The sequence below is a fragment of the Amycolatopsis rifamycinica genome (genome assembly GCF_000695625.1).
Classification (GTDB): domain Bacteria; phylum Actinomycetota; class Actinomycetes; order Mycobacteriales; family Pseudonocardiaceae; genus Amycolatopsis; species Amycolatopsis rifamycinica.
The window spans coordinates 1-113,002 of the sequence record NZ_JMQI01000051.1 but is presented as its reverse complement, the minus strand read 5'-3'; the positions used below and the strand labels follow the sequence as shown (position 1 = coordinate 113,002).

Annotated in this window: 107 protein-coding genes and 2 pseudogenes (1 of these 109 cut by a window edge); 42 read left to right on the top strand and 67 right to left on the bottom strand. The window is 72.6% G+C overall.

What is annotated here, in order from left to right:
- Nucleotides 1–707: the 3' portion of a 5'-3' exonuclease gene (locus tag DV20_RS24570; protein ID WP_043784151.1), read on the top strand. The gene continues 238 nt to the left of window position 1, outside the view; the window shows 707 of its 945 coding nt (coding positions 239–945); the start codon falls outside the window, past its left edge; it ends in the stop codon at nt 705–707.
- A 52-nt stretch (nt 708–759) separates the two neighbouring features.
- Here the strand turns inward: DV20_RS24570 and DV20_RS24565 are convergent, their stop codons facing one another.
- From DV20_RS24565 to DV20_RS24550, 4 genes are all read right to left on the bottom strand, one after another.
- The gene (locus tag DV20_RS24565; RefSeq protein WP_043784219.1) at nt 760–1,977 is read right to left on the bottom strand and encodes a GNAT family N-acetyltransferase; all 1,218 of its coding nucleotides are present in this window, start codon (nt 1,975–1,977) and stop codon (nt 760–762) included.
- 54 nt (nt 1,978–2,031) lie between these two features.
- Nucleotides 2,032–3,234, bottom strand: a complete 1,203-nt coding sequence (locus DV20_RS24560) for a GNAT family N-acetyltransferase (RefSeq protein WP_043784149.1) — start codon at nt 3,232–3,234, stop codon at nt 2,032–2,034.
- A gap of 65 nt (nt 3,235–3,299) precedes the next feature.
- Nucleotides 3,300–4,064: a DUF4333 domain-containing protein gene (locus tag DV20_RS24555; RefSeq protein WP_043784148.1), complete on the bottom strand. Its 765-nt coding sequence runs from the start codon at nt 4,062–4,064 to the stop codon at nt 3,300–3,302.
- A gap of 157 nt (nt 4,065–4,221) precedes the next feature.
- Nucleotides 4,222–7,053 carry a DEAD/DEAH box helicase gene (locus tag DV20_RS24550; RefSeq protein WP_043784145.1) on the bottom strand — a complete coding sequence of 944 codons (2,832 nt, stop codon included), beginning with the start codon at nt 7,051–7,053 and terminating at the stop codon, nt 4,222–4,224.
- A gap of 122 nt (nt 7,054–7,175) precedes the next feature.
- Here DV20_RS24550 and DV20_RS24545 point away from each other — a divergent pair, with 122 nt between their 5' ends.
- The gene (locus tag DV20_RS24545) at nt 7,176–7,751 is read left to right on the top strand and encodes a hypothetical protein (RefSeq protein ID WP_043784144.1); all 576 of its coding nucleotides are present in this window, start codon (nt 7,176–7,178) and stop codon (nt 7,749–7,751) included.
- A gap of 247 nt (nt 7,752–7,998) precedes the next feature.
- On the opposite strand, the gene DV20_RS24540 is transcribed toward DV20_RS24545, so the two are convergent.
- From DV20_RS24540 to DV20_RS24510, 7 genes are all read right to left on the bottom strand, one after another.
- The gene (locus DV20_RS24540) at nt 7,999–8,880 is read right to left on the bottom strand and encodes a diacylglycerol/lipid kinase family protein (RefSeq protein ID WP_043784142.1); all 882 of its coding nucleotides are present in this window, start codon (nt 8,878–8,880) and stop codon (nt 7,999–8,001) included.
- Nucleotides 8,880–9,851, bottom strand: a complete 972-nt coding sequence (gene tatC / locus DV20_RS24535; RefSeq protein ID WP_043784141.1) for a twin-arginine translocase subunit TatC — start codon at nt 9,849–9,851, stop codon at nt 8,880–8,882. The genes DV20_RS24540 and tatC overlap by 1 nt, the downstream gene beginning before the upstream one ends.
- An 87-nt stretch (nt 9,852–9,938) precedes the next feature.
- The gene (tatA, locus tag DV20_RS24530) at nt 9,939–10,253 is read right to left on the bottom strand and encodes a Sec-independent protein translocase subunit TatA (RefSeq protein WP_043784139.1); all 315 of its coding nucleotides are present in this window, start codon (nt 10,251–10,253) and stop codon (nt 9,939–9,941) included.
- Nucleotides 10,254–10,284: 31 nt separating this feature from the next.
- Nucleotides 10,285–10,497, bottom strand: coding sequence for a bacteriophage holin (locus DV20_RS24525; protein ID WP_043784137.1), 213 nt, complete (start codon nt 10,495–10,497; stop codon nt 10,285–10,287).
- A 9-nt stretch (nt 10,498–10,506) separates the two neighbouring features.
- Nucleotides 10,507–11,487 carry a helix-turn-helix transcriptional regulator gene (locus DV20_RS24520; RefSeq protein WP_043784135.1) on the bottom strand — a complete coding sequence of 327 codons (981 nt, stop codon included), beginning with the start codon at nt 11,485–11,487 and terminating at the stop codon, nt 10,507–10,509.
- Nucleotides 11,484–12,467 (bottom strand): helix-turn-helix transcriptional regulator, encoded by a 984-nt coding sequence (locus DV20_RS24515; RefSeq protein WP_043784134.1) that lies wholly within the window; start codon nt 12,465–12,467, stop codon nt 11,484–11,486. Before DV20_RS24515 ends, DV20_RS24520 begins: the two co-directional genes overlap by 4 nt.
- 10 nt (nt 12,468–12,477) lie before the next feature.
- Entirely contained in the window at nt 12,478–12,909 is a 432-nt protein-coding gene (locus DV20_RS24510; protein ID WP_043784131.1) for a winged helix-turn-helix transcriptional regulator, read from the bottom strand.
- A gap of 106 nt (nt 12,910–13,015) precedes the next feature.
- Between DV20_RS24510 and DV20_RS24505 the strand changes: the two genes are divergently transcribed.
- The gene (locus DV20_RS24505; RefSeq protein ID WP_043784218.1) at nt 13,016–13,939 is read left to right on the top strand and encodes an NADP-dependent oxidoreductase; all 924 of its coding nucleotides are present in this window, start codon (nt 13,016–13,018) and stop codon (nt 13,937–13,939) included.
- 10 nt (nt 13,940–13,949) lie between these two features.
- Nucleotides 13,950–14,648: an SDR family oxidoreductase gene (locus DV20_RS24500; RefSeq protein ID WP_043784130.1), complete on the top strand. Its 699-nt coding sequence runs from the start codon at nt 13,950–13,952 to the stop codon at nt 14,646–14,648.
- On the opposite strand, the gene DV20_RS24495 is transcribed toward DV20_RS24500, so the two are convergent.
- Nucleotides 14,645–15,667 carry a WD40/YVTN/BNR-like repeat-containing protein gene (locus DV20_RS24495; RefSeq protein ID WP_043784127.1) on the bottom strand — a complete coding sequence of 341 codons (1,023 nt, stop codon included), beginning with the start codon at nt 15,665–15,667 and terminating at the stop codon, nt 14,645–14,647. The two genes, DV20_RS24500 and DV20_RS24495, sit on opposite strands and share 4 nt — an antisense overlap.
- Nucleotides 15,668–15,807: 140 nt before the next feature.
- A complete protein-coding gene (gene pafA, locus DV20_RS24490) occupies nt 15,808–17,166 on the bottom strand; it encodes a Pup--protein ligase (RefSeq protein ID WP_043784126.1) in 1,359 nt (452 codons plus the stop codon).
- Between the two features lie 143 nt (nt 17,167–17,309).
- On the opposite strand from pafA, the gene DV20_RS24485 reads away from it, so the two are divergent.
- Nucleotides 17,310–18,791: a bifunctional phosphatase PAP2/diacylglycerol kinase family protein gene (locus DV20_RS24485; protein ID WP_043784125.1), complete on the top strand. Its 1,482-nt coding sequence runs from the start codon at nt 17,310–17,312 to the stop codon at nt 18,789–18,791.
- Between the two features lie 103 nt (nt 18,792–18,894).
- On the top strand, nt 18,895–20,103 hold the full coding sequence (locus tag DV20_RS24480; protein ID WP_043784123.1) for an alpha/beta hydrolase: 1,209 nt from the start codon (nt 18,895–18,897) through the stop codon (nt 20,101–20,103).
- 179 nt (nt 20,104–20,282) lie between these two features.
- Here the strand turns inward: DV20_RS24480 and prcA are convergent, their stop codons facing one another.
- The 4 genes from prcA to dop all read right to left on the bottom strand — a co-directional run bounded on the left by prcA (nt 20,283) and on the right by dop (nt 23,872).
- Complete coding sequence (gene prcA, locus DV20_RS24475; RefSeq protein WP_084093641.1) at nt 20,283–21,071, bottom strand: proteasome subunit alpha; 789 nt, start codon at nt 21,069–21,071, stop codon at nt 20,283–20,285.
- A 52-nt stretch (nt 21,072–21,123) separates the two neighbouring features.
- The gene (prcB, locus tag DV20_RS24470; protein WP_043784121.1) at nt 21,124–21,978 is read right to left on the bottom strand and encodes a proteasome subunit beta; all 855 of its coding nucleotides are present in this window, start codon (nt 21,976–21,978) and stop codon (nt 21,124–21,126) included.
- A gap of 110 nt (nt 21,979–22,088) precedes the next feature.
- A complete protein-coding gene (locus tag DV20_RS24465) occupies nt 22,089–22,283 on the bottom strand; it encodes a ubiquitin-like protein Pup (RefSeq protein WP_003075646.1) in 195 nt (64 codons plus the stop codon).
- Nucleotides 22,284–22,369: 86 nt separating this feature from the next.
- Nucleotides 22,370–23,872 carry a depupylase/deamidase Dop gene (gene dop, locus DV20_RS24460; protein WP_043784118.1) on the bottom strand — a complete coding sequence of 501 codons (1,503 nt, stop codon included), beginning with the start codon at nt 23,870–23,872 and terminating at the stop codon, nt 22,370–22,372.
- Nucleotides 23,873–23,913: 41 nt separating this feature from the next.
- Here dop and DV20_RS24455 point away from each other — a divergent pair, with 41 nt between their 5' ends.
- Nucleotides 23,914–24,432 carry an NUDIX domain-containing protein gene (locus tag DV20_RS24455; protein ID WP_043784117.1) on the top strand — a complete coding sequence of 173 codons (519 nt, stop codon included), beginning with the start codon at nt 23,914–23,916 and terminating at the stop codon, nt 24,430–24,432.
- Here the strand turns inward: DV20_RS24455 and DV20_RS24450 are convergent.
- Genes DV20_RS24450 through DV20_RS24440 form a run of 3 tightly spaced genes read right to left on the bottom strand, consistent with a single transcriptional unit; the run spans nt 24,423 to nt 26,357 of the window.
- The gene (locus DV20_RS24450) at nt 24,423–25,037 is read right to left on the bottom strand and encodes a hypothetical protein (protein ID WP_043784115.1); all 615 of its coding nucleotides are present in this window, start codon (nt 25,035–25,037) and stop codon (nt 24,423–24,425) included. The genes DV20_RS24455 and DV20_RS24450 overlap by 10 nt on opposite strands.
- Nucleotides 25,038–25,089: 52 nt before the next feature.
- The gene (locus DV20_RS24445) at nt 25,090–26,025 is read right to left on the bottom strand and encodes an aldo/keto reductase (protein WP_043784113.1); all 936 of its coding nucleotides are present in this window, start codon (nt 26,023–26,025) and stop codon (nt 25,090–25,092) included.
- On the bottom strand, nt 26,022–26,357 hold the full coding sequence (locus tag DV20_RS24440) for a hypothetical protein (RefSeq protein ID WP_043784112.1): 336 nt from the start codon (nt 26,355–26,357) through the stop codon (nt 26,022–26,024). The genes DV20_RS24445 and DV20_RS24440 overlap by 4 nt, the downstream gene beginning before the upstream one ends.
- Before the next feature lie 76 nt (nt 26,358–26,433).
- Here DV20_RS24440 and DV20_RS24435 point away from each other — a divergent pair, with 76 nt between their 5' ends.
- The gene (locus DV20_RS24435) at nt 26,434–26,772 is read left to right on the top strand and encodes an ArsR/SmtB family transcription factor (protein WP_043784217.1); all 339 of its coding nucleotides are present in this window, start codon (nt 26,434–26,436) and stop codon (nt 26,770–26,772) included.
- A 66-nt stretch (nt 26,773–26,838) separates the two neighbouring features.
- The gene (locus tag DV20_RS24430; RefSeq protein WP_043784111.1) at nt 26,839–27,720 is read left to right on the top strand and encodes a TIGR03620 family F420-dependent LLM class oxidoreductase; all 882 of its coding nucleotides are present in this window, start codon (nt 26,839–26,841) and stop codon (nt 27,718–27,720) included.
- Here DV20_RS24430 and DV20_RS24425 read toward each other — a convergent pair.
- Nucleotides 27,709–28,533 (bottom strand): DUF3626 domain-containing protein, encoded by an 825-nt coding sequence (locus DV20_RS24425; RefSeq protein WP_043784109.1) that lies wholly within the window; start codon nt 28,531–28,533, stop codon nt 27,709–27,711. The genes DV20_RS24430 and DV20_RS24425 overlap by 12 nt on opposite strands.
- Before the next feature lie 76 nt (nt 28,534–28,609).
- Between DV20_RS24425 and DV20_RS24420 the strand changes: the two genes are divergently transcribed.
- Nucleotides 28,610–29,536 (top strand): DMT family transporter, encoded by a 927-nt coding sequence (locus tag DV20_RS24420; RefSeq protein WP_043784216.1) that lies wholly within the window; start codon nt 28,610–28,612, stop codon nt 29,534–29,536.
- Between the two features lie 50 nt (nt 29,537–29,586).
- On the opposite strand, the gene arc is transcribed toward DV20_RS24420, so the two are convergent.
- Nucleotides 29,587–31,389 carry a proteasome ATPase gene (gene arc / locus DV20_RS24415; RefSeq protein ID WP_043784107.1) on the bottom strand — a complete coding sequence of 601 codons (1,803 nt, stop codon included), beginning with the start codon at nt 31,387–31,389 and terminating at the stop codon, nt 29,587–29,589.
- A 367-nt stretch (nt 31,390–31,756) separates the two neighbouring features.
- Between arc and DV20_RS24410 the strand changes: the two genes are divergently transcribed.
- Nucleotides 31,757–32,743, top strand: a complete 987-nt coding sequence (locus tag DV20_RS24410) for a hypothetical protein (RefSeq protein ID WP_043784105.1) — start codon at nt 31,757–31,759, stop codon at nt 32,741–32,743.
- A 10-nt stretch (nt 32,744–32,753) separates the two neighbouring features.
- Entirely contained in the window at nt 32,754–33,203 is a 450-nt protein-coding gene (locus DV20_RS24405; RefSeq protein ID WP_043784103.1) for a hypothetical protein, read from the top strand.
- Nucleotides 33,204–33,282: 79 nt separating this feature from the next.
- Here the strand turns inward: DV20_RS24405 and DV20_RS24400 are convergent, their stop codons facing one another.
- Together DV20_RS24400 and DV20_RS24395 are read right to left on the bottom strand one after the other, a co-directional pair.
- Nucleotides 33,283–34,113, bottom strand: coding sequence for a tRNA (adenine-N1)-methyltransferase (locus DV20_RS24400; RefSeq protein ID WP_043784101.1), 831 nt, complete (start codon nt 34,111–34,113; stop codon nt 33,283–33,285).
- A 65-nt stretch (nt 34,114–34,178) separates the two neighbouring features.
- A complete protein-coding gene (locus tag DV20_RS24395; RefSeq protein WP_051736103.1) occupies nt 34,179–35,330 on the bottom strand; it encodes a site-2 protease family protein in 1,152 nt (383 codons plus the stop codon).
- A gap of 223 nt (nt 35,331–35,553) precedes the next feature.
- Between DV20_RS24395 and DV20_RS24390 the strand changes: the two genes are divergently transcribed.
- The 3 genes from DV20_RS24390 (at nt 35,554) to DV20_RS24380 (ending at nt 38,247) form a co-directional block, all read left to right on the top strand.
- Nucleotides 35,554–36,453, top strand: coding sequence for a RecB family exonuclease (locus tag DV20_RS24390; RefSeq protein WP_043784098.1), 900 nt, complete (start codon nt 35,554–35,556; stop codon nt 36,451–36,453).
- Nucleotides 36,453–37,244 carry a thioesterase family protein gene (locus DV20_RS24385; RefSeq protein WP_043784096.1) on the top strand — a complete coding sequence of 264 codons (792 nt, stop codon included), beginning with the start codon at nt 36,453–36,455 and terminating at the stop codon, nt 37,242–37,244. Before DV20_RS24390 ends, DV20_RS24385 begins: the two co-directional genes overlap by 1 nt.
- A 64-nt stretch (nt 37,245–37,308) precedes the next feature.
- A complete protein-coding gene (locus DV20_RS24380) occupies nt 37,309–38,247 on the top strand; it encodes a ParA family protein (protein WP_043784095.1) in 939 nt (312 codons plus the stop codon).
- 42 nt (nt 38,248–38,289) lie between these two features.
- Here the strand turns inward: DV20_RS24380 and hisG are convergent, their stop codons facing one another.
- The 6 genes and pseudogenes from hisG to metH all read right to left on the bottom strand — a co-directional run bounded on the left by hisG (nt 38,290) and on the right by metH (nt 45,781).
- On the bottom strand, nt 38,290–39,135 hold the full coding sequence (gene hisG / locus DV20_RS24375; protein ID WP_043784094.1) for an ATP phosphoribosyltransferase: 846 nt from the start codon (nt 39,133–39,135) through the stop codon (nt 38,290–38,292).
- A 35-nt stretch (nt 39,136–39,170) separates the two neighbouring features.
- Nucleotides 39,171–39,434 carry a phosphoribosyl-ATP diphosphatase gene (locus DV20_RS24370; RefSeq protein WP_043784093.1) on the bottom strand — a complete coding sequence of 88 codons (264 nt, stop codon included), beginning with the start codon at nt 39,432–39,434 and terminating at the stop codon, nt 39,171–39,173.
- A gap of 102 nt (nt 39,435–39,536) precedes the next feature.
- Entirely contained in the window at nt 39,537–40,022 is a 486-nt protein-coding gene (locus DV20_RS24365) for a methylated-DNA--[protein]-cysteine S-methyltransferase (RefSeq protein WP_043784091.1), read from the bottom strand.
- 17 nt (nt 40,023–40,039) lie between these two features.
- Complete coding sequence (locus DV20_RS24360; RefSeq protein ID WP_043784090.1) at nt 40,040–41,500, bottom strand: AlkA N-terminal domain-containing protein; 1,461 nt, start codon at nt 41,498–41,500, stop codon at nt 40,040–40,042.
- Nucleotides 41,501–41,556: 56 nt separating this feature from the next.
- Entirely contained in the window at nt 41,557–42,192 is a 636-nt protein-coding gene (locus DV20_RS24355; RefSeq protein WP_235190940.1) for an HAD family hydrolase, read from the bottom strand.
- A gap of 43 nt (nt 42,193–42,235) precedes the next feature.
- Nucleotides 42,236–45,781, bottom strand: a pseudogene (gene metH / locus DV20_RS24345) (methionine synthase).
- Nucleotides 45,782–45,819: 38 nt separating this feature from the next.
- Here metH and DV20_RS24335 point away from each other — a divergent pair.
- A complete protein-coding gene (locus DV20_RS24335; RefSeq protein ID WP_043784081.1) occupies nt 45,820–46,725 on the top strand; it encodes a PAC2 family protein in 906 nt (301 codons plus the stop codon).
- Between the two features lie 4 nt (nt 46,726–46,729).
- Here the strand turns inward: DV20_RS24335 and DV20_RS24330 are convergent, their stop codons facing one another.
- Entirely contained in the window at nt 46,730–47,665 is a 936-nt protein-coding gene (locus DV20_RS24330) for a phosphotriesterase family protein (protein WP_235190936.1), read from the bottom strand.
- 37 nt (nt 47,666–47,702) lie between these two features.
- On the opposite strand from DV20_RS24330, the gene DV20_RS24325 reads away from it, so the two are divergent.
- Nucleotides 47,703–48,248 (top strand): CGNR zinc finger domain-containing protein, encoded by a 546-nt coding sequence (locus DV20_RS24325; protein WP_043784079.1) that lies wholly within the window; start codon nt 47,703–47,705, stop codon nt 48,246–48,248.
- Here the strand turns inward: DV20_RS24325 and DV20_RS24320 are convergent.
- Both DV20_RS24320 and DV20_RS24315 read right to left on the bottom strand, forming a co-directional pair.
- Nucleotides 48,243–49,076: a metallophosphoesterase family protein gene (locus DV20_RS24320; RefSeq protein WP_043784078.1), complete on the bottom strand. Its 834-nt coding sequence runs from the start codon at nt 49,074–49,076 to the stop codon at nt 48,243–48,245. The two genes, DV20_RS24325 and DV20_RS24320, sit on opposite strands and share 6 nt — an antisense overlap.
- Nucleotides 49,040–50,029 carry a GbsR/MarR family transcriptional regulator gene (locus DV20_RS24315; RefSeq protein ID WP_051736105.1) on the bottom strand — a complete coding sequence of 330 codons (990 nt, stop codon included), beginning with the start codon at nt 50,027–50,029 and terminating at the stop codon, nt 49,040–49,042. The genes DV20_RS24320 and DV20_RS24315 overlap by 37 nt, the downstream gene beginning before the upstream one ends.
- Before the next feature lie 124 nt (nt 50,030–50,153).
- On the opposite strand from DV20_RS24315, the gene DV20_RS24310 reads away from it, so the two are divergent.
- Nucleotides 50,154–50,426, top strand: a complete 273-nt coding sequence (locus tag DV20_RS24310) for a hypothetical protein (RefSeq protein ID WP_043784076.1) — start codon at nt 50,154–50,156, stop codon at nt 50,424–50,426.
- Nucleotides 50,423–51,796, top strand: coding sequence for a serine hydrolase (locus DV20_RS24305; protein ID WP_043784075.1), 1,374 nt, complete (start codon nt 50,423–50,425; stop codon nt 51,794–51,796). Before DV20_RS24310 ends, DV20_RS24305 begins: the two co-directional genes overlap by 4 nt.
- On the opposite strand, the gene DV20_RS24300 is transcribed toward DV20_RS24305, so the two are convergent.
- Both DV20_RS24300 and DV20_RS24295 read right to left on the bottom strand, forming a co-directional pair.
- Nucleotides 51,700–52,938, bottom strand: coding sequence for an MFS transporter (locus DV20_RS24300; protein WP_043784073.1), 1,239 nt, complete (start codon nt 52,936–52,938; stop codon nt 51,700–51,702). The two genes, DV20_RS24305 and DV20_RS24300, sit on opposite strands and share 97 nt — an antisense overlap.
- Nucleotides 52,935–53,522, bottom strand: coding sequence for an ArsR/SmtB family transcription factor (locus tag DV20_RS24295; protein WP_043784072.1), 588 nt, complete (start codon nt 53,520–53,522; stop codon nt 52,935–52,937). The genes DV20_RS24300 and DV20_RS24295 overlap by 4 nt, the downstream gene beginning before the upstream one ends.
- A 146-nt stretch (nt 53,523–53,668) precedes the next feature.
- On the opposite strand from DV20_RS24295, the gene DV20_RS24290 reads away from it, so the two are divergent.
- Together DV20_RS24290 and DV20_RS24285 are read left to right on the top strand one after the other, a co-directional pair.
- Entirely contained in the window at nt 53,669–54,145 is a 477-nt protein-coding gene (locus tag DV20_RS24290) for a MarR family winged helix-turn-helix transcriptional regulator (protein WP_043784070.1), read from the top strand.
- Nucleotides 54,146–54,300: 155 nt separating this feature from the next.
- The gene (locus DV20_RS24285; protein ID WP_043784068.1) at nt 54,301–55,932 is read left to right on the top strand and encodes an ABC-F family ATP-binding cassette domain-containing protein; all 1,632 of its coding nucleotides are present in this window, start codon (nt 54,301–54,303) and stop codon (nt 55,930–55,932) included.
- A 51-nt stretch (nt 55,933–55,983) separates the two neighbouring features.
- Here the strand turns inward: DV20_RS24285 and mshC are convergent, their stop codons facing one another.
- The 3 genes from mshC to DV20_RS24270 form a co-directional block, all read right to left on the bottom strand.
- Nucleotides 55,984–57,222: a cysteine--1-D-myo-inosityl 2-amino-2-deoxy-alpha-D-glucopyranoside ligase gene (gene mshC, locus DV20_RS24280; protein WP_043784066.1), complete on the bottom strand. Its 1,239-nt coding sequence runs from the start codon at nt 57,220–57,222 to the stop codon at nt 55,984–55,986.
- A 139-nt stretch (nt 57,223–57,361) separates the two neighbouring features.
- Complete coding sequence (locus DV20_RS24275; protein WP_043784065.1) at nt 57,362–59,323, bottom strand: vWA domain-containing protein; 1,962 nt, start codon at nt 59,321–59,323, stop codon at nt 57,362–57,364.
- Nucleotides 59,320–60,717, bottom strand: a complete 1,398-nt coding sequence (locus DV20_RS24270) for an ATP-binding protein (protein ID WP_043784063.1) — start codon at nt 60,715–60,717, stop codon at nt 59,320–59,322. The genes DV20_RS24275 and DV20_RS24270 overlap by 4 nt, the downstream gene beginning before the upstream one ends.
- Nucleotides 60,718–60,817: 100 nt before the next feature.
- On the opposite strand from DV20_RS24270, the gene DV20_RS24265 reads away from it, so the two are divergent.
- On the top strand, nt 60,818–61,615 hold the full coding sequence (locus DV20_RS24265) for a hypothetical protein (protein ID WP_043784061.1): 798 nt from the start codon (nt 60,818–60,820) through the stop codon (nt 61,613–61,615).
- Between the two features lie 3 nt (nt 61,616–61,618).
- The gene (locus DV20_RS24260; protein ID WP_043784059.1) at nt 61,619–62,377 is read left to right on the top strand and encodes a methyltransferase domain-containing protein; all 759 of its coding nucleotides are present in this window, start codon (nt 61,619–61,621) and stop codon (nt 62,375–62,377) included.
- Here DV20_RS24260 and DV20_RS24255 read toward each other — a convergent pair.
- Entirely contained in the window at nt 62,374–63,417 is a 1,044-nt protein-coding gene (locus DV20_RS24255; RefSeq protein WP_043784057.1) for a ferrochelatase, read from the bottom strand. The two genes, DV20_RS24260 and DV20_RS24255, sit on opposite strands and share 4 nt — an antisense overlap.
- Nucleotides 63,418–63,506: 89 nt before the next feature.
- On the opposite strand from DV20_RS24255, the gene DV20_RS24250 reads away from it, so the two are divergent.
- Nucleotides 63,507–64,088: a TetR/AcrR family transcriptional regulator gene (locus DV20_RS24250; protein ID WP_043784055.1), complete on the top strand. Its 582-nt coding sequence runs from the start codon at nt 63,507–63,509 to the stop codon at nt 64,086–64,088.
- Nucleotides 64,089–64,157: 69 nt separating this feature from the next.
- Nucleotides 64,158–65,318, top strand: a complete 1,161-nt coding sequence (locus tag DV20_RS24245; protein WP_043784053.1) for a Cmx/CmrA family chloramphenicol efflux MFS transporter — start codon at nt 64,158–64,160, stop codon at nt 65,316–65,318.
- 3 nt (nt 65,319–65,321) lie between these two features.
- Here the strand turns inward: DV20_RS24245 and fabI are convergent, their stop codons facing one another.
- Both fabI and fabG read right to left on the bottom strand, forming a co-directional pair.
- Complete coding sequence (gene fabI / locus DV20_RS24240; protein WP_043784051.1) at nt 65,322–66,089, bottom strand: enoyl-ACP reductase FabI; 768 nt, start codon at nt 66,087–66,089, stop codon at nt 65,322–65,324.
- 36 nt (nt 66,090–66,125) lie between these two features.
- The gene (fabG, locus tag DV20_RS24235; protein WP_043784049.1) at nt 66,126–66,830 is read right to left on the bottom strand and encodes a beta-ketoacyl-ACP reductase; all 705 of its coding nucleotides are present in this window, start codon (nt 66,828–66,830) and stop codon (nt 66,126–66,128) included.
- Between the two features lie 184 nt (nt 66,831–67,014).
- Between fabG and DV20_RS24230 the strand changes: the two genes are divergently transcribed.
- From DV20_RS24230 to DV20_RS24200, 7 genes and pseudogenes are all read left to right on the top strand, one after another.
- On the top strand, nt 67,015–68,325 hold the full coding sequence (locus DV20_RS24230) for an MFS transporter (RefSeq protein ID WP_043784047.1): 1,311 nt from the start codon (nt 67,015–67,017) through the stop codon (nt 68,323–68,325).
- Nucleotides 68,326–68,333: 8 nt separating this feature from the next.
- A complete protein-coding gene (locus tag DV20_RS24225) occupies nt 68,334–69,011 on the top strand; it encodes a response regulator transcription factor (protein ID WP_043784044.1) in 678 nt (225 codons plus the stop codon).
- A gap of 3 nt (nt 69,012–69,014) precedes the next feature.
- Nucleotides 69,015–70,409 (top strand): sensor histidine kinase, encoded by a 1,395-nt coding sequence (locus DV20_RS24220; protein WP_043784043.1) that lies wholly within the window; start codon nt 69,015–69,017, stop codon nt 70,407–70,409.
- Complete coding sequence (locus DV20_RS24215; protein WP_043784041.1) at nt 70,406–71,350, top strand: TAXI family TRAP transporter solute-binding subunit; 945 nt, start codon at nt 70,406–70,408, stop codon at nt 71,348–71,350. Before DV20_RS24220 ends, DV20_RS24215 begins: the two co-directional genes overlap by 4 nt.
- 14 nt (nt 71,351–71,364) lie before the next feature.
- Nucleotides 71,365–71,493 (top strand): annotated as a pseudogene (locus DV20_RS24210) (acyl-CoA thioesterase); the annotation flags it as partial.
- Nucleotides 71,494–71,548: 55 nt separating this feature from the next.
- Nucleotides 71,549–72,004 carry a tRNA (cytidine(34)-2'-O)-methyltransferase gene (locus DV20_RS24205; RefSeq protein ID WP_043784036.1) on the top strand — a complete coding sequence of 152 codons (456 nt, stop codon included), beginning with the start codon at nt 71,549–71,551 and terminating at the stop codon, nt 72,002–72,004.
- A gap of 9 nt (nt 72,005–72,013) precedes the next feature.
- Nucleotides 72,014–72,523: a hypothetical protein gene (locus DV20_RS24200; RefSeq protein WP_043784034.1), complete on the top strand. Its 510-nt coding sequence runs from the start codon at nt 72,014–72,016 to the stop codon at nt 72,521–72,523.
- Between the two features lie 37 nt (nt 72,524–72,560).
- Here the strand turns inward: DV20_RS24200 and DV20_RS24195 are convergent, their stop codons facing one another.
- The 6 genes from DV20_RS24195 to DV20_RS24170 all read right to left on the bottom strand — a co-directional run bounded on the left by DV20_RS24195 (nt 72,561) and on the right by DV20_RS24170 (nt 78,666).
- The gene (locus tag DV20_RS24195; RefSeq protein ID WP_043784033.1) at nt 72,561–73,541 is read right to left on the bottom strand and encodes a VWA domain-containing protein; all 981 of its coding nucleotides are present in this window, start codon (nt 73,539–73,541) and stop codon (nt 72,561–72,563) included.
- Between the two features lie 73 nt (nt 73,542–73,614).
- A complete protein-coding gene (locus tag DV20_RS24190; protein WP_043784032.1) occupies nt 73,615–74,559 on the bottom strand; it encodes a DUF58 domain-containing protein in 945 nt (314 codons plus the stop codon).
- A gap of 7 nt (nt 74,560–74,566) precedes the next feature.
- Entirely contained in the window at nt 74,567–75,640 is a 1,074-nt protein-coding gene (locus DV20_RS24185; protein WP_043784031.1) for an AAA family ATPase, read from the bottom strand.
- A gap of 399 nt (nt 75,641–76,039) precedes the next feature.
- On the bottom strand, nt 76,040–76,585 hold the full coding sequence (gene mobA, locus DV20_RS24180; RefSeq protein WP_043784029.1) for a molybdenum cofactor guanylyltransferase: 546 nt from the start codon (nt 76,583–76,585) through the stop codon (nt 76,040–76,042).
- Nucleotides 76,586–76,594: 9 nt separating this feature from the next.
- A complete protein-coding gene (locus tag DV20_RS24175) occupies nt 76,595–77,308 on the bottom strand; it encodes a methyltransferase domain-containing protein (protein ID WP_043784027.1) in 714 nt (237 codons plus the stop codon).
- 44 nt (nt 77,309–77,352) lie between these two features.
- Complete coding sequence (locus tag DV20_RS24170; protein ID WP_043784025.1) at nt 77,353–78,666, bottom strand: NlpC/P60 family protein; 1,314 nt, start codon at nt 78,664–78,666, stop codon at nt 77,353–77,355.
- A 344-nt stretch (nt 78,667–79,010) separates the two neighbouring features.
- Between DV20_RS24170 and DV20_RS24165 the strand changes: the two genes are divergently transcribed.
- Nucleotides 79,011–81,875 carry an aconitate hydratase gene (locus DV20_RS24165; protein ID WP_043784024.1) on the top strand — a complete coding sequence of 955 codons (2,865 nt, stop codon included), beginning with the start codon at nt 79,011–79,013 and terminating at the stop codon, nt 81,873–81,875.
- A 117-nt stretch (nt 81,876–81,992) separates the two neighbouring features.
- A complete protein-coding gene (locus tag DV20_RS24160; RefSeq protein WP_043784022.1) occupies nt 81,993–82,718 on the top strand; it encodes a dienelactone hydrolase family protein in 726 nt (241 codons plus the stop codon).
- A 4-nt stretch (nt 82,719–82,722) separates the two neighbouring features.
- Here DV20_RS24160 and DV20_RS47400 read toward each other — a convergent pair whose 3' ends face one another.
- From DV20_RS47400 to DV20_RS24120, 9 genes are all read right to left on the bottom strand, one after another.
- Nucleotides 82,723–82,929 carry an MgtC/SapB family protein gene (locus tag DV20_RS47400; RefSeq protein ID WP_235190935.1) on the bottom strand — a complete coding sequence of 69 codons (207 nt, stop codon included), beginning with the start codon at nt 82,927–82,929 and terminating at the stop codon, nt 82,723–82,725.
- Nucleotides 82,902–83,426, bottom strand: coding sequence for an MgtC/SapB family protein (locus DV20_RS24155; RefSeq protein ID WP_235190934.1), 525 nt, complete (start codon nt 83,424–83,426; stop codon nt 82,902–82,904). The genes DV20_RS47400 and DV20_RS24155 overlap by 28 nt, the downstream gene beginning before the upstream one ends.
- 307 nt (nt 83,427–83,733) lie before the next feature.
- Nucleotides 83,734–85,350: an alpha/beta hydrolase gene (locus DV20_RS24150; protein ID WP_043784021.1), complete on the bottom strand. Its 1,617-nt coding sequence runs from the start codon at nt 85,348–85,350 to the stop codon at nt 83,734–83,736.
- Between the two features lie 148 nt (nt 85,351–85,498).
- Nucleotides 85,499–85,921: a nitroreductase family deazaflavin-dependent oxidoreductase gene (locus tag DV20_RS24145; protein ID WP_043784020.1), complete on the bottom strand. Its 423-nt coding sequence runs from the start codon at nt 85,919–85,921 to the stop codon at nt 85,499–85,501.
- Nucleotides 85,922–85,967: 46 nt separating this feature from the next.
- Nucleotides 85,968–86,945 carry an L-histidine N(alpha)-methyltransferase gene (egtD, locus tag DV20_RS24140; RefSeq protein ID WP_043784019.1) on the bottom strand — a complete coding sequence of 326 codons (978 nt, stop codon included), beginning with the start codon at nt 86,943–86,945 and terminating at the stop codon, nt 85,968–85,970.
- Nucleotides 86,942–87,697 (bottom strand): ergothioneine biosynthesis protein EgtC, encoded by a 756-nt coding sequence (gene egtC, locus DV20_RS24135; RefSeq protein ID WP_043784017.1) that lies wholly within the window; start codon nt 87,695–87,697, stop codon nt 86,942–86,944. The genes egtD and egtC overlap by 4 nt, the downstream gene beginning before the upstream one ends.
- A gap of 4 nt (nt 87,698–87,701) precedes the next feature.
- Nucleotides 87,702–89,039 carry an ergothioneine biosynthesis protein EgtB gene (egtB, locus tag DV20_RS24130; protein ID WP_043784016.1) on the bottom strand — a complete coding sequence of 446 codons (1,338 nt, stop codon included), beginning with the start codon at nt 89,037–89,039 and terminating at the stop codon, nt 87,702–87,704.
- The gene (locus DV20_RS24125) at nt 89,036–90,298 is read right to left on the bottom strand and encodes a glutamate-cysteine ligase family protein (RefSeq protein ID WP_043784213.1); all 1,263 of its coding nucleotides are present in this window, start codon (nt 90,296–90,298) and stop codon (nt 89,036–89,038) included. The genes egtB and DV20_RS24125 overlap by 4 nt, the downstream gene beginning before the upstream one ends.
- Before the next feature lie 131 nt (nt 90,299–90,429).
- A complete protein-coding gene (locus DV20_RS24120) occupies nt 90,430–91,356 on the bottom strand; it encodes a LysR family transcriptional regulator (RefSeq protein ID WP_043784015.1) in 927 nt (308 codons plus the stop codon).
- A gap of 119 nt (nt 91,357–91,475) precedes the next feature.
- On the opposite strand from DV20_RS24120, the gene DV20_RS24115 reads away from it, so the two are divergent.
- Nucleotides 91,476–92,669: a Glu/Leu/Phe/Val dehydrogenase dimerization domain-containing protein gene (locus tag DV20_RS24115; protein WP_043784014.1), complete on the top strand. Its 1,194-nt coding sequence runs from the start codon at nt 91,476–91,478 to the stop codon at nt 92,667–92,669.
- Here the strand turns inward: DV20_RS24115 and pip are convergent.
- The 5 genes from pip to DV20_RS24090 all read right to left on the bottom strand — a co-directional run bounded on the left by pip (nt 92,659) and on the right by DV20_RS24090 (nt 96,859).
- Complete coding sequence (gene pip / locus DV20_RS24110) at nt 92,659–93,606, bottom strand: prolyl aminopeptidase (protein WP_043784013.1); 948 nt, start codon at nt 93,604–93,606, stop codon at nt 92,659–92,661. The two genes, DV20_RS24115 and pip, sit on opposite strands and share 11 nt — an antisense overlap.
- A 79-nt stretch (nt 93,607–93,685) precedes the next feature.
- Complete coding sequence (locus DV20_RS24105; protein WP_043784011.1) at nt 93,686–94,414, bottom strand: ESX secretion-associated protein EspG; 729 nt, start codon at nt 94,412–94,414, stop codon at nt 93,686–93,688.
- A gap of 25 nt (nt 94,415–94,439) precedes the next feature.
- Nucleotides 94,440–95,807: a WXG100 family type VII secretion target gene (locus tag DV20_RS24100; protein WP_043784010.1), complete on the bottom strand. Its 1,368-nt coding sequence runs from the start codon at nt 95,805–95,807 to the stop codon at nt 94,440–94,442.
- Nucleotides 95,808–95,810: 3 nt separating this feature from the next.
- Nucleotides 95,811–96,416, bottom strand: a complete 606-nt coding sequence (locus DV20_RS24095) for a DUF3558 domain-containing protein (RefSeq protein WP_235190933.1) — start codon at nt 96,414–96,416, stop codon at nt 95,811–95,813.
- A gap of 47 nt (nt 96,417–96,463) precedes the next feature.
- A complete protein-coding gene (locus DV20_RS24090) occupies nt 96,464–96,859 on the bottom strand; it encodes a hypothetical protein (protein ID WP_043784006.1) in 396 nt (131 codons plus the stop codon).
- A 183-nt stretch (nt 96,860–97,042) separates the two neighbouring features.
- Between DV20_RS24090 and DV20_RS24085 the strand changes: the two genes are divergently transcribed.
- The 5 genes from DV20_RS24085 (at nt 97,043) to DV20_RS24065 (ending at nt 102,899) form a co-directional block, all read left to right on the top strand.
- Nucleotides 97,043–97,624, top strand: a complete 582-nt coding sequence (locus DV20_RS24085) for a TetR/AcrR family transcriptional regulator (RefSeq protein WP_043784004.1) — start codon at nt 97,043–97,045, stop codon at nt 97,622–97,624.
- A gap of 199 nt (nt 97,625–97,823) precedes the next feature.
- Complete coding sequence (locus tag DV20_RS24080; RefSeq protein WP_043784002.1) at nt 97,824–99,185, top strand: hemolysin family protein; 1,362 nt, start codon at nt 97,824–97,826, stop codon at nt 99,183–99,185.
- Entirely contained in the window at nt 99,182–100,225 is a 1,044-nt protein-coding gene (locus tag DV20_RS24075) for a hemolysin family protein (RefSeq protein WP_043784000.1), read from the top strand. The genes DV20_RS24080 and DV20_RS24075 overlap by 4 nt, the downstream gene beginning before the upstream one ends.
- On the top strand, nt 100,222–101,103 hold the full coding sequence (locus DV20_RS24070; protein WP_043783998.1) for a hypothetical protein: 882 nt from the start codon (nt 100,222–100,224) through the stop codon (nt 101,101–101,103). Before DV20_RS24075 ends, DV20_RS24070 begins: the two co-directional genes overlap by 4 nt.
- 116 nt (nt 101,104–101,219) lie before the next feature.
- Complete coding sequence (locus DV20_RS24065; RefSeq protein ID WP_043783997.1) at nt 101,220–102,899, top strand: hypothetical protein; 1,680 nt, start codon at nt 101,220–101,222, stop codon at nt 102,897–102,899.
- A 35-nt stretch (nt 102,900–102,934) separates the two neighbouring features.
- On the opposite strand, the gene DV20_RS24060 is transcribed toward DV20_RS24065, so the two are convergent.
- The gene (locus tag DV20_RS24060) at nt 102,935–103,714 is read right to left on the bottom strand and encodes an aldo/keto reductase (protein WP_043783994.1); all 780 of its coding nucleotides are present in this window, start codon (nt 103,712–103,714) and stop codon (nt 102,935–102,937) included.
- Between the two features lie 40 nt (nt 103,715–103,754).
- The gene (locus tag DV20_RS24055) at nt 103,755–104,549 is read right to left on the bottom strand and encodes a helix-turn-helix domain-containing protein (protein ID WP_043784212.1); all 795 of its coding nucleotides are present in this window, start codon (nt 104,547–104,549) and stop codon (nt 103,755–103,757) included.
- Between the two features lie 170 nt (nt 104,550–104,719).
- Here DV20_RS24055 and DV20_RS24050 point away from each other — a divergent pair, with 170 nt between their 5' ends.
- Nucleotides 104,720–105,079: a nuclear transport factor 2 family protein gene (locus tag DV20_RS24050; RefSeq protein WP_043783993.1), complete on the top strand. Its 360-nt coding sequence runs from the start codon at nt 104,720–104,722 to the stop codon at nt 105,077–105,079.
- Nucleotides 105,080–105,116: 37 nt separating this feature from the next.
- Here DV20_RS24050 and DV20_RS24045 read toward each other — a convergent pair whose 3' ends face one another.
- A complete protein-coding gene (locus tag DV20_RS24045) occupies nt 105,117–106,271 on the bottom strand; it encodes an NAD-dependent epimerase/dehydratase family protein (protein WP_043783991.1) in 1,155 nt (384 codons plus the stop codon).
- 139 nt (nt 106,272–106,410) lie between these two features.
- Here DV20_RS24045 and DV20_RS24040 point away from each other — a divergent pair, with 139 nt between their 5' ends.
- Entirely contained in the window at nt 106,411–106,908 is a 498-nt protein-coding gene (locus DV20_RS24040; protein ID WP_043783990.1) for a GtrA family protein, read from the top strand.
- Here DV20_RS24040 and DV20_RS24035 read toward each other — a convergent pair.
- The 3 genes from DV20_RS24035 to gcvP all read right to left on the bottom strand — a co-directional run bounded on the left by DV20_RS24035 (nt 106,838) and on the right by gcvP (nt 112,895).
- A complete protein-coding gene (locus DV20_RS24035) occupies nt 106,838–109,012 on the bottom strand; it encodes a glycosyltransferase family 2 protein (RefSeq protein ID WP_043783988.1) in 2,175 nt (724 codons plus the stop codon). The two genes, DV20_RS24040 and DV20_RS24035, sit on opposite strands and share 71 nt — an antisense overlap.
- Nucleotides 109,009–109,944: an NAD-dependent epimerase/dehydratase family protein gene (locus DV20_RS24030; protein ID WP_043783986.1), complete on the bottom strand. Its 936-nt coding sequence runs from the start codon at nt 109,942–109,944 to the stop codon at nt 109,009–109,011. Before DV20_RS24030 ends, DV20_RS24035 begins: the two co-directional genes overlap by 4 nt.
- Nucleotides 109,945–110,018: 74 nt before the next feature.
- Nucleotides 110,019–112,895 (bottom strand): aminomethyl-transferring glycine dehydrogenase, encoded by a 2,877-nt coding sequence (gene gcvP / locus DV20_RS24025; protein WP_043783984.1) that lies wholly within the window; start codon nt 112,893–112,895, stop codon nt 110,019–110,021.
- Between the last annotated feature and the right edge of the window lie 107 nt (nt 112,896–113,002).

Sequence of the window (113,002 nt, the reverse complement as noted above, 5' to 3'; positions counted from 1 at the left end):
TGGCCGAGGAAACCAGCACCGGCCCGGACGTCGAAGAAGTCCCCGACACGCTCACCCCGCAGGTCCCGATCATCCTCGACCTGCTCGAAGCGTTCGGGTTCGCCACCGCCGAAGCCGACGGCTACGAGGCCGACGACGTCATCGGCGCCCTCGCCACCCGGGAAAAGACTGATCCCGTCGAGGTCATCACCGGCGACCGGGACCTCTTCCAGCTGGTGCGCACGGACCCCTCGCCCGCGTCGGTGATCTACGTCGGCAAGGGCTGGGCCAAGGCCGAGGTCCTCGGACCCGCCGAGATCGCCGAGCGCTACAGCCTGCCCCGCGAGATCGCCGGACCGGCCTACGCGGACATGGCCGCCCTGCGCGGCGACCCGTCCGACGGCCTGCCCGGCGTGGCCGGCATCGGCGAAAAGACCGCCGCCAAGCTGATCACGCAGTTCGGGTCGCTCGAAGCGCTGGTGGCCGCCGCCGACGCCGGGGACTCCGCGGTCCCGCTCAAGACCCGGCTGCGGCTGAAGGAGGCCGCGGACTACCTCGCCGTCGCCCCGACCGTGGTCCGGGTGGCGGTCGACGCGCCGGTGGAGCAGTCCCGCGCCGACACCGTGCCCGCGACGCCCGCCGACCCCGAACGGGTCGCCGAGCTGACCGAGCGCTGGAACCTCGGCCAGCCCATCGAACGCCTGCTGAAGGCCCTGCCCGGCGCCTGACCCGGAGCCGCCTTGGGGCGTATGGCGGGCGGCCGCCGACGACCCGCGGACCTCAGAAATGCGTGCCGCACCACGGCGCGGCCGTCGTGGTGAACAGCTCGTCGGCCCGCGCGAGCGCCGCCTCGTCGCGGACCTCGACGCGGCCCGCCTCCGCCAGCGTGGTCGCGCTCCACTGCCCGAGGTACAGCATGCCGAGGGTGTCGACGTCGAGGGCCAGGTCCGCGGCGGCGCCGGTGCGCCGGGCGCCGTCCGGGCCGGCCTCGTAGTGCCCGGTGTTGGCCGGCAGCTGCCGGTCGGTCACCGCCAGCACCACCGGGCCCGCCGTGCCGTAGGTGCGGCCGGCGAGCGCGGCCTCGACGTCGACCGGACGCAGCCACAGGTCGTCCTCGACGGCGACGGTCGCCGCGTGCCGGTGGTCGGTCAGCATCAGGGCGAGCGGCTCGTCGACCGGGCGGTGGCGGGCCCGCACCTCCGAGACCAGGTCCACCGACAGCAGGTACCGCCAGAGCGCGGCCCGCGCCTCCGGCCCGGCGGCGTGCAGGTCGTGGACGTCCAGCGCGGCACCGCGGTCGGGTGCTTCGAAGGACCGGCGGCTGATCGTCGCGTACACGACGAAACCGTCGTCACCGTCCGGTCCACTGTGGACGGCGACGAGGTGGCCACCGTCCGGGCCCGCCTGCTGGTCGTGCGAGATCGGCCACCACTGCGCCGGACGCCCGATCATGCCCGGCCGGTGCAGCCCGATCCGCCGGTACAGCCCGGGAATCTCCTTCACCGCTTCTTCGGGCGTGAGCAGCCGGACGTCGCCACCGGCCGCCACGCGCTCGTGCAACCGGGCCGCCGGCCGCTCCACCCGCACCGTCTTGCCGAGCGCGGCCGAGCCGTAGCCGAACCGCCCGTAGATGGTGGGTTCGCTGGCGTGCAGGACGGCCAGCGGTAACCCCCGCGCGGCGAAGTCCGCCAGCTGCGCGGCCATCATCGCGCTGAGCGCGCCGCGGCGGGTCCGGTCGGCGCGGACGCCAACGCCCTCCACCGCGGCCACCGGCAGGATCCGCCCGCCGGGGACGGCGATCTCGGTGTCGTAGGAGCTGACGATCCCGATCGGGCTCCCGCCCTCGAACGCACCGAACTTGTGCGCGGCGGGCCAGGACTCCCGGATCCGGGCCCAGACGTCGTCGGTGACGGGCCGGACGTGCAACGCGCGGCGCAGCAGGTCGAACGTGCTGCGCCGCTCTTCTTCGGTGATCGGGCGGACGTCGAAGGCGGTCATCCTCCCGATCTTGCCGGGCGACATCCGTGCCCGGCACCCGGTTTTCCGCCCCGCTCAGAAGTGGCTACCGCTCCAGGCCGCCGTCCGGGTGCCGAACAGCACGTCCGCGGCCGCCGGAGCGGCCGGGTCCCGCACCTCGATCCGGCCCGCCGCCGCCAGCGCCGAAGGCCGCCAGGTGCCGAGGTACGCCATGGCCAGGGTGGTGACGTCCATGCGGAGCCCGGCCGGCCGGTCCGTGCGCGCGGCGCCGTTCGGCGTGACGAGGTAGCTGCCGCTGTTGGCCGGCAGCAGCGGATCGGTCACCTCGACGACCACCGGCTCGGCGTGGCCGTACGCCCGGCCGCCCAACGCGGTGGGGACGTCGACGAGCCGGATCCAGTGCTCGTCCTCGATCCGGTCGACGTTCCCGGACCGGTGGTCGGCCAGCAGCAGCTCGACCGGTTCGTCGAGCGGCCGCGACTCGGCGACGACCCGGTCCACCAGGTCGAGCCCGAGCAGGAACCGCCACAGCCCCGCGAACGCCGTGGCGGAACCGGCGAACAGGTCCGCCACCTCGGCGGTCTTCGTCCACGGGTGCGCCATCGGTCCCTCGACGTGGTAGATCGCGAACCCGTCCGGCCCGCCGGTGCCGTGGTGCACGACCGCCTTCACCGGCGCCGCGTGCCGCCGCAGCTGCGTCTCGTAGAGCCGCCACAGCACCTCCGGCCGGGTCATCATGCCCGGCCGGTGCTCGAGGCCGTCGTACACCCGGGGACAGACTTCGAGCGCGCGGTCGAGGTCCAGCAGCTCCAGCTCCCCGCCCACCGGCGCGTCCGGACGCAGCCGCGCCCGGTGCCGGTCGACGCTGTAGCCGCGGGACCGCGTGGCCAGCCCGTAGCCGAACCGGCCGTAGATCCCGGCCTCCGACGCGAGCAGGTTCGCGAAGACCACCCCGCGCGCGGCGAAGTCTTCCAGCTGCGTCGTCATCAGCGCCCGCAGCACCCCGCGGCGCGTGCGATCGGGACGCACCCCCACGGAGGTGACACCCACCATCGGCAGCCGCGTCCCCCCGGGCACCGTCAGCTCCGCGTCGAAGGACCGCGCGGTCCCGATGAGCTCCGGATCGAACGCCCCGAGCGCGCCACCGGGCTGGTAGTACCGCGCCGCGTACACCCATTCGGCGTCGTCGGACGGCGGGAAGTGCACAGTCTCCCGGAACAGGTTGCTCGCCGCCCGGTGCTCCCCGGCGTCCAGCGTCCGGATCTCGAAGTCGCTCATACCCGGATCATCTCCGGAAACGCCGGGGCCCGGCCACCGCGGAAGGTGGCCGGGCCCCGGGCCCGCTACTTGGTGACGGGCGGGGAAACCTCGTAGTTGCCGCCGTCACCCTTCACCGTGATCGGCACCTGCTGCGGCTTCCCGGCGATCGTGGCGGTGCACTCGAACTTCGCGCCGTCCTCGACCTTCTGCTCGGCCGGGCAGGTGACGCCGGTGACGCCGTCGATCTTGTAGGTCTCGGTCAGCAGCTTCTGCACGTCGGTCTGCATCTGGGTGTTGTTGAAGACCTGCGTCTTGAGGAACCCGGGCGCGACGAACCCGAGCACCAGGAACACGGCGACGGCCACGATCGCCGCGACCACGCCGATCAGCAGACCCTTCTTCGACTTCGCCGGCTTCTCCCCTTCCGGGGCCGCCGTGCCGGGGAACTGCTGGCCGTAGTCGTACTGGCCGCCCGGCTGCTGCCCGTACTGCGGCTGCGCCTGCGGCCCGCTCTGCGGGTACGCCCCACCCGGCTGCTGGCCGTACTGCGGCTGGGCCTGCGGCCCGCTCTGCGGGTACCCGCCGCCGGGCTGCTGGCCGTAGGGCGGCGGCTGCTGGCCCCACTGCGGCTGCTGCGGCGGGGAGTACCCGCCCGGCTGCTGCCCCCACTGCGGTTGCTGGGGCTGCTGCGGCTGGCCCCATGGCTGCTGCTGGTTCGGGTCGTAAGAAGGCTGTTGCGGCTGTCCCCACTGCGGCTGCTCCTGCGAGCCGCTCGGCGGGTACGCGCCGCCCGGCTGCTGCCCGTACTGGGGCTGCTGTGGGTCGTTGCCGCCATACGGCGTGCTCATCGTCTGCCTCCGCCTGCTTCGCTCATCGCTGTCCACCCCGAAACACCGGCAAGCCGCGCACGCACGGTGTCGCCCGCGATCCAACCACAGGTCGGAGCCGAGCACACGCGCCCACGCTCACCACCCGCACGGCCACCGAGCTGGGCTAACACCGAGTTCACGCCGCCCCCGCGGCCACGACCCCGCGCCGGAGCGCCTTCACCGCTTCGGCCGCTGTCGCACCCACCGGATCGGCCTTGCCCAGCACGTCCCGGATCTGGTCCAGCAGGTCGATCACCTGACGCGACCACCGCACGAAGTCACCGGCCGACAGCTCCTGCCCGTTGGCCTCGGCCGCGGTCAGCACCTTCTCCAGGGATTCACCGCGGGCCCAGCGGTAAACCGGCCAGGCGAACCCGGCGTCGGGCTCCCGGGTCCGGTCGAGCCGGTGCCGCCGCTCGTCCTCGGTCAGCTCGACCCACAGCCGCGCCGTCTCCTGCCACGCCTCCGGCACCGCCCCGCCCGGCAGCCGCGGCTCCCCGGCGGTGTCCCGTCGCGCCTCGAACACCAGCGTCGACACGACCGCGGCCAGCTCGGGCGGGTTGAGCTTCCGCCACACGCCGTGCCGGATGCACTCCGCGGCCAGCAGGTCCGACTCGCTGTAGAGCCGCGTCAGCCGCCGGCCGTGCTCGGTGACGCGGTCCTCGCCGTCCCCCGCCGGCTCCGGCCCCGATCCATCCACGCCTCCGCCACCACCCTCAACGGAGGCGCTTCGCGCCACGGCCAGATAGCCGCGCTCACCCAGCAGCGCCAGGATCCGGTCGAACGCCCGCGCCAGCGAGTGCGTCGTCGCCGCGACCTTCCGCTCCAGCTGCTGCGTTTCGGCCGCGAGCCGCTGGTACCGCTCCACCCAGCGCAGGTTCGCCTCGCGCTCGGCCAGCCCGTGGCACGGGTGCGCCCGCAGCGCCCGCCGCAGGGCCGCCAGCTCACCGTCTTCGTTCGCCCCGGCACGCCGCTTCTGCCGGCCCGGCAGCGCGATCCCGGCGTCCCGCAACGCCGAGGCGATGTCCCGGCGCGTCCGCGGCGACCGCAGCTCCACGTGCTTGGGCAGCTTGATCCGCCCCAGCACCTCCACCGGCGCCGGGAAGTCCGCCACCGACAAGGGCCCCGACCACCGGTCCTCGGTCACCACCACCGGACGCGGCTCCCGGATCGGGTCCAGCCCCGGATCGACCACCACGGCCAGCCCCGCCCGCCGCCCGGCGGGCACCGCGATGACGTCACCCTTGCGCAGCTTCTCCAGCGACTCGGCCGTCCCGGCCCGCCGCACGGCCGTGTTCTGCCGCGACAGCGCCTTTTCCCGCGCCGAAATCTTCGCCCGCAGCTCGACGTACTCCAGCATCTCGTCGAAGTCGCCGGTCACCGCGGCCGTGTAGCCCTTCAGGGCTTCCTTGTTCCGCTCGATCCGGCGCGCGGTCCCCACCACCGACCGGTCCGCCTGGAACTGCGCGAACGACTGCTCCAGCAGCTCACGCGCCTCGGCCGCCCCCACCTGCGCCACCAGGTTGACCGCCATGTTGTAGCCCGGCCGGAACGACGACCGCAGGGGGTAGGTCCGCGTCGAGGCCAGCCCGGCGACCTGCTTCGGGTCCACCCCCGGCTGCCACGCGACGACCGCGTGCCCCTCCACGTCGATGCCCCGCCGCCCGGCCCGGCCGGTGAGCTGCGTGTACTCCCCCGGCGTCAGATCGACGTGCGCCTCGCCGTTGTACTTCACCAGCCGCTCGAGCACGACCGTGCGGGCCGGCATGTTGATCCCGAGCGCCAGGGTCTCCGTGGCGAACACGACCTTCACCAGCCCGCGGACGAACAGCTCCTCCACGGTCTCCTTGAACGCCGGCAGCAGCCCCGCGTGGTGCCCGGCGATCCCGCGCTCCAGCGCCTCCCGCCACTCCCAGTACCCCAGCACGCCCAGATCGCCCTCGGGCAGATCCGCGGTCCGCTCCTCGATGACCCGGCGGATCTCCTCGACCTCACCCGGCCCGTTCAGCCGCAACCCCGACCGGACGCACTGCGCCACCGCGGCGTCGCAGCCCGCCCGCGAAAAGATGAACACGATGGCCGGCAGCAACCCGGCCCGGTCCAGCTGCTCGACGACGTCCACCCGCGACGGCGGCCGGAACCGCGGCATCCGCGGCGGCGCGCCCCGGCGGCCCCGCGGCCCGCGGAACCCCGCCGGCGCGTACTGGCGGCCGATCTCCTCGGTCCGCCGCAGCAGCGTCGGGTTGATCCGCAGCTCGGCGCCCGGCGCGTGCACGTCGTCGCCGGCGAACAGGTCCAGCAGCCGGTTCCCGACCAGCATGTGCTGCCACAGCGGCACCGGCCGGTGCTCGTCGACGACCACGGTCGTGTCGCCCCGGACCTCCACCAGCCACTCGCCGAACTCCTCGGCGTTGCTGACCGTCGCCGACAGCCCGACCACGCGGACGTACTCGGGCAGGTGCAGGATCACCTCTTCCCACACCGCGCCGCGGAACCGGTCGGCGAGGTAGTGGACCTCGTCCATCACGACGTACCCGAGATCGTTGATCGTGGACGACCCGGCGTAGAGCATGTTGCGCAGCACCTCGGTGGTCATCACGACCACCTGCGCGTTGCCGTTGATCGAGGTGTCCCCGGTCAGCAGGCCGACGGCGTCGGTGCCGTAGCGCGCCACGAGGTCGGCGTACTTCTGGTTCGACAGCGCCTTGATCGGCGTCGTGTAGAAGCACTTGCGGCCTTCGGCGAGCGCCAGGTGCACGGCGAACTCGCCGACCACGGTCTTGCCCGCCCCGGTCGGCGCGCAGACCAGCACGCCGTGGCCGTCCTCGAGGGCCTCGCACCCGCGGATCTGGAACTGGTCGAACTCGAAGGACACCTCCGCGGCGAAGCGCGTCAGCTGGGGGTACTGCCCGCGGCGCGCGGAGGCCGCATAGGCCTCGGCCGGGGACGGAGAAGGGCTACTGGCCACCTCGTCAGGGTTTCACACCCCTCCGACAGTTCGCACGTTGCGTGCGTCGACCCGCCGCATAGGTCGTTATACGACGACGAAGACCGCGGAACCGGTTCGCGTCCGGCCGCGTCGGAGCGGGCATGACGGAACCGTGCCCGAGCTGCGGCTCGCTGGACCAGGTGCAGCACGTGCCCGCGGTCTACCACGGCGGGCATTCCTTCTTCCGCGGTCAGGGCCCGTCGGTGGCCGTGCCGATCGGCGACGGCCTCGTCTACACGAGCAGCCAGATCAGCGGGGTTTCGGTGACCGCGGTCGCCCGCTCCCTCGACCCCTACCCTCCCCCGCGCCGCGGCGGCGGCCTGCTGGCCGCGGTGATCGCGCTGGCGCTGGTGGGCAGCTGTTTCCTGCTGCTGCCGTTCTCGGCGTCCGACGACCCGCCGCCGGGCGGCGCGGCCGCGAAGGTGCTGGGCTTCGCGGTGCTCTCGTTGCCGGCGTTCGCGGTCTACGTCGCCGCGGGGGTGCTGGTCTGGCTCTACGTGCGGCGGGTCCGGGCGCACCGGCGGCAGCGGCGCGGGGTGCCGGCGGCCCGGCAGGTGTGGGAGCAGGGCTGGTTCTGCCACCGCTGCGGCGGCGTCTACTTCGCCGACTCGGGCCGGCTGCTCACGCCGGACCACTTCCGGCACCTGGTGGCCAGGGCGGGCGGCTACGACCGTTAGGTGTGCGCGGCCTGTCGGGCTGACAGGTGAAGGCCTCCGGATGGGAAGTGGCACCGAAGCGGCGAAGATGTTCATGATCGCCGCTGCGGCGCAGGTCCGGCCCTGGTCGACGATCAGGCGGGCCAGTCGCAACCGCGTTCGTGGGGTCAGGGTGGCGTTAGGGTGGGACACGAAGGGGACAACTTCCCTGGACATCACAGCTAGCCCGGCGCCCCCGGAGCGGGCACTTTCCCGGGAAAGTGCCCGGTCAGGCGAGGACGGTGAGCGCGCCCGGCACGCAGCTGGCCGTCACCGGGACGGTGCCTTGGGGTTCCCCGTCGGCGTAGGCGGGCCAGGTGTTGCCGTCGAGGGTCACCGAGCGGGCGCGCAGCGTGCGGACCGCCGGGTGGGTCACGTGCCGGCCCGTGCGCAGGCCCGGGAGCATGCGCACCAGGCCCCGGCGGGTGGCGTGGCCGATGATCGTGACGTCGAAGACGCCGTCCTCGGGGTCGGCCGTCGGGCAGATCGGGACGCCGCCGCCGTAGAAGCGGGTGTTGCCGATCGCCACGAGGGTCGCGTCGAGCTCGAGCCGGCCGGTGCCGGTGTCGACGATGACCGGGCGCGAGCGGAACGCCGCCAGCTCGGCCAGGATCGCGACGTCGTAGCGGCGTGGCCCGGACGGCCAGCGCATCCGGTTGGCGCGTTCGTTGACGCTCGCGTCGAACCCCGCGCACAGCACCGTCGCGAACCACGTGTCGCCGGCGCGGCCGAGGTCGATGCGCCGCCGGGCGCCCGAACGCAGGGCCGCGACCAGCGCGTCGACCGCCGGGAGCGGTTCGCCGGGGATGCCGAGGGCGCGGGCGAAGTCGTTGCCGGTGCCCGCCGGGACCAGGCCGAGCGCGACGTCGTGGTTCGCGCAGAACTGGACGCCCTGGTGGGCGGCGCCGTCCCCGCCGAGCACGATCAGCACGTCGAGCCCGGCGGCGTGGGAGGACCGCATCAGCGCGCGGGACTCCTCGACGGTGTTGGCGACCAGCACGTCGAGCCGATCGACCGCCGTGCGCAGCCGCTCGGCGACGGTGCCGGCGATCCGGGCGGCGGCGCCGTGCCCCGACGCCGGGTGCACGGCGAGCGCGGCGTGGATCCCCACTAGGTGACGTCGTCGGTGCTCGAGCGGCCACCGGACGCGGTCGGGGTGGACGGCTCGTCGTCGATGGTGCTCGGCGTGTAGTCGAACGGCGCGGCTTCGTCGTCGGCGAGCTGGTCCCAGCCCTCGTCACCGCGGGCCTTCTCGAGCTTGCGGTCGTGGAAGCGGGCCATCTGCACGGCGATCTCGAACAGCACGGTGAGCGCGCCGGCCAGGCCGAGCATGGAGAACGGGTCCGAGCCGGGGGTGGCGAACGCCGCGAAGACGAACAGCGCGAACACGATGCCGCGCCGCCACTTCTTCAGCTGCGCGTACTTGACCACGCCGACGCGGTTGAGCATCACCACCAGCAGCGGGAGCTCGAAGCTGATGCCGAAGATGATCAGCAGCGACAGCAGGAACGAGATGTACTTGTCCGCTGTCAGCGCGGTGACGAACGCGTCCTGGCCGAAGCCCATCAGCAGCTGCAGGGCGTGCGGGAAGAGGATGTAGGCGAGCACGGCGCCCGCGGCGAACAGCACCGACGCGAACCCGACGAACGTCAGCGCGTACTTGCGCTCCTTGCTGTACAGGCCGGGCGCGATGAACGCCCAGAGCTGGTACAGCCAGGCCGGCGAGAGGAGCACGGCCCCGGCCGCGATGCCGACCTTCAGCTGCGTCATGAACGCCTCGAACGGCACGGTCTGCAGCAGGCGGCACCCGGCGGCGCTGTCGAGCCGCCGATCCGGCGGGATGGCGCAGTACGGGTCCTTGACGAGGTCGCCCAGCGACGGGATCGGACCGATCTTGGTGCCGAACCAGATGAACCCGATGATCCCGCCGACGACCACCGCGAGCAGTGCGAAGCCGAGGCGGCGGCGGAACTCGTAGATGTGCTCGATGAGCGTCATCGTGCCGTCGGGATTCGCCCGACGGCTGCGCTTGCGCCGCTTCGACCGGCGGCTGTCACCGTTTCCGGAGGCGGATTCCGCCACGGGTTGTTCCGTTCTCGTCGGAGTCCGCCGGAGCGCGCCGGGCTCGGCGCGCTCCGTGGACGGGGGACCGGGTGGGGCCGGAGCCGCTCAGCTGACGTTCTTCTGCGGCTGCTCGGCCGCCTGCTGCTTCTTCAGTTCGTCGAGCTGACGCTGCAGGTCGGCGACCTGCTGGTCGGTCGAAACGGGCGTAGCGGGCGTGGCCGGGATCTGCTTCGTCACGGCGGGCTCGGCGTCTTCGTGCGCCGCGGTCTTGTCGCCGGTGAGGTCCTTGGTCTCGGCCTTGAAGATCTTCATGGACTTGCCGATGGACCGGGCCGCGTCGGGAAGCCTCTTGGCCCCGAACAGCAGCACGACGACGAGCACCAAGATGATCAAATGCCACGGCTGCAATCCGTTCAGCATGGTGGCCTCCTATCTGCGTCTGGTAGGGATGTTACTGGTTTTCCGGGTGGCGGCGGCGCTGCGCGAACGCGACGCGCAATGCCGCCGACCGGGCACGGACGAGCCCCGCCCGGTCCTGGGTGTTCGTAGCCACCATGCTTGCGGTCTGCCGGAAAGCACGCAAGACCTTGACGGTCCGCACCAGCAGGACCACGAGGACGGCGAGGCCGAGCACGATGAGCGCGGCGGTGGGCAGGTACGGCACGCCGTCAGCCTAGTGGCCGCAGGTTGACGGAAGGTGACGGGCTCGGGCCACGGCGTCGGCGGCCCGGCGACCGACGTCGGACGCGAGGTCGGCCGGGCTCTCCACCAGCGCTTCCCCGCCCAGGCCCAGCACCAGGCGCACCATCCACGACTGGTCGGCGTAGCGCATCCGGATCCGCAGGCGGCCGCCGTCGAGCTCGTCGAGCTCCTCGCACGGGTAGTACTCGGCTACCCAGCGTGCGTCCGGGTCGAGGACCAGGACGGCCTCCCGCTGGTCGGGACGCTCGCGGAAGACGCCGTCGGAGAGGTCGGTGGGGTGCGCGTGCGCGGGCGGGCGCGACGGCTCGCCGAGGACGGTCAGCTCGTCGATCCGGTCGAGCCGGAACAGCCGGACGCCCTCGGCGCGGCGGCACCAGGCCTCGAGGTAGCCGACCGCCTGGACGATCAGCAGCCGCATCGGGTCGACCGTGCGCTCGGTGATCTGGTCCTTCGAGGCGGTGTAGTAGCGGATCCGCAGCGCACGCCCGTCCTGCAGGGCGCGGGCGACCTCCTCGCGGGTCCGCGCGGTCTTCTCGCCCTCGCGCACTCCCCCGCCGACGACCACGCCGGCCGGCTGGGCCTGCCCGGCGGCGGCCTCGATCTTCGCGATGGAGCGGCGGACGGCGTCGCCGTCGACCACGCCCGGCGTCTCGGCCAGTGCCCGCAGCGCCACCAGCAGCGCGGTCGCCTCGCCGCCGGTCAGCCGCAGCGGGCGGCTCATCCCGGCGTCGTGGGTGACGACGATCGTGTCACCCTCGAAGGACAGGTCGATCAGGTCGCCGGGGCCGTAGCCGGGCAGCCCGCACATCCACAGCAGCTCGAGGTCCTTGCGCAGCTGCTTCGGCGTGACGTCGAAGTCCTGCGCCGCGTCGTCGATGCGGACGCCCGGGCGCGCGAGCAGGTACGGCACGAGCGCGAGCAGCCTCGGCATCCGGTCGGTCGACCCGCTCACCGCGCACTCCCCTGCCGGGCGACGACGGCTTCGAGGCGGTCCTGCACGCTCTTGGCCAGTACGTCGGGTTCGAACACGACGACGTCGGGGCCCTGCGCGCTGATCCAGTCGGCGGCCGACTCGGGGTAGAGCAGGCCGATCTCGACGAGGTCGCCTTCTTCGCCGTCGACGGTGGCGCGGCCGACCACGGTGCCGCGGCGGCGGACCCCGGCCGCGCGGCCGTCGGCGACCCACAGGCGCGCGACGGTGACCGGGGCCGGTTCGCTGTCGACCGTCGAGGTGACCAGCTTGAGCAGGTTGACGCCCTCGGGGCGCCGCACCTCGCCGGGCTTCCCGACCGCGCGGACCTGGCCGGTGACGCGGGACAGGCGGAAGCAGCGGGTGGCGCCGCGGTCGCGGTCGTGCCCGACCACGTACCAGCGGGCCCGCCACGAGACCACGCCCCACGGTTCCAGGGTCCGCATCATCCGCTCCGGCGAACCGCTGCGGCGGTACTCGAAGCGGACGGCCTGGCCGTTCTGGACCGCGGCCAGCAGCGGCCCGAACGCCGGTTCGGCCCGCACGCGCGGCTCGACCACGGTGGGCGCCTGGTCGTCGACCTCCAGGCCGGCGGCGCGCAGCTTCACGAGCGCGCCCTGCGCCTGCCCGGTCAGCTCCGGGGAGTCCCACAGCCGGGAGGCCAGCGCGACGGCGGCGGCTTCGTCGGGGGCGAGGTCGATCTCGCCCAGCTCGTAGTCGCGGCGGGCGATGCGGTAGCCCTCGATCGCGTCGAACGCGGAGTTGCGGCCGGTCTCCAGGGGGATGCCCAGCTCGCGCAGCTCCGTCTTGTCCCGCTCGAACATCCGGAAGTACGCCTCGTCGCTGGCCGCGTCACCGTATCCGGGCACGATGCCGCGGATCCGCTCGGCGGTGAGGTACTGCCGGGTGGACAACAGGGCCAGCACCAGATTGACCAGCCGTTCGGCGCGTGCGGTGGACACCCGGTAGAGCCTAGCCCGCGCCGCCCGGCCCGATCGTGAGGTCCGGGGTGCGCGCGTCGTAATCGGCCCGGGCGGCGTCGACGGCCTCGAAGTTCACCTCGGCCCACTCCTTGAACCCGGCCATCAGCGCCCGCAGCGATTCTCCCAGTGGCGTAAGGGAATAGTCCACGCGGACGGGCACCGCGGGGGTGACCTCGCGGCGGATCAGGCCGTCCCGTTCGAGCACCCGCAGGGTCTGGGTGAGCATCTTCTGGCTGACCCCGGCGATGCGCCGCGAAAGGTCGCTGTAGCGCTGCGGGCCGTCACCGAGCGCGACGAGAACGAGGCTGACCCACTTGCCGGCGATCTCGTCCAGCAGCTTCCGGGTCGGGCAGGCGGCGAGGTAGGCGTCGTAGGCGGCTTTTTCGGCTTGCCGCCGCTGTTCCGCCGTGCGCGTGGGCACCGGGCGAACCTCCTGGTGAGCAGGGAACCTGCGAGTGCGTACTTCCCATCGGAGAGTAGCTCCCCTTACGTTCGCGGGGAAGGTTCGACCCGTGGAGGAGACGAAGATGCGTGCGGTGGTGGTCCGGCGGTTCGGCGGCCCGGAGGTGCTGGAATTCGCCGAGGTGCCGGTCCCGGAGCCCGGCCCCGGCCAGGTGCGGATCCGGGTGGCGGCGGCCGCGGTGAACCCGGTCGATCTCGCGACCCGGTCCGGGGTGCTCGGTCCGGCCGGGGTGGTCCCGCCGCGGGAGGTGCTCGGCCTGGGGTGGGACGTCGCCGGTTCGGTCGACGACGCCGGGGACACGGGGTTCCGGGCCGGCGACGCCGTGATCGGGCTGCGTGACCGGATCGCCACGCCGCTCGGTGCCTACGCCGAGCAGATCGTGCTGGACGCGTCGGCGGTCGCCCCCGCTCCGGCGGGGGTTTCGCCGTTCGAAGCCGCGACCCTGCCCCTCAACGCCCTGACCGCCGCCCAGGCGCTCGATCTCGTCGAAACCACCGGCACCGTCCTGGTCACCGGCGCGGCCGGGGCGGTCGGCGGGTACGCCGTGGCGCTGGCGCACGCGCGAAAGCTCCGGGTCGTCGCCGTGGCGTCCGAAGCCGACGAAGCGCAGGTCCGGAGCTTCGGCGCGGACGAGTTCGTGCCGCGCGGCCCGTCGCTGGGCGACCGGGTGCGCGCGGTGGTGCCCGGCGGCGTGGACGCCGCACTCGACACCGCGCTCCTCGGCCTGGACGCCCTCGACGCGGTCCGCGGCGGCGGTGAGTTCGTGGCCTTCGCGGCCGGGGCGGCGCCACTCGGGTTGCGGGGAATCCGCGTCCGCAGCGTCTGGATCCGCGCGGACGGCGAACGGCTGGCCGGCCTGGCCCGCCTCGTCGAGAACGGCACGCTCCCCGTGCGCGTCGCCGGTGTCCTGCCGCTCACCGAAGCCGCCGCCGCGCACGAACGGCTGGCCGCGGGCGGCCTGCGTGGCAGGCTCGTCCTGACTCCCTAACCTGGAGCGCATGGCTGATCGCGTTCTCCTCGTCACCGGTGCGTCCCGCGGCCTCGGCGCCGCCACCGCCCGGCTCGCCGCCGCGGCCGGGTTCAAGGTCGCCCTCGTCGCCCGCCGGGCCGGCTCCGTCACGGCCCTCGCGGCCGAACTCGGCGAAGACCGGGCCCTCGCCCTCGGCGCCGACGTCGCGGACTGGCCGGGCATCTCCGGCGCCGTCGCCGAAACCGTCGAAAAGTTCGGCCGCCTCGATGCCGCCTTCGCCAACGCCGGCATCGGCGTCGGGACGTCCTTCTTCGGCGCCGACGATCCCGACCCCACCGCGTGGGAGGAGATGGTCCGCACCAACGTCCTGGGCGCCGCCTACACCGCCCGCGCGGCTCTCCCCGCGCTGAAGGAAACCGCCGGGCACCTGCTGATCACCGGCTCGGTCGCCGGCCGCTACATCCGCAACGCGAGCCTCTACTCGGCGACGAAGTGGGCGGTGACCGGCATGGCGGGCGCGATCCGCGAGGAGGCCGTCGGCACCGGCGTGCGGGTCACGCTGATCAACCCCGGCATCACCGACACCGACATCCTCGACGACGAGCAGCGCAAGAAGCCGAAGCTGGCCGCGGACGACATCGCCCGCGCGGTGCTCTACGCCCTCGAGCAGCCGCCTTCGGTCGACGTCAACGAGATCATGGTCCGGCCCACCGGCCAGGTGCTCTAGCGAAGGCGGGCGACCCGGCCCTGGGCGCCGCTGGCCCAGCAGGCGGCACCGGCGCAGTCGACGCTGTCGAAGCCGCCGGTGTCGAACGCCGTCCAGTGCCGTCCGCCGTCGGGGCTGTAGTCGCTGCCGCCCGGACCGACCGCCAGCACCGTCCCGCCGCGCCAGGCCAGCCCCGACCGGTAGCCCGCGGGGTACTGGCCCGGCGTGGTCCAGGTGCGGCCGCGGTCCCGGGTCAGCGCCACGGCCGGGCCGGGCGCCGCCGGGTTCGCGAAGTCACCGCCGATCGCGACGCCCTGGGACGGCGAGCGGAAGGCCAGTGCGAACACGCCCGCCGACGGGCTGCTGGGCAGCGGCGTGCCGGACGCCGTCCAGTGGCGGCCGCCGTCACCGGAGTGCAGGACGCGGGCGGTCGCGCCGCCGCCGGTCGCGAGCCAGGCGTCGAACGGCCCGGCCGTCGTGACGCACTGGCCGCTGGCCGCGAACCCGGCCTCGCCGGGCAGCGCGGGCGGGAAGCCGCGGTCGGGCACCGGCCGCCAGCTGCGGCCGCCGTCGAAGGTGGCCTGCACCCGGAACCGGCCGTCGACGGGGTCGCTCATGGCCAGGCCGCGCCAGGGGTCGAAGAAGGCGAGGCAGTCGTAGAACGCCGCCGCGTCGGTGTTCTGGAACGTCTGGCGCCAGCTCGTGCCGCCGTCTTCGGTCCGGTAGACGCGCGAGTCGGCGCCGGGCCCGATGGAGAGGATGACGGCGTGGTCGGCGTCGAAGGCCTCGACGTCGCGGAACTGGAGAGCCTCGGTCCCCGGCGGCCCGACGGACCGCCAGGTGGCCCCGCCGTCGACCGTCCGCAGGACGGTGCCCTGCGTGCCGCTGACCCAGGCGACCCGCCCGCTGACCGCGGACAGCCCGCGGAACTGGGCGATCACGCCGGTCGGCTTCAGCTCCCACCGCGGCGGGCGCTCCCCCGCCGACGCCGGAGCCGCGAGCGAAACCACCAGGGCGAGCACGAGCAGCACGACACGCATGCGCCGATCCTGCCGCACCGGCCGCGCGACTTTCGTCGGAAACGCCCCCGCCCGTCGTGAGTGGTAAGGCCGGTGAGACCCGTCCCTACCACTCACGACCGCCGCGGCAGAGCGCGCGTCGCGACCGTGCGCTCGGGTGGCTAGAGCGAGCTGATCAGGCGCTCCACCCGCTCGTCGACCGAGCGGAACGGGTCCTTGCACAGGACCGTGCGCTGAGCCTGGTCGTTGAGCTTCAAGTGCACCCAGTCGACCGTGAAGTCGCGGCCGGCGGCCTGGGCGGCGGCGATGAAGTCGCCCCGCAGCTTGGCCCGGGTCGTCTGCGGCGGGGTGTCCTTGGCCGCCTCGATCTCGCCGTCGTCGGTGACCCGGCGGACCAGGCCCTTGCGCTGGAGCAGGTCGAAGATGCCCCGGCCCCGGCGGATGTCGTGGTAGGCCAGGTCGAGCTGGGCGATGCGCGGGCTGGACAGGTCCAGGTCGTGCTTGTGCCGGTAGCGCTCGACCAGCCGGTGCTTGATCGCCCAGTCGATCTCGGTGTCGATCTTGCCGAAGTCCTGCTGCTCGACCGCGTCCAGCGCCCGGCCCCACAGCTCGACCACGCGCTCGTTCGCCGCGGTCGTGCCGTTGTCCTTGATGTGCTGGACCGCCCGGGCGTGGTACTCGCGCTGGATGTCCAGTGCCGAGGCCTCGCGCCCGCCGGCGAGGCGCACCTGGCGGCGGCCGGTGAGGTCGTGGCTGATCTCGCGGATCGCCCGGATCGGGTTGTCCAGGGTGAAGTCGCGGAACTGGACGCCGGCCTCGATCATCTCGAGCACCAGGTTCGCCGAGCCCACCTTGAGCATGGTCGTCGGCTCGGCCATGTTCGAGTCGCCCACGATGACGTGCAGGCGCCGGTAGCGCTCGGCGTCGGCGTGCGGCTCGTCACGGGTGTTGATGATCGGGCGCGACCGGGTCGTGGCGCTGGAGACGCCCTCCCAGATGTGCTCCGCCCGCTGGGAGAGGCAGTAGACCGCACCCCGCGGGGTCTGCAGCACCTTGCCGGCCCCGCAGATGAGCTGGCGGGTCACCAGGAACGGGAGCAGCACGTCCGCGATCCGGGAGAATTCGCCCGCCCGGGTCACCAGGTAGTTCTCGTGACAACCGTAGGAGTTGCCCGCCGAGTCGGTGTTGTTCTTGAACAGGAAGATGTCGCCGCCGATGCCTTCGTCGGCGAGCCGCCGCTCGGCGTCGACCAGCAGGTCCTCGAGGATCCGCTCCCCGGCCTTGTCGTGCGTGACGAGCTGGACCAGGTCGTCACACTCGGCCGTCGCGTACTCGGGGTGCGAGCCGACGTCGAGGTAGAGCCGGGAGCCGTTCGACAGGAACACGTTGGAGGAGCGTCCCCACGACACGACCCGCCGGAACAGGTAGCGCGCCACCTCGTCGGGCGAGAGCCTGCGCTGTCCGTGGAAGGTGCACGTGACCCCGAACTCGGTCTCGATGCCAAAGATCCGCCGCTGCATTCCACCAGAGTAGGCGCTGGACCCCCGCCAACGGTGCGCCGTTCGGGCGTCGACACGCCCCCAGTACGCCACAGACGGTGAATTCACCCCGAATACGGCACGATTGGAGCACTGCTCTTGACGTTCGGCGGAAGGCGGACTCCTTGTCACACCAGCTCATCCGGGCCTTCCGGCGGGTCGGCCGGACCGATCGCGCCCTGATGCGCCGCAGTGCCTCGCTCCCCGCCTCCCGGGTCGACGACGCGCTGATGACGCTGTCCAGATCGGCGAACAAGTCCCGCCTGTGGTGGGGCGTCGCCGCGCTGCTGGCCACCCGCAGGGGCGAGACCCGGCGCGCCGCCCTGCGCGGGGTGGTCGCGATCGCCGGGGCCAGCGCCGCGGCGAACCTCATCGGCAAGCCGCTGTTCCCCCGGCGCCGCCCGGCCGAGGAGGAGACGCCGGTGCGCCGCCGCCTGCGGAAACGGCCCACGTCCTCGTCGTTCCCGTCCGGGCACTCGGCGTCCGCGGCGGCCTTCGCCACGGCGGTGGTGATGGAATCGCCGCGGGCCGGGCTCGCCGTCGCCCCGCTGGCGCTGGCCGTGGCCTACTCGCGGGTCCACACCGGCGTGCACTGGCCCTCCGACGTCGGCGTCGGGCTGGGCATCGGCGTCGGTGTCGGCCTGGCCACCCGGCACTGGTGGCCGCTGCACGACGACGTCCCGGGCCGGACCACCCACCACGCCGACGCACCCGAGATGGCCGACGGCGAAGACATGCTGGTCGTGGTCAACCCCAGCTCCGGCGTGGCCACCCACGACCCGACGGAGGAGGTCCGGCTCGCCTGGCCCAAGGCCGCCCTGCTCTACCCGGACGCGAAGCAGGACCTGCGGGCCCAGCTCGAAGCCGAGATCGACGCGCTCGGCTCCGTGCGCGCGCTCGGTGTCGCGGGCGGGGACGGCACCGTCGCCGCCGTCGCCTCGATCGCCGCCGAACGCGACCTGCCGCTCGCGCTGGTCCCGGCGGGCACGCTTAACCACTTCGCCCGCGACGTCGGCGTCAGCGCCATGCCCGACGCCGACGCGGCGACCGAGGTCGGCAACGCCGTCGGTATCGACTTGGGCGAGGTCGAGATCGAGGGTGCCGACGGCCGCGCGCACCGCTGGTTCGTCAACACCGCCAGCCTCGGTGGCTACCCGGAGATGGTCCGGCTGCGGGAGAAGCTGCAGGAGAAGCACCCGAAGTGGCCCTCGGCCGCGATCGCGCTGGCCAGGTCGCTGCGCAACGCCAAGCCGCTGACCGTCCGGCTCAACGGCAAGCGCACCCAGGTCTGGCTGCTGTTCGTCGGCAACGGCACGTACGCGCCGAAGGGTTTCGCGCCCAGCCGCCGTCCCGCGCTCGACACCGGCCTGCTCGACATCCGCTACCTGCGGGCCGACCTGCCGTACTCGCGCGCCCGGTTCCTGATCGCGATGATCACCCGCAGCCTCGCCGCCAGCCACGTCTACCAGGAGCTCGACCTGCCCGAGCTGGACGTCGAGCTGCTCGACGGCAACCGCCGCGTCGCCACCGACGGCGAGGTCGGCCCGCTCGGCAACCGGTTCCGCTTCCGGTCCCGGCCGAGCGCGCTGACGATCTACCGGCTCTGAAGGTTGCTTTACCTTCTCTCAACGAACCCACAGGGACCCCCGGCTAGCTTCGCGGTCGAGCCGCGGGCACTCCTGCTCGCGCCAGGGGACGAGCGGGGCTTCGATGGACGGGCACGGCCTGGCGAGCGTCATCCACCGGGCCGCGACCGACCCGGTGCTCCCCGGTGACGTCACCGCCCGCGCCCGCGACCTCGGCCCCCTCGAATCGCCGCTGATCTGGCTCGGCTTCGCCTCGGCCGCCGCCGCCGTCCTCGCCGTCGTGGTCGCGCTCTGGTACCGCCGCCGCGTCCGGCGGTGGGGGTTCACCGCCTTCGGCGTGCTCCTGCTCCTGGCGGCGGTCACGGCGGTCAACAGCTACGTGGGGTATGTCCGCACCTCCGACGACCTGGCCCGGCTCCTGCAGCGCGGCCCCGGCGTCGTCAGCTTCGCCGGCCGCCTGCTCGACGACGGCAAGGAGGCGCCCGAGCCGTCGTCGGACTCGCCGTCCGCGTCGCACCCGGGCGCTGGCGCGGCCGCGGCCGGGCAGCGGATCGACGTCGTCAGCCTCCCCGACCCCGCCCACGGCGTCCCGTCGGGCAGCGACTACGTCGTCCTCCCACCCGGGTACGACGCCGACCCGGGCCGCCGCTACCCGGTCGTCTACCTCATCCACGGCTACCCGTTCGGTGGTCCCCGTGACTGGCTCACCTCCGGCGACGCCCCCGGGACGCTGCTGGCGCTGCAGCGGGCCAACGTCATCGCGCCGATGATCGTGGTCAGCGTCGACATGACCGCCGGCAGGCCGAGCACGGACTGGGAGTGCTTGAACGTGCCCGGCGGTCCGCAGCTGGAGAGTTACCTGACCGGCACCGTGGTCCCGGCCATCGACCGGCGGTACCGGACCCTGGCCGACCGCACCCACCGGGCGCTGGGCGGGATGTCCGGGGGTGGGTTCGGGGCGCTCAACATCGGGCTGCACCACGTCGACGAGTTCGCCACGCTGGTGATCGCGCTGCCCTACGACGACCTCAACGACTCGGTCGGCATTCTCAACGGCGACCGGGCGGCCATCGCCGCCAACACGCCTCGGCGGTACCTGCCGGCCATGAAGTTCCCGGCGCCGATCTCGGTGATGCTCGCGGTCGGTACGGGCGCGCCCACCGACGTCGCGACCGCTCGCCGGATCGCCGACGCGCTGCACGCCCGGGGCCAGGAAGCCGTGGTTCACGCCGAGCGCGGGTTCAACCACACCTGGCACACCGCCCGGGCCACGCTGCCTTATCTGCTGGCCTTCGCCGACCAGACTTTCCGGACTTCGCCCGCGACTTCTTGAACGCTCCCGCCGACCGTCCAGGTCCGCGTGTCGTCCGTCCAGACACGCGTGTCGTCCATCCAGGCACACGTGTCGTCCGTCCAGGCACGCGTGTCGTCCGTTCCGGTACGCGTGTCGTCCGTTCGCGTCCACGAAAAGGGGGCGCGGCCACCCGGCCACGCCCCGCTTCCGTTTCCGTTTTACTCGCCTTCGGGCTTGCTCTCCGGCTCTTCGCCCTGGGGGTCCGGGACCGGCAGGAGCGTGTCCAGCGCCGCTCCCGTCAGGCGGCGGAACATCCGGCGTGGGCGGTCGCGGTCCAGGACCGCCACCTCCAGCTTGATCGGGTCCGCCTCGCCGTTTCCGTTGGCCGACGCGTTCGCCGACGATGAGGACGAAGACGAAGAGCCCGTTGCCGGCTGGATCGGCGTGCGCAGGGCCGCCACCGCTACGCCCAGGGCCGCCTGGAGGTCCAGGCCGTCCTCGAACGTCTCCTTCAGCTTGGTGGAGATCTTGTCCGTCTGGCCGCCCATCACCACGTACTGCGGCTCGTCGAAGATCGAGCCGTCGTAGGTCAGGCGGTACAGCTGGTCCTCCGCCGACGTCGCGCCGACCTCCGCCACGCAGATCTCCACCTCGAACGGCTTCAGCTGCTCGGTGAAGATGCTGCCCAGCGTCGCCGCGTAGGCGTTCGCCAGCGCGCGGGCGCTCACGTCACGCCGGTCGTACTGGTAGCCCTTCAGGTCCGCGTGGCGGATGCCCGCCACGCGCAGGTTCTCGAACTCGCTGTAGCGCCCGACCGCGGCGAACCCGATCCGGTCGTAGATCTCGGAAACCTTGTGCAACGTCGCCGACGGGTTCTCCGCCACGAACAGCACGCCGCCCGAGTACTTCAGCACCACCACGCTCCGGCCGCGCGCGATGCCCTTGCGCGCCAGCTCGGAACGCTCCCGCATCAGCTGTTCGGGAGAGGCATACAACGGCATCGTCACGGTGTGCGCTCCAGGTCTTTCGGTGTTCCAACGTTCACTGGTCCGGCTCCGGTCAGGACAGCCGGCGCTGCTGGCGCTCGATCCGCCCGGCCACCACGGCCTCGGCCACCGCCGCCGTTTCCGACTCCGACAGCTGCACGGCGCCGTGCTCGGCGGTGATCGTCACGACGCTCGGGAAGATGCGCCGCACCAGGTCCGGGCCGCCCGACGCGGTGTCGTCGTCCGCCGCGTCGTACAGCGCTTCCACCGCGACCCGCACCGCGGCCTCGACGTCGGCGTCCGGGTCGTGCAGCTTCTTCAGCGCGGACTTCGCGAACAGCGAACCCGAGCCGATGCCCGCGTAGCCGCCGTTCTCCTCGTAGCGCCCGCCCGCGGCGTCGTACGACACGATCCGGCCCGCGTGCTTGGCGTCCTCGGCCTCCAGGTCGTAGCCCACGAACAACGGGATCGCCGCCAGCCCGGCCATCGCCATCTCGAGGTTGGCCTTGACCATCCCGGCCAGCTTGTTCGTCTTGCCGTCCAGCGACAGCGAAACGCCCTCGATCTTCTCGTAGTGCGCCAGCTCGACCGCGTACAGCCGCACCATCTCCACGGCCAGCCCCGCCGTGCCCGCGATGCCGACCGCCGAGTACTCGTCGGTGACGTGCACCTTCTCGATGTCGCGGCTCGCGATCAGGTTCCCCGACGTCGCCCGCCGGTCACCCGCGATCAGTACCCCGCCGGCGAAGGTGCACGCGACGATCGTCGTCCCGTGCGGCACGCCGAGCTCGGCCGCACCGCCCGACACCCGCCGCTCCGGAAGCAACTCCGGTGCCTGCACCCGCAAGAAGTCCGAAAACGACGACGTCGCCGACGAGAAGTACGGGGCCGGCAGCGCGGGACCCGAGATGCCCCTGGTGTTGTCCATACGTGCTCAAAAATCCCATCTGTGCGGGCCGGAGCCCCGCGCGCGGAAGACGCCACGCGGGACCCCGGCCGCCGGCTGAACGGTCGGCAAGGGCGCAGTGCCCCGGGTGGCTACTCGCCGCCCTTCTGCACATAGGCCCGGACGAAGTCCTCGGCGTTCTCCTCGAGCACGTCGTCGATCTCGTCGAGGATCGTGTCCACGTCCTCGCCGAGCTTCTCGCGCCGCTCCTGACCCGCCGCGCCGGTGTCCTCGAACTCCTCGTCGGAGTCACCACCGCCGTGCTTTTCGATCTTTTCCTGGGCCATCTCGCCTCCCGGTGTGGCTGATGTTTCCTAGCCTACCCAGCGGCCCCGACATTCGGGGTCACGCCGCGATCGCTGGTGCGTCCCGCCTAGTCCGAACCGGTGAGCGCCTCCACGAGCTCCTCCGCCGTCGCGGCGTTGTCCAGCAGCTTGCCGACGTGCGCCTTCGTCCCCCGCAGCGGCTCCAGGGTCGGGATCCGCACCAGCGACTCCTTGCCCACGTCGAAGATGACCGAATCCCACGAAGCCGCCGCGATCGAGGTCGCGTACTTCTCCAGCGCCCGGCCCCGGAAGTAGGCCCGTGTGTCCGACGGGGGTGTCGTCACCGCGGCCAGCACCTCCTCCTCGGAGACCAGCCGCTTCATCGACCCGCGGGTGACGAGCCGGTTGTACAGGCCCTTCGCCAGCCGCACGTCCGAATATTGCAGGTCCACCAGCCGCAGCCGCGGCGCGCCCCACGCCAGGTTGTCTCGCTGGCGGTAGCCCTCCAGCAGCCGCAGCTTGGCCGGCCAGTCCAGCCGGTCCGCGCACTCCTGCGGGTCGCGGGCGAGCGCGTCCAGCACCTCGCCCCAGACCCGCAGAACCTCCTTCGACGCCTCGTCGGCACCCGTGCGCTCGAGGTTCTGCGAAGCGATCTCGTGGTAGGCGAACTGCAGGTCCAGCCCGGTGTACTTCTTGCCGTTGGCCAGCGCGACCTGCGTCTTCAGCGTCGGGTCGTGGCTGATCTGGTGCACCGCCTTGACCGGCTCGTCCAGCTTCAGCTCGTCGAACCGGATGCCCGACTCGATCAGGTCCAGCACCAGGGCCGTCGTCCCGACCTTCAGGTACGTCGAGTACTCCGACATGTTCGCGTCACCGATGATGACGTGCAGCCGCCGGTACTTGTCCGCGTCCGCGTGCGGCTCGTCGCGGGTGTTGATGATCCCGCGCTTGAGCGTGGTCTCCAGGCCGACCTCGACCTCGATGTAGTCCGCACGCTGGGAGAGCTGGAACCCGGCCTCTTCACTCTGCTGGCCGATCCCGACCCGGCCGGAGCCGGTGACCACCTGCCGCGACACGAAGAACGGCGTCAGCCCGGCGATGATCGCGGTGAACGGCGTCGACCGCGCGCACAGGTAGTTCTCGTGCGTGCCGTAGCTCGCGCCCTTGCCGTCGACGTTGTTCTTGTACAGCTGCAGCTGCGGCTGTCCCGGCACGGAGGCGGCCTTCATCGCCGCCTCCTCCATCACCCGCTCGCCCGCCTTGTCCCAGATGACCGCGTCGCGCGCGTTCGTCACCTCGGGCGCCGAGTACTCCGGGTGCGCGTGGTCGACGTACAGCCGCGCCCCGTTGGTCAGGATGACGTTCGCCGCGCCCAGGTCCTCGACGTCGGGGTCGTGCCCCGGCCCGCCCGGGCCGGTCAGGTCGAACCCGCGCGCGTCCCGCAGCGGGCTCTCCACCTCGTAGTCCCACCGCGCCCGCCGGGCGCGCGGGATGTCGGCCGCCGCCGCGTAGGCCAGCACGACCTGGGTGGAGGTGAGTACCGGGTTCGCCGTCGCGTCGCCCGGCACGGAGATGCCGTACTCGACTTCGGTTCCCATGATCCGCCGCATGTCCCCACCCTACGGGGTCGCTCTAGTGGAACGATGCACCCATGCCAGGCAGTGACGAACTCGTTGCCCTCTATGACCAGGCCGGCGCGGTGGTCGGCACCACGACCCGCGCCCGCGTCCGCGCCGGCGCGCTGTGGCACGCCGCCGGCGTCGTCCTGGTCCGTTCGGGTGACGGAAACGCGGTCTACGTGCACCTCCGCACGCCCGGCAAGGACGTGTTCCCCTCCACCTGGGACTGCTGGGCCGGCGGGGTGGTGGCCGCCGGCGAGACGCCGGCCGAGTGCGCCCGCCGCGAACTCGCCGAAGAACTCGGCATCCGGGGAGTGGAACCCGTCCCGCTGTTCACCAAGGTCTACGACGACGGCCGCAACCGCTGCCACAACTTCGCCTTCGAGGTCCGCTGGGACGGCCCGATCCGCCACCAGGCCGAAGAGATCGTCGAAGGCCGCTGGATCACCCTGGACGCACTGCGGGCCTGGGTCGACGACCCGGCTCCGGAGCTGCCCTTCATCCCCGACGGCCGCGAAGGCGTCCAGGAGTGGTTCCGCCGCTACGGCTGAGCCGTCAGCTTCGCCGTCATCGCGGGCAGCAGGCGCTTGGCCGCGTCCACCGCGCGGGACTCGGTGGTCGCCGAGACCGTCAGCTCGGCCACGAGTGTTCCCCTGACCAGCAGCACCGTGCAGGTCTTGCCCTGGCGCCAGGCACGCTGCAGGTCGACCCCGGGCTGGGCCGGGACGCTCACCGTCTTGCCCGCGCAGCCGGTCTCCGCGACGGCCTGGGCGGCCGTCCGGTCCGGGAACACGAAGACGCGGTGGCTCAGCTCCGACCCGCTGGGGTAGCGCCACGTCGTGGTCCGGCTGCTCGCCGACGGCCCGTCCGCCAGGCAGCCCGCCGTCTCACTCGAGCCAGGCTGCACTCCTTCGCCGGCGACATCGGCGTCGGACAGCAACGCCCGCGCCGCGAGCACGCCCGGATCGGGTGCCGCTTTCGGCGCCGGAGCCGCCTTCGCCGGGCTCACCGGGGCCTCCACCGGCGACGGGACGGTCGAAGACGTGGGCACCGGATCGTCGTAGTACGTCTCGAGGTTGTTCGGATCGGGCCCGTCGCAGCCCGTGAGGCCCACCCACGCGACCGCGGCCAACGCGATCGCCTGCCGATGACGCACCTGCTCCGGCCTCCCGTCGTCCGTGGCGTGCCAGCGAGGGTAGTGCAGCCCTTCAGTCCCACTCCAACGAGGACCGGTGTCGCCAGTAGGCCGCGGGTTCCTCGGCGAGCGCGGCCAGGGAGTCCCGTTCCGCCGCGGTCAGTTCGAGCGCCGTCGCCCGCAGGTTCGCCGCGAGCTGCGCCGGGCTCGCCGGGCCGATGACCGCCCGGTCCGCCCAGCCGTTCGCCAGCACGGCGGCCACCGCGACCGCGTCCGGCCCGGTCCCGTGCGCCGCGGCGATGTCCCGCACCACGGACGGCGCTTCGACCGCCAGCCTGCCGTTGGCCAGGGTTTCCTTGACCAGCACCCGGTTCCCGGCCGCGTGCGCCGCGGCGAGAGCGCGCCCCGCCGACGGCTCGAGGACGTTCCACGTCGACTGCACCGCCGAGAACACCGGACGTCCGGCCGCTTCCAGCGCGAACGCCCGCTCGATCGCGTCCGCCTGGGCCGGCCCGGACGTCGAAAACCCGACCGCGACCCCGTTCGCGGACAGCTCCGCCAGCGCTTCGAGCAACGGCTCGTCGGTGAACAACGGACTGTCCACAGTGAGCGAATGCACCTGGTAGAGCCCCACCCGGTCCCCCAGCAGCGCCAGGGTTTCCGCCCACTGCGCGGCGAACCGCGCCGCCGAATGCTCCTTCACCTCGTGCACGTCGGCGTCGAGCCGCCATTGGCCGACGTAGGCGTAGCCCCACTTGCTGGAGACCTCGACGTCCGGGTGGCCGCGCTCGGCGAGCCAGCCGGCCAGGAATTCCTCGGAGCGCCCGTAGGACCGGGCGACGTCGACGTGCCGGACGCCCGCGGCGTAGGCGTCGTCGAGCACCGCGAACGTCGCCGCGCGCATCGAAGCGACGTCCCGCACCGGCGGCAGCGCCCCGTCCCGGCCCAGGTTGATGTAGGCGGGGCGGCCCAGTGCCGCCAGGCCGAGCGCGACGCGGTCCACGCTCACGCCGTCTGCTTGTGCCGCAGGATGGCCAGCCACTGACTCGACGTCTGGGCTTGGCGGTGGAGCTTCTCCAGGCGCGCGGCCGGGGCCCGGACGTAGCCCTTGCCGAAGACGGGGGCGATCTGCCGCAGGCTGGCGCCGCCTTCACGGGCCGCGAGCAGCAGCCAGTCCGAGGCGTCGGCGCAGGCCGCGGACGCGCGGCGCAGCTCGCCGAGCAGGTCGATGAGCTCCTGGGCACTCACCTCCCCCGCTTCGACGGCGGCCGCCGTCGTCTCCAGCCAGGCCAGGACGGCGGCTTCGGTGATGGGTGCGCGGGGCCGGGTTTCTTCGGTCACGGGCGTGAGTATAGGTCGTTATACGCGTAGCGCCGGGGAATACACGCCGGGGGCGGTTATGCTGACCTGGAAGCCCATGACCGCACACACCGAACCCGAGCCCGACGTCGAGCAGCTGCTCGACGTGTTCAAGGCGCTCGCGAACCCGGTGCGGCTGCAGGTGCTGCGGTGGCTGCGGGAGCCCGTGCGGCACTTCCCTGTCGAGCGGGCGATCGCCGATCCGGTCGAGGTCGGCGTGTGCGTGACGCACATCCAGGAGAAGACCGGGCTCGCGCAGTCGACCGTCTCGGCGTACATGGCCGAGCTGCAGCGCGCCGGGCTGGTCCGGGCGACGCGCGTCGGCAAGTGGACGCACTACAAGCGCGACGAAGCCCGGATCGCCGAGCTCGTCGCCACCCTCGGCCACACCCTTTGAGCTCCCCGTCCCCGGTTCGCCCACCCACCCGTTGCTTCATATCGTAAATCTGCGATACTTCGATTTATGGGTATGATCGAGAACATGCGGCTCGGCCGCTACGGCATCTGGACGTTCGACTTCGAGGACCAGCCGGCCGGCCTGATCCGGGATTCGGTGCGGGAGCTGGACGAACTCGGCTGGCCGGCCATCTGGATCCCGGAGAGCGAGGGCCGGGAAGCCTTGACGCACGCCGGGTTCCTCCTCTCCGCCACCGAACGGCTCACCGTCATCAACGGCATCGCGCAGATCTGGTCCCGCGAGGCGCAGTGGACCCGCGGGGCGGCCCTGCTGCTGGCCGACGCCTACCCGGACCGCCACCTGCTCGGCCTGGGCTTCGGCGCCGGAAAGCCCGGCGTGAAGCCGCTCCGGGCGATGAACGACTACCTCGACGCCCTGGACGTCGACAAGCACGTCAACCCCGCGCCACGCGCACCGATCCGCCGGATCCTCGCCGCCTACGGGCCGAAGATGCTGGAGCTGGCCCGCGACCGCTCGGCCGGCGCGCACACCTACCACGTCACCCCGGAGCACACCGCCCAGGCGCGCGAGATCCTCGGGGCGGAACCGTTCCTCGGTGTCGAGCACGCGGTGCTGTTCGAGGCGGATGCGGCCAAGGCCCGGGAGATCGCCCGCGGACACCTGCACACCTACCTCACCACGAAGTACAACATCGCGAAGTTCCTCCGGCTCGGCTACACCGAAGACGACATCGACGGCGGCCGTGGCAGCGACCGGCTCGTCGACGACCTCGTGTACTGGGGCGACCTGGAGACGATCGTCGCGAAACTGGGCCGGCACCTCGAAGCGGGCGCCGATCACGTCGGCGTCCAGGTCATCGGGGTGGAGCCGGGCACCTCGGCCATGCCGCACTGGCGGCGGCTGACCGAGGCGCTGCTAGCCGCGTAGCCCGAAGCGCGCGGTGCAGTGCCACACGCGCTTGAGCACCTGGGGATCGTGCCGGCCGGCGCGGACGGCGTCGCCGATGACGCGGGCGTCCAGCCGGCCGTCCTCGGCGATGTCTTCGCCGGCGCGCACGGCTTCCTCGCCGCGGTAGTCCGCGTGCTCGGCGAGCTTCGCCACCGGTAGCCGGAACCCGTGGTGCCAGTACGTCGGGACGCGGAACTCCGCGGCCGCGGCTTCGACGTCGGTGCCGCGGAAGGACGGATCCAGCACCAGGGCCGCGACGTCGTCCGGCAGGCGGAGCGGGCCGTGGACGTGGGCCTCGATGTAGTCGTCGAGTTCGTCGGGGGCGTCGGCTTCGACGAGCGGGATCAGCGGCATGTGCGAGCGCGTGCCGAAGTGCGTCGGCTCGCTGAAGCTGTCGGGATAGCAGAAGGTGGTGCGCTCGAGCACCTCCCGCCTGAGCCGGAAGTGGGCCGAGCCGAACCGCACCGAGCCACCGGCCGGGCGGCGGCGGTGGTTGAGGGAGCCGTACTTCGGGCGCTCCGACGGCGGCAGCTCGTCGTAGACGCCGCCGAACATCCGGTGCTCCCAGTGCCACCGGGCACCGCCGGGGTGCGCGGTCAGGCCGCCGTTGCCCGTGCCCGTCTCGAACTGGGAGCGGTAGACCCCGTCGGTCAGCCAGTGCCGCAGCAGCGGCACCTCCCCCACCAGCCGGTCCGGGTGGAAGTGGATCGTGACGTCCAAGCCCGCCGGCAGCGGTGGCCCGGCGACGCGGTTCGCGACGTGGGTGACCGCTGCTCGCCATCCGTGCCCCATGGTATAGATCGTTATACACAACACGGCGTCGGAAAACCACTGGCTCCGCGGCCGGTCCGCCGGTTTGACTGCGGCCATGCGATCGGCGAATTTCGGGGTCACGGTGCGGTTCGTGCTGCTGGCCGTGGTGTGGGGTGCGAGTTTCCTGTTCATCAAGGTGGGTCTCGGCGGGCTCTCCCCCGGCCAGGTCGCGCTCGCCCGCGTCGCGCTGGGGGCACTGGCGCTGGCCGTGATCCTGCTGGCGCGCCGGCGGCCGCTTCCCCGGGATCCCGCGCTGTGGGGCCACCTCGCGGTCGTGTCGGTGCTGCTGTGCGTGGTGCCGTTCCTGCTGTTCTCCTGGGCGGAGCAGTACATCCCCTCCGGCTTGGCCAGCATCTTCAACGCGACGACGCCGCTGGTCACGATGCTGCTGGCGGCCGCGGCGCTGCCGGAGGAGCGGTTCACCCCACCGCGGGTGCTCGGCCTGCTGCTCGGGTTCCTCGGCGTGCTCACGATCGTCGGGGTGTGGCACGGCATCGACGTCTCACAACAGCTGACGGCTCAGCTCGCCTGCCTCGGCGCGACGACGTGCTACGGCGCGTGTTTCGTCTACCTGCGCCGGTTCGTCTCACCTCGTGGAACGGATCCGGTGGTCGTGGCGTTCGGGCAGACGGCTTCGGCGACGGTGATCCTCGGCCTGCTCACGCCGCTGGTCGCGGCGACGCCGGTGCACCTGGACCTGGCGGTGGTGGCGAGCATGATCGCGCTGGGCGTCTTCGGCACGGGCATCGCCTACGCGTGGAACACCCGGATCATCGCCGCGTGGGGCGCGGCCAACGCCTCCGCGGTGACGTACCTGACCCCGGTGGTGGGCGTGCTGCTCGGCGTGCTGGTGCTGGGCGAGCCGGTGAGCTGGCACCAGCCGGCCGGCGCGGTGCTGGTGATCGCGGGAATCCTGGCCGCCCACGGAAAGTTGCGCCTGCGCCGCTCAACCCCGGCCGGAGCCGAACTGGTCCGGCGGTAGACACGCCGATGGGGCGGCTGCCGAAGCAACCGCCCCATCGCGCGCGGAACCTACAGGTACTGACCGGTGTTCGTGGCGGTGTCGATCGCCCGCCCCGAGTCCTGGTTCTTGCCGGTGACGAGCGTGCGGATGTAGACGATCCGCTCGCCCTTCTTGCCGGAGATCCGGGCCCAGTCGTCCGGGTTGGTCGTGTTCGGGAGGTCCTCGTTCTCCGCGAACTCGTCGACGATCGCGTCCAGCAGGTGCTGCACGCGGAGACCGGGCTGCTTGGTCTCCAGCACCGACTTGATCGCCGACTTCTTCGCCCGGTCCACGATGTTCTGGATCATCGCGCCCGAGTTGAAGTCGCGGAAGTACAGGACTTCCTTGTCCCCGTTGGCGTAGGTCACCTCGAGGAACCGGTTCTCGTCGCTCTCCTCGTACATCCGCTCGACGGTGTGCTGGATCATCGCGTCGAACGTCGCCTTGGCGTCGCCACCGAACTCGGCGAGGTCGTCGGCGTGGATCGGCAGGCCTTCGGCCAGGTACTTGGAGAAGATGTCCTTCGCGCCTTCGGCGTCCGGACGCTCGATCTTGATCTTGACGTCGAGCCGGCCCGGCCGCAGGATCGCCGGGTCGATCATGTCCTCGCGGTTGGAGGCGCCGATGACGATGACGTTCTCCAGGCCTTCGACACCGTCGATCTCCGACAGCAGCTGCGGCACGATCGTGGTCTCCACGTCGGACGACACGCCCGAACCACGGGTCCGGAAGATCGAGTCCATCTCGTCGAAGAACACGATCACCGGGGTGCCCTCGGAGGCCTTCTCCCGCGCCCGCTGGAAGATCAGGCGGATGTGCCGCTCGGTCTCCCCGACGAACTTGTTGAGCAGCTCGGGGCCCTTGATGTTCAGGAAGTAGGACTTCCCGTCCTCGTTCTCGCCCCGTGCCGCGGCCACCTTCTTGGCCAGCGAGTTCGCCACCGCCTTGGCGATGAGCGTCTTGCCGCAGCCCGGCGGGCCGTAGAGCAGGACGCCCTTGGGCGGGCGCAGCTGGTACTCCTGGTAGAGATCGGCGTGCAGGAACGGCAGCTCGACCGCGTCCCTGATCTGCTCGATCTGCCGGGTGAGGCCGCCGATGTCCTCGTAGCGGACGTCGGGCACCTCCTCCAGCACCAGGTCCTCGACCTCCGCCTTCGGCACGCGCTCGTACGCGTAACCGGCCTTGGAGTCGACCAGGAGCGAGTCGCCCGGCTTGAGCGGCTGCTCGGCCAGCAGATCGGAGAGCAGGACCACCCGCTCCTCGTCCGCGTGCCCGACCACCAGCGCGCGAGGGCTGCTGCCCTCGACGTCCGGTGCGAGCACCTCGCGCAGGGCACAGACCTCACCGACGCGTTCGAAACCGCCGCCTTCGACCACGGTGAGCGCCTCGTTGAGCCGCAGCGCCTGGCCGCGGCGCAGCGACGAGATCTCGACCGCGGGCGAAACCGACACCCGCATCTTCCGGCCGGCCGTGAAGACGTCCACCGTGTTGTCCTCGTACGCCTCGACGAAGACGCCGTACCCGGACGGTGGCTGGGCCAGCCGGTCGACCTCCTCGCGGAGGGCGAGGAGCTGTCCTCGCGCTTCGCGCAGGGTTTCGACCAGTTTGGTGTTGCGTTCGGTGAGCTGGCTCACCCTTTCCGAGGCCTCGGCGAGCCGCTGTTCGAGAACGCGGTTCTGCCGTGGCGAGTCCGTCAGTTTGCGGCGCAGCAGCGCCACTTCTTCCTCGAGAAAACGGATCTGCCGAGCCTGCTCGTCCGCCGTCGTCCCAGCTCCGGATGTTGCTGAAGGGTCGGCCTCCTCGCGCCGACCTCCGGGAAGGTCATGATGCATCGGGCACCTCCTCGGAGTGCTTTTCATTCCACGGTACCGGCGATCACCGACAAGAAAAGGCCTTTCCGGATCACAAGATCGGCGCGTCGCGGTTCGCCCGCCGCATCCAGCACGGACATTCCCGCAGCGCAAGCGGCCATTTCGGTGCCGTGGCGCCGGTGTGTCGCGGGTCCGGACGGGCCAGGATGAAGCAAGCACGTCGGGAGTACCCCGCCCGTGAGGGCCCCAACCGCCGGCCGGGATCCGGTCATTTCCGGCCAGTTCCGCCCTAACCGCGCGGCGGCGGAGGCCGGTGGCTAGCATCGGGCGACGCGGTACCGGCCCGGACGGCCGGGCGCTACTCGAAGGACGCTAGGGGGCACCAGTCATGACCTACCCGCCGCAGCAACCGGGCGGCTACGGCCAGCAGCCCGACGGCTACGGGCAGCAGCCGGGCGGTTACGGGCAGCAGCCCGGGCCGTACGGTCAGCCCCCGCAGGGCGGCTACCCCCAGAGCGGTCCGCAGCAGCAGCCCGGCTACGGCGGCACCCAGCAGTTCGGCCAGCCCGGCCCGTACGACGGCACGCAGCAGTACGGCCAGCCCGGCCCCTACGACGGCACCCAGCAGTACGGCCAGCCCGATCCGTACGGTCAGCCGCAGCAGGGCGGGTACCCGCCCCCGACGGGCCCTCAGGCCCAGCAGGGCCACCCCCAGTACGGGCAGCAGGACCCGTGGGGGCAGCAGCAGCCCCAGCAGGACCAGTGGGGCCAGCCGGCGCAGCAGCCGGGCTTCGGCGGTTACGACCCGTACGGAGGCGGCGGCTTCGGCGAAGCGCCGCCGCCCAAGAAGAAGAAAACGGGCCTGATCGTCGGCGCCGCGGCCGCGGCGGTCGTCCTCGTCGGCGGCGGCGTGACGTGGTTCGTCCTGGCCGGCGGCGACGACGGGAACACCGCGGCCCCGCCCCCGAGCACCAGCTCCGCGGCCCCGACGTCCGCGCCGAAGACGTCCGCGTCGAAGCCCAGGGTCACCTCGCCGAGCCCGTCGACGAAGAGCACCAAGCCGGTCGGCGGACCGGCTCCCGGCGGCAAGCCGAGCTCGCAGGAGCTGTTCGACTCGGTGGCCGACGCCTACAACTCCAAGAACGCCAAGGACCTCGACGCGACGATCTGCCGCAGCGTCCACAAGGACAACTCGGTCGGCGAGGTCACCGGCGAGATCTCGCTGAAGCTGGACGGCGCGCCCCAGGACGTCGGCACCACGTCCACGGTGCACTGGACCAACAGCGTCAACGGCAAGACGGCGACCGGGGTCTTCACCGGCCGGAACGAAGCCGGCCTGTGGTGCCTCCTGGACGTCAAGAAGGACCCGAAGTGACCGTCCGGCGGTGAACCGCGTGCTCGCCGCCGGGCTGGTGCTGCTCGGCGTGGCCGGGGCGGGCGTGGTGCTGGGGCTGCTCCTGGTGGCCCCGTCCGGTGCCCCGCCGTCATCGTCGCGCCCGCCGGTGCCGCCGTCCCGCTCTTCGGCGCCGCCACCCGCCGACGAGGCCGACACCGCGGCGGTCGCGGTGCTGGCCCGCGCGATCGTCGACGCGATCGCCCGCCACGACTCGGCGGCGTTCGGGAAGCTCACCTGCCGCCCGCAGACCGCCGAGGCGCTCGCGGGCCTGCAGCGGATGTGGGACGCGGCCGGTCCGGTGACGGTGCGGTTGCTGGCGCCCCCGGAGCTGCGCGGCGAGTCCGCGACGGCGAAGGTGCACGTCGAAGCCGCGGGTGGCACCAAGGACACGCCCTTCCCGCTGCGCAAGGAGAACGCCCGCTGGTGCGTGCCGGGCTAGGCGGCCGTGCCCCCGGCGGCCGTGCCCCCGGCGGCCGGTGCCCGGCCGGGCGGCCGCCGCCGGGACGTGCGGACGGCGCTCAGCCCTTGCCCTTGCTGGGCCGGCGCGAGACCCGCGGGGACACGGTGCCGTCCGCCAGCCGGCGGGCGGTCAGCAGGAACGCCGTGTGCGCCACCATCCGGTGGTCCGGGCGGACCGCCAGGCCCACCACGTGCCACGGGCGCATCAGCGTCTCCCACGACTCCGGCTCGGTCCAGCACTGCTGCTCGCGCAGCGACTCCGTGACGCGCGAAAGCTGCGTCACCGTCGCGACGTAGACCGTCAGCACGCCGCCCGGCACCAGGCAGGCGGCCACGTTCGGCAGCTGGTCCCACGGCGCCAGCATGTCCAGCACGACGCGGTCGACCTCGCCCTCGTGCGACGCCAGGTCGGCCACCGTGAGCGACCAGTTGGCCGGCTTCTCGCCGAAGAACTTCTCCACGTTGCGTTCGGCGTGTTCGGCGTGGTCGTCGCGGATCTCGTAGGAGTGCACGTGCCCGGCCGGGCCGACCGCGCGCAGCAGCGAGCAGGTCAGCGCGCCGGAGCCGGCGCCGGCCTCGAGCACGCGCGCGCCGGGGAAGATGTCGCCCCACATCACGATCTGCGCCGCGTCCTTCGGGTAGATCACCTGCGCGCCGCGGGGCATCGAGAGCACGTAGTCGGGCAGCAGCGGGCGCAGCGCGAGGTACGTCGACCCGCCCGCGGACGTCACCACCGAGCCTTCGGGACGGCCGATCAGGTCGTCGTGGGCCAGTGCGCCCCGGTGGGTGTGGTACTCGCCCCCGGCGGCCAGCGTCAAGGTGTAGTGCCGCCCCTTCGAGTCGGTCAACTGCACCCGATCACCCGCGCGAAACGGTCCGCTGACCGACAACACTTCCTCCTGCTGTAACCCGTTTGGCCGACGCCAGATCTTCGCAGGCCGCGCGGGCCGGGGGCTCAGCGGGTACGGCGGTTCAGCGCGGCGCGCAGGTCGTCCCGGCGCAGCACGCCCGCCGGGCGGCCTTCGTCGTCGACCACGAGGAACTGCCACGCGGCGGTTTCGCGGACCCGCTCGACGACGTCCTCCCCCGGTTCCGACGCCAAGAGCACGGTCTCGGCGCGGATCGGCTCGGCCGCGAACTCGGCCGGCGCGTGCGGGGAGGTGCTCGCGAGCCGCTCCGCCGCGCCTTCGTCCAGGAGCCCGGCCGCGACGCCGTCGGCGCGGACCAGGACCACGCCGCGGCCGGCCGACGCGGCCAGCGCGTCCGACACCGGGCTTTCGGCGGGCAGCTGCAGCACCGGCCGGACCAGCTCGCCGAGGACCAGCCCTTCCGGCCAGGTGCGGCGGGCTTCGGCGGCCAGCTCCGAGCGCGCGCCGAGGATGACGAACCACGCCGTCACGACGCAGACGCCGAGCCGCAGCCAGCGGTCGGGGCTCGCGGTCGCCAGGCCCCACAGGGCCCAGACCAGCAGTCCCGCGGCCACGACCGCCCCGCCGGCGACCGCGGCGCGCGTCCCCTTGGCCCGGATCCCGGTGACCGCCCACACACCGGCGCGGACCAGCCTGCCGCCGTCCAGCGGCAGCCCGGGCAGGAGGTTGAAGACGCCGACGGCGAGGTTCGCCACCGCGCACTCGGCGACCAGGAGCCAGACCGCGCCGTCCGGGGGCACGGCGAACATCAGCAGGCCGCAGAAGCCGCCGAGCAGCAACGACACGGCGGGCCCGGCCGCGGCGACCAGGCCTTCGTCGCCGGGGCGCTTCGGCGTGCGGGCCACTTCGGACAGGCCGCCGAGGAGGAACAGGCGCAGCCGCCGCACGGGGATCCCCAGCCGCAGCGCGACCAGGCAGTGCCCGAGTTCGTGCGCCAGCACGGACAGGCCCAGCAGCAGCGCGAAGGCGCCGGCCAGCAGCCACGACGTCGTGGCCGAGGCTTCCGGCAGCAGCCGCCCGACCAGCGGCGCGTACAGCACGACGACGATCAGCGAGCCGACCCACCAGGACGGCGCGAGCAGCACGGGCACCCCGGCGACCCGGAACAGCAGGAGGCCACCGTCCGAGCGGACGGCCTGCCGGGTCCCCCCGGTGCCCTGCTCACTGGTCGCGGCCATGCGCAGAGCCTAGAGCCCCGGGTGTGGGTACCGGGTGATCCGGTCCCCACCGGTGTCGCGACCGGACGACACGCGTACCCGGCGGGACGACACGCGTACCTGGACGGACGACACAGGAGGTGGCCGTGTCGTCCGTTCCCGTACGCGTGTCGTCCGGTTCGGTACCGGGGTGGTGGGCGTTGCGGTCGCCGGAACTGTCGGACCCCGGCGTTACGCTCTGCCCATGCCCGACGCCGACACCGTGACCACCGACACCCCAGCCTCCGCCGTCGCCACCGAGGTGCGCCGGCGGCCCGCGTTGTCGCCGTCACGGGCCAGCGATTTCAAGCAGTGCCCGCTGCTCTACCGGTTCCGCGCGGTCGACCGGCTGCCGGAGGTCCCGACCAAGGCCCAGCTGCGCGGCACGCTCGTCCACTCCGTCCTCGAACGGCTCTTCGCCCTCCCGGCCGCCGAACGCGTCCCCGCGCAGGCGCGGGAGCTGCTCGGCCCGGCGTGGACGGACCTCTCGGCCGACCGTCCGGAGTGGACCGAGCTGTTCGACGGCGAGAAGCCCGAAGAGCACGCGGAATGGCTCCGGTCCGCGGAAAAGCTCCTGGACGCCTACTTCGAGCTGGAAGACCCGCGGCGGCTCGAACCCGAGGCCTGCGAGCTGCACGTCGAGATCGAACTCGGCTCCGGCGTCCTGCTGCGCGGCTACATCGACCGGCTGGACGTCGCGCCGACCGGCGAGATCCGGGTCGTCGACTACAAGACCGGGGCCGCGCCGCGCGAGATCGGCGAGGCCAAGGCGATGTTCCAGATGAAGTTCTACGCCGTGGTCCTGTGGCGGCTGCGCGGGATCGTCCCGCGCCAGCTGAAGCTGATGTACCTCACCGACGGCCAGTCGCTCGCCTACACGCCCGACGAAGCCGAGCTGCTGCGCTTCGAGCGCACCCTCGAAGCCATCTGGCAGGCCATCCTCAAGGCCGGCAAGACCGGTGACTTCCGGGCGAACAAGAGCAAGCTGTGCAACTGGTGCGACCACCAGGCGCACTGCCCCGAGTACGGCGGCACACCACCCGCCTACCCCGGCTGGCCGGAGCCCGACGCGGGCGACGAGACGCCCCTGGACCGGGCCGACTGATGGCCGACGCCTTCTACGTCCCGCTCGGCGACGGCCGGTTCACCGCCACCGCGCACACGGCCGGCCCGTGGACCCCGGACGCCCAGCACTTCGGCCCGCCGTCGGCCTTGCTCGTCCGCGCCCTCGAAACCGTCGAATCCGCCCACCCGGCGGAACTCGCGCGGGTGACCGTCGAGATCCTCGGCCCCGCACCGGTCGCCGAACTCGCCGTCCGGGCCCGGATCGAGCGGCCCGGCCGGTCGGTCGAGCTGCTGCAGGCCGAACTCGCGAGCGCCGAACGCGTCGTGGCGCGGGCGTCGGCGTGGCGCATCGCGACGTCGGACACGGCGGAGGCCGGCACCGACGCCGGTCCCCTGCTGCCCGGCCCGGACAGCGTCGGCGAGTCGCCGTGGCCGGAGGGCTGGCAGGGCGGCTACCTCGACGCGATGGAGTGGCGCGCGGTGCGCGGCGGCATGGACGTGCCGGGCCCGGCGGCCGTGTGGGCCCGGCAGCGCGTCCCGCTCGTCGACGGCGAGGAACCGAGCGGCCTGCAGCGGCTGTTCGCCGTCGCCGACTCCGGCAATGGCGTGTCCAACTACCTCGACCCGCGGAAGTGGTGGTTCATCAACTCGGAGCTCACCGTGCACCTGCGGCGGGTGCCGGCGGGCGAGTGGATCGGCCTGGACGCGGTCACGCTGGTCGGCAAGCACGGCATCGGCACGGCGACCAGCATCCTGCACGACGGCGACGGCCCGGTGGCCACCGGCGCGCAGGCGCTGATGGTCCGGCCGCGACAGGCCGGGGGCGGATAGCCACCCACAACGGGCCCGCATCCAATAACCTTCGCGGAACGACCGACTTGAGGAGCGCTCCGGCATGCAGATCACCTCGGTGGTCAACCAGAAAGGCGGGGTCGGGAAGACCTCACTGAGCGTCGGCACCGCGGCCGCACTGGCCGAGCGGGGCCGCCGGGTGCTCCTGGTCGACCTCGACCCGCAGGGCCACGCGACGACCGAGATGCTCGGGCTGTCCGAGGTGGCCGCGGACCAGCCGAGCCTGGCGAAGGCGCTGGCCAAGACGTGGAAGGGCCCGATCGAGGAGATCGTCGTCCCGCACCCGCGCAGCAACCTCGGCAAAGGCGGCGCACTCGACGTCGTGCCGACGTCGCCGGGGATGTTCGACCTGATCCGGCGGCTCGACTCGTTCCGCGTCCCCGGCTGGCAGCTCGCGCGGGTCATCCAGTTCGCCAACTACGACCACTGCGTCATCGACTGCCCGCCGGCGCTGGACGTGCTGACGAACAACGCGCTGGCGGCCTCGCACGGCATCCTGGTGCCGGTCCAGCCGGACAAGACGAGCATCCGCGCGCTGCGGCTGCTGGCCGACCAGGTCCGGTACGTCGAGCAGACCGTGGGGCGGCAGCCGCTGTCCTGGTTCGGCCTGGTGCCGAGCCTGTACCGGCGGCCCATCTCGCACTACGCGGCCGCGGCGCTGCAGGAGATGTACGACTTCGGCATCCCGATGCTGTCGCACCTGCCGCTGGGTGTGGTGATGAACGAGGCGGCGGCGCACGGCGTCCCGGTGACGACGTACGCGCCGGAGACGCTGCAAGCGCTGTCTTTCCGCGAGATCGCCGAGACGCTGGACAGCTACCTGGAGCAGAACCAGGCCCCGGCGGTGGTCCCGGCCGACGAGGAGTTCGTCTTCGAAGACTTCATCTCCGAAGTCGCCGTGGCCCGCAACGTCAACGACAACGGCGCCCGCAAGGGTCTCTACGACCTGCTGCCGAAGAAACCCCACCGCCCCCGGTCCTGAAGCGGTGAGGCGGGCGGAACCCGCCTCACCGCTCAGGAGGGGTCAGAGGCGGCAGGAGCGGATGTCGGAGGCCAGGATCGCCTTCGCGCCGACCTCGGCGAGCTCGTCCATGACGAGGTTGACCTTCTTGCGGGACACCATGGCGCGCACCGCGACCCAGTCTTCGTGGGCCAGCGGGGCCACCGTCGGCGACTCCAGGCCCGGCGTGATCGCGATCGCGCGGTCCACCAGCGTCCGCGGGCAGTCGTAGTCCAGCATCATGTACTGCTGCGCGAACACGACCCCGCGCAGGCGCGCGGCCAGCTGCGACTTCGCCTTGCTCTGCTCGGCGCCGCGACGCTGCAGCAGCACGGCTTCCGACACGCAGATCGGGTCGCCGAACGCCACCAGGTTGTTCTGCCGCAGCGACCGGCCCGACTCGACGACGTCCGCGATCGCGTCCGCCACGCCGAGCTGGATCGAGATCTCCACCGCGCCGTCGAGGCGGATCACTTCGGCCTCGACGCCGTGGCGGGCGAGGTCGTCGCGGACCAGCCGCGGGTACGACGTCGCCAGCCGCTTGCCGTTCAGGTCCGCCGGCTTCCAATCGCGGCCGGCCGGGGCGGCGTAGCGGAACGTCGAACCGCCGAAGCCGAGCGCCTGGAGCTCCTCGACCGGGGCGCCGGAGTCGAGCGCGAGGTCACGGCCGGTGATGCCGAGGTCCAGCTCGCCCGAGCCGACGTAGATCGCGATGTCCTTGGGTCGCAGGAAGAAGAACTCGACCTCGTTCACCGGGTCCAGCACCGTCAGGTCGCGCTGCTCATGCCGCTTGCGGTAGCCCGCCTCGCCGAGCATCTCCGTCGCCGCGGCGGCGAGGGCTCCCTTGTTCGGCACGGCAACACGCAGCATTTCGCTTCTCTCCTCGTTCAGCGGTGGACCACCCGTCACAGGTAGCGGTAGACGTCCTCGGTCGACAGGCCGCGGCCGAGCATCAGCACCTGCACCCGGTACAGCAGCTGGGAGATCTCCTCGGCGAGGCGCTCGTCGGACTCGTGCTCGGCGGCGATCCACACCTCGCCCGCTTCCTCCAGCACCTTCTTGCCCTGGGCGTGCACCCCGGCGTCGAGGGCGGCGACGGTGCCGGACCCGTCAGGACGGGTACGCGCGCGCTCGGCAAGCTCCGCGAACAGCTCATCGAAGGTCTTCACGGTTCGGAATCCTTCCATCTCGGACCCCGCGGTGCCGCCTCGCCCCGCCGCGGATGCCACCCATCTCACACGCACGGGGACGTCGCTTCCCACGAGCTGGGATCAGAACAGTGCGCCCTGCTCGAAGTCCAGCAGGTACCGCTTGCGCTCGAGGCCGCCGCCGTAGCCGGTGAGCGAGCCGTTCGAGCCGACCACCCGGTGGCACGGGACGATGATGCCGATCGGGTTCTTGCCGTTGGCCAGGCCCACGGCACGCGACGCCGCGGGGTTGCCCAGCCGGTCCGCCAGCTGCCCGTAGGAGATCGTCGTGCCGTACGGGATCTCGCGCAGCCGACCCCACACCGCCCGCTGGAACGGCGTGCCCACGAAGGCCAGCGGCACCTCGAACTCGTGGCGCTGCCCGGCGAAGTACTCCTTCAGCTCGGTTTCGGCGCGGTCGAAGATCTCCGCACCCGGGTCGGGCGAGCCGAAGGTCAGCTCGTGCGGGCGGTGGCGCTGGTCGACCATGTAGAGGCCGCAGAGCGCGTCGCCCTCGGCGACCAGCGTCAACGGGCCGCACGGGCTGTCGACAACGGCGTGGGTGCGCATGGGTTCTCCTGTCGGGGTCATGCCGCGGGCATCCGGTTGATCGCGTGGTCACCGGTGGCCCACAGGTGCTGGGTGGCGTAGGCGCGCCAGGGGCGCCAGGCCGCGGAACGGGCGACGACGGCGGCCTGGCCACCCAAGCCGAGGGTCTCCGCCGCGTACTTGATGCCGAGGTCGGTGGGGAGGAACGCGTCCGGGTCGCCGAGGGCCCGCATCGCGATGCTCTCGACCGTCCACGGCCCGAAGCCGGGCAACGCGTTCAGGGCGGCCCTCGCCGCCTCCCAGTCGCTGCCCGCGCTCAAGTCGAGGCCGTCAGTCAACGCCGACACCAGCCCGAGCAACGTGCGACGGCGGCTGCGCGGCATGGCCAGCGTCTCGGGGTCCAGCGAAGCGAGGGCCTCGGGCGACGGGAACAGGTGGGTCAGGCCGCCTTCGGGGTCCTCGACCGGCTCGCCGTGGGCGACGACGAGCCGGGCCGCGTGGGTCCGGGCCGCCGCCGTCGAGACCTGCTGGCCCAGCACGGCCCGCACGGCGAACTCGGCGCCGTCGGCCGTGCGCGGGACCCGGCGGCCGGGCGCCGCCGCGACCAGCGGCGCGAGCAGCGGGTCGGTGGCGAGCTGTTCGTCGACGGCGACCGGGTCGGCGTCGAGGTCCAGCAGCCGGCGGCACCGGCTGGTGGCGGCGGGCAGGTCCCGGAGGTCGGCCAGGGTGAGCCGGCAGGCGATGTGCCCGTCTTCGGGCCGCAGCGCGACGACGCCGTGGCCGTGCGGCAGCCGCAGCGTCCGGCGGTAGGCGCCGTCCCGCCACTCCTCCACGCCCGGCACGCCGGTCGCCACGAGGTGCCCGAAGAGGTTGTCCGGGCACAGCGGCTTCCGGTACGGCAGCCGCAGGACGAGCGCCCCGGCCGCCGAGGGCCGGCCCTTCGCGCGCTGCCGCAGCTCCGTCGGCGAGAGGGCGAACACCTCGCGGACGGTGTCGTTGAACGCCCGGATGCTGCCGAACCCGGCGGCCAGGGCCAGCTCGGTCATCGGCAGCGTGGTCGTCTCGATCAGGATCCGCGCGGTCTGTGCGCGCTGGGCCCGGGCCAGGGACAGCGGGCCGGCGCCGAGTTCGGCGAACACCTGCCGTTCGACCTGCCGGACGCTGTAGCCGAGCCGGGCGGCCAGGCCGCGGACGCCTTCGGTGTCGACGACGCCGTCGGCGATCAGCCGCATCGCCCGGGCCACCAGGTCGGCGCGCTCGTTCCACCGCGGCGAGCCGGGGCTGGCGTCGGGGCGGCAGCGCTTGCAGGCGCGGAAGCCGGCCTGCTGGGCGGCCGCGGCGCTCGGGTAGAAGCTCATGTTCCGCGGCTTGGGCGGCACCACCGGGCAGCTGGGCCGGCAGTAGATCTTCGTCGTCAGGACGGCGGTGTAGAACCACCCGTCGAACCGGGCGTCCTTCGCCTGCACGGCCCGCACGCACCGTTCGAAGTCGTCATGCACCCCGTCAGCATCGCGGACGCCGCCGACCCGGGGCTAGCGGAAATGCGACATGGCGGTCACCGGCCGAGCAGGGCCGCCAGGCCGGGCACGTCGATGCCGGCCAGGGAGTCGCGGAACACCCGCCGCTCCCCCGGTTCGACCGGGACGTCGTTCGGGATCACCAGCACCGTGCAGCCGGCCGCGACCGCGGAAGCCGTGCCCGGCGGCGAGTCCTCGACCGCGACACAGCGCGCCGGGTCGACACCGAGCAGCTCCGCGGCCTTCAGGTACGGGCGCGGGTGCGGCTTGTTGAGGCCCTCGACCTCGTCGCCGCACACGGTGACGTCGAAGAAGTCCCGCCCGATCGTGTTCAGGGCGAGTTCGGTCAAGTCGCGCTCGGTGGAGGTGACCAGCGCCGAGGGCAAACCCGCTTCCCGCACCGCGGTCAGGGCTTCGCGGGCGCCGGGGCGCCACGGCAGCTCGTCGTCGAACAGCCCGGCCGTGCGGCGGCGGATCTCCGCGCCGGTCGACGCGATCGCTTCGGGGGTCACCGGAAGGCCGACCACTTCGAGCAGGTAGGCCGACGTGTCGTCCATGTTGGACCCGACGAGCGTCATCCGCTGCTGTTCGGAAAGCTTGCCGCCGAGCCATTCCGCCGTCTCGTAGAGGGCGATGTCCCACAGCTTTTCGGAATCGACGAGCGTGCCGTCCATGTCCCACAACACGGCGTCGATACCGTCCACAGTGGAATCTCCCTCAGGTGTTGAAGTACTTCGCTTCCGGGTGGTGGCAGACGATCGCGTCGGTCGACTGCTCGGGGTGCAGCTGGAACTCCTCGGACAGCTTGACGCCGATCCGGCCCGGTTCGAGGAGGGCGACGATCTTGGCCCGGTCTTCGAGGTCGGGACAGGCGCCATAGCCCAGGGAGAACCTCGCTCCACGGTAGCCGAGCTTGAAGAAGTCCTCGACGTCGTCGGGGTCCTCTGAGGCGACCGCCACACCGCCGGGGAAGGTGAGCTCCTGCCGGATGCGGCGGTGCCAGTACTCGGCCAGCGCCTCGGTGAGCTGGACGCCGAGGCCGTGCACCTCGAGGTAGTCGCGGTAGGCGTCGGCCGCGAACAGCTCGTTCGCGTAGTCGGCGATCGGCTGCCCCATCGTGACCACCGTGAACGGCACGACGTCGACCTCGCCGGACTCGCGGGGCCGGTAGAAGTCGGCCAGGCAGAGCCGCCGGTCGCGGCGCTGCCGCGGGAAGGTGAAGCGCAGCCGCTCCGGCGCACCCGGTTCCGGCTCGGTGAGCACGACGAGGTCGTCGCCCTCGGCGACACAGGGGAAGTAGCCGTAGACGACGGCCGCGTGGGCCAGGACGCCGTCCGCGGTCAGCCGGTCGAGCCAGTACCGCAGCCGCGGCCGGCCTTCGGTCTCGACCAGTTCTTCGTACGTCGGCCCGGCGCCGCCGCGGGCACCCTTGAGCCCCCACTGGCCCATGAAGGTCGCGCGTTCGTCGAGCATGGCCGCGTAGTCGGCGAGCGCGACGCCCTTGACGACCCGGGAACCCCAGAACGGCGGGGACGGCAGCGGCACATCGGTGGCGACGTCCGAGCGCGCGGGCAGCGGCCTTCTTCCTCGGTCCTGCGGGCTTTGCGTGCCTCGGCGATCCGCAGCGAGCGTTCGCGGCGCTCCCTGCGCTCCTGGCGCTTTTCCTCCGCGTCGGCGTCGACCAGCGGCGATTCGCCGCGTTTGGCGGCCATGATCGCGTCCATCAGCCGCAGGCCCTCGAACGCGTCCCGCGCGTAGCGGACGTCACCGAGGTAGAGCTCGGAGAGGTCGTTCTCCACGTAGGACCGGGTCAGCGCGGCACCGCCGAGCAGCACCGGCCAGCGCGCCGAGACGCCCCGGGAGTTCATCTCCTGGAGGTTCTCCTTCATGATCACCGTCGACTTGACCAGCAGCCCGGACATCCCGATCGCGTCGGCGCCGTGTTCCTCGGCCGCGTCGAGGATGGTCGTGATGGGCTGCTTGATGCCGAGGTTGACGACCTCGTAGCCGTTGTTGGAGAGGATGATGTCGACGAGGTTCTTGCCGATGTCGTGGACGTCGCCGCGGACGGTGGCCAGCACGATCCGGCCCTTGCCGGAGTCGTCGCCGGATTCCAGGTGCGGCTCGAGGTGGGCGACGGCGGCCTTCATCACCTCGGCCGACTGCAGCACGAACGGCAGCTGCATCTGCCCGGAGCCGAACAGCTCGCCGACGGTCTTCATGCCGGACAGCAGCGTGTCGTTGATGATCTGCAGGGCCGGCCGCTGCGCCAGGGCCGCGTCGAGGTCGTCGGTGAGGCCGTTGCGTTCGCCGTCGACGATCCGGCGTTCGAGGCGTTCGAACAGCGGCAGGGCGGCCAGCTCCTCGGCGCGCGACGCCTGGGACGACGCCGCGCTGACACCCTCGAACAGCGCCATTAGCTCCTGCAGCGGGTCGTAGCCCTCGCGACGGCGGTCGTGGATCAGGTCGAGGGCCACCGCGCGCTGCTCGTCCGGGATGCGGGCCATCGGCAAGATCTTGGACGCGTGCACGATGGCGGTGTCGAGCCCGGCCTGGACGCACTCGTGCAGGAACACGGAGTTGAGCACCTGCCGCGCGGCCGGGTTGAGGCCGAAGGAGATGTTCGACAGGCCCAGGGTGGTCTGCACCTCGGGGTGGCGGCGCTTGATCTCGCGGATGGCTTCGATCGTTTCGATGCCGTCGCGGCGCGATTCCTCCTGGCCGGTGGCGATGGTGAAGGTCAGCGCGTCGACGATGACGTCGGAGGTGCGCAGCCCCCAGTTCCCGGTGATGTCCTCGATGAGCCGGGTCGCGATGTCGGCCTTCTTCGCGGCGGTGCGAGCTTGCCCCTCTTCGTCGATGGTCAGCGCGACGACGGCGGCGCCGTACTCCCGGACCAGCTCCATGACCTGGGTGAACCGGGACTCCGGGCCGTCGCCGTCCTCGTAGTTGACGGAGTTGACCGCGCAGCGGCCGCCGAGCCGCTCCAGCCCGGCACGCAGGACGGCGACCTCGGTGGAGTCGAGCATGATCGGCAGGGTCGAGGCCGTGGCCAGGCGCCCGGCCAGCTCGGCCATGTCCGCGGTGCCGTCGCGGCCGACGTAGTCGACGCACAGGTCGAGCAGGTGGGCGCCGTCGCGGGTCTGCTCGCGGGCGATTTCGACGCAGTCGTCCCAGCGGCCCTCCAGCATGGCGGTGCGGAAGGCCTTCGAGCCGTTGGCGTTGGTCCGCTCGCCGATCATCAGCACGCTGGCGTCCTGCTTGAACGGCACCGCCTGGTACAGCGACGACACACCCGGCTCGGGCCGCGGGCGCCGGGGCACCGGCTTCGTCCCGGCGACGGCCGCGGCGAGCTGCCGGATGTGCTCGTCGGTGGTGCCGCAGCAGCCGCCGACGAGCCCGACGCCGAACTCGCGGACGAACCCGGTCAGCGCCTCGACCAGGGCTTCCGGGCCGAGCGGGTACACCGCGCCGTCCGGCCCCAGCTCCGGCAGGCCGGCGTTGGGCAGCACCGACAACGGCACCCGGGCGTGCTTGGCCAGCTGCCGCAGGTGCTCGCTCATCTCGGCCGGGCCGGTGGCGCAGTTGAGCCCGATGACGTCGATGCCGAGCGGCTCCAGCGCGGCCAGCGCCGCGCCGACCTCGGTGCCGAGCAGCATGGTGCCGGTGGTTTCGACGGTGATCGACGCGAGGATCGGCACGTGCCGGCCTTCGGCGGCCATCGCCCGCTTCGCGCCGATGATCGACGCCTTCGTCTGGAGGATGTCCTGGGTGGTTTCGACGATCACCGCGTCCACGCCGCCGGCCAGCAGGCCCCGGACCTCCTCGCGGTAGGCGTCACGCAGCGTGGTGAACGGCACGTGGCCGAGTGTCGGGAGCTTGGTGCCCGGCCCGATCGAGCCGAGCACGAACCGCGGGCGGTCCGGCGTCGCGGAACTCGTCGGCGGTCTCGCGGGCCAGCCGCGCGCCGGCCTCGGCGAGCTCGAAGATCCGCCCGGTGATGCCGTACTCGGCGAAGTTGGCGAAATTGGCCCCGAAAGTGTTCGTCTCGACGGCGTCCGCGCCCGCCTCCAGGTACCCGCGGTGCACCGAGCGGACCACGTCCGGCCGGGTGACGTTGAGGATCTCGTTGCAGCCCTCGAGGCCGCCGAAGTCGTCCAGGCTCAGGTCGTGGGCCTGCAGGGCGGTGCCCATCGCGCCGTCGGCCACCAGGACGCGCGAACGCAGGGCATCGAGGAACGGCGACGACAGGCGTTCGGACATGCTGAACAGCCTAAGGCCGGTGGTCGTAGGCTGGTCCGGTGAGTGAGCCCGTCGACGAGACCCCGCGGCCGCCCGGCGGCCGCCCCGAACCCACCCGACCGTTGATGGTCGTCGCCTTCGAAGGCTGGAACGACGCAGGTGACGCGGCCAGCCGGGCGGTCGAGCACCTGCAGCTGAACTGGGACGCCACTCCGCTGGCGGAGCTGGAGCCCGACGACTACTACGACTTCCAGGTCAGCCGCCCGACCGTCCGGATGGTGGACGGCGTCACTCGCCGGGTGGACTGGCCGACGACGCGGCTGTCGGTGTGCCGCCCCGACGGGTTCGACCGCGACGTGGTCCTCGTCCAGGGCCCGGAGCCCAACATGCGCTGGCGCGCGTTCTGCGCGGAGCTGCTGGAGCACATCCAGCAGCTCGACGTCGCGACCGTGGTGACGCTGGGGGCGCTGCTGGCCGACACCGCGCACACCCGCCCGGTCCCGGTCACCGGTACGGCGTACGACAAGGACACCGCGTCCCTGTACGGGCTGGACCTGAACAACTACCAGGGCCCGACCGGCATCGTCGGCATCCTGCAGGACTACTGCGTGCAGGCGGGCATCCCGGCCGTGTCGATCTGGGCCGCGGTCCCGCACTACGTGTCCCACCCGCCGTCCCCGAAGGCGACGCTGGCCCTGCTCCACAAGCTGGAGGACATCCTCGACGTCGAGATCCCCCTCGGCGCGCTGCCGGAGCAGTCCGAGGAGTGGCAGCGGACGGTCAGCGAGATGGCCGACGAGGACGAGGAGATCAGCGAGTACGTCCGCGGCCTCGAAGAGCGCGGCGACGCCCAGAGCGAGGTCGCGGAGCAGGACGTCAGCGGCGACAAGATCGCCGCGGAGTTCGAGCGCTACCTGCGCCGCCGCGGCCGTGGCGGCGGCCAGGAGGGCTTCGGCCTGCGCTGAGGCGTTACTTCAGCCAGCTGGTGGCGAACGCCCGCGCGGGGTTCGCCACCAGCATGGCTGTGACGACGTCGCCGCCGAGCAGCTCGGTCAGCCGGGGCGCGAGCGTGGTGAGCAGGTAGGACGCGCCCGGCTGGGCGCGGGCGGCGGCGGTCGTGGTGTCGCCACCGAGCAGGATCTGCCCGCCGTGCCCGGCCTCGACGAGCGCTTCGAGGCCGTCGAAGAGCCGCCAGTCGGTGGCGTGGTTGGCCCGCGACGGGCCGTCGAAGCCGAGGAACACGCCGGTCTCGGCGATCTGCCGCTGCAGTGCCGGGTCCGGGTTCCGGTTCAGGTGCCCGAGAATCACCTTTCCGGGTGGCACATCGAGCTTTTCGCAGAGCAGTTCGACCGTCTCCAGCCCCGCGGTGCCGAGTTCGAGGTGCACGGCGATCGGTGCGCCGGTCTCCTGGTGGGCGACCGCGGCGGCGGTCATCGTCAGCCGGGCGTGGGAATCGATCGTGTGGAAGGCGCCCGCCACCTTGACCAGCCCGGCGCGCGGGCCGGTCCGCGGCTCGTCGGGCAGGTCGGCGGGCTGGGTGCCCTCGGTCAGGTCGGCGACGAACTCCTCCACCAGACCGTCGATGACGCGGCCGAGGATCACCGGGCTGTAGTGCTCCTCCCGGTGCAGGCCGGTGGCCGCGACCACGTGCACGCCGATCTCCGCCGACATCCGGGCGAGCTCGCGGGTGCGCCGGGTCAGGCCGTAGGGCGTCCACTGGACGAGGGCCGAGCCGCCCCGCGTCCGGAAGTCGAGGAGGGTGTGGGCGGCGGCGACCGGGTCGTCGAGCTCTTGGCCCGGCAGCAGCTGCGAGGCGAAGAAGAGGTGGTCGTGCGCGTTCGTCACGCCCAGTTCGGCCGGATCGATGTCGCCCAGCACCGTGCGGACCTCGGGTTCCCCAGTCACGGTCCCAGTGTAACGACTCACCCGTTACGATGGCGAGGTGTCCGAAGACTTCCGCCTCGACATGGGCGCACCCTGGCTGAACCTCCTGGCCACCCGCGGCCGCCACTTCGGGCCCCAGCCGATCGAGCGCCTGCCGACGCCGGCGCGGCTGCGCGACTGGCTGGCCCGCGCCGAGCTGACCCCGCTCGCGCCGGTCACGGACGCCGACCTGGACCGGGCCCACGCACTGCGCGAGACGCTGCGGCCCCTGGCGCTGGGCGCGGTCGACGGCAGCGTGCCCCGGGCGGAGCAGGTTCGGGCGCTCATGGCGTTTCTCGAACCGGAGCCGATGCGCCTGGCCGCGCTCGACCGCCTGCACCGGAGCGCCCCACCGACCGCGGCGGCCGCCTTCGCCCGGCTGGCGCACCAAGCCGCCGACTGGCTCACCGGTCCCCTGCGGCACGACCTGCGAGCGTGTCCCGAGCAGGACTGCCGCGGGGTCTTCGCCGACCCCGGCGGACGGCGGCGGTGGTGTCCGTCCCCCGCCTGCGCCAGCCGCGGCCGGGTCCGCGCGCTCAGGGAGCGGCGGCGCGGGGACTCATGACGGCCACAGGATCCGGCGCATCGGCACCGCACCCCGCGCCCGCTTCCGCCACTCGCGCGGGTAACCCAGCGAAACCTCTTCGAACCGGACGCCGTCGGCCTCGGTGCTGCGCGGGATGTGCAGGTGCCCGTAGACGGCGACCTCCGCGCGGTAGCGGAGGTGCCAGTCCTCGGTCTTCGTCGTGCCGCACCACAGCGCGAACTCCGGCCAGTACAGCGGCGCCGTCGGGTGGCGGTGCAGCGGCCAGTGCGACATCAGGATCGTGCCGTGGTCCGCGGGGATCGCGTCGAGGCGTTCGGTGCTGATCTTCAGCCGGTCCGCGCACCACGCCTGCCGGCTCGGGTACGGGTCCGGGTGCAGGAAGTACTCGTCCGTGCAGACCACGCCGGCCTCGCGGGCCTGGCGCAGGGCCTCCTCCAGGGGCTTGCCCGCCGCCTGCGGGGTCCGCCAGCTGTAGTCGTAGAGCAGGAACAGCGGCGCGATCGTCAGCGGCCGCGGACCGTGCCGCCACACCGGGAACTCGTCCTCCGGCGTCAGGACGCCGATTTCGCGGCACTGCTCGACGAGGTACTCGTACCGGGCCTGGCCGCGCAGCTGGCAGGCGTCGTTCTTCGTGGTCCACAGCTCGTGGTTGCCCGGCACCCAGACAACCTTCGCGAACCGGCTGCGCAGGGTCTTCAGCGTTCCGATGGTGGCTTCGGCGAGCTCGGCGACGTCGCCGGCGACGAGCAGCCAGTCTTCGGGGGTTTCCGGGACGACCGCGTCGAGGATGGGGCCGTTGCCCTCGTGGGTCACGTGGAGGTCGCTGGTGGCGAAGAGGTGCGGCACCCCTCCACCGTAACCACCGCGGCCGGGGAAGCTTCGCGAAACCTGCGGATCGCTTCGCGCTGGGCCGGGCTCAGGCGGTCCGGCCGCGCCGTGACGGAGATCGGCCCGGACCCGGTTCCGGACAGTTCCAGGGGGTCGGCGACGGCCGGACGGCTCCGGATCACGTCGAGGGCGGCCGCCGCCCGCCGCGAGGGCCAGCCGAGGGCGGTGGCCAGCTCGTCCACGGTGATCGGCCGGCCGGCGTGCACTAGGGCGGCGACCACGGTCAGGGCGTCGTACCCGGCCGCCTCGGCCAGGGTGCTGCCGCCCATCTGCTCGCTGAGCTGACCGAAGAACCGGCCCATGCTCGCGAGCCTGCGGCCGGCGGTCGTGTCCGGCCCGAAGATCCCGACGCCCCGCCGCGCGACGGCCGCGATCCGGCCGTGGGCGCCGGTGTCGGCCTGCCACGCCCGCAACCAGACTTCGTCGTCGATCGTGTAGCGCTCGCGGCGCCCGCCCGGATCCGGCCGGCGCCCGACCAGTTCCATGCTCTCCAGGGCGCCGATGGACTTGGACACCGACGCCGGGCTCACCTGCAGCAGGGCCACCAGGTCGGCCGCGGTCAGCCCGGCGGCGTCGGCGGTCAGCAGGCAGACGAACACGCGGGCGGTCATCCGGGGCAGGCCGGTCGCGGCGAGGAGAGCCGCGAACTCGTCGACGAACCCGCGCACCACGCCGGTGGGCCGCTCGGGGGTCCCCGGCGGACGGCGTCGCCGGGCGCGGCGGACGGCGGCCTCCTGCGCGTGGCCGGGCCGGTACTCGCCCGACCCGCTGTTGCGGGCCACCTCCCGGCTGATCGTGGACGTCGGGCGGCCGAGCCGCCGTCCGATCTCGGCGTACCCGAGCCCGTCGGCGAGCCAGCCCGCGATGCGGCGGCGGTCGTCGAGCGTCAGCCGGCCCACGGGTGCGTTCATCGACATTCCAGTGCAACGGCTCGTTGCGTTCACGGTCAGAATCGACGCAACGATGTGCGCCTCTACCAGGTATTATGCACCTGAGTTCGTTGAATGCGTTGAAAACGCAACGTAGCTTTTCCGCATGAGGAAAGAGCAGGCGCACGTGCTGGCCATCTCGGCTGTCACGGACGAGAGCAAGTTCTGGAACGGCTTGAAGAAGGCCCACGGCCGGCTTCCCGCGGGCGCGGTATGGAAGCTGGCGATCGCGAGCCGGGACGGCACCCGGGCGGTCAACGTCATCGCCCACGGCTCCGCCGACGCCGTCCGGGAGTTCTTCGAGGCCCACGCCGGCGCCCACGCCACGACGGAGTACTTCGAGGCGGACGCCGCCAACGCGGTCGGGCTCGCCCGATGACGCTCCAGGAGCGCGTCACGGCGCTGCTGGCCGAGTACGGCATCCCGAGCGCGGCCGTCGGCGTGCTCCGCGACGGGAAGATCACCGAGTTCGCCGTCGGCGTCAAGAACGTCGAAACCGGCGAGCCGGCGACCACGGACACCGTCTACCAGTGCGGTTCCCTGACGAAGACGTGGACCGCCCTGGCCTTCCTGCAACTGGTCGACGAGGGCAAGGCCGACCTGGACGCGCCGATCCGGACCTACCTCCCGGAGTTCGCGGTGGCCGATCCGGAGACGACCGCGAAGGTCACCGCGCGGCACCTGCTCAACCACACCAACGGCATCGAAGAGGCCTACGGCGACCCCGGCGAAGACGACGACGTCCACGAGCGCATGGTCGCGAACATCGCCGACGCACCCCAGGTCTTCCCGCTGGGCCACACCCACGGCTACAGCGCGGCGCTGGGCTACGCGATCCTCGCCCGGATCATGGAGGTCCTCGACGGGGAGGGCTGGGACGACGTCATGCGCGACCGGCTCTTCACGCCCCTGGGCCTGACGAGCACGAACAGCCGTCCCGGCCGGGTGGACCGGACCCGCGCCGCGACCGGGCACCTGATCCGGTCCCCCGCCGAAGGCCCGATCGTCACCCCGATCGACCACCTGCCCCGGGCGTTCGGCCCCGGCGGCGGCATCACGTCGACCGTCCGGGACGTGCTCACGCTGGCGCACGTGCTGCTCGACGCGGGGATCGCGCCCGGCGGCAGGCGGATCGTGTCGGCGGCCGGCGTCCGCGAGATGACGCGGTCGCGCGTGCCGATCCCGGATCCCTTCATGTTCGGGCCGGACTGGGCGCTCGGCCTCATCGCCGGTGACTGGAACGGCGAAACCGTGTACGCCTCCGACGGCAGCACGATCGGCCAGAACGCCCGGCTGCGGATCCTGCCGGACTCGGACACCGCGGTGGTCGTGCTGACCAACGGCGGACCGCGCGAAAGCTTCGCGCGCAGGGTGTTCCGCGAAATCCTGGGCACCGCCCAGGAACTGCCGAAGCCGGATCCCGCTCTGCCGCTCGACCTGCCGAGGTACGAGGGTGTGTACGAGCGGCCGGGCACCCGGTACGAGGTCTCCGCCGACGGCGGCACGCTGCACCTGACGCTGGACCTCGACCCGATGCAGGCGGAGTTCCTCGGCAGACCCGGCCGCCTGCGGTACGACCTGCTGCCGGTGAGCCCGACGCAGTTCCTGATGCCCTCGGACGACCCCCTCGAAGACACGCAGACGGTCGCGATCTACGACTTCGCCGACGGGGCCGCCCGGTACCTCCACACCAACTGCCGGGTGCACCCCCGGCGCGGGAGCAGCATCACGAGCCCGGCGAGGACGTAGACGCCGGCCTGGACGTTCAGCAGCACGGCGGGCCCGGTCGTGGCGACGAGCGTGCCCGCCAGCAGCGCGCCGGCCGTCGTGCCGGTCGCCACGACGGCGAACGCCGTGCTCAGCACCCGGCCGGCGCGCTCGGGCGCGACCGCGCTCTGGATCTCCGACAGCACCCCGGCGCCGGCCACCACGCCCGGTGCGCCGGCCACGACGAACAGCCCGACGTACACGCCCAACGCGGTGGTGACCAGCGAGAGGTTCCAGATCACCGCGGACAGGAGGCCGAGGGTGAGGGCGCCCCAGCCGAGCAGGGCGGCCGGCGCGACCCGCCGCGCCACCGTGGCCAGTGCGAAGCCGGCGGCCAGCCCGCCGAGCGCCTGCACGCCCCGCAGCAGGCCGGCGTCGGCTTCGCTGCCGCCGAGCACGTCCAGGACGTAGACCACGAACAGCACCAGGAACATGCCCTGCGCCAGCGCCGTGCCCACCAGGGCGAGCCCGGTGCGCCGCAGGCGCCGGTTGCGGGTCAGCTCGCGCAGGCCGTCGAGCCAGGCCCGCACCACCGGTTCCCGCGCGGACGCCGGCGCCGGGGCGGCGACCCGGCGGAACGGCTTGGCCAGCAGCGCCGCGGCCACCGCGAGGATGGCCAGGTAGCCGGTGATGACGTCGGCGAGCCCGCCGAAGCCGAGCAGGGCGCCGCCCGCCCAGCCACCGGCCAGGCGCGCGACGCTGCCGTTCACGCTCATCAGCCCGTTCGCCGCCGTGACGTCCGCGACGCCGACCAGCTCCGGGACGAGCGCGTTGCGCGCCGGCTCGAACACCGACGCGAGCGCCGCCTGGGCGGCCATCACCGCGTACACCACGGGGACGCCGGGCTCGGCCAGCAGCGGGAGCGCCACCACGGCGAGCCCGCAACAGACGCCGAACAACACCGCGCGGCGGTTCCAGCGGTCGGCGACGACGCCGGCCACCGGGCTCAGCAGCACCGCGGGCAGCAGGCCGAGCACGATGCTCAGCGCCGTCGTCGCGGCGGAGCCGGTGCGCTGGAAGACGTAGATCGGCAACGCGACCTGCAGCATCCACTCGGCCGTCTCGCCGAAGAACGCGGCCACCCACAGCCGCGCGAACGCCGGCACCCCCAGCAGCTGTTTCATTCCTCCGCCTTCCCCGAGTGTTCGATGCGCGGGAACGCGCGCAGGCCGACGTGGACCGAGCGCGCACCGGCGGGGGCGTCGCCCCGGATGGCGCCGACGTACGGGCGGAGCAGCGCGTCGATCTCTTCGGTCAGCCGCGTCAGCTCCTCCGGGGTCACGCGCAGGGCGTAGGCCGACAGCCCGGTCGCGGCGCGCCAGGCCGGGTCGAGGCCGTCGAGGGAGTCCAGGTACCGCTGGGTGAGCTCCTGCTCGTGGGTCAGCTGCGCACCGACCACGCCCAGCTGGGCGGCCCGGCGGGCCGGGTCGTCGGCCAGCTCCCCCATCTCGAGGCCGACCTGGCGGGCGCGCCACGGCCGTTCGCGACCGTCCTCCCCCTCGGCCCGCTCGACCAGGCCGTACTGCGCGAGCTGGCGCAGGTGCCAGCTGCAGTTGGACGCGGTCGACCCGACCGCTTCGGCGCACTCGCTCGCGGTGCGCGGGCCGACGGCCGTCAGGTGGTTCAGCAGCGCGGACCGCAGGGGGTGGGCCAGCGCGCGCAGCAGCTCGACGTCTTCGATCCGCTTGCGCGGCGGCAGCTCGGCCATCGATCGTCCCATCTGAAAGAATTCTTTTGAAAGTCTTCTTTCATAGTTGGTCCCGCTCGCGGGTTTGTCAACCGCATCCACTATCGTTTGCGACGCAGCGACTGCCCGGAGCAGTGACTGCGTCGTCACAGAGCCTTGGATGGACCTTGCCCGACCAGCGCGAACTCGCCACCGCCGCCGCTCTCGCCGTCCCCCGGTTCGTGGGTTCGACCGCGCTCTTCCACGCGGCGGTCGCCGAGCGGATGGGCGTCACCCCGACCGAGCTGCACTGCCTGCACCTGCTCCACGGCGGCGTCAGCGACTCCCCGTCCGAGCTCGCCCGGCTGCTCGGGATGAGCACGGGCGCGTTCACCCGGCTGCTCGACCGGATGGAACGGCACCGGCTCGCCGAGCGGGCCCCCGCCCCTGCGGACCGTCGCCGGCTCGTCGTACGGCCGCTGCCCGACCGGATGGCCGAGCTCGCCGAGCTGTACGCGCCGATGGCCCGGTTCGTCGGCGAGCGCCTCGCCCGCTTCGACCGCCGCCAGCTGACGGCGCTGCTCGAGTTCCTCACCGACGGGACGGCGGCGGCCGAACGGTCGACTCACACGCTTCCCGATGTGACCCAGGTCATAACCGGTTGACTAACTCTACAGCTGTTGCGTTAACCTGGTTCCACTATGAGGAACTGAACCGCGCCCATCCCGCTTGAGGCGGCACCCGGTCGAGCCGACGCTCCCGCGTGCCACGACGCCCGGCTGGGATACCCGCTTTCTTCCCCAGGGCTCGGTGATCGCACATGTCTCCCGTTTTTCCGTTGCAGGCCAAGGACGTCGTCTTCGGCTACGGCACCCGCGTCGTCCTCGACGGCGTCTCGCTGACCGCGTCGGCCGGGCAGCGGCTCGGCCTGGTCGGCGAGAACGGCACCGGCAAGTCCACCCTGCTGCGCCTGCTCGCCGGGCTCGAAGAACCCCGCTCCGGCGAGGTCCGGCGCGGCCCGGACGTCGGGTTCCTGCTGCAGGAACTGCCCCATCCCATGGAGGCGACCTTCGCCGACGTCATCGACGACGCGCTCGCCGAGATCCGGGCCGCCGCGGCCCGGCTCGACGAGCTGACCGCGGCGATGACCGACCGGCCCGACGACGCCGAGGTGCTCGAGGAGTACGGCCGGGTGCTGGAATGGGCCCAGGCCCACGACCTCTGGGACGCCGACCGCCGCGCGAAGCTCGTCTGCGACGGGCTCGGCCTCGGCGGCGTCGAACTCCACCGGCGGCTCGGCACGCTGTCGGGCGGGCAGCGCTCGCGGCTCGGCCTGGCCGCGCTGCTGATCCGGCAGCCCGGGACACTGCTGCTCGACGAGCCGACCAACCACCTCGACGACGCGGCGATGGAGTTCCTGGAACGCCACCTCACCGAGCTGACCGGGATCGTGGTGCTGTCCTCGCACGACCGGGTGTTCCTCGACGCCGTCTGCACCGACATCGTCGACCTCGACCCGGCCGCCGCCGACCGGCAGGCCGGCGGCGCGGTCCGCTACGGCGGCAGCTACACCGGCTACCTCGGCCACAAGAAGGCCGAGCGGGCACGGTGGGAGCAGCGTTACGCCGAGGAACAGGAGGAACTGAAGGAGCTGCGGGAAACCGTCGCGGTCACCGCGCGCAACGTCGCCTACGGCCGCGGTCCCCGCGACAACGACAAGTTCATCCACGCGTTCAAGGGCGCCCGTGTCCAGAAGACGATCTCGCGGCGGGTGCGCGACGCCGAGCAGCGCCTGGAGAACCTGGAACGCGACCAGGTGCGCAAACCGCCGGCGCCCCTGCGGTTCCGGGCCGAGCTCACCGGCCGCGCCACGGGCGACGGACCGGCGATCTCGGTGCGGGCACTGGAGGTCCAGGGACGGCTCACGCTGCCGCGGCTCGACATCGGCGGTTCGGCCCGGTTGCTCGTCACCGGCGGGAACGGCGCCGGGAAGTCAACGCTGCTGTCGGTGCTGGCCGGACGGCTCGCGCCCACGGCCGGAACCGTCCATTTCGGACCCGGTGTGCGAGTCGGCCTGCTGGAGCAGGACGTGGCGTTCCCTTCCCCGGAGCGCACGGCGGCCCGGGTGTACCGGGACGCGCTCGGCGAGGACGCTCCCCCGCTGAGCGGGCTCGGCCTGCTGGCTTCCCGCGACCTGCGGCAGCCGGTCGGGGCCCTCTCCGTGGGGCAGCGGCGGCGGCTGGCGCTGGCGATCCTGCTGGCCGACCCGCCGGACGTGCTCCTGCTCGACGAGCCGACGAACCACATTTCGCTGACCCTGGCGGAGGAGCTGTTCGCGGCCCTGGAGACGGCGCCGGGCGCGGTCGTCATCGCCTCCCACGACCGCTGGCTGCGCCGGCACTGGTCCGGCGCCCGCCTGGAGCTGGCCGACGGTGCTCCCGTCGCCGCATAGCCCGTGATCCGACCCGAAGGGCACTTTCCCGTGAAAGTGCCCTTCCGGTCGTCAGAGGGCGATGCCGAGGAGCGCGTCGACGGCGTCGCGGATCAGGGCCGGCGCCGTCGGGTCGGTGCCGTCGCGGCGCAGGGCCTCGTTCGCCCACGCGTCGATCGCCGCCAGGGCCTTCGGCGTGTCGAGGTCGTCGGACAGGTGGTCGCGCAGCCGCGTGACGGTGTCCTCCGCCACCGGTCCGGTGGACAGCGAGACGGCTTCCCGCCAGCGCGCGAGCCGGGCTTCGGCGTCGGCCAGCAGCTGGGCCGTCCAGGGGCGGTCTTCGCGGTAGTGGCCGGCGAACAGCGCCAGCCGGATCGCGCCCGGGTCGACCTGGTCGGCCCGCAGCCGCGAGACGAACACGAGGTTGCCCCGCGACTTCGACATCTTCTCGCCGTCGAGACCGATCATGCCGGCGTGCACGTAGTGGCGGGCGAACGGACCGTCCTTGGCGACGGCTTCGGCGTGGGCGGCGCTGTACTCGTGGTGCGGGAAGATCAGGTCCGAGCCGCCGCCCTGCAGGTCGAAGCCGAGGCCCAGCCGGTTGACCGCGATCGCGCTGCACTCGATGTGCCAGCCCGGCCGGCCCGCGCCGAGCTCGGACTCCCACGACGGCTCGCCCTCGCGGGCCACGCGCCAGAGCAGCGCGTCCAGCGGGTGGCGCTTGCCGGCGCGGTCGGGGTCGCCGCCGCGCTCGGCGAAGAACTTCCGCATGGTCGGCTCGTCGTAGTTCGACTCATAACCGAATTTGCCGGTCGCGGAGTGGTCGAAGTAGACGTCGGGGAACTCCGGGTCGTCTGCCCGGTACGCGGCCCCGTTGGCCAGCAGTTTCGCGATGACCTCGACGATCTCCGGGATGCTCTCCACCGCGCCGACGAACTGCTTCGGCGGGAGGACCCGCAGCGCGGTCATGTCCTCGCGGAACAGCGCCGTCTCCCGCATGCCCAGCACGACCCAGTCGTCCTGGTCGCGCGCGGCCCGCTCCAGCAGCGGCTCGTCGATGTCGGTGACGTTCTGCACGTAGTGGACGTCGTGCCCGTTGTCCCGCCAGACGCGGTTCACCAGGTCGAAGGCGAGGTACGTCGCGGCGTGCCCCAGATGCGTCGCGTCGTAGGGCGTGATGCCGCAGACGTACATCCGGGCGGTGGCGCCGGGCGCGGTCGGGCGGATCTGCCCGGTGGCCGTGTCGTGGAGCCGCAGCGGGCGGGGGGTGCCGGGGATGCGGGGCACGTCGACCGATGACCAAGTCTGCATACCTCGACTGTAAGGGCTGGTGGCTCGGGCCTTCCCGACCGGTGGGACGAGCCGTACCCGCGCGTACGTTTCGACGGCCCGCACCGGCCACGCCGCCGGCTGAGCGGCGCTCACCCGGCCGGGTGAGCGCCGCTCCGGGTCACCGGCGGGTGCGCAGGTAGTCGCCCACCACCGCGGCGCCCAGGCCGTCGAGGTCCGGGGCGATCACCCGGCCGCCCGAGCGGCGGGCGATCAGGTCGACGAACGACGTCAGCCGCGGGTCGTCGCCCAGGCGGAACACCGAGATCGACGCGCCCAGCTTGGCCAGCCGGTCCACTTCGGACAGCGTCTTGAGCAGCGTCCGGGGCTGCGGCGGGTAGTCGAAGACCGCCTCGCCGTCGGGTTCCAGGTGGGCCGTCGGCTCGCCGTCGGTGACCATCAGGACCACCGGCTGGGCGTCCGGGTGCCGCCGCAGGTGCTGCCCGGCGAGCAGCAGCCCGTGGTGGGCGTTGGTGCCCTGCTCCCAGGCGCCCTCCAGGCCGACCAGTTCCGGCAGCTCCACCGACTGCGCGTAGCGGCCGAACGTGATCAGCTGCAGGGCGTCGTTGCGGAAGCGGGTGCTGATCAGCTGGTGCAGCGCGAGCGCCGTGCGCTTCATCGGCAGCCAGCGCCCTTCCTGAACCATCGACCACGACGTGTCGACCAGCAGCGCGACCGCCGCGCGGGTGCGGTGCTCGGTCTCGACCACTTCGACGTCCTCGACGTCGAGGCGCACCTTCCGCTCCCCCACCGAAACCGACCGCAGCACGGCGTTGCGGATGGTCCGCGGCACGTCCCAGGGCTGCATGTCCCCGAACCGCCACGGCCGCGACGCGCCGGTCGGTTCGCCGGCGGCGCCCGCCGATTCGGTCTCGCGCTCGCCGGTCTTGCCGCGCAGGGCGTTCACGATGTCGGACAGCGCCGTCTCGCCGAGGCGCCGCAACGCCTTGGGCGACAACCGGAGCGAGCCGTCGGCGGCCCGTTCGAACAGGCCCTGGCGGCGCAGCTCGCGCTCCAGTTCGGCCAGCCGGCGGGCGTCGACGCCCGCGTCCTTGCCGAGCTGGCGCTCGAGCGCCTCCAGGTCGATGTCCTCCAGCCGCGCGCCGGGGTACGACTGGCCGAGCTGCTCGGCCAGCGCGTCCAGCTCGGCGAGGTCGGCCATGGCCTGGGCGCCTTCGCCCATGCCCAACGGGTTGTTGCCGCGGAAGCGGGCCGAACCGGTCCAGTCCTCGCCCGGCCGGGCCGCCCGCAGCTGACCGTCCAACCGGGACAGCTGCTGCGCCAGGCGCGGGTCGCCGAAGGCCTGTTGGGTCAGCTCGGCGAGTTCGGCGCGCTGCTCGGCCGACATCGAGTTGAGCATCCGCTGCGCGGCCGCCGACCGCTCGGCCAGCGCGTCGATCAGCTCCTCGACGTTCCGCGGGTTCTCCGGGAAGAACTCGCCGTGCTTGCCCATGAAGTCTTCGAAGCGCTGCTGGATGTCCTCGGCGCCGCGAGCGTGCGCTTCGAGCAGGTCGTTGAGGTCGCCGAGCATCTCGTTGATCCGCTCGACGTCCTCGGGACCGGCGTTCTGCAGGGCCTGCTTCATGCCCTGGAACCGGGATTCCATCAGCTCCTGACCGAGCAGGTCCCGGATCTGCTGGTAGTTCTCCCGGCCCTGTTCGGACCGCCAGTCGTAGTTCGCCAGCTCGTTGACGGCCGCGGCCGTGCCCGGTGGCAGCGCGTCGAGCTGGGCCTCCCGGAAGCGGGCGTCGTCGTCCGGGTCCGGGAACAGCTCGCGGCGTTCGGCGTCGAGGGCCTCCTGCAGGAGCCGCTGGACCTCCTGCAGGGTGCCGTCGAGCCGGTTGCGCCGCTGGATCCGGGAGCGGCGCTGCCACAGCCGCCGGGTCAGCTCGTCGAGACCGGCGGTGCGGTTCGTGCCGCGCCGCAGCATCTCTTCCAGCGCGGCCCGCGGGGAAGCGCCGGCCATGACGTCGCGGCCGATCTCGTCGAGCGCGTCACGCAGGTCGGCCGGCGGTGCCAGCGGGTCCGGCCCGTCGTGCCACGGGCCGTAGGAGTAGCCGTCGGGGAGCGGGACCGCGGTCATCGGCCGTAGACGGTCGTCGTGTCGTCGGAGTCCTTGGCGAGCCTTCGCGACAGGAACAGCGATTCGAGGGCCAGTTCGACGGCGGCCGCGATCCGCCCGGCGGGCTCGTCGGCGGCGACCCCGGCGCGCCGGGCGACCTCGTGCAGCACCGGCAGCTCCGGCAGGGCTTCGAGGACGTCCTTGCCCGGCACGCGCTCGCCGGTGGAGACCAGGTGGCCTTCGCCCACCGCGTCGGCCAGGGGGCGCAGGTCGAGGCCGGCGAACCGGTCGCGCGCGGTCTCGGCGATCGCCAGGCGCAGCAGGTGCACGAGGTGCTCGACCTCGCGGCCTTCTTCGCCGGGCTCGAACTCGATCTTGCCGCGCAGCACCGCCGGGACGGCGTCGAGGTCGACCGGGCGCGCCACGGCGGGCTCCTCCCCGGTCAGCGCCGAGCGCCGCAGGGCCGCGGCCGCCACGGTCTCCGCCGCGGCGACGGCGAACCGCGCCGAGACGCCGGAGCGCTGGTCGATCACCGTGGATTCGCGGAGGTTCCGGACGAACCGGGCGAGGACTTCCAGCAGCGGCTCACCGACTTCGGCGACCAGGTTCGCCTCCTGCCGGACGACGGCGACCTCGGCCTCGACGTCGAGGGGGTAGTGGGTGCGGATCTCGGCGCCGAAGCGGTCCTTCAGCGGGGTGATGATCCGGCCGCGGTTGGTGTAGTCCTCGGGGTTCGCGGTGGCGACGAGCAGGACGTCCAGCGGCAGCCGCAGGGTGTAGCCGCGGACCTGGATGTCGCGCTCCTCCATCACGTTGAGCAGCGCGACCTGGATGCGCTCGGCGAGGTCGGGCAGCTCGTTGATGGCGACGATGCCGCGGTGGGCGCGCGGGACGAGACCGAAGTGGATCGTCTCCGGGTCGCCGAGGCTGCGGCCTTCGGCGACCTTGACCGGGTCGACGTCGCCGATCAGGTCGCCGACGGAGGTGTCCGGCGTGGCGAGCTTCTCGGTGTAGCGCTCGGAGCGGTGGCGCCAGGCCACCGGCAGGTCGTCGCCGAGTTCGGCGGCGCGCCGGATCGACGCGGGCGTGATCGGCTGCAGCGGGTGTTCGCCCAGCTCCGCACCTTCGATGACGGGCGTCCACTCGTCGAGCAGGCCGGCCAGGGTGCGCAGCAGGCGGGTCTTGCCCTGGCCGCGTTCGCCGAGCAGGACGACGTCGTGGCCGGCCAGCAGCGCGCGTTCGAGCTGCGGCAGCACGGTGCGGGAGAACCCGACGATGCCGGGCCACGCGTCTTCGCCGTTCTTGAGGGCGGTCAGCAGGTTGTCGTGGATCTCTCGGGCGATCGGGCGCGGTTCGTACCCGGCCGCGCGCAGGGCCCCGGCGGTGCGGGGAAGAGCGTCTGGAACAGCGTTCACCTCCTCGACGCTACTGCCGGATCGGCGGCCCGTCGATGTGGAGCGGCTCCAGCGTGGGCGCGCACCGGGCATCGCGGCCGAGCCGGTAAAATAGGGCGTCGTGTGCCGTCCCAGTGCGACTTTCGCCGTCTGGTCGAGCGCGTGGCTCAACGGGGCCGCCGCGTCCGACGATGTCCTCGATGCCCTGCTCGCGTGGGGTGAGGCCCACGACGTCGTGGCCGCCGACACCGCCGCGGCCGACGGTTTCGCGCTCCCGCTGGCGTTCAACCGGGCGGCCACGCCGGTGCAGCTGCTGATGGCCCTGCGTTCGCAAGGAGCGAAATCCCTCCAGCTGGTGCTCCCGGTCCCGGGTGACGTCCGCGGCCTCGGCGGCGGCGGTCCGTTCACCGAGGCGGCGTTGCGCGCCGGTGACGCGCTGGTGCTGCCCGACCTCGGGTTCGGACTGGTGCCGGAGCCGATCGCCGAAGGCCTGGTGCGCTGGACGGTCTATTCGCTGTCCTCGCCGACGACTCCGGAGTACGTCCCGCTCGGCGAGGCCGAGCACGGCCTGACGGACGCGATCCGCAACAGCGCCGGGGCGTTGCAGACCCTGGACGTGGCCTCGGACCGGCCGGGCGTGCGCGCGGAGCTGTCGGCCCACCTGCGCTCGCGGCCGGACGTGGACTGGCCGGCCGGGACGCCGGGACGCGCGTTGCGGGTGCTGCAACGCGCCGAGGAGATCGCGGCGATCCTGGCGATCGCCTCGTCGGACGACCCGGGCGGGGCGCTCTCGGCGTCGGCTTCGACGTTGCGGGCCCAGGCGTTGCGGCCCCTGTCGGACGCGGTCCGGACGGCCCGCTGCGCGGCGGTCAACGAGGCGGTCCGGGTGTTCGCGGAGCAGACGGCCCGCGAAGGCTGAGCGTTGACCGAGGACGCCTGGGCCGCGGTGGCCGACGAGTTCGCCGATGGTGCCTACGCGTCCGTCAAGGGGCGTGTGCGCACGTACGTGATGCACCGGCAGCTGCTGGAGCACCTGCCCGCCCCGCCGGCCTCGGTGCTCGACGTCGGCGGCGGCGCGGGCCACCAGTCGTTCCCGCTGGCCCGCGCCGGCTACGACGTCACCCTGCTCGACTCATCGGCGGCGATGCTGGACAAGGCCCGGCAGCGGATGCCGGAACGGGTGACGCTCGTGGAAGCCGACGGGACGGCCGCCCACGAAGCCGTCGGCGGCCGTCGCTTCGACGCCGTCCTGTGCCACGGCGTGCTCGGCTACCTCGAACACCCGGAACCCCTGCTCGACCAGTTGTGCCGATGCGCGGCGCCCAGCGGCCTCGTCTCGGTCATGACGGGCAACGCCGACGCCTCGGCGGTGCGCCCGGCGATGGAAGGACGCTGGGAAGACGCCCTGGCCGCGTTCGGAACCCGCACCGAAATCGGGGTGCTCGGCCTGCCGACGCGCGCCGACACGGTGGCGGAACTGAGCGAGGCGCTGCGCAGCCGTGGGGTCGAACCCGTCGCCTGGTACGGAGTCTGGCTGTTCGTCGACTGGTTCGACCTCAGCGGCACCGAACTGGACCCGGCCGAAGCCGAGCGCGTGGCGGCCGTCGAATTCGAGGCCAGCCGGCGGGATCCCTACCGCCGGCTCAGCCGTGTCTTCCACCTGGTGGCGCGCAAGCCCTAACGGCCCGGCCGCTTCGCGGGCTCGCAGCAGCCGATCGCGCACGGGGCGCCGTTGACCGTGCAGCCCGCCACCGGGAACGACGACAGCTTCCGCGGCTCGGCCCCGTGCGTGTGCTCGCGGATCAGCTCCACCACCAGCTCCGCGAACCGCGGGTCCGAACCCGCCGTCGCCGCGCGGGCGAAGGCCATTCCGTGCTCCGCCGCGCGTTCCGCCGCCTCGTTGTCCAGGTCCCAGATCACCTCGAGGTGGTCCGACACGAACCCGATCGGCGACACGACCACGCCCGGGACACCCGAGGAGTGCAGCGCGTCGATGTGGTCGACGATGTCCGGCTCCAGCCACGGCACCTGCGGCGGCCCGGACCGTGACTGCCACACCACGTCGTACTCCGCGATGCCGGCCTCGGCCGCCACCAGGCGAGCCGCCTCCGCGATCTGGCGCGAGTAGCGGCGGCCGCCCTCGGACGGCGGGCCCGAGGCGCGGTCCGCGCTGTCGGGCACCGAGTGCGCCGTGAACACCGTGCGGATCCCCGGCTCGTTCCCCAGTGACGCGTGCGCCGCGCGCACGCCGTCGGCGACCGCCGAGACGAACAGCGGGTGGTCGAAGAACTGGCGGATCTTCACCAGCTCGGGCGCACCGTCCCCCACCGAGGCGCGGGCGCGCTCGATGTCTTCGTCGTACTGGCGGCACGCCGAATAGCCGCCGTACGCGCTCGTCGGGAACACCAGGACGCGCTGGGCGCCGTCCGAGGTCAGCGAAGCCAGGGTGTCTTCGACCATCGGGTGCCAGTTGCGGTTGCCGAAGTGCACCGGCAGGTCCATGCCCGCGGCCGAAAGCTGCTTCTCGACGGCGGCCATCGCGTCGCGGTTCAGCTTGTTGATCGGCGAAACCCCGCCGAAGTGCCGGTAGTGCTCGGCGACCTCCAGGAGCCGCTCGCGTGGCACCCCCCGGCCCCGGGTGACGTTCTCGAGGAACGGCATGACGTCGTCAGGCCCCTCCGGACCACCGAACGAGAGCCACAGCAACGCGTCGTATCCCACCCCTGCCATCTTGCCGTTGTGGCCGCCCGCACGCCGACCGGGGGCTCGTTATGAATCGACCAGTCCAAAACCGTGCTACGGTGGTCGTCATGGCCAGGCCACGGGAGTTCGACGAAACCGCCGCCGTCGAAAAAGCGATGCACGCGTTCTGGGAACACGGCTACGAAGCGACGTCGACGCAGGATCTGTGCGCGGCCACCGGGCTCGGCCGCAGCAGCGTCTACAACACGTTCACGAGCAAGAAAGCGCTCTTCCGGCGCTCACTGGAGCACTACACCAAAACCCAGCTGGACAAGCGCCAGTCGATCCTCGAGGGCGCGGGCACCGCGGCCGAACGGCTGGCCGCGGTCCTCGACAGCGCCATCGAGGACGACCTCGAGGAGCACCGCCGCGGCTGCCTGGTGGTCAACACCCTGGCCGAACTCGGCGTGCCCGACGACGAAGTGGGCGCCGCGCTGCGGCACGACACCGACCGGAACCTGACCATGTTCGCCCAGTGCGTCCGGGAAGGCGTGCTCGACGGCAGCCTCCGGGACGGCCTGGACCCCGCCGAGGTGGCGGAGTACCTGCTCGCCACCACCTCGGGCCTGCGCGTGATGGCCCGCCGGGGCACGAGCCGCGCCGGCATGCACGCCGTCGCCGACATCGCGTTGTCGGCCATCACGCGCTGAACACCGCATCCCCGCGGATTCGGCATGCCCCAATTTTGGACTGACCGATACACAACAGGAGGAGAACCCATGCCCCTGGCCGTCTTCGTCCTCGGGCTCAGCGTGTTCGCGCTGGGCACGTCCGAGTTCATGATCACCGGCCTGCTCCCCGGCATGGCCACCGATCTGCACGTGAGCATCCCCGACGCCGGCCTGCTGATCTCCGCGTTCGCCATCGGGATGGTCGTCGGGGCGCCGCTGCTGGCGGTCGGCACCCTCCGGCTCCCCCGCCGCCGCACCCTCCTGGTGATGCTCGGCGTGTTCGTCGCGGCGCACGTCGTCGGCGCCCTCGCCGGGAGCTACGCGCTCCTGTTCGCGACGCGGGTCGTGGCCGCCCTCGCCTGCGCCGGCTTCTGGGCCGTCGCACTGGCGACGACGATCGCGCTCGTCCCCGCCGACCGGCGCGGCCGCGCGATGGCGGTGCTCGTCGGCGGGCTGACCGTGGCGAACATCGCCGGCGTGCCCGCCGGCACCTTCCTGGGCCAGCACGCCGGCTGGCGGACGGCGTTCTGGGCGGTGGCGGCGGTGACGCTCGTCGCGGTGGTGGGCGTGGCCCTGCTGGTGCCGGAGACGACCGGTGCCGCGGCGGGCGTCCGCCACGAGCTGCGGCTGTACCGGCGCGGCCGGGTCTGGCTCGCCCTCGGCGTGATCGCGCTGTGCCAGGCCATGATCTTCGCCGCGTTCAGCTACCTGGCGCCGCTGCTCACCGAGACCGACGGCCTCCCGGCGGGATGGGTGCCGGGCGTCCTCGCCCTGTTCGGCGTCGGCGCGCTGATCGGGATCAGCGCCGGCGGGCGGCTCGCGGACCAGTGGCCGTTCGCCATGCTCTACGGCTGTCTCGCCCTCGCGCTGGCCGCCTTGCTCGTGCTCGCCCTGACCACCGACGCTCTCGTCGCCGTCGCGGCCGTGCTGGTGTTCGGCGTGGCCTCGTTCGGCGCCAACCCGGCGCTGAACCTCCGCGCCTACCAGGCCGCGGGCGATGCGCCCACGCTCGTGGGCGCCGGCACGACCGCGGCGTTCAACGTCGGCAACACCGTCGGGCCCTGGCTGGGCGGCGTCGCGATCGACGCCGGGCTCGGCTTCCCGAGCGTCGCCTGGACCGGCATCGGCCTCGGCGTCGCCACGCTGGCCGCGCTCACGGTCGCCGCCGCCGTCCAGCGCGGCGACGACCGTGAACCGGTGGCCGTGTGAGAATCAGACGCCGAGGAAGTGGACGCCGCCGTCGACCATGATCATCGAGCCGGTGGTGGCGGGGAGCCAGTCCGACAGGACCGCGCAGACGCTCTTCGCCACCGGGTCCGGGTCCGTGCTGTCCCAGCCGAGCGGCGCGCGCTCGCCCCAGCCGTCCTCCAGGTCGACGAAGCCCGGGATGGACTTGGCGGCCATCGTCTTCATCGGGCCCGCGCTGACCAGGTTGACGCGGATGCCCTGCGGTCCCAGCTCCTTGGCCAGGTACCGGTTGACCGACTCGAGCCCCGCCTTCGCGACGCCCATCCAGTTGTAGACCGGCCACGCGACACGGGCGTCGAAGTCCATGCCGACGTACGACGAGCCCCGGCCCAGCAGCGGCAGGCACGCCTTCGCCAGCGACATGTACGAGTACGTCGAGATCTCGATCGCGGTCTTGACGTCTTCGGCGGGCGCGTCGAGGAAGGGCGCGCCGAGGCAGGTCTGCGGGGCGAAGCCGATCGAATGCAGCACGCCGTCCAGGCCGTCGACGTGCTCGCGGACGCGGTCGGCCAGCGAGTCGAGGTGCTCGGAGTTGGTCACGTCGAGCTCGAGCACGGGCGCCTCTTCGGGCAGCCGCTTCGCGATGCGCTCGACCAGCGACATGCGGCCGAAGCCGGTCAGCACCACCTTCGCGCCCTCCTGCTGCGCGATCTTGGCCGCGTGGAAGGCGAGCGACGCGTCGGTGATGACTCCGGTGATCAGCAGGCGCTTGCCTTCGAGCAGTCCGGGCACGGGTCCTCCAGGTCTTGGTTCGGGTGGGGAAAGTGATCAGTGACCGAGGCCGAGGCCGCCGTCGACGGGCAGCACCGCACCGTTGACGTAGCCGGCTTCGTCGGAGGCCAGGTAGCGCACGGCGGCGGCGATCTCCGACGGCTCGGCGTACCGGCCGGAAGGCACCTGCGCGAGGATTTCCTTCTTGCGCGCCTCGGGCAGTTCGTCGGTCATGTCGGTGTGGACGAACCCGGGCGCGACGACGTTCGAGGTGATGTTGCGCGAGCCGAGCTCCCGGGCCAGCGACCGCGCGAACCCGACCAGGCCGGCCTTCGACGCGGCGTAGTTGGCCTGCCCGGCCGAGCCGGAGAGGGCGACGACGGAGGAGATGAAGACGAACCGGCCCCACTTGCCGCGCAGCATGCCCCGCGAGGCCCGCTTGGCGACCCGGAACGCGCCGGTGAGGTTCGCGTCGAGGACGCGCGCGAACTGCTCGTCGCTCATCCGCATCAGCAGCGTGTCGTCGGTGAGCCCGGCGTTGGACACGAGGACCTCGACCGGGCCCTGGTGCTCCTCGACGAGCTTGAACGCGGCGTCGACCTGCTCGGTGTCCGTGACGTCCGCCTGGACCCCGAAGAGGCCCTCGGGCGCACCCGAACCACGGTGCGTGACGGCGACCCGGTGCCCCTGCTCGGCGAGGTCCCGGGCGATCGCCAGACCGATGCCCCGGTTGCCCCCGGTGACGAGAACGGACCGTCCCACTGTGTTCTCCCTCTTGGTGAAGCGTGCGCTGCTGCCGCGCACGAGGTTATCGGCAGGCCTGCCGGGTCGCGCACCCGCGCCCGGCCTCGCCGCGACCGTCCTAAGCGCGTGTTAGGAACCGCCTCCCGACCTTGCTGGTTACCCGCTGGTTGGTCACCGTGAGTCGCAACACAGGAGGTCGACGATGACAACCCGGCTCAGCGGCGCCACCCCGGCAGCCGTCAGCGAAAAGCGCGTGATCGGCAACGTGCTGCGCGGCTCGATCGGCAACTTGGTCGAGTGGTACGACTGGTACGCCTACGCGGCGTTCACCACCTACTTCGCCAAGTCCTTCTTCCCGACGTCCGACACCACGGCCGCGTTCCTGGGGACCGCCGCGGTGTTCGCCGTCGGGTTCCTCATGCGGCCGCTGGGCGGGTGGATGCTCGGGCGGTTCGCCGACCGGTTCGGCCGCCGCAGCGCACTGGTGCTCTCGGTCACCCTCATGGCGGGCGGCTCGCTGCTCATCGCCGTCACGCCGAGCTATCACACCATCGGGATCGCCGCGCCGATCCTGCTGCTCACCGCGCGGCTGATCCAGGGCCTGTCGGTCGGCGGGGAGTACTCCACCTCGGCGACCTACCTGTCCGAAGTGGCCACTCCGGGCAAGCGCGGCTTCTACTCGAGCTTCCAGTACGTGACGCTCTACGGCGGCCAGCTGCTGGCTCTCGGGCTCCAGCTGATCCTGCAGGCGATCCTCACCGAACAGCAGCTGACGTCGTGGGGCTGGCGGATCGCGTTCGTCGTCGGCACGTTCGCCGCGCTCACCGTGATGTGGCTGCGGCGCGGCATGGACGAATCCGAGAGCTACCGGCGCGAGGCGGCCGAAACCCCGGGCGAACGCGGCACGCTGCGCGCGCTGATCAAGTACCCGAAGGAGATCGCGCTCGTCGTCGGCCTGACCCTCGGCGGCACGGTCGGCTTCTACACCTTCGCCACCTACAGCCAGAAGTTCCTGGAGAACACCGCGCACATCCCGCGGCGGCAGGTCACCATCGTGCTGTTCTGCGCGATCCTCGTCGCCGCGGTCCTGCAGCCGGTGTTCGGGCGGCTGTCCGACCGGATCGGCCGCCGTCCGCTGCTGCTGTTCTTCGGCATCGGCGGCACCCTGCTCACCGTCCCGCTGATGACGGTGATGGGCTCGACCCGCAACCCCGTCGGCGCGTTCTTCCTCGTGCTGGCCGGGCTGGTGATCGTCGCCGGGTACACCTCGATCAACGCCATCGTGAAGGCCGAGCTGTTCCCGACGAAGATCCGCGCCATCGGCGTGGGCCTGCCGTACGCGCTGACCGTGGCGATCTTCGGCGGCACCGCCGAGCTGATCGCGCAGGCGCTGAAGAGCGCCGGGCACGAGACGGTGTTCTTCTGGTACGTCGCCGGCTGTGTCCTGGTGTCCCTGATCGTCTACGGCACAATGCGGGAAACCTCGAAGACCTCCGAGCTGGAGAAGCGCTGACGAAGGGGATGACCGTGCGCGTGCTCCTCGTCGAAGACGACGCGGGTGTCGCCGGCGCGCTCGCCGAATCGCTGCAGGCGCGCGGTCATCCCGTCACCAGCGTCGCCCGCGGGGCCGACGCGCTGCACCACCACCGCGCGGCCGACCTCGTCCTGCTGGACCTGGGCCTGCCCGACCTCGACGGCCTCGACGTGCTCCGCAAGATCCGGGCCGTCTCGCCGGTCCCGGTGATCGTGCTGACCGCCCGCGGCGACGAGCGGTCCGTGGTGCGCGGGCTGCGGCTCGGCGCCGACGACTACCTGACCAAGCCGGTCCGGCTGGCCGAGCTGCTGGCTCGGATGGACGCCGTCGTGCGGCGGGCGGTGGCCCGGGCCACCCCGGCCGACAGTGCTGGCGACGTCGTGCGCGTCGAGGACGTCGAGATCGACCTCGGCGCCCGCCGGGTGCTGGTCGCCGGGCACGACGCCGGGCTGACCACGAAGGAGTTCGAGATCCTGGCCGTGCTCGCCGCGCGTCCCGGCACCGCGGTCAGCCGCCAGCAGCTGATGGACGAGGTCTGGGGCGACGCGTACCTCGCGGTGTCGCGCTCGCTCGACGTCCACCTGACCGGGCTGCGCGCCAAGCTCGACCGGCCGGGCCTGCTCACCACCATCCGCGGCTTCGGCTACCGGCTCGGCCGGGACTGACCCGTGCGCACCCGGCTGCTGGTGGTCCTGGTGGCCCTCGCCCTCGCCGTGGTCGCCGCGTTCGCCGTCCCGCTGCTGGCCGCCACCGCCGAGCAGCGCACCCAGCAGCTGGTCATCGCCCGGACCGCCGACGTCGACCGGTTCGTCGTGCTCGCCCAGCAGGCCGTCGACACGCGCGACCCGGCGGCCCTCGTGGCCGACGCGGAGCGCTACGCCCAGTTGTACGGCGAAGGCGTCGTCATCGTCGACGCGCGGCGGTTCCCGCTGGTGCAGGCGGGCGGCCTGACCGCGGCCGACCCGGCGGTGCGCGCGCTGGTGGAGGCGGCGATGCGCAACGAGCCGGCGCCGCGGGTGGACCGGCTGGACCCGTGGTCGGCCGAGCCGGCCTCCTTCGCGCGCCCGGTCGGTACCGGCACGCGGGTGTCCGGGGTGGTCGTGCTGCGCGCGTCGGTGGCGGCGGCGGCCGCGGACGTAGCGACCCGCTGGGGCACCATCGGGGCCGGCGCGGTGCTGGTCGCGATGGTGTTCGTGCTGCTCGCGGTGGTGCTGGCCCGGTGGATGGTGCGGCCGCTGCACGAGCTCGAGACCGGGGTGCTGGCCGTGGCCGGCGGGCACCGCGCGCACGTCCCCGAACGCGCCGGGCCGCGCGAGCTGCGGTCGCTGGCCGCCGAGGTCAACCGGATGTCCGAGGCCGTGCTGGAAGCCGCCGAGCAGCAGCACCGGCTGGTCGCCGACGCCTCGCACCAGCTGCGGAACCCGATGGCCGCGCTGCGGCTGCGGGTCGATTCCCTGGCCGGGCGCATCAAGGGCGACGACTCCGCCTACCGGGCGACCGTCGCCGAGGTCGAACGCCTGGAGAAGCTCCTCGGCGGCCTGCTCGCGCTCGCCCTGGCCGAGAGCACCGCGACCCGCGTCGCGGCCGGGGGCGCGGACGAGGCGTGCGACCTGGCGTCCGTGCTCGCCGAGCGCGTCGACGCCTGGCGCCCGGCCGCCGAGGACGCGGGGGCGGTGCTCGTGCCGCCGCCGGGCCACGACGAGCCGGTCACCGTGCGCTGCCCGGAAGGGGAACTCGCGCAGATCCTCGACGTGCTGCTGGACAACGCCGTCCACTACGCCGGCCGCGGCGCGAAGATCACCACGGACTGGGAAAGCGGTGGGTCGACCGCCACCCTCGTCGTCGCCGACGACGGGCCGGGATTGTCCGAAGAGGACAGAGCGCGGGCGACCGAACGGTTCTGGCGCGCGGGCGGCGAAGGCGCCCCGCGCGGCACCGGCCTCGGCCTGGCCATCGCCCACCAGCAGGTGCGCACCCGCGGCGGCGTCCTGGAACTGCGCCAGGCCCTCCCCCACGGTCTCGAAGTCCGCGTCACGCTGCCGCTGCGGGAGGTGCCGGGATGACGCTCACCCGCCGCGCGGCGCTGCTCGGCGGCCTGGGACTGGCGCTGGCCGGCTGTTCGACGGCCGGCTACCGGGGCCCGGAGCGCACGCTGACGATCGCCGCCGGCGAGCGCGGCGGCTTCTACCTGGCCTTCGCCGAGCTGCTCTCGGCCGAGCTGAACCGGGCGGAGCCGCTGCTGCACGCCGAGGCCGTGCCGACCGAGGCGAGCGTCGCCAACGTCGGCCTGGTGCAGCAGGGGCGGGCGGACCTCGGGCTGGTGCTCGCCGACGTCGCCCAGACCGCGCTCGGCGGCGGGCCGCCGTTCGCCGGGAAGGTGCCGCTGCGCGCGCTCGGCCGGGTGTACGAGAACTACCTGCAGCTGGTGGTGCGGGCGGACGGGCCGGTGCGCCGCCTGGCCGACCTCGCCGGGCGCCCGGTCTCCCTGGGCGCGGGCGGCTCCGGCGCGGCGCAGCTCGGCGAGCGCGTGTTCGCCAAGGCGGGCGTCACCGTGGACGCCCGCCACCTGCCGTTCGACGACGCGGTCCGCGCGCTGGCCGGCCGCCGCGTCGACGCGATGCTGTGGTCGGGCGGGGTGCCGACACCGAAGCTGGCCGAGCTGAACCGGACGACGCCGATCGCGCTGGTGCCGCTGGATGCGGTGGTGCCGGCCCTGCGCGCGGCGTACGGCCCGGTGTACGACCAGGTCCAGGTCCCCGACGGGGCATACCGCGGCGTGGGCGCGCTGAGCACGATCGGCGTGGCGAACCTGCTGGTGTGCGCCCCGTCCCTGCCCGACGACGTCAGCGCGGCCGTGGTCCGGCTCCTGGTCGAGCGCGCCACCGCGCTGGTGCCCGCCGAAGCCGTCGGCACGCAGTTCCTCGACGTGCGGACGCTGATCGGGACGCAGCCGGTCCCGCTGCAACCGGGCGCGGCGGCCGCGTACCGGACCCTGCACGGCTGAACTAGATTGGGCGGGTGACCGCACCTCGCCGCCCGATCGCCGAGATGCCGCTGCGCGTGCGCTACCACGAGTGCGACGGGCCGGGCATCGTCTCAGGCGCCCACTACCTGACCTATGTGGACAGGTGCTCCTTCGAGGCGCAAGCGCCGCCGGAGGCGGTCCGCAAGGTCTACGCCACCCTGCTCGGGGACTGAGCCCGTGTTCCGCGTTCTCTTCTACCAGCCCGAAATCCCGCCCAACACCGGCAACGCGATCCGCCTGGCCGCCAACACCGGCTGCGAACTGCACCTGGTGGAGCCGCTCGGCTTCACCCTCGAGGACAAGCAGCTGCGCCGGGCCGGGCTCGACTACCACGACCTGGCCCGCGTGCACGTCCACGCTTCGCTGGCCGCGGCCTGGGAAGTGTTGCTGCCGGCCAAGGTCTACGCGTTCACCGCGTCGGCGACGCGGCTGTACACCGATGTCGCCTACACGCCGGGCGATATCCTGGTGTTCGGGCCCGAGTCGGTGGGCTTGCCGGCCGAAGTGCAGGAAGCGCCCGAGGTGACCGACCGCGTGCGGCTGCCGATGCGGCCGTCCAACCGATCGCTCAACCTGGCCAACACCGCGGCGATCACCGTTTACGAAGCATGGCGCCAAAACGGCTTCCGGTAGGTTCGCCGGATGCGACAGCAGTTCCTGGGGGCGCTCATCGGCGCCGCGTTCGGCACGGTCTTCGTCCTGGTCAACTCCGGTGACCCGGTGCCCGCGGCGCTCGGCTGGGCGCTGCGGGCCCTCGCCGTGCTCGCCCTGGCCGCCGTGGTGGTCCTCGGCGTCCGCGCGGGCGGCCGTCCGACGCTCGACGGCCGGCCGGTGTTCGGGCCGAGCTACCGGGTCGTCGTCATCGGCGAAGTCGTGCTGCTCGTCGCCGGGTTCTTCGTGCTGAGCCTGCTGGACGCGCCCGTCCAGGCCAACGTCGCCTGGATCGCCACGATCGTCGGCCTCCACTTCGCCGCACTGGCCTCGGCGTGGAAAACCCGGTCGACCCTCGTGGTCGGGGTGGTCCTCACCGCGCTCGGCGTCGCCGGGCTCGCCCTGCTCGGCAGCGCCGCGGAATGGGTGCCGTTCGTCAGCGGCGTCCTCTCCGGCGTGACCCTGCTCGGCGGCAGCCTCTACGGCGTCCGCCGCGCCTGAGAAGGCGGCACTTTCACGTGAAAGTGCCGCCCTGGGGCTACGGGAGCCGTTGGCCGAAGAAGAGGCTGGCCGCGGCACCCAGCATGAGGATCAGGGTCCCCACCACGACCCACGGCTTGCTGGCGTCGGCGTCCTTGAGCTCGTAGCCGATCTGCTCGCCGAGGTCCGCGTAGACCTTCTTCAGCTCCTCGGCGCTGGCCGCCTTGTAGAAGTCGCCGCCGGAGAGGCGGGCGATCTCACGCAAGGACTCGTCGTCCACGCTGACCGGCTGGGCCTTGCCGTCGATGTCGACCGAGCCGTGGGTGGTGCCGAACGAGATCGACGAGATCGGCACGCCGGCCTGCTTGGCCGCCTGCGCCGCCGTGTACCCGCCGCGCGCCGCGTACAGGTCCTCCGGGACGGTCTGCTTCCCGTCCGACATCAGCACGATCCGCGCCGGCGGCGGCCCGTCGGCGCCGCCGACGACGCTGGAGAAGCTCTCCACCGACTGCAGGGCCGCGAAGATGCCTTCGCCGGTCGCCGTCGACTGGGCCAGCTTCAGGTTTTCGATCGCCTTGATCACGCCGTTGCGGTCGGTGGTCGGGTTGACCAGCACGGTCGCTGTGCCCGCGAAGGAGATCAGCCCCAGGTTGATCCCCGGCGTCATGTTGCGCGCGAAGCTCGTCGCCGCTTCCTGGGCCGCCTGCAGCCGCGTCGGGAGCACGTCGGTGGCCTCCATCGACAGCGACACGTCGATCACCAGCATCACGGTCGCCCGGTTGCGGGGCACCTTCTGCTCGGCGGTCGGGCCGGCCAGCGCCACGGTGAGCAGCAGCAGCGACAGCACGATCAGCACGGCCGGCAGGTGCCGGACCCAGCCCTGGCTCTTCGGCGCGACCTTCTCCAGCAGGTCCAGGTTCGCGAACCGCATGGTCCGCTTCCGGCGCGCCCGCTGGGCCAGCACGTACCCGACGGCGACCGCGGCGACCGCGATCAGCAGCAGGAACCACCACGGCGAGGCGAACCCCGTCAAACTCATGCGCGCACCTCGCTGACGCTCGGTGCGGCCTGAGCCGGCAACGCCGTGCCGAACGGTTCGGTCGCAGGCTCCCTCACGCCACACCCCCCGACCAGCGGCGCTTGCGGGCGACGACGAACCGCACCATGTCGGCGATCCAGTCGGCGTCCGTGCGCAGCGTCAGGTGCGCCGCACCCGCGCGCCGCAGGCCGGCCGCCACGCGCTGGCGGTGGGCGTGGGCCGCGGCCCCGAACTCCTTGCGCAGCAAGGCCGAAGCGTGCACTTCGCGCTGTTTCCCTGTCTCCGGGTCGGCCAGCACGACGGTGCCCACCTCGGGCAGGTCGACGTCGCGCGGGTCGAGGACTTCGATCGCGATCAGTTCGTGGCGCCCGCCCAGAGCCCGCAGCGGCCGCTCCCAGGACGTGTCGCCCAGGAAGTCGGAGATGACCACGGCCAGGCCACGGCGGCGCGGCGGGCGGCGCAACGCCTCCAGGGCCTGGGCGAAGTCGCCGCAGGTGCCCTCGGCCGCGCGCGGGGTCTCGGCGAGCTTGCGCACCAGCCCGCGGGCGTGCGCCAGGCCGCCGCGGGCCGGGATGCGGGTGGTGTCGGCGCCGGTGGAGATCAGCGCGCCGATCCGGTTGCCGCCGCCCCCGGTGAGGTGCGCGACCGCCGCGACGGCGCAGACCACCAGGTCGCGCTTCTCGCACAGCGCGGTGCCGAAGTCGAGGCTCGCCGAGAGGTCGGCGACCACCCACGTCTCCAGCTCGCGGTCGGCCACGGTCTCGCGGATGTGCGGGGTCGTGGTGCGGGCGGTGACCGCCCAGTCCATCCGGCGGACGTCGTCGCCGGGCTGGTACGGGCGGGCCTCGCCGGGCTCGGACCCCGGCCCCGGCACCAGGCCGAGGTGGTTGCCCTGCAGCAGCCCGTCGAGCCGGCGGCGGACGTCGAGCTCCAGCGTGCGGAGCCCCGCCTCCATCCGGTCGCCGCGCAGGATCGGCGGCGCCCACGAAGGGCGTTCGCCCTTCTCGTTCTTCGCCATCGCCGGGTTACCTGACCGGCGCGCCCGCCGGGACCGGGCCGCCCTGGCCGGCCCCGCCCTGCGGCCGGGCCGAGACCTGCGGCAGCGGCACGGTCTGCAGCACGCGCGTGATGATGTGGTCGATCGGCACGCCGTCGGCCAGCGCGTCGTAGGACAGCACGAGCCGGTGGCGCAGCACGTCGGGGACGACGTCGACGACGTCCTGCGGCAGCACGTAGTCGCGGCCGCGGACCAGGGCCAGCGCGCGGGCGGCGGCGATGATGCCGAGGCTGGCGCGCGGCGAGGCGCCGTAGGAGACCCAGCCGGCGACGTCGGCGAGGCCGTGCTCGTTCGGCGTCCGGGTGGTCAGCACCAGCCGCACGACGTAGTCGACCAGCGCGTGGTGCACGAACACCTGCGACGCGACGCCCTGGAGCCGGACCAGCTCGCCCGGGCTGAGGACCTCGTGCGGGGTGGGCGGCGTGACGCCCATCCGGTAGATGATCTCGCGCTCCTCCTCGGCGGAGGGGTATTCGACGACGATCTTGAACAGGAACCGGTCGCGCTGCGCTTCCGGCAGCGGGTACACGCCCTCGTTCTCGATCGGGTTCTGCGTCGCGAGGACGAGGAACGGGTCGGGCATCGGGAAGGTCTGGCCGCCGATGGAGACGTGCCGCTCGGCCATCACCTCGAGCATCGCCGACTGGACCTTGGCGGGCGCGCGGTTGATCTCGTCGGCGAGCACGAAGTTCGCCACGACCGGGCCGAGCTCGACGTCGAAGCGCTCGGCGCCCTGGCGGTAGATCCGGGTGCCGAGGATGTCGGCGGGCACCAGGTCGGGGGTGAACTGGACGCGGGAGAACGAGCCGCCGACGACCCGGGCGAACGTCTCGACGGCGAGGGTCTTCGCGACGCCGGGCACGCCTTCGAGCAGCAGGTGGCCCTTGGCCAGCAGGCCGACCAGCATCCGCTCGACCAGGCGGTCCTGGCCGACGATGATCCGCTTGACCTCGAACACGGTCCGCTCCAGCAACTGGGCGTCCCGGGCCGGCGTCGCGGGCTGCTGCCCGTTCCCGCCCTCGGCGTAGCCGGGCTCGGTCACTCTGCCTCCTCGAAATCTCGTGCGCCGCCCCCGCGACGGTGATCACGCGGTGCGACCGTACTGCGCCCCGGGCCGTCCGGCGCATCCGGCACGCGGACGCCACGCACCCGGCCCGCGATCAGCCAACACGGTCGCCGGTGTGGCACCTGTGAAGCACCTGGCCGGCCGGTTGCGCGCCCGGGCCGGTCCGTCGGGTGAACGCCCGATCCGCCGCTGCCGCCGTCGCCCGTATGAGGGGGATCCCGGCATCTTTCTCGACGGCCTGGCCGAGGACGCCCGCCTGGGTGCACTGGTCCCCCGCGGCCTGCGGGAGGCGCGCGGGGCGGAGCCGGCTCCCGGCGGGTCAGCGGTGCCGCTCGAAGCCCGGGAGGCGCCGACACGGCGGGGCATCCCCGCGAGTCAGCGGTGCCGCTCAAGGTCCTCCGGCGTGTCGATATCGTCCGCTTCGCCGCGTTCCGCCGGGACTTCGGCCACCGTGAGCCCACCCAGGACCCGGCGCAGGGCCGCGTTCTCCGTCTGCTCCGGCAGGGCCGCCCGCAGGGCCGGGAGCCGCCACGCGCCCAGGAGCCACTGCCGCTCGCCCGCCGCGTCGACCAGGACCGCGCCGTCGGCGTCGCCGATGGCCATGACCAGCCTGTCCACTGTGGACCGGCGGACGCCCGGGAGGTCGGCGGCCAGCAGCACGACCGCCTCGACGTCGTCGGGCACGAACACCAGGCCCGCCGCCAGGGCCGCCACCGGACCGGTGCCCGGGACCGGTTCGCGGGTCCACACCACGTCGAAGCCGGGGCGGCGCGGGCCGACCGCGATCACCCGCTCGGCGCCGTCGAGGGCGTGGATCGCGCGGGCCAGCAACGGTTTGCCGCCCACCGACAGCGCCGGCTTGTCCACACCGGACAGCCGGCGGGCCGCACCCCCGGCCACCACGATCCCCGCGTAGCGCACCGGGGCACCTTAGCGGCCCAGCACGAGGTAGGTGAAGCCCAGCACGCCCCGGTAGTCCCGGACGTATTCGCGCCACCGCCGGTCGAGCCACCGACGCACCTCCGGCGCCCGCGGGTCGGCCGGGTGCGCCACCAGCCACTCCGCCCAGGCCGCCCGCGAGGTCGACTCGAAGTCGTCCCACTCGAGCTGGTCGGCGGTGCTCAGGTGCAGCACGCGCCAGCCGGCGCCGTCCACGACGTCGAGCAGGTCGGGCAGGGTCAGCAGGTCCGGGCCGAAGATCTCCCGCGCCGCGGCGGTCGGCGAGGCGGCCCAGAAGCCGTCGCCGTAGAGCAGCCTGCCGGTCGGCCGCACCACCCGGGCGAGCGCCGCCAGCGCCGCCTTCGCCGAGCCGAAGACGTGGGCGGACCCGACGCAGAACGCCCGGTCGGCCGGAACGTCCCAGGTCGCGGCGTCCGCCTCGGTGAACTCCACCGCCAGGCCACGCGACGCGGCCGCCGCCCGGCCGCGGGCGAGGCCGGTCCGGTCGGTGTCGACGCCGGTCCCGCGCAGGCCCAGGGCCCGGCCGAGCGCCCGCAGCAGCAGCTCGCCCCAGCCGCAGCCGAGGTCGACGAGGTGCCCGTCGCCCAGGGCCATCCGGTCGAGCAGCAGCTGCGCGTGCGGCTCGGACAGGGGCGTGTTCCAGCGCATCCGGCTGCGCCGCAGCGCGTTCAGTTCGTCGTCCACGCGGCCGATCCTGGCGATCGGCCCCGCTCGCCGTCGAGCGGGTTTCAGCCGATCAGGCGCGTCGCGTACGGCATGATCCCGCCGTAGCGCACCGGGGCGACCCGGACCCGCAGGCCGGACTGCGGCGCCTCGACCATCTGCCCGCCGCCGAGGTAGAGCGCAACGTGGTGGATGCCGCCCGGGCCACCCCAGAACAGCAGGTCGCCGCGGCGCATCTGGGACAGCGGCACCTGCCGTCCCGCCGAGTACTGGTAGCCGCTGTAGTGCGGCAGCGAGCGGACCCCGGCGAAGGCGTAGATCATCAGCCCGGAGCAGTCGAAGCCGATCTTGTTGTAGTCGCCGTAGCGGTCGGCGACGCCGCCGTCGCGGATGCCGCGGGTCGGGCCGCTCGCATTGCCACCGCCCCACGCGTACGGCATCCCGAGCTTGGACAGCGCCCGCGCGATCACCGCCTCGATCGACGAGCCGGCCGGGCCAGCCGGGGCCGGGCCGCCCGAGGGACGGCCGCCGCTCCCGGACGCCGCCAGTGCCGTCTGCCGGGCGCGTTCCTCGTCCTCACGCTGCTTCTGGGCGAGCCAGTCCTGGTAGCGCTGCCGCTGGCCCTGCAGGCCGCTGACCTTGGCCTGGGCGGCGAAGAGCTGCTGTTCGACGTCGGACTTGTCCTTCTCGAGCAGGCTGTTCCGGCTCGCCTGGCTGTCCTGCGCCTGCTCGGCGACGGTCCGCGCGGCGTCGGCGCTGCTCTTCGCGCGGCGGGCCGCGTCCTGCTTCTGCTGGGCGATTTCGGCGGCCTTGCGGGCCGCGGCGTCTTTGTTGGACTTCTCGGTCTGCGCCTGCTGGAGCCGGTCGAGGGCGTTGAGCCGGTTGCCGCCGACGGCGTCGAGCAGCTGCGCGCGGGCGAGCATGTCCTTGGGGCTGTCGGCGCTCAGGTACGCCGAGAGCGAGCCGACGGTGCTGCCCTGCTGGAAGCTCGCGGCGGCGAACGTCTTGAGGTCCGTCCGGGCCTTCTCGATGGCCGCCGAGGCCGCGTCCGCCTCGGCGCGCGCGGCCTTGGCGTCGTTCTCCGCCTGCGCCGCGTCGTCCTGGGCGGCCTGCAGGTCGACCAGGGCCTTGTTGGCCTGCTCCTGCTTGAGCTCGACCTCGTCCTGCAGCTGCGTCAGCTTCTGCTCGGCCTGGGCCAGCTGGTTGGTCAGCCGGCCGACCTCACCGGCCTTCGCGTTGGCGTCGGCCTTGCTGGAGTCGATCTCGGAGTCGCTGGGGTTGGGCGGCGGCGGGGGCGCCGCCAGGCCCGTACCGCCCGCGCCGAACAAGAGCACCAGCGTGAGCGTGCTCACGCTGAGTCCCCGGCGGACGCGCGGCACCCGAGGACCTCCGCACCGTCCAAACAAGACCGCCACCTCCGCTCACCAGCGCACACCGCGTGTCACTGCAGTCACACCACTATCACAAGCATCAGCGGAAACTTACACAACGTAGGCACCAATTCCCCTCATTGAGGGACCACCGGGCCGGATGGCGCAGCCCACACCGCGTGTCGGCTTGTCCGTTAAACAGGACACGCGTACTGTTTAGGGCACCGCGAGGTGTGCCATCCCGCATCCGGTCCTACGGTGGGGGTGCGCAAGACTCGCCCCACCGAACCGACCGAACTGACCCGGGACTCCCCTGCCGCGACGGCGCGGCGTCCCCGCCACTGGAGTTAGACGTGACCTCACCCGCCAGCAAGGACAGCTTCGGCGCCAAAGACACGCTGAAGGTCGGCGACGCCTCGTACGAGGTGTTCCGCCTGAACAAGGTCGAGGGCGCCGAGCGCCTGCCCTACAGCCTGAAGATCCTGCTCGAGAACCTGCTGCGCACCGAGGACGGCGCGAACATCACCGCCGACCACATCCGCGCGCTCGGCTCCTGGGACCCCAACGCCGACCCGTCGATCGAGATCCAGTTCACGCCGGCCCGCGTGATCATGCAGGACTTCACCGGCGTGCCGTGCGTCGTCGACCTCGCCACCATGCGCGAGGCGGTCACCGACCTGGGCGGCGACCCGGACAAGGTCAACCCGCTGGCCCCGGCCGAGCTGGTCATCGACCACTCGGTGATCATCGACGTCTTCGGCCGCCCGGACGCCTTCGAGCGCAACGTCGAGATCGAGTACGAGCGCAACCGCGAGCGCTACCAGTTCCTGCGCTGGGGCCAGGGCGCCTTCGACGAGTTCAAGGTCGTCCCGCCGGGCACCGGCATCGTGCACCAGGTCAACATCGAGCACCTCGCCCGCACGGTGATGAGCCGCAACGGGCAGGCCTACCCCGACTCCTGCGTCGGCACGGACTCGCACACCACCATGGTCAACGGCCTGGGCGTGCTGGGCTGGGGCGTCGGCGGCATCGAGGCCGAGGCGGCCATGCTGGGCCAGCCGGTGTCGATGCTCATCCCGCGCGTCGTCGGCTTCAAGCTGACCGGCGAGATCCCGGCCGGCGTCACCGCCACCGACGTCGTGCTCACCATCACCGAGATGCTGCGCCGCCACGGCGTGGTCGGCAAGTTCGTCGAGTTCTACGGCGAGAGCGTGTCCGCGGTGCCGCTGGCCAACCGCGCCACCATCGGCAACATGAGCCCCGAGTTCGGCTCCACCGCGGCGATCTTCCCGATCGACTCCGAGACCGTCCGGTACCTCAAGCTCACCGGCCGGTCCGAGGAGCAGGTCGCGCTGGTCGAGGCCTACGCCAAGGAGCAGGGCCTCTGGCACGACCCGTCGCGCGAGGCGTCCTACTCCGAGTACCTCGAGCTGGACCTCTCGACGGTCGTCCCGTCGATCGCCGGCCCGAAGCGCCCGCAGGACCGCGTCGCGCTGAGCGACGCCAAGACGTCGTTCCGCGTGTCGCTCGCCGACTACGTCACCGACGAGGTCGAGGGCTCCGCCACGCGCAAGCCGGGCGTGCCTCAGCAGGAGCAGCCCAAGGGCGTCGAGTCCACCGTCGACGAGGCGTCGTCGGAGTCCTTCCCCGCCAGCGACGCGCCGGCCTATTCCGCCGGCGGCAACGGCGGTGGCGAGCCGGCGCCCCACCACACCGGCGCGGCCGCCGAAGGCCGTCCGAGCAAGCCGGTCAAGGTCTCGACGCCGGACCGCGGCGAGTTCGTGCTCGACCACGGTGCCGTGGTGATCGCCTCGATCACCTCCTGCACCAACACCTCCAACCCGTCGGTCATGCTCGGCGCCGCGCTGCTCGCGCGCAACGCCGTGGACAAGGGCCTCGCGGTCAAGCCGTGGGTGAAGACGTCGATGGCGCCGGGCTCGCAGGTCGTCACCGACTACTACACCAAGGCCAACCTGTGGCCGTACCTGGAGAAGCTGGGCTACCACCTGGTCGGCTACGGCTGCACCACCTGCATCGGCAACTCCGGCCCGCTCTCGGACGAGATCTCCGCGGCCATCCAGGAGAACGACCTCACCGCGGTTTCGGTGCTCTCGGGCAACCGGAACTTCGAAGGCCGGATCAACCCCGACGTGAAGATGAACTACCTCGCGTCGCCGCCGCTGGTCATCGCCTACGCGCTGGCCGGCACGATGGACTTCGACTTCGCGACCCAGCCGCTGGGCCAGGACGCGCAGGGCAACGACGTCTTCCTCAAGGACATCTGGCCGACCGCGCAGGAGATCCAGGAGACCATCGACTACGCGATCACGCAGGAGATGTTCACCAAGGACTACGCCGACGTCTTCGACGGCGGCGAGCGCTGGAAGTCGCTGCCCACCCCGGAGGGCAAGACCTTCGAGTGGGACCTCGAGTCCACCTACGTCCGGAAGCCCCCGTACTTCGAGGGCATGACGCCGGAGCCGGCCCCGGTCACCGACATCACCGGCGCGCGCGTGCTGGCGAAGCTGGGCGACTCGGTCACCACCGACCACATCTCCCCCGCCGGTGCGATCAAGCCGGGCACCCCGGCCGCGCAGTACCTGACCGAGCACGGCGTGGAGAAGAAGGACTTCAACTCCTACGGCTCCCGGCGCGGCAACCACGAGGTGATGATCCGCGGCACGTTCGCGAACATCCGGCTGCGCAACCAGCTCCTCGACGACGTGCAGGGCGGCTACACCCGCGACTTCACGCAGGAGGGCGCCCCGCAGGCGTTCATCTACGACGCGGCGCAGAACTACGCCGCGGCCGGGACGCCGCTGGTCGTGCTGGGCGGCAAGGAGTACGGCTCGGGCTCGTCGCGTGACTGGGCGGCCAAGGGCACCTCGCTGCTGGGCGTGCGCGCGGTCATCACCGAGTCGTTCGAGCGCATCCACCGGTCGAACCTGATCGGCATGGGCGTCATCCCGCTGCAGTTCCCGGCGGGCGAGTCGGCCTCGTCGCTCGGCCTCGACGGCACCGAGGTGTTCGACATCTCGGGCATCACGAAGCTGAACGAGGGCGAGACCCCGCGCACGGTGCACGTCACGGCCACCAAGGCGGACGGCACCAAGGTGGAGTTCGACGCGGACGTCCGCATCGACACCCCGGGTGAGGCGGACTACTACCGCAACGGCGGCATCCTGCAGTACGTGCTGCGGAAGATGACGCAGGCGTAAGGGATTTCGTTCGGCGAAGGCCTCCGCACCGGCATTCCGGTGCGGAGGCCTTCGCGCGTTTCCGCCCGCGGTGAACACCGGCCCGGCCGGGCCGGGCGATCACTACAGTCGCCTCTCATGGGGACGATCACGACACGCACCGTCGAATACCCGGCCGACGGCCTGACGATGGTCGGGCACCTCGCGGTCCCGGCCGGCGCGGGCCGCCGTCCTGCGGTGCTCGTCGGGCCCGAAGGACCGGGGCTGAACGACTTCCAGCGCGGCCGGGCCGACGCGCTGGCCGAGCTGGGGTACGTCGCGCTGGCCTTCGACCTGCACGGCGGCCGCTGGTTCACCGACCCGCAGGAGATGCTGGCGCGGTGCCTGCCGCTGCTGGAAGACCCCGATCGGCTGCGGGACATCGGCTTCGCGGCGCTCGACGTGCTGCGCGCCGAACCCCGGACCGACCCGGACCACGTCGCCGGCATCGGCTACGGCACCGGCGGCGCGGTCGTGCTGGAGCTCGGGCGCGCCGGCGCCGGCCTGCGCGCGATCGCGACGGTCAACGGCCTGATCACCGGCCGCCCCGGTGAGGCGGCGCGCATCCGCTGTCCGGTGTGGGCCGGGGTCGGGTCGGAGGACCCCATCCAGCCGCCCGCGCAACGCGAGGCGTTCGCCGCCGAGATGCAGGCCGCGGGCGTCGACTGGCGCCTGGTGACCTACGGCGGCGCCGAGCACGCCTTCCACCACCCGCCACTCGGGACCGGCCAGACCGTGCTCCCCGGCGTCGGCTACCACGCCCGGCACGCCGAGCGTGCCTGGCGCGACGTCCTCGCCCTGCTCGCCGAATGCCTGCCCGGGTGAGCCGCTAGGCGGGCACAGCCTCCCAGCGCACACTGGACACCGAGGGCTCCAGCGACAGCCGCGACACCGCGGCCTCCATCTGGGCGTCGTCGCGCTGGTCGCCGACCAGCTCGGCCCGCACCTCGACCGTGTGGTCGGCCCGGTCGGTGCTCAGCACCGAAAGCAGCCGGAAGTCGGTGCGGGTCAGCGACTGCACGAGCAACGCCCGCACGTGCGCTTCCGTCGCGTCGCGCGTGACGGCCTGGAACGCGTACCGCGTCGGCGTCTCGTCCCCGGCGTCGGGGCGGCGGTCGACGCGCGGCCGAGCGGCCGCAGCACCACGTTCACCCCGACCACGACGGCGGTCCCGGCCACCGCGACCGCGTACAGGCCCGCCCCCGCGAGGGCGCCCACCGCGGCCGAGCACCACAGCGTCGCCGCGGTGTTGAGGCCGCGGACGTTGAGCCCGTCGCGCAGGATGACTCCGGCGCCGAGGAACCCGATGCCCGAGACGATCTGGGCCGCGACCCGGGTCGGGTCGGCGTCCCCGCTCGAGGCCAGCCCGCCGAAGCCGTGGGCCGACAGCAGCACGAACAGCGTCGCGCCGACCGCGACGAGGGCGTTGGTGCGCAGCCCGGCCATGCGGGCGCGGAACTGGCGCTCGATCCCGATGACGGCACCCAGCCCGACGCCGGCGCCGACGCGCAGCAGCATTTCGAAGATGGTCATTTCCGGCTCTTTCCCGGCGTGCGCGCACTGCCGGACAGGGGGCGGCCGAACTCAGCCCAGCCGGAAACCTCCGGTGAGCGGGCGCCCGGCCGTCCGGGGACTGTCCGCTGGCATGTGCCGCTCACCTCGCTTCCCGTGTTCGTCGATGATCAACCGGATCACTGTAGCCGAGCCCGGTGCCGCCGGGCTGTGACGAGCGCTACCCCGGTGCGCACGTCCGCCGGTTCCGCCATCGCCCGACCGGCTGCCCGGGGCGGGAAAAGGGCCGGGGCGACGACAGTCGCCCCGGCCCGGTTTCCGATCGGCGTCAGCCCTGGGCCGCGGCCGCCGTCTCGAAGGGCTGGACGTTCGGCTGGAACACCTGGCCGTTCGCCGGGACCTCGAGGTCGGTCAGGTAGTCGGCCACGGCCTGGTCGACGCCGAGGGCGTCACCGAGGATGCAGTGGCCGAACGCGTCGACCGACAGCAGCCGGGTGTTGCCCAGCTCGGCCGCCATCCGCTGCGCGAACTTGTACTGCGTCGCCGGGTCGTAGTAGTTGCCGACCACGATCACCGGGACGTCGGTCTTGGCCCGCCAGGGACCGCGGTAGACGTCCGGGTGCTTGGCCGGCCACACCGGGCAGCCCGCCGTGTCGGCGAACGCCTGGTACCGGCCGAACGTCGGCGACTCGCGCTCCCACTGGGCCGCGATGCCCGGCACCTGCTCCTGCCGGATCCGGAACGGCTTGTCGGAGCAGTTGACGGCGAAGTACGAGTCGTCGCCGGTGTACGGGCTGTCGGGGTTCAGGTCGGCCAGCCCCTGCTTGCCGGGGGTGAGCGCCTTCAGCGGCTTCGCCTGCAGGGTCTGGGCCTGCGCCGCCGGGTGGATGGCGGTGTACAGCGCCTGCAGGTCCTCGGCCAGGCCGGCGAACGCCGCCGGCGAGTACAGAGCGCTCGAAACGCCGCCGGTGAACCGGTTGATGTCGACCGTGCCGCCGCCGGGGATGGTGATCGGCTGCCGGCGCAGGTACGTCCGGAGCTCGTCGAACTTCGCCCGCGGGTTGCCGTCGCTGAACGCGCACTTCGCGCCCACCTGGTCGCAGCGCTTGAGGAACGCGTCGAGGGCGATCTCGAAGCCCTGCGCGCGTTCCCGGTCGTACTGCACCCCGTCGCTGGTGCGCAGGGCCGGGTCGACGTTGCCGTCGATGACGATCGCGCGCGACTGCTTCGGGAACATCGACGTGTAGGTCGAACCGATCAGCGTCCCGTAGGAGAAGCCGACGTAGGTCAGTTTCTGGTCGCCGACCGCCGCGCGCAGCTGGTCGAGGTCGCGCACGACGTCCTTGGTGGACATGTGGTTGAGCAGCGAACCCGCGTTGTTCTTGCAGAACCGGCCGTAGTCGCGGTAGCCGGCCAGGGTGCCGGAGATCTCGGCGCGGCTGAGCGGCACGGCGATCTGCGCGCCGAAGACCTCGTCCGCGTCTTCCTGGGTGGTGAAGCAGCGCAACGGGTTGCTCTCGCCGACCCCGCGCGGGTCGAAGCCGACGAGGTCGAAGCGGTCGAGCACCTGCGGCCGGAAGATGGCCGGGCCGCTGAGCGGCATCCGCAGGCCCGAGCCGCCGGGGCCGCCGGGGTTGAGGAACAGCGAGCCGACCCGCTTGTCGGGCGTGCGGGCGGCGCGCTTGAGCAGGGCGATGTCGATGGTGCCCAGCGAAGCGTTGTCGTGGTCGATCGGCACCCGGTAGCGGGCGCAGCTGTAGAACTTGACCTGGTCGGCGGGCACGCCGGCGAGGGTGTCGCTCGAGCAGGTACCCCAGGCGACGGCCGGGGTCGCGCCGACGACGGCGGGCTTGACCGCCGATTCTTCCGCCGCGGCGGCGGTGCCGGCCGGCCCGGCCAGTCCCACGCCGGCCACGAGCGCCCCCACCAGTGCGAACGCCCGCACCCGGCTCTGTGTGGATCTCGGCAAGACGATTCCTCCCTAGGTGACGCCGGCACGCAGCGCCGTGAGGTCACGACGGCACGGCGCGTTACCCGGGTGAGACTTGCACAAAGCGGTGAATCCCGGCACCGGCCGAACGGATGGTCAGCACCTATCGAGCCACCCGCGTGAGGACGAAAACCGGCAACGGCCGGGCGGCCTCGTGCTGCTCCATGGCGTAGCCCGGCCAGAAGGCCAGCAGCTCGTCCCACATCCGGTCGTACTCCTCACCGCGCAGCTCCCGCGCGACGACGTCGACCGGCCGTCCGGCCAGCGCCACCTGGCACTTCGGGTTGGCCCGCAGGTTGAGCGCCCAGGCCGGGTCGTGCGGGCGACCCCAGTTGGACGCCGTCAGCACGAAGTCGTCGCCGCGCGGGTAGTAGAGCAGGTTGGTCTCGCGGTCCAGCCCGCTCTTCCGGCCGGTCGTGGTGAGGCGCAGCGACGGCAGCCCGGCGAGCGCCACGAGGCTCACCCGGCCGCCGAACGCCCTGTGCAGTTTCTTGTCCGCCCACACGACGAACCGCGAGGTGCGCATCAGCCACGGCTTCGTGCCGACGGCCCGGGCCAGTGCCCGGAGAGGATTAGCCACGCACGGATTTTGCCAGGCTCACCCCGAACCGCTGCTGGGAGTCGGTCCACCAGTGCTCGAGGGCGAACCCGGCGGCGGCGAGTTCGGCCTCGACACCGCTCGGGCGGAACTTGGCGGAGATCTCCGTGCGGATGTGCTCGCCCGCGGCGAAGGTCACCGTGAGGTCCGCGCCGGGGATCTCGACGGTCAGCTCGCGGCGGGCCCGCAGGCGCATCTCGATCCACTCGTTCCCGGCGTCCCAGTGGGCGACGTGCTCGAATTCGTCGAGGTCGAAGTTCGCGCCGAGGCGGGCGTTGAGCACCCGCAGCACGTTCTTGTCGAACTCGGCCGTGACGCCGGCGGCGTCGTCGTAGGCGCGTTCGAGGATCCGGACGTCCTTGACCAGGTCGGTGCCGAGCAGCAGCCACTCCCCTTCGTCCAGCACCTCCCGGACCGAGTGGAGGAAGGCCGCGCGCTCGGCGGGCAGGAAGTTGCCGATCGTGCCGCCGAGGAAGGCCACCACCCGCGGCCGGCCTCCGGGGATCAGACCGAGGTGCTGGGTGAAGTCGCCGACGACCCCGCGGACGGCGAGACCCGGGTAGTCCTTCGAAATCGCTTCGGCCGCCTCGGCCAGCGCGGATTCGGACACGTCCAGGGGGACGAACGCCTCAAGGGTGCCGTGCCCGGTCAGGGCGTCGAGCAGCAGCCGGGTCTTCTCGCTGGACCCCGAGCCGAGCTCGACGAGCGTGTGCGCCTCGGTCAGCTTCGCGACGTCCCCGGCGTGAGCGGCCAGCACCTCGCGCTCGCTGCGGGTCGGGTAGTACTCCGGCAGCTGGGTGATCTTCTCGAACAGCTCGCTGCCGTCGGCGTCGTAGAACCACTTGGGCGGCAGCCACTTCTGCGCCGCGGTCAGGCCGGCGACGACGTCGGCGCGCAGTTCCGCGGTGACGGCGTCGCCGGAGCGGTGGTGGTCGAGATCGACTTCGGTCATGACAGCTCCTGGGTCAGGGGAAGCAGGTCGACGCCGGCCGCGGTGGCGCGCACGGCGTGGTGGTCGGGGACGGGCCGCCAGCGCGGGTCACCGTCGAGGGGTTCGGACGCCAGCCACACCCCGGCCGGGGTCTCCAGCACGGACAGCGCGTGCGTCCAGGTCGTGCCGATCAGCGTGGTGCCGTCGGTGAGCAGGAAGTTGAGCCGGGAGCCGGGCGCGGCCGCCTCGACGGCGGTGGTCAGGCCCGCCACCGCCGTCAGCGGGTCCTCCCCCGTGGCCAGCCGGGCCCGCAGCAGCGCCCAGAGCACCACCGAGTCCGTCGGCGCCTCCAGCGTCAGCAGCCCGGTGACCGGCAGGGTCTTGGCCAGTTCGGCCAGCGAGTCCGGATAGCCGCGGACGACGCCGTTGTGGCTGAACAGCCAGGGCCCGGCGGTGAACGGCGCCGCGGCCGCCTCGGTCACCGGCAGGCCGGTGGTGCCGTTGCGGACCGCGGCGACGAACGCGCCGGAGGTGACCGCCGCCGCCAGCGGCGGCAGTGTCTCGTCCGTCCACAGTGGAGTCGAACGCCGGTGGCGCAGCGGCGGCGAGCCCGGGCCGGGGTACCAGCCCAGCCCGAACCCGTCGGCGTTCACCGAACCGCCGCCGCGCATGTCCGCCGGCGCGTAGGACTGCACCAGCAGCGCATGCGGGGCGCGGAAGAGCGCCTCGGCGGGCGAGACCGGCTCGCCGAGGTAGCCGATGTGGCGGCACATGCGCCTACCCCACCTCGCCGGGGCCGGCGTCGCGGGCGGTGCGGAAGCCGGCGAAGATCTGCCGCCGGATCGGGTAGTCCCAGTTGCGGAACGTGCCCCGGATCGCCGCCGAGTCGGTGCCGAACGAACCGCCGCGCAGCACCTTGTACTCCGGGCCGAAGAACACCTCCGAGTACTCCCGGTACGGGAAGGCGGAGAAGCCCGGGTAGCCGTGGAAGTCGGTGCTCGTCCACTCCCAGACGTCGCCGATCAGCTGGTGCACCCCGGTCGGCGACGCGCCGGCCGGGTACGCCCCCGCCGGTGCCGGGCGCAGGTGCCGCTGGCCGAGGTTGGCGTGCTCGGCGGACGGTTCCTCGTCGCCCCAGGGGAACCGGCGCGACCGGCCGGTGGCCGGGTCGAACCGCGCCGCCTTCTCCCACTCGGCTTCGGTCGGCAGCCGCCGCCCGGCCCAGGCCGCGTACGCCTCGGCTTCGTGGTACGAGACGTGCACGACCGGCTCGTCGGCGGGGATCCGCTCGTAGACGCCGAAGCGGGTCCGCCACCAGCCGTCCTGCTCCCGCTTCCAGAACCGTGGCGCGGTGATGCCGTTTTCGGTCCGGTACGCCCAGCCGGCCGGGCTCCACCACCGCTCGTCGTCGTAGCCGCCGCCGTCGAGGAATTCGACGTACGCGCCGCACGTCACCGGCACGGTGTCCATCCAGAACGCGTCGACGGCGATCTCGTGCGCCGGGCGCTCGTTGTCCAAGGCCCACGGCTCGGCCGACGTGCCCATCGTGAACGCGCCCCCCGGCACCAGCACCTCGGCGGGCAGCGTGCCGGAGCGCGCGGGCGGCGGCTCGGGCGCGTGCAGCACCGGGTCGCCCTTGCGGAGCTGGTGGGTGGCCAGCATCGTCTCGTCGTGCTGCTGCTCGTGCTGGGTGATCATGCCGAACGCGAACGCCTGCTCGGTCAGCCTGCTGCCCCGCAGCGGCACGCGTTCGAGCACGTCGAACGCCTTCTCGCGGACCTGCTTGACGTAGGCGCGCGCCTCGGCCGGGCCGAGCAGCGGCAGTTCCGGCCGGTCGGCGCGGGCGTGCTGGAAGGCGTCGTAGACGTCGTCGATCTCCGGCCGCAGCGGCTCCCGGCCGCCGACGTCGCGGACCAGCCACAGTTCCTCCTGCACGCCGATGTGCGCCAGGTCCCAGACCAGCGGCGACATCAGTTTCGAGTGCTGGCGGACCAGGTCCTCGTCGTCCACGGCGTCGGTCAGCGCCACGCTGCGCGCCCGCGCCCGGGTCAGTGCTTCGGCGGCCCGGGCACGCAGGTCCTGCGCGCTCAGCTCGCCCAGTGCTTCCGTGCTCATGCTTCGCTCCTCGATCGGTACGCGCGCCCCAGCACGCTCTCGCTGATCTCGGTGATCGACTCCTCCGCCAGCCCGGTCGTGCCCAGCTCGGCACAGCCCAGGTCGGCCAGGGCCGCCGCGACGGCCGCCAGCTCCGGGTCGGCCAGGCCGCGCCGCGCCGCCGTGGTCCACCGGTCGGCGACCGGTGCGCAGATCTCGCGCACCTTGTCGACGGTGGCCGGGCGGGCGAGCAGCGCGGACACCAGCGCCACCGGGGTCAGCCACTCGTCCGGGGGTTGGGCGTCGAGGTACCGGATCTCCAGGTACCCCTGCGGGCGGACCGGCGTGAACATGGTCGTGAGGTGGTAGTCGAGGTCCGCCACCGTGGGCCTCGGCAGCAGGGCGGCCGCGCCCCGGCCGTCGATCCAGTCGGCGAACGTCAGCCCCTCCGGCGCGTCCCACGGCCGGTCGCCGCGGGGCAGCACCATCAGGGGGACGTCCATCAGGCGCTCGGCCCACGCTCCGGCCGGGTCGTCGTCCGCGACGCCGGAAGTGCGCGTGCGCACCGCCTCCGTGTCGTGCACGGCGAGCCAGCGGGCGGAGGCGTGCCCCGTGTCCCGCCCGGCGTGGACCCGGGAATTGGCGAAGAGGGCGAGCAACGGCGGGCCCATCGCGTGCGCGGCCGCCCACCGCGCGGCGTGGTGCTCGGGCTGCCCGGCGTCGACGCAGACCTGCAGGCCGGCGGTGCTGCACATCATCGTGAGGCCGCCGGGACCGATCGGCGCGAACCGGCGCTCCATGGCCGCGTACCGCGGGGTGTGCAGGAGCCGGCGCGGCGCCCGGTGGGCGTCGATGCCCGTTTCGCCCAGGACGAGGCCGTGGGCGGCGAGCCGCTCGCGCAGGTGGTGGAGGTCGGCCGTGACGGCTGCGTCGAGAGCACGCAGGGAGGCCTGGGGAAGGGCGGAGATCTCGACCTGGCACCCGGGTTCGAGGCTCACGGGTGAGCCGGCCGGGAGTGGTGAGGCGGGGCTGCCGGGGCGGAGCGTCCGCGGGGTGTGCGGACCCAGCGCCGTGGCGAGGACGTCGGGATCGAGGGGTCTGGCCGGGTCGTCGGCATGGTGCACGGTGAACTCCAGCTCCACGCCGGTCAGGCGGGGCGGGCCGTGCTTGAAACACACCGATGCGACGTACGCCTCGCCGGCCGCGCGGTCCGCCAGGACCCGCGCGGTGCGGTTCGACGCACTACCCGACTTCTCGGGGAAATCGTGCACCGCTTGCATGTCCATTCCTGTTCCGTGTGGAGGAACTTCTCGCCTTCGGACGCTACACGCGGGGTACGACAAAATCAGGGCGGATCCTGCGCTGCGGGAGGCGGTCACCACTCCGTAAGAAGTGCCTGATCAGGGCCTGATCAGGGCAAAGCCGGTTCGGTACCGAGGCCGAGCTCGGCCGCGGAAGCCCGCACGGCGTCGATCACCAGGTGCAGCGCGGGCCGCCGGAACGCGGTGCGCCGGTAGGCGATCGACACCGTCCGCAGCAGCGGCGTGGTGAGCGTAACGACGTCGATCCCGGGCGGCCGCAGCAGGCGCAGGCCGAGGTCGGACACGAGGGTGATGCCCAGCCCGGCGCCGACCATCGCCATCGCCGTCGACTGCTCTTCGACCTCGTGGTTGATCTTCGGCGCGAAGCCGTGCCGACGGCAGGCCGTGCGCATCGCCCGCCCGAAGTGCGACTTGGCACCGGCCAGGATCCACGGGTGCTCGGCCAGGTCGTCCAGCGCCGCGGACCCCGACGGCACCGCCCCTCGCGGCACCGCCGCGTGCAACCGCTCCACGGCGACGACGGCCCGTTCGAGCCCGGCGTCCCACGGCGTCGGCGCGTCGGAGTAGTCGATCACGAACGACAGGTCGAGGCTGCCGTCCCGGACCGCCTCGGCGGTGTCTTCGGGGGCCAGTTCGCGGGTGCGCACCTCGATGCCCGGGTGCTCGCCGGCCAGCGCGGTCAACGCCGTCGGCAGCAGGCCGGAGGCCACCGAGGCCCACACGCCGGCGGTCAGCCGGACCGTGCGGGCTTCCTGCGCCTCCTCCAAGGCGTGCGTGGCGCGTTCGACCGAGCCGAGGATCTCTTCGGCGTGCTCGGTGAGCAGGGTGCCCAGCTCGGTCAGCTGGACGCGCCGGCCGAGCCGTTCGAACAGCTTCGCGCCCACGTCCCGCTCGAGCTGCGCCAGCTGCTGCGACACCGCCGAAGCGGTGTAGTGCAGTGCCGCGGCCGCCGCCGTCACGGTGCCCCGGCGGTGCAGCTCGCGCAGCATCCGCAAGCGGTGCAGCGAAAGCTCCATACACAAAACCTAAACGAGATCGTGCAGGAGCGTTAAATGGACGGGCGGGTCACCGGGGGCGCACGCTCGTGACGGCGGCCACGTGGCCGCCCCGGACTTCCCTGGAGGTGAGTGGCCCGATGACCCCCGCCCCGCCGCTGATGCGGCTCACCTGGACCGATCCCGGCACCGGCGCGAACGGCTACCTGGTGGTGCACAGCCTGGTCTCGGGCGTCGCCACCGGAGGTACCCGGATGCGGGCCGGCTGCACGATGACCGAGGTCGAGGACCTGGCGCGGGGCATGGCCGACAAGACCGCCACCTTCAACCTGCCGGTCGGCGGGGCCAAGGGCGGCATCGACTTCGACCCCAAGGACCCGCGCGCGTTCGACGTGCTGAAGCGCTTCTGCGCGTTCCTGCGGCCGTGGCTGGACGCGCACTGGGTGACCGCCGAGGACCTGGGCGTCCCGCAGCACCTGATCGACTCCGTGTTCGCCGAGATCGGGCTGGAGCAGTCGTACCACGCGGCGATCCGCCGTTCGGCCGACCCGGCGCGCACCCTGCGCCGGGTGCAGGCGGGCCTCAACGCCCCGGTCCCCGGCGGGCTGCTGCTCGGCGACGTCGTCGGCGGCTACGGCGTGGCGCAGGCGTGCCTGGGTGTCGCGGCGGCGTGGGACTGGGACGTGCGCGAGACGACGGTGGCCATCCAGGGCATCGGCACCATGGGCGGGGGCGCGGCCTGGTACCTGCACGAGGCCGGGGTCAAGGTGGTCGCGGTGGCCGACGCCGCGGGGACCCTGTACGACCCCACCGGCCTCGACGTCCCGGCGCTGCTCGACCTGCGCGACCGCTTCGGCGAGGTCGACCGCTCGCGGCTGCCCGCCGGGGTCCGGTCACTGCCGCGCGAGACGGTCGTCGGCGTCGACGCGGACATCTTCGTGCCGGCCGCGATCTCCTACGCGCTGCGGCCGGACAACGAGAGCGTCGTGAAGGCCAAGGTGGTCGTCGAGGCGGCCAACGCGGCGACGACCCCGGAGGCGGAGGCCGCGCTGTCGGCCCGCGGGGTCGCGGTGGTGCCCGACTTCGTCGCCAACGCGGGCGCGGCGGCGTGGGCGTGGTGGCTGCTGCTGGGCGAGGTCGGCGCGGACCCGGCCGACTCGTTCCTGCGGCTGCGCACGGAAATGCGGGCGAAGATCGCCCTGCTGCTGGCGGAGTGGAACCTGGACCGGCTGCCGCTGCGCCGCACCGGGCTGCGGCTGGCCGAAGCCAACCGGGCCCGGCGCGCCGAAGCCGCGCTCGCCCCGGAAGGCGAGCCGGGGCTGCTCATCCCCTGAGCGCGAACCGGTCGGTCGCGCCGATCAGGACGTCCTGCATCGACGCGGCCGACACGGTGTGCCCGACGTCGTCCAGCAGCACCAGTTCGCTGCCCGGCCAGGCGTGGTGCAGCAGCCACGGGGTGCCGACGAGGTTGTTCGTGTCCAGGACGCCCTGCACCAGCACCGCCGGGATGCCCGCGAGCTCGCCGGCCCGGCGCAGGATCTCGCCGTCGGGGAGGAACGCGCGGTTGCTGAAGTAGTGCGTGACGAGCCGGGCGAAGCAGAGCCGGTACGCCGGATCCTCGAAGACGTCGTGCGGCGGCACGCCCGGCAGCATCGCGTCTTCCCAGGCGCACCAGTCCTTCGCGGCTCGGTGGTGGACGGCGGGGTCCGGGTCCATCAGCAGCCGGTGGTAGGCCGCCGAGAGGTCGCCGTCGCGCTCGCTTTCCGGCACGCCCTCGCGGAATCTGGCGAAGTCTTCGGGGAAGTACGCGCCGAGGCCGCGGATGAGCATCTCGACCTCGATGAAGCGGTCGGTCGCGAGGCCCATCAGCACGATTTCGCCGACCCGGCCGGGGTGGCGCAGCGCGTAGGTCAGGCTGAGCACCGAGCCCCAGGAACCGCCGAACAGCAACCACTTCCCGATGCCGAGGCGGGTCCGGAGCAGTTCGAAGTCGGCGATCAGGTGATCGGTGGTGTTGGCGGACAGGTCGGCGACCGGGGCGCCGGCGTGCGGGGTGCTGCGCCCGCAGCCGCGCTGGTCGGCCAGGACGATCCGGTAGCGCGCCGGGTCGAAGAAGCGGCGGAGGTTCGCCGAGCAGCCGGAGCCGGGGCCGCCGTGCACGACGAGCGCGGGTTTACCGGCGGGGTTTCCGCAGGTCTCCCAGTAGATCTCGTGGCCGTCGCCGACGTCGAGCATGCCGTGCTCGTACGGCTCGATCTCGGGGTACACCATCACCGCGTCCTTCCACCGGGAATGCAACAGCGCTGTCACATTAGCCGCGAGCGCTCCCCTCGCGCACGGTTTTTCGGCTTCAGGCCAGGGTGCCGGCCAGCTCGGCGAGCGTGTCGGCCAGCTCCTGCGGGCCCGCCGGCCCGATGTGGATGACGGCGTCGTCGCCCGAGCCGGACGTGTAGCTGAGGTAGCGGCCCCAGTCGGTGTCGGCGTAGTGCAGCGGCTGCTGCAGGCAGGTGTGGCGGCCGACGTCGTCACGACGGCCGACGTAGAGCTCTCCGCTGCCCGAGACCGGCCGCTGCACGAGGCTGACGACGTCGGCGACGGCCGGGTCGAGCGGGTAGGCGGACTGCCCGCGGCGGGCCGCCTCGGTCAGGTCCGCCACCCGGACGGTGCGCAGCCGCCCCCCGCCGGGCCCGACCGGCGGCAGCTGCTCGACGAGGGACTCGGCGAGCCGGTTCCGGTCGATTTCCTGCACGCCGACGTGGCTCCCGTCGGAGACGGCCAAGACCGCTTGGAGGCCCTTCGCGGCGGCGAGCACGCCGTAGGTCTGGCCGCCGGTGCCGACCCAGCCGTAGCACTCCCGCGCCGGGCTGACCAGCAGCGGCAGCCAGTCGAGGAAGTCGACGCTGGCCCGGCCGCGGACGTCGACCAGCCCGGCCTCGGCGAGCGCGGCGTCGACCCGCTTGTCGGCTTCCTCGCGCTCTTCGTCCGAGAGCCACAGCGGCTCCGGACGCAGGGTGAGGTGCAGCTGGCCGACCTGTTCACGGTCGGCCAGCGCGGCCAGCGCCTCGACCGGAAGGTCCACCCGGCCTGTTGCCACGTCCACCCGCCTATTCGCCGATGACCGGCGGACTGGTCCGCTGGTCGGTGCCGAAGATCGCGTCCGGGTCCGCTTCGATCAGGTAGTCCGGCCGCTGGTGCTCATCGTCTTCTTCGCCTTCCCCGCGGCGGCCACCGGGACCCATCGGCCCCATCGGCTGCCCGCCCCGCCCGCCGGCCGACCGAGCGGCGGCCGCTTCCGCGGCGGCGGCGTTGCCGAGGCTGCCCATGCCGGAGCCGCGACCGCTGCCGAGGCCGCGTTCGCCGGGGTTGCTGCCGGTCCCCGCCCCGGTGCCGGTGCCGGTTCCGGTCCCCGTGCCGGTTCCGCTGCCGCCTCGGCCCGTCGGGTCCAGGAGCCGGCTGCCGGCGTTGCCGCTGGTCGGGCCGCGCCCGCCGGTGCTGGAGTTCGGGTCGTAGGTGTTCGAGAAGTTCTGCCCGCCACCCCCGCCGGCCGGGTAGAAGTCGATCCCCCCGGCATCCGGCGGCGTCCTCCCGGGCTGGTCGGTGGTTTGCCCGGGCCTGGTGGGCAGGGTGGGGCGGCCGGTGCCGGTCGGACGGCCGGAGCCGGTGGTGTTGGTGGTGTCGTCGCCGCCGGTGCCGCCGGTTCCGCCGGTGCCACCTGTTCCTCCCGTGCCGCCGGTGCCTCCGGTCCCGCCGGTGCCTCCCGTGCCCCCGGTCCCGCCCGTTCCGCCGGGTTTGTCTCCCCCACCGGTCTGGCCGGGATCGAAGCCGGTGGTCGAGGTGCGGTCGTCGCTGCCCGGGTCGCCGCCGCCGTTCTCCGGGTACCACCGGTTCCGGTCGGTGGGCTCGACACGCCCGGGGGTGCCCGGAGTCTCGACGGCGATGGCGGCACCGTCGGATTCGAGAACACCGTAGTCAGTGGGCAGCGCGGCCCGGGTGCTGTCGGTGGCGTTGCTGTACTGGTCCATCACGCGGACGTTGGTTTCGTTCGCCGCGTTGTACCGCGCCATGCCTTCCTGGTAGTTGTCGATGTCGTCCTTGGCCATGAACGGCCCGGCGATGGGAATGGCGGCTTTCAGGCCGGTGGTCCAGGGGTTCGGCTTGTCGGGCTTCGGCGGCACCTCGACGACGCTGTTGCTGGAGTCTTCGAAGACGGCGGCCTGTGTCTTGACGGACGCGGAGGTCACGTCCAGCGGCGCCGAGCTGTCGTGGAACGCCCGTTCCATCGGTCCCGCGCCCGCGTTTGCAGCGTCCGCAGCGTCACCGCTCCACGATTCCACCATGCGCGCCTGGAGCGCCTTGATGCTCGCACCTCGCTCCATGTAGGCGTCGGACAGCTCCTGCACGGTCTGCGCCATCTGCTGCAGCCCGGAGGTGTCGCCCTGTCTGAAGTTGTCGTAGATCTGCTTGCCGTCCACTCGTCATGCCCCCTTGAGTGTCTTGATCACGCTCGCCGCCACCTGGTTGGCCGCCCCGCAAGAGTCGTCGGCTCCCTGGTAACCCTGCGCGTACACGTCGAACGTGAGGTCGTCGGCGATGCCCACCCCGATCCCGCAGGATCCCATCCGCCGTTCGTCCAGCGGTCCCCAGTAGACGGCCGGGTAACCGTCGACATCCGGGGCGTGTTCGAGGAAGCGGATCAGGGTCTTCGCCCGGTAGGCGGCGTAGAGACCCGCGAGGCCACCGGATCCCGCGTCCCGGCTCCCGGTGCCCAGTGACACCAGCACGCCGGTGCCCTGGCCACGGATCTTCCAGGCACAGTTCGGCCCCGCCTTGGTGAACAACGTGTCGCCCTTCGGCTGGAAGGTGCCCGTCTCGGGCATCCCCAGCGACGCCAGAACGTCCTTCGGCACCAGCGCGCACGTGTCGGCGACGTACTTGCTCGCGTCCAGTGGGGCGGAGACTTTCGGGACTTCGGGATCCGCCGACGGCGAGCCGGTCGCCGACGACGATCCCGCCGTCGACGGCGACGCCGTGCCTCCGGTCGTCGTGGTGCACGCGGCCGCGAGCCCTGCCGACACGGTCACGAGGATCACCAGGACACCCAGTTTGCTTCGGAACAAGTTCGGCTCGCCTATGCCTTGAAGGTGTCGGACAGGTCCTGGTCGGTGACCACGGTCTTCGACTGCGCTGCTTTGAGTTTCTTGATGTAGTCCTGCGCGTACTTGCGCATGGAGTCGTTCTGGTTGAGCAGGGCGATGATCGAATCGGAGCTGGTCGAGGCGAAATTCCCGCTGGCCGGGTCCTTACCGGGCGCCACGGTGCTCAGTGCAGCCAGCTCGCGGATCTTCTGCCCGTCGTCGACGATCTTGTCGATCAGGTCCTCCCACTGCCTGATCACCGCGGAGAGCTCTTCGGGGTCCATTTTGAACTGGCCGCCCTTGCCCCCGCCGCCGTAGACCCGGCCGGGGTTGTCGAAGACGTCGCCCCAGAGCGCCCTCGCCGCTGCTCCTGCCTCACCGATGATCACGACCGCACCTTCCCCTCGGTTCACCCACCGTGATGGGGCAAACCTTAGCCAACCGTCTCACTTCGTGTCAGCGAAACACGCAACGTTCGGACGGCCGGGCGGAGCGATCGGTTCCCGGCACTCCGGGTCACAGTACGTACGTACGGATTGCAATACCCCGGGAGTCGGTGCCAGGATTTCAGGATGCCACGCGTAAGCCAGGATCACCTCGACGCACGCCGGCGCCAGATCCTCGACGGCTCGCGCGTGTGCTTCGCGCGCTACGGCTACGAAGGTGCCACAGTCCGGCGCCTCGAGGAAGCCACCGGTCTCTCGCGCGGGGCCATCTTCCACCACTTCCGCGACAAGGAGTCGCTCTTCCTCGCCCTCGCCGAGGACGATGCCCTCCGGATGGCCGACGTCGTCGCCGAACAGGGGCTTGTGCAGGTCATGCGGGACCTGCTGGCCGGGGGCGATCACCCGGCCGACTGGCTCGGGACGCGCCTGGAAGTGTCCCGGCGGCTGCGCACCGACCCGGAGTTCCGTGGCCGGTGGGCCGAACGGTCCGAGCAGCTCACCACCGCCACCCGGCTGCGGCTGCTGCGCCAGCGCGAGGCCGGGAACCTGCGGGACGACGTCGACGTCGACGTCCTCACCGCGTTCCTGGAGCTGGTCCTCGAGGGACTCGTCTCGCACCTCGCCATGGGCCTGCCCGCCGCGGGCCTCGGCCCGGTGCTCGACCTCGTCGAAGAAACCGTGCGGCGGCACCGCCCGAGCCGCGGGTGAGCGCACCGACACACCGGTCGCAGCAGCCGAGGACGACCCGGACACGTTAAGCTGGTCCGCATAACCGCAGTACACGCCGATTTACCGCTAGGAGTGACCGTTTCGTGCGCGCAGCGCAGTCACCCGGTGACAGTACCGGGCCGGGTGACCGACCCGGCTGTCCGATAGGTTCATCCCCCGCCGACCAGGCGAGTGCGGAATGATCCAAGTCCTCTTCGCCGTCTTCGGCGTCCTCCTCTTCGTGCTGCTGACGATCGGCACCGGGCTCGCCGTCGCGGCCGAGTTCTCGCTGACCGCGCTCGAGCGCAGCACCGTCGAAGCCAACGTCCGCCAGGTCGGCGACCGCCGCGCGCTGACCGTCCAAAAGGCGCACCGGACGCTGTCGTTCCAGCTCTCCGGCGCCCAGGTCGCCATCACCCTGACCACGCTGGTCACCGGGTACCTGGCCGAGCCGCTGATCGGCGAGCTCGTCCGGCCGCTGCTCACCGCCGTCGGGCTGCCGGCCGGGTTCGCCGGGGGCGCGTCGATCGTGCTCGCCCTGGTCCTGGCCACCTCGCTGTCGATGATCCTCGGCGAGATGGTCCCGAAGAACCTGGCGATCGCCCGGCCGCTGCCGACCGCGCGCGCCGTCGCCGGCTACCACTCGCGGTTCTCCTCGCTGTTCCGCTGGCTCATCACGCTGATGAACAACAGCGCGAACTTCCTCGTGCGCAAGTTCGGCGTCGAGCCGCAGGAGGAGCTGCGGTCCGCGCGCTCGCCGCAGGAACTGGGCTCGATCGTGCGGTCCAGCGCCGAAAGCGGCACGCTCGACACGTCCACCGCCGAGCTGCTCGACCGCTCGCTGCGGTTCGGCGAGCGCACCGCGGAAGAGCTGATGACCCCTCGCGTGCAGCTCGAATCGCTCGCCGTCGACGACACCGTGGAAGACCTCATCGAGATTTCGCGCCGCACCGGGTTCTCGCGGTTCCCGGTGCACGCCGAGGACCTCGACGACGTCCGCGGCGCCGTGCACGTCAAGCAGGCCTTCGCCGTACCCGCCGCCGACCGCGCCGCGGTGCCGATCGGCTCGGTCATGCGGCCGGTGCCGACCGTGCCCGAGTCCCTGCCCGGCGACGACCTCCTGCTGCGGTTGCGCGACTCCCGCTTCCAGCTCGCCATCGTCGTCGACGAGTACGGCGGCACGGCCGGGCTGGTGACCCTGGAGGACGTCGTCGAGGAGATCATCGGCGACGTCCGCGACGAGCACGACGAGCGCGAAGCACCCGCTTCGCAGCAGGTCGGCGCGGACAGCTGGCTCGTGTCCGGGCAGCTGCGCGCCGACGAGGTCACCGGCGTCACCGGGTTCCGGATGCCCGACGGCGACTACGAAACCATCGCCGGGCTGATCCTCGAGCGGCTGGGCAAGATCCCCGCCGAGGGGGACGCCACCGAGGTCGACGGCTGGCTGCTCACCGTGACGGTGATGGACAAGCACCGGATCGCCGAGGTCGAGGTCGCCCCGGTCCGCACGGTCACGGAAGCGGCCACGGAACCGGCCTCGGAAGCGGAGGTGGCGTCGTGAACGACTGGCTGAACATCGCCCTGGTCGTGGTCCTGCTGCTGTTCAACGCCTTCTTCGTCGGCGCGGAGTTCACGCTGATCTCCTCGCGGCGCGACAGGCTCGAGGCGCTGCTGGAGCAGGGCAAGACGCGCGCGAAGATCGTCATCAACGCGAGCAAGCACGTGTCGCTGATGCTCGCCGGCGCGCAGCTGGGCATCACCATCTGCTCGCTGCTGCTCGGCCGGCTCGGCGAGCCCGCCATCGCCCACCGGCTGTCGGCCGCGTTCGACGTGCTGGGCCTGCCCGAGGCGTTGCTCCACCCCATTTCGTTCGCCATCGCGCTGGCGTTCATCACCGTGGCCCACGTGCTGATCGGCGAAATGGTGCCGAAGAACCTCGCCATCGCCGAGCCCGAGCGGCTGGCGCTGTGGCTGGTGCCGGCGCACGTCGCCTGGGTGAAGCTGGCCAACCCGTTCATCTGGCTGCTGAACTTCGTGGCCAACTCGCTGCTGCGCGCGGTCCGCGTCGAGCCGAAGGACGAGCTGGAGACGGCTTACACGTCCGACGAGCTGGCGGAACTGCTCAGCGAGTCGCGCCGCGAAGGCCTGCTCGACCAGTCCGAGCACCAGCGGCTGGCCCAGACGCTCTCGTCGGTGCAGAAGACGGTCGCCGACGTGCTGGTGCCCACCGCGGAGCTGACCACGCTCCCCTGTGGGCCGACGGTCGGCGAGGTCGAACGGGCCGTGTCGTCCACCGGGTTCTCGCGCTTCCCGGTGTGCACCGACGACGGGCGGCTGACCGGCTACATCCACGTCAAGGACATCCTCGACCTGGCCGGGCAGGACCCGAAGACGACCGTGCCCGCCTCGAAGACCCGCGCGCTGACCGAACTGCGGGCCGACGCCCGGCTCGACGTCGCCCTGTCGGCCATGCGCAAGGAACGCAGCCACCTCGCGCGGGCGCTGGACGCGAACGGGAACGCCGTCGGCGTCGTCGCGCTGGAAGACCTGGTCGAGGAGTACGTGGGCACGGTGCGGGACGGCACCCACGTGGGCGCATGACCGCCGTCGAGGTGCTCTCCGAGCCGGACTGGCTGGCCCGTGAGGAGCGGCACGTCTCGCGGATGCGCCGGTGGACCGGCCCGCACCAGGAGCGGCGATCGCGCGGTGAGAAGCACCCGGTGCTGGACTTCCTGTTCACGTACTACTCGTACCGGCCGTCCCACCTCGAGCGGTGGCAGCCCGGGCCCGGCGTCGCCCTCGCCGGGCCCGCGGCGCGGCGCTTCCTGGACCGCAAGGGCTACGTCTCGACGCCTGAGGGCGTGCTGCTCGACCCGGCCGGGTTCGGCGCGGGCAAGGTGCGGACGGCCGAGTTCGTCCTCGGCCTGCTCACCGCGACGGCGTCGCGCGCGCCCCGGCTGAGCTGCTTCGGGTTGCACGAGTGGGCGATGGTCTACCGCGAGCCGGCGGATTCGGTGCGACACAACCAGGTGCCGCTGCGGCTGGGGTCGGCGGGCACCGACGCCGTGGTGGAGTCCCTCGACATCCGCTGCGGGCACTTCGACGCCTTCCGCTTCTTCACGGAGCCGGCGCGGCCGTTGAACGAGCTGACGCCGTCCAGGGAGACGCAGGTCGCACTCGAGCAGCCCGGATGCCTGCACGCGAACATGGACCTGTTCAAATGGGCGTACAAGCTCGACCCGTTCGTCCCCGCGGAGCTGGTGGCGGACTGTTTCGAGCTGGCGGTCGAGATCCGGACGCTCGACATGCGGGCCAGCCCGTACGACCTGGCGGAGCTGGGCTACCCGCCGGTGCGGATCGAGACGCCGGCCGGGCGGGCCGAGTACGCCAGGGCCCAAGGGGAGTTCGCCCGCCGGGCGACGCCTCTGCGTCATCGCCTGATTGCGCATTGCCATCGCCTGGTCAGCGCAGCACCCTGAGCACAGCCCACTGTGAGTCAGATTATTCTCTCACCGATACTCACCTGTTAGGGTGATAACGGTTTGATTGCATAGCAGCGCGTGCTTGGCATGCGCTCACCCCGAAAGGATGACGGATGGGGCGACACTACCGGGACGAGGAGCCGGTGCCGCACCCTCAGGACCGCACGCCGCGCGCTCCCGCCGAGGGCCGCAGCGAGGCCTCCGGCGCTTTCCGCACCCCGGGGCGCAGCTCCATCTCCGACGCCTTCGGCATCGCGGGCCGCGGTTCCGCCGCACGTCCGTCCGGTTCGGTTTTCTTCACGGAAGGGGCGGAGGCGCCCGGCTTCGCGCCCGAGAAGGGCGCAGCGCAGCCGGCCGCCCGGCGCGGCGAAGCCTCGGGGGCGTACCCGGCGGCACGGCGAGGCGAAGCTCCGGCGGCGCCCCCGGTCACGCGCCGCGGCGAGGCCTCCGGGGCCTACCCGGTCACGCGCCGCGGCGAAGCTTCCGGGCCTTACCCGGCCGCGAGCCGGGACGAGGCTTCCGGGGCGTACCCGGCCGCGGGCCGGGACGAGACTTCCGGGGCGCACCCGGCCGCGAGCCGGGACGAGGCCACCGGGGCGTACCCCGTCGGAGGCCGGGACGAGGGTTCCGGGCCGTACCCGGTCGCGGGCCGGGGTGAGTCCACCGTGACCCGCGCCCCGCGCCGCGGTGAAGCCTCCGGCGCCTACCCCGTCACGAGCACCGAAGCCACCACGATCCTCTCCCCGCAGCGCGGGGAGGCCTCCGGCGCGTACCCCGTCACCGCCGAGACCACCACCCGCTCCCGCCGCGAGGGCGGCGACAGCCCGGCCCCGGACCGCGTCGAAGCGCCCGTCTCCCGCCGTGCCGCCCGCCGGGCCGAAGCCTCCGGTGCCCATCCCGTCGCGGGCCCGGCCGGAACCACCACCGGCCGCCGGTCGCGCCGCAAGGCCGCCGAGCACCCCGAATCCGCCGCCGAGCGGACCGAGATCATCACCCGGCAGGACGACGACGTCACCCTCGGCGAGCCGCCCGCCCCCGACGACAGCGCCACGCGGGCCGCAGGCCGCGCCGAGCGCGGCGACACCACCGGTCCGCAGCGCGCCGGCCGCGCCGACAGCACCGGGCCGAGCCGGACCGCCCGCAGCGAAGGCACCGGCTCGCACCGCATCGTGGGCAAGAGCGACGTCACCGGTTCGCACCGCATCGTCGGCAAGAAGGCCCCCCGCCGCCGGATCGCCACCTGGCCGATCGCCTGTCTGGTGCTCGCCGTCCTCATCGGGCTCGGCATCGTCGGCTGGAACTGGGCCGACAACGAGCTCAACAGCCGCGCCGAGGCCCAGGCCGCCAGCTGCGACGGCGGTACCACGCACATGCGGGTCGTGGTCACGCCGAGTGCGCAGAAGCCCGTCGCCGCCGCGGCCGACCGGTGGAACCAGGCCGCCACCGTCGTCCACGGCCAGTGCGTGCACGTGATGATCGAAGCCAAGCCGTCCGCGCAGGTGCTCGACGCGCTGGTCGGGCGGGCCAACATGGACGCCATCGGCGGGCTCCCGGCCGCGTGGCTGCCCGAGTCGACGTACTGGGTCAGCGAGCTGACCACCAAGAAGCCCGAGATGATCGGCTCGCCCGCCCAGTCGGTGGCGAACGCCCGCTCGGCGGACTACCCGTTCATCGGGCTCGCCGGCCCGGGCATCGACGACACCGCGCTGCGCGCCGCCCAGACCTTCCGCGAGTACCTGGAGCAGCCCGCCCAGCAAGCCGACTTCGCCGCGGCGGGCATCAAGTCCACCTAGGCGCGAGTGACCCGTCTTCCGTACGGGCCCCGGCCTCAGACACGCGTGCCGTTGTCGAGCTCGGCCACCACGGCCAGGTCGTCGTCGGCCAGCTCGAAGTCGAAGATGCCGTAGTGCTCGCGGATCCGGGTCGTGGTGGCCGAAGCCGCCACCGCGACCGTGCCGGTCTGCAGGTGCCAGCGCAGCACGATCTGGGCCGGCGTCTTGCCGTACTTGGCGGCGAGCGCGGTGACCGTCTCGTCCGACAGCAGCGCGGCGTTCGCCGCCGGGCTGGCCGCGGCCGTCACGATGCCGTGCTCGTCGTGGAACTCGCGCAGCGGCAGCTGCTGGAGCCACGGGTGCAGCTCGACCTGGTTGATCGCGGGCACCGAGCCGGTCGCGTCGATCAGCCGGCGCAGCTCGGAGACGCCGAAACCGGCGACGCCGATCGCGCGGGCGCGGCCGTCGGCGCGCAGCCGGCCCAGTGCGCGCCAGGTGTCGGTGAAGGCGCCTTTCGTGCCGTCCAGCAGGCACAGGTCGACCTGCTCGAGCTGGAGCGCTTCGAGCGCCTGGTCGGCGGCCCGGCGGGCGGTGTCGTAGCCCTGCGCGGGCACGTGCACGCTGACGAAGAGCTCCTCGCGGGGCACCTCGGCCGCGGCGAGCACCGCGCCCACCGCCGTCTCGGTGCCGGGGGTGGCGTCGACGCCGCGGTAACCGGTGTCGAGGGCGATGCGGACGGCCCGGCCGGTTTCGGCCGGGGACAGGCCGGCGACGCCGAACAGCAGCTGGGGGATGCGGACTCCGACGGACAGGGCGAGCGAAGGCGGGACGGCCATCAACCGGTGATCCTCACTTCGGATGCTGCGCGGACCCCCATCATCCCACCCGGGCGGCCCACTCGCGCAGATACGCCGCCGTCGCCGGGCCGGCCGGGAAGAACGACTCGATCACCAGCTCCGCCACGGTGACGTCCAGCGGGGTGCCGAACGTGGCCACCGTGCTGAAGAACGTGAGGTCGGTGCCCTCGTGCCGGAACTTCAGCGGCACGAAGATGTCACCCGGTCCCGGGACCTCCACCTCGGGCACCGGCTGGTCGCACGGGTACTCGCGCAGCTCGTCCAGGAGCTCGGAGAGGCCGGCGTCGGCGGTCTGGGTGACCTGGCGCCGCAGCCGGCCGAGCAGGTGGGCCCGCCACTCCCCCAGGTTGAGGATGTGCGGGGCCATGCCGTCGGGGTGCAGGGTGGCGCGCAGGACGTTGGTGGTCAGCTCAGCCGGTATCCCGGCGACGAAGAGGCCGACGGCGGCGTTGGCGTCGACGAGGTCCCAGTTGCGGTCGACGACGGCGGCCGGGTACGGCTCGTGGCCCGCGAGCAGCTGGCGCACGGCCTGGCGGACGGCGTCCATCCCGGGATCCCCCAGCGCGTTCTCGGTGTAGGCGGGGGCGTACCCGGCGGCGAGCAGCAGCCGGTTGCGTTCCCGCAGCGGGACGTCGAGGTGTTCGCCGAGGCGCAGCACCATGTCCCGGCTCGGCTTGGAACGGCCGGTTTCCACGAAACTCAGGTGGCGGGTGGAGATGTCCGCCGAGATGGCCAGGTCGAGCTGGCTGATCCGGCGCCGGTCGCGCCATTCGCGCAGCAGCTCCCCGACGGGCCGCTGCCGCGCCTGCACCATGGTCGTCACGCGGCTGACGCTACGGCGATCACGGGGTGGCTGCCATTACTTCGCGGGTAATGCCGGCGCATTACCTCTCGCGTAATCGACGCGCCGCCGCCGGGCCGCCAGGGTGGGGCTCAGCGCAGGGACGGCGGAACCCGTTGTCCCCCAACCGGAAGGAGCCCCTCATGACCGACGTCCGCACGATCGTCGAGCAGTACATCGCCGTCTGGAACGAGACCGATGCCGTCAAGCGCCGGGCCCGCATCGCCGACGTCTTCACCGAAAACGCCGGCTACACGGACCCGCTCGGCGCCGTCACCGGGCACGACGGGATCGACCAGTTCGTCGCCGGGGCCCAGCAGCAGTTCGGCGGGCTCACCTTCAGCCTGCCCGCCGGCCCCGACGCCCACCACGACCTCGCCCGGTTCCAGTGGTACCTCGGCACGCCCGGGGCCGAGCCGGTCGCCATCGGGTTCGACGTCGTCGAACTCGAAGACGGGAAGATCGCCAAGGTGCACGGCTTCCTCGACAAGCTGCCCGGCTGAAACCGTGGGGGCTCCCGCCCGGGAGCCCCCACGGCGGTCAGCTCTTCAGCGCGCCCCGCCAGCGGACGGTCGGGCGCAGCTTCTCCGGGTTCACCCGGTGCTTGTTGGCGCCCACGATGTCGAACATCGACTCGATCAGCGTGTCCGACAGCAGGTGCGGCTCCAGCCCCAGTCCGACCAGGCCGGTGTGCTTGACGTTGTAGTAGTGCTCCGGCGCCTCGGTGCGCGGGTTCTCCAGCTGCTCGATCTGCACCGGGCCGGGGAACCGGTCGGCCACCAGCTCGGCGATGCCCGCCACCGACAGGCTCTCGGTCATCTGGTTGAACACCCGGAACTCCCCCGGCTCGGCCGGGTGCTCGACGGCCAGGCGGATGCACTCCACGGTGTCGCGGATGTCGATCAGGCCGCGGGTCTGCGTGCCCTTGCCGTACACCGTCAGCGGCTGGCCCAGCACCGCCTGGATGACGAACCGGTTGAGCACCGTGCCGAAGACCGCGTCGTAGTCGAAGCGGGTCGCCAGCCGGGGGTCCAGCGCCGTCTGCGGGGTCTGCTGGCCGTACACCACGCCCTGGTTGAGGTCCGTCGCGCGCAGGCCCCACGCGCGGCAGGTGAATTCGATGTTGTGCGAATCGTGGACCTTCGTCAGGTGGTAGAACGAACCCGGCCGTTTCGGGAACAGCACGCGGTCTTTGCGGCCGTTGTGCTCGAGCTCGAGCCAGCCTTCTTCGATGTCGATGTTCGGCGTGCCGTATTCGCCCATCGTGCCGAGTTTGACCAGGTGGATCGCCGGGTCGACCTCCGCGATCGCGTACAGCACGTTCAGCGTCCCCACCACGTTGTTGTGCTGGGTGTACACCGCGTGTTCGCGGTCGATCATGGAATACGGCGCCGACCGCTGCTCGGCGTAGTGGACGACGGCGTCCGGCGCGAAGTCACGCACCGCCGCGAACAGGAACTCCGCGTCGAGGAGGTCGCCTTCGTAGCTGGTGATCGTCCGGCCGGAGACCTCCCGCCAGGTCGCGATCCGGTCCGCCAGCGAGGCGATCGGCACCAGGCTCTCGACCCCCAGTTCGGCGTCGTACCCCCGCCGCGCGAAATTGTCGAGAACGGCCACCTCGTGGCCCCTGTCCGACAAGTGCAGCGCGGTCGGCCAGCCCAGATATCCGTCACCGCCGAGAACCAGCACCCGCATTGTGCCGCCTTTCCTGCTCGTTTACGCCACACGAACGCTATAGATCACGTGCTGATGAAGAGCTGGCAATGACCTGTGAATCTCCTATGCGTGAGGGGGCCGGACGGCGGCGCGGCCGGCCCGCGGGGAGGATGGGGGCATGACGACCGTAACCAACGGCGTGCGGCCCCGCATGACGGAGAAGACCCGCCGCCGCGGCTGGGCCCGCCTGGCCCGCGCCGCGACGACGTCCGTCGCGGCCACGGTCCTCAGCCAGGTCGTCCTGCTGCTGGTCCTCGCCACCGGCGGGGCCGCGGCCCTGGCCGGCACGCTGGCCTGGGCGGCCGGCGCGGTGCTGAACTTCCTGGTCACGCGACGCTGGGTGTGGGGCCGCACCGGACGGCCGCGCGTCCGCCGGGAACTGCTGCCCTACCTCGCGGTGATCGGGCTCGGCGGGCTGGCCTCGATCGGCCTGACGACCCTCGCGGGCTCCCTCCTGGCTCCGCTGCGGCTGCCGCACCTCTGGTGGGTCGTGCTCGTCGACTTCGCGTACACCGCCAGTTACGCGGTGGTGTTCGTCGTCAAGTTCACCCTGCTCGACCGGCTCGTGTTCGGCCGCGGCGCAGCACGTACCCCCGCCACCACGTCCCGGTCATGACGCGGGCGTAGTTGGCGCCGTAGACCAGGCTGCCGCCCTTCTTGCTCTTGCCCGCCTTGCGCAGCCGCATGCTCATCGGCAGCTCGACGACACGGGCGCCGCGCGCGGTGACACCGAGCAGCAGCTCCGAAGACTGGTACTGCGGCTCGTGCAGCGGGACCGAGCAGGCCAGTTCCGCCCGCATGGCCCGGAAGCCGAACGACGTGTCGGTGATCCGGCGCCCGGTCAGCACCGACGCCAGCCCCGCGAACACCCGCACGCCGAGCCACCGGACGCGGCTGTCGGCCTCCTCGTGCCCGAGCCGCCGGGACCCGGTGACGAAGTCCGCGGTGCCGTCGGCGACCGGGCGGACCAGGGCTTCGAGCTCGCTGTTGTCGTACTGGCCGTCGGCGTCGGTCGTCACGACGTACTCGGCGCCGCCTTCCGCCGCCAGGTGGTAGCCCAGCCGCAGCGCGGCACCCTGCCCGCGGTTGCGGGGCGCGACGCACACGTACGCGCCGTGGGCTTCGGCGATCGCGGCCGTGTCGTCGGTGCCGCCGTCGACGACGACGAGGACGTCCACCCGCATGCCGAGGCACTCGTCCGGCATCTTCTCCAGCACTTCGCCGATGCCGCCGGCTTCGTTGTAGGCGGCGATGACGACGGTCAGCGGGGCCAGCTCCAGCTCCGGGTGGCGGCCGCGGAAGTCGTCGAGGGCGCCGGAGTCGACGTCGTCGGGGAACGCGGCGAGCCGCTTCCGGCTCGCCGACGTCAGGGTCGTGAAACCGAGCGCCCCGGCGACGGGCAGCAGCACGAGCGCCGGGATCTGGTAGCGCCACGAGAACTGGAACACCGCCGAGGCGAACAGCAGCAGGAGCCCGCCGGACGCCGCGAGCAGCGCCCCCGCCCGGGCCCGGTCGAGGGGTTTCCGGCGCCGGAACACCGTCAGCAGACCCAGCACTGCGCCGAGGCCGAGCACCGCGCCCGCGACGTACCCGCCGCCGAGCTGGTAGTCGCGGAGGATCCGGGCCAAGGGCTGGTCGACGCTCGCGACGACGCCGTCGTTCTGCAGCGTGACCAGGTCGATCAGCGACTGGTCGGCCCACTGCGGGTAGCTCGGCTGGAACTGCCACCGGTCCAGGGGGACGTCGGCCGGGTCCTGCTCGCGCGTCCAGGCGAAGCTCTTGGCGAAGTCGTCCAGGATCGCTCGGGCGACGTCGGCGGGTTGCTCCTTCAGGACGTCGATCGCGAACTCGTGGGCCAGGGCGGCTTTGTCCGCGCCGGGCGGCAGCGGGCCCGGCCAGTTCGGGTCGAGGTCGGCGTGGGTGTAGTTGTCGACGAGCCGGGTCTCGCGCGGCTCGGCCGGGCAGAACACCCGCAGCACCGGGTCGAGGTGGAGGTTCGCGCAGTCGGCGACGGCGGCGGTCCGGCCGTAGAGCATGTTCCCGGACGGGCCGGTCAGTCCCCACTTGCCGGTCTCGGAGTGCACGCGCGCCGCATACGGCACGAGGACGGCGAGCAGGCCGAGCAACCCGGCACCGGCCCGGAGCCAGCCCGCCCGGTGCCGCCACGCTCCTCCGGCGGCGACGAGGAAGACCAGCAGCGGAACCGCCAGTGAGATCCCGATCAGCCGGGTCAGCACGCCGAAGCCGAGCAGCAGGCCCGCCGCGCCGGCGCGTTTCCAGCCGGGCGCGCCCCGGCCGAGCAGGAGCCAGAGGAGCCCGAGGAGCACGGCCTCGAACGTCACCTCGGACATGATGTTCTGCTCGATCTGCAGCTGGTAGGCGTCGAGCAGCACGGGCGCCGCGGCGAGCGCGCCCACCCACGGACGGCCGCCGAGGCGCAGGACCAGCCCGTAGACGCCGATCGCGACGAGGATCCCGCCGGCGTGCTGCACGGCCGCCACCCAGGCGAGCCCGCCGACCGCCAGCAGCGGCCGCAGGACGAGGTCGTAGCCGATCGGGTCGAGCTGGTCGGCGCGCAGGGCGTGCAGGTTGTCGAGGTAGCGGAACGAGTCGATGAACAGCAGGGCCGGGCGGTAGGCCAGCCAGGTCAGCACCCGCAGGACGATCGCCGGGACGAGGAGCAGGAGCAGCGGCCAGTGGCGGCGGAGGAACGCCGTCACGACGGCTTGAGGCCGGAGAAGTACTTCCACACCGTGGCCAGGCCGTCGGTGAGCGAGACCTCCGGCCGGTAGCCGATGGTCTCCGCGCTCGCCGAGACGTCGACGACGACCGCGGGCATTTCGCCGGCGGGGGCCTCGACGTGCTCGACCGGCAGCTCGGCACCGGTCACCTCGCGCACGGCCTCGATCATCTCCAGCACGGACACCGAGCGCCCGGCGCCGACGATCGCGCGGCCGGAGTAGCCGCTGCCGAGGGCCGACAACACCGCCCGCACGACGTCGTCGAGGTGGACGAGGTCGCGGCGCTGGCGGCCGTCGCCGTAGACCTTGACCCCGGTGCCGGTCAGCGCGGCCCGCATCATCCGCGGCACGAAACTGTCCTTGTGGGACATTCCCGGGCCGTAGACGTTGGTGAACCGCAACGCACACGTCGTCATGCCGTACGCCCCGGCGTAGCCCGACAGCAGCATTTCGCACGCGGCCTTGGTGGCGCCGTAGGGCGTCAGCGGGCGCGGCGGCAGGTCCGGGGTGATGGTGGCGCCGCCGACGTTGCCGATCACCGCGTTGGTCGAGGCGAACAGGAACCTCGGCACCTCGTGACGGCGCGCGAGCTCCAGCAGTTCCTGGGTGACCAGGACGTTGTCGGCGAAGGTGTCCTCGGGCAGCTCGACCGACTTCAGCACCGACGTCAGCCCGGCGAGGTGCACGACGCCGGCCGTCTCACGGGTCACGGCCTGCTCCCGGACGCCCGCGTCGCGGAGGTTGCCGAGGACCACGCGCACGCCGTCGAGGTCTTCGGGGAACGGGACCCGGTCCACGACGGTGACCGGGACGTCCCGGTCCCGGAGGGCGCGCACGACGGCCCGGCCGATGAAGCCGCTGCCGCCGGTCACGACCACGGACGTCCGATCAGGACCGTGCCCATTCGCCATGGCCGTCAACCTACCCGCCGTTCCTGTGCGCCCGCAGTGTGCCCGCAGTGTGCCCGCACCGGCGGGGCCGGCCGTCAGGCGAACGCCTCCGGGGGCGGGCACGAGCAGACCAGGTTCCGGTCGCCCGCCGCGCCGTCGACGCGGCGGACCGGCGGCCAGATCTTCGCCGCCGCCGTCCCCGCCGGGAACACCGCCGTTTCGCGGCTGTACGGCCGGTTCCAGTCGCCGGCGACGCACCGGGCGGTGTGCGGTGCCTGCCGCAGCGGTGAGTCCTCGAGCGGCCACTCCCCCGTCGCCACGCGGTCGATTTCGGCCCGGATCGCGATCATCGCCGCGCAGAAGCGGTCGAGTTCGGCGAGGTTTTCGCTTTCCGTCGGCTCCACCATCAGCGTGCCCGCGACCGGGAACGACATCGTGGGGGCGTGCAGCCCGTAGTCCGCCAGGCGTTTCGCGACGTCGTCGACCGTGACGCCGGTGGCCTTCGTCAGCGGCCGCAGGTCGAGGAGGCATTCGTGCGCGACCAAGCCATCGCGGCCGGCGTACAGCACCGGGTAGTGGCCGGCGAGGCGGCGGGCGACGTAGTTCGCGTTGGCCACCGCGACGAGCGTCGCCCGGCGGAGGCCGTCGGCGCCCATCATCCGGACGTAGGCCCAGGAAATCGGCAGGATCGACGCGCTTCCCCACGGCGCCGCGCTGACCGGGCCGACGCCGGTGGCCGGGCCGGCCGCGGGCTGCAGCGGGTGGTTCGGCAGGAAGGGCGCCAGGTGCGCGCGGACCCCGATCGGGCCGGCACCGGGTCCGCCGCCGCCGTGCGGGACGCAGAACGTCTTGTGCAGGTTGAGGTGCGAGACGTCGGCGCCGAACCGGCCGTACTGGGCGACGCCGATCATTGCGTTCAGGTTGGCGCCGTCGACGTACACCTGCCCGCCGGCGTCGTGCACCACCGCGCACACTTCGCCGACGGTGTCTTCGTAGACGCCGTGCGTCGACGGGTACGTGAGCATGATCGCGGCGAGATCCGCCCGGTGAGCGTCCACTGTGGACCGTAGGTGGGCCAGGTCGATGTCGCCCTCGTCGGAGCAGCGGACGACGACCACGCGCATGCCCGCCATCACCGCGCTGGCCGCGTTCGTGCCGTGCGCGCTGGCCGGGACCAGGCAGACGTCGCGCGCGTGCTCACCGCGGGAGCGGTGGTAGGCGCGGATGGCGAGCAGGCCGGCGAACTCGCCCTGGCTGCCGGCGTTGGGCTGCAGGGAAACCGCGTCGTAGCCGGTGATCCGGGCGAGCCAGGCGCTCAGGTCGGCGGCGACGTCCAGGAGCCCGGCGGCGTCCTCGGCCGGTGCGAACGGGTGCAGGCCGGCGAACTCCGGCCAGGTGACCGGCTCCATCTCGGCGGCGGCGTTGAGCTTCATGGTGCACGAGCCCAGCGGGATCATGCCGCGGTCCAGTGCGACGTCGGAGTCCGCCAGCCGCCGCAGGTAGCGCAGCATCGCGGTTTCCGAGCGGTGCGCGTGGAACACCGGGTGCGTGAGGTACTCGCTGGTGCGCCGCAGGGGCGCCGGGAGCGCGTCCGCGGTGTCGGCGTCGAGCCCGTCCACATCGGACACCGAGACGCCGAACGCCTTCCACACGCGGGAAAGCCGCTCGCGGGTGGTCGTCTCGTCGCAGGCGATGCCGACGTGGTCGGCGTCGATCCGGCGCAGCGAGATGCCGAGTTCCCGGGCGGCCGCGACGACGGCGTCCGCCCGGCCGGGCACGACGGCGGCGACCGTGTCGAAGAATTCGCCGTGCACGACGTCGACGCCGCCCTCGGCGAGGCCGGCGGCCAGCACGGTGGCCATCCGGTGGGCCCGCAGCGCGATCGCCCGCAGTCCCTCGGGTCCGTGGTACACCGCGTACATCGACGCCATCACCGCGAGCAGGACCTGGGCGGTGCAGATGTTCGAGGTCGCCTTCTCCCGGCGGATGTGCTGTTCGCGCGTCTGCAGGGCCAGGCGGTACGCGGGCGTGCCGTCGGCGTCCTTCGAGACGCCGACCAGCCGGCCGGGCAGCTGCCGCTCCAGGCCGTTCCGGACCGCCAGGTACGCGGCGTGCGGGCCGCCGAAGCCGAGCGGGACGCCGAACCGCTGCGTCGAGCCGACGGCGACGTCGGCGCCGAGCTCGCCCGGCGGCCGCAGCAGGGTGAGGGCGAGGGGGTCGGCGGCGACGATCACGGCGGCGCCGTGCTTCTTGGCCTCGCCGATGGTGAGGTCGAGTTCCCGGACCGCGCCGGACGCGCCCGGGTAGGACAGGAGCACGCCGAAGAAGTCGCCGCCGAGCCCGAGCCCGGTCAGTCCCTGGGAAAGGTCCTCGACGACCAGTTCGATGCCGAGCGGCTCGGCCCGGGTCCGGAGCACGGCGAGGGTCTGCGGCAGGGTGTCCTGGTCGACGACGAACCGGGCCGACCGCGCGCGCCCGGCCCGGCGGACGAGGGTCATGGCTTCGGCGGCGGCGGTGGCCTCGTCGAGCAGGGAGGCGTTGGCGACGGGGAGGCCGGTCAGGTCCGCGACCACGGTTTGGAAGTTGAGCAGCGCTTCGAGCCGCCCTTGGGAGATCTCGGGCTGGTAGGGCGTGTAGGCGGTGTACCAGGCCGGGTTCTCGAGCACGTTGCGGCGGATGACGGGCGGGGTGACGGTGTCGTGGTAGCCGAGCCCGATCATGGCGGCGGTCGGCCGGTTGCGCGCGGCCAGCGCGCGCAGTTCGGCGAGGGCCTCGGCTTCACTCGCGGCCGGCGGCAGTTCGAGCGGCTCGGCGGACTTTCGCAGCGACCCGGGAACGGCCCGCTCGGCGAGTTCGTCGAGGGAGGCGACGCCGATGACGTCGAGGATGCGGCGGAGCTCTTCGGGACTGGGCCCGATGTGCCGGTCGGCGAACGGGATGCCCTGTTCCAGGGAGGCGAGTGACGGATTCACGATGGCCTCCTGGGGACAGCGCGGCGTGTCTCAACCGACTCTAGGACGAACGGACGGGCGAGAGGCGACCACGGCGGGGGTCCGGGGGCGGAGCCCGCCGGGCGGGG

Coding starts and splice junctions, on each gene's coding strand:
- DV20_RS24065 (WP_043783997.1), top strand. CDS start 101,220: ATGGGGCGACACTACCGGGACGAGGAGCCGGTGCCGCACCCTCAGGAC.
- DV20_RS24315 (WP_051736105.1), bottom strand. CDS start 50,029: ATGAACGCACCCGTGGGCCGGCTGACGCTCGACGACCGCCGCCGCATC.
- DV20_RS24155 (WP_235190934.1), bottom strand. CDS start 83,426: ATGACCATCTTCGAAATGCTGCTGCGCGTCGGCGCCGGCGTCGGGCTG.
- arc (WP_043784107.1), bottom strand. CDS start 31,389: ATGCATCATGACCTTCCCGGAGGTCGGCGCGAGGAGGCCGACCCTTCA.
- DV20_RS24195 (WP_043784033.1), bottom strand. CDS start 73,541: ATGAGTTTGACGGGGTTCGCCTCGCCGTGGTGGTTCCTGCTGCTGATC.
- DV20_RS24080 (WP_043784002.1), top strand. CDS start 97,824: ATGATCCAAGTCCTCTTCGCCGTCTTCGGCGTCCTCCTCTTCGTGCTG.
- pafA (WP_043784126.1), bottom strand. CDS start 17,166: ATGCAGCGGCGGATCTTTGGCATCGAGACCGAGTTCGGGGTCACGTGC.
- DV20_RS24145 (WP_043784020.1), bottom strand. CDS start 85,921: ATGCGCACCTCGCGGTTCGTCGTGTGGGCGGACAAGAAACTGCACAGG.
- egtD (WP_043784019.1), bottom strand. CDS start 86,945: ATGACCGAAGTCGATCTCGACCACCACCGCTCCGGCGACGCCGTCACC.
- pip (WP_043784013.1), bottom strand. CDS start 93,606: ATGGTGTACCCCGAGATCGAGCCGTACGAGCACGGCATGCTCGACGTC.
- DV20_RS24160 (WP_043784022.1), top strand. CDS start 81,993: ATGGGGACGATCACGACACGCACCGTCGAATACCCGGCCGACGGCCTG.
- DV20_RS24495 (WP_043784127.1), bottom strand. CDS start 15,667: ATGCGTGTCGTGCTGCTCGTGCTCGCCCTGGTGGTTTCGCTCGCGGCT.
- DV20_RS24040 (WP_043783990.1), top strand. CDS start 106,411: ATGACGACCGTAACCAACGGCGTGCGGCCCCGCATGACGGAGAAGACC.
- DV20_RS24465 (WP_003075646.1), bottom strand. CDS start 22,283: ATGGCCCAGGAAAAGATCGAAAAGCACGGCGGTGGTGACTCCGACGAG.
- DV20_RS24120 (WP_043784015.1), bottom strand. CDS start 91,356: ATGGAGCTTTCGCTGCACCGCTTGCGGATGCTGCGCGAGCTGCACCGC.
- tatA (WP_043784139.1), bottom strand. CDS start 10,253: ATGCTGAACGGATTGCAGCCGTGGCATTTGATCATCTTGGTGCTCGTC.
- DV20_RS24560 (WP_043784149.1), bottom strand. CDS start 3,234: ATGAGCGACTTCGAGATCCGGACGCTGGACGCCGGGGAGCACCGGGCG.
- DV20_RS24565 (WP_043784219.1), bottom strand. CDS start 1,977: ATGACCGCCTTCGACGTCCGCCCGATCACCGAAGAAGAGCGGCGCAGC.
- DV20_RS24410 (WP_043784105.1), top strand. CDS start 31,757: ATGACCTACCCGCCGCAGCAACCGGGCGGCTACGGCCAGCAGCCCGAC.
- prcB (WP_043784121.1), bottom strand. CDS start 21,978: ATGGACAACACCAGGGGCATCTCGGGTCCCGCGCTGCCGGCCCCGTAC.
- DV20_RS24215 (WP_043784041.1), top strand. CDS start 70,406: ATGACGCTCACCCGCCGCGCGGCGCTGCTCGGCGGCCTGGGACTGGCG.
- DV20_RS24050 (WP_043783993.1), top strand. CDS start 104,720: ATGACCGACGTCCGCACGATCGTCGAGCAGTACATCGCCGTCTGGAAC.
- DV20_RS24060 (WP_043783994.1), bottom strand. CDS start 103,714: ATGGCCGTCCCGCCTTCGCTCGCCCTGTCCGTCGGAGTCCGCATCCCC.
- DV20_RS24295 (WP_043784072.1), bottom strand. CDS start 53,522: ATGGCCGAGCTGCCGCCGCGCAAGCGGATCGAAGACGTCGAGCTGCTG.
- DV20_RS24305 (WP_043784075.1), top strand. CDS start 50,423: ATGACGCTCCAGGAGCGCGTCACGGCGCTGCTGGCCGAGTACGGCATC.
- DV20_RS24545 (WP_043784144.1), top strand. CDS start 7,176: ATGACGGAACCGTGCCCGAGCTGCGGCTCGCTGGACCAGGTGCAGCAC.
- DV20_RS24250 (WP_043784055.1), top strand. CDS start 63,507: ATGGCCAGGCCACGGGAGTTCGACGAAACCGCCGCCGTCGAAAAAGCG.
- DV20_RS24480 (WP_043784123.1), top strand. CDS start 18,895: ATGGACGGGCACGGCCTGGCGAGCGTCATCCACCGGGCCGCGACCGAC.
- hisG (WP_043784094.1), bottom strand. CDS start 39,135: ATGCTGCGTGTTGCCGTGCCGAACAAGGGAGCCCTCGCCGCCGCGGCG.
- DV20_RS24275 (WP_043784065.1), bottom strand. CDS start 59,323: ATGACCGCGGTCCCGCTCCCCGACGGCTACTCCTACGGCCCGTGGCAC.
- egtC (WP_043784017.1), bottom strand. CDS start 87,697: ATGTGCCGCCACATCGGCTACCTCGGCGAGCCGGTCTCGCCCGCCGAG.
- DV20_RS24355 (WP_235190940.1), bottom strand. CDS start 42,192: ATGGACGGCACGCTCGTCGATTCCGAAAAGCTGTGGGACATCGCCCTC.
- DV20_RS24425 (WP_043784109.1), bottom strand. CDS start 28,533: ATGGGGCACGGATGGCGAGCAGCGGTCACCCACGTCGCGAACCGCGTC.
- DV20_RS24435 (WP_043784217.1), top strand. CDS start 26,434: ATGACCGCACACACCGAACCCGAGCCCGACGTCGAGCAGCTGCTCGAC.
- DV20_RS24200 (WP_043784034.1), top strand. CDS start 72,014: ATGCGACAGCAGTTCCTGGGGGCGCTCATCGGCGCCGCGTTCGGCACG.
- DV20_RS24395 (WP_051736103.1), bottom strand. CDS start 35,330: ATGGCCGCGACCAGTGAGCAGGGCACCGGGGGGACCCGGCAGGCCGTC.
- egtB (WP_043784016.1), bottom strand. CDS start 89,039: ATGAGCACGGAAGCACTGGGCGAGCTGAGCGCGCAGGACCTGCGTGCC.
- DV20_RS24245 (WP_043784053.1), top strand. CDS start 64,158: ATGCCCCTGGCCGTCTTCGTCCTCGGGCTCAGCGTGTTCGCGCTGGGC.
- DV20_RS24500 (WP_043784130.1), top strand. CDS start 13,950: ATGGCTGATCGCGTTCTCCTCGTCACCGGTGCGTCCCGCGGCCTCGGC.
- DV20_RS24390 (WP_043784098.1), top strand. CDS start 35,554: ATGCCCGACGCCGACACCGTGACCACCGACACCCCAGCCTCCGCCGTC.
- mshC (WP_043784066.1), bottom strand. CDS start 57,222: ATGCAGACTTGGTCATCGGTCGACGTGCCCCGCATCCCCGGCACCCCC.
- DV20_RS24085 (WP_043784004.1), top strand. CDS start 97,043: ATGCCACGCGTAAGCCAGGATCACCTCGACGCACGCCGGCGCCAGATC.
- DV20_RS24190 (WP_043784032.1), bottom strand. CDS start 74,559: ATGGCGAAGAACGAGAAGGGCGAACGCCCTTCGTGGGCGCCGCCGATC.
- DV20_RS24225 (WP_043784044.1), top strand. CDS start 68,334: ATGACCGTGCGCGTGCTCCTCGTCGAAGACGACGCGGGTGTCGCCGGC.
- DV20_RS24555 (WP_043784148.1), bottom strand. CDS start 4,064: ATGAGCACGCCGTATGGCGGCAACGACCCACAGCAGCCCCAGTACGGG.
- DV20_RS24115 (WP_043784014.1), top strand. CDS start 91,476: ATGACCCCCGCCCCGCCGCTGATGCGGCTCACCTGGACCGATCCCGGC.
- DV20_RS24505 (WP_043784218.1), top strand. CDS start 13,016: ATGCGTGCGGTGGTGGTCCGGCGGTTCGGCGGCCCGGAGGTGCTGGAA.
- DV20_RS24045 (WP_043783991.1), bottom strand. CDS start 106,271: ATGCGGGTGCTGGTTCTCGGCGGTGACGGATATCTGGGCTGGCCGACC.
- DV20_RS24300 (WP_043784073.1), bottom strand. CDS start 52,938: ATGAAACAGCTGCTGGGGGTGCCGGCGTTCGCGCGGCTGTGGGTGGCC.
- DV20_RS24380 (WP_043784095.1), top strand. CDS start 37,309: ATGCAGATCACCTCGGTGGTCAACCAGAAAGGCGGGGTCGGGAAGACC.
- DV20_RS24310 (WP_043784076.1), top strand. CDS start 50,154: ATGAGGAAAGAGCAGGCGCACGTGCTGGCCATCTCGGCTGTCACGGAC.
- DV20_RS24455 (WP_043784117.1), top strand. CDS start 23,914: ATGCCAGGCAGTGACGAACTCGTTGCCCTCTATGACCAGGCCGGCGCG.
- DV20_RS24365 (WP_043784091.1), bottom strand. CDS start 40,022: ATGCGCACCCACGCCGTTGTCGACAGCCCGTGCGGCCCGTTGACGCTG.
- DV20_RS24070 (WP_043783998.1), top strand. CDS start 100,222: ATGACCGCCGTCGAGGTGCTCTCCGAGCCGGACTGGCTGGCCCGTGAG.
- dop (WP_043784118.1), bottom strand. CDS start 23,872: ATGCGGCGGATCATGGGAACCGAAGTCGAGTACGGCATCTCCGTGCCG.
- DV20_RS24125 (WP_043784213.1), bottom strand. CDS start 90,298: ATGCAAGCGGTGCACGATTTCCCCGAGAAGTCGGGTAGTGCGTCGAAC.
- DV20_RS24385 (WP_043784096.1), top strand. CDS start 36,453: ATGGCCGACGCCTTCTACGTCCCGCTCGGCGACGGCCGGTTCACCGCC.
- DV20_RS24430 (WP_043784111.1), top strand. CDS start 26,839: ATGGGTATGATCGAGAACATGCGGCTCGGCCGCTACGGCATCTGGACG.
- DV20_RS24030 (WP_043783986.1), bottom strand. CDS start 109,944: ATGGCGAATGGGCACGGTCCTGATCGGACGTCCGTGGTCGTGACCGGC.
- DV20_RS24055 (WP_043784212.1), bottom strand. CDS start 104,549: ATGGTGCAGGCGCGGCAGCGGCCCGTCGGGGAGCTGCTGCGCGAATGG.
- DV20_RS24420 (WP_043784216.1), top strand. CDS start 28,610: ATGCGATCGGCGAATTTCGGGGTCACGGTGCGGTTCGTGCTGCTGGCC.
- DV20_RS24230 (WP_043784047.1), top strand. CDS start 67,015: ATGACAACCCGGCTCAGCGGCGCCACCCCGGCAGCCGTCAGCGAAAAG.
- DV20_RS24285 (WP_043784068.1), top strand. CDS start 54,301: ATGTCTCCCGTTTTTCCGTTGCAGGCCAAGGACGTCGTCTTCGGCTAC.